Raw genomic sequence first — 114,418 nt, 5'->3', positions numbered from 1 at the left:
ACCCACGGCTGTTTCTGGATGGCAATCAGATCGTCATATTTCAGCGCCTGCTGATATTGCGGATCGTCATCACCAAAATCCTTGCCGGGATAGATATCGATGGTATTGGTGCCAATCGATCGGATATCCGCCAGCACCAGTTGCTTGGCGGCATCGCCGACCACCACAATCGACACCACCGACGCAATGCCGATAATAATGCCGAGCATGGTCAACAGGGTGCGCATTTTATTCGCCGCCATCGCCCGCCAGGCCATGATCAGCGCTTCACGAAAACCGCTGCTGAACTGTTGCCAGCCGCTTTCTGCGGTGGCTTTCACCTGCGGTTTTGGCCCGCGTGGTGTTTTCGCTACCGGCGGCGGATTACTGATGATTTCCCCGTCGCGGATCTCAATAATGCGTTCTGCCTGCGCCGCCACCAGCGGATCGTGCGTCACGATGATCACCGTGTGGCCCTGATCGCGGAGCTGGTGAAGGATCGACATCACTTCAAACCCGGAATGGCTGTCCAGTGCCCCGGTCGGTTCATCGGCGAGGATCACCTGCCCGCCGTTCATCAGCGCACGGGCGATACTGACGCGCTGCTGCTGACCGCCAGAAAGCTGCGCCGGAGAATAGGTTTCGCGATCGGCAAGTCCCAGCCGTTGCAGTAACGACCGCGCCCTTTCCAGCCGCGCTTTACGCCCGGTGCCCGCATACACGGCGGGGACTTCGACGTTCTGCGCCGCGGTCAGGTGTGAGAGCAAATGATAGCGCTGGAAGATAAAGCCAAAATGTTCGCGGCGAAGCCTCGCCAGCGCATCGCCGTCAAGGGTCGCGACGTCGGTGCCCGCCACCCGATACTGCCCGGAGGTGGCTTTATCGAGGCAGCCGAGAATATTCATCAGTGTGGATTTGCCTGAGCCGGACGCGCCAACAATCGCCACCATTTCGCCCGCGTCGATGCTGAGTGAAATCCCTTTTAGCACGTCCACCTGCCCGTCGCCGGACGGATAGCTGCGATGAATATCGCGCAGCTCAAGCAGCGCCGTCATGGCGTCACTCCAGGTACTAACGGACCGGTAACCACTTCGTCACCCGCTTCAAGCCCTTTGGTGACCTCCACATCGGTGTCATTACGCGCGCCGATAGTCACTTCACGCTCGCGGGTTTCCCCGTTACGCAGGAGGGTCACTTTATAGCGGTTATCGCCAATCGGATCGCCCAGCGCCGCCAGCGGGATCGTCAGCACATTACTCACACCGGCAAGCTGGATGTGCACCTGCGCGGTCATCTCCAGGCGCAGCACACCTTTCGGGTTCGGCACTTCAAAGCGCGCATGATAAAAAATGGCGTCATTCACTTTTTCCGGCGTCGGCAGGATATCTTTCAGGGTGCCTTCATAGCGGGTGAGCGGATCGCCCAGCACGGTAAACCAGGCTTTTTGCCCCGGTTTCAAATGGATCACATCCGCTTCCGAAACCTGAGCTTTCACCAGCATGGTACTCATGTCCGCCAGGGTCAGAATATTCGGTGCCTGCTGCGCGGCGATCACCGTCTGCCCTTGCAGGGTGGTGATTTCAGTGACCTCTCCGGCCATCGGCGCGACTATCCGGGTGTAATCCAGGTTAGTTTTCGCGGTGTCCAGCGTCGCCTGATTGCGTTTAATTTGCGCATCAATAGTGCCAATCTGCGCCTCTTTTACCGCCAGTTCGGTAATGGCTTTATCCAGATCCTGCCGTGAAACAGCCTGCGTTTTTGCCAGTTGCTGCTGACGTGTCAGCGTCACCTGCGCCAGCCGTTTTTCGGCATCCGCCTGACGTCGCTGCGCCCGCAACTCCATCAGCGTGGCTTCCACTTCTTTAATCTGGTTTTGCGCCTGTTCAGGATCGATAACGCCCAATAGCTGATCTTTTTTGACTTTGTCGCCGATGCTCACCGACAGCGTTCTAAGCTGCCCGCTCACCTGCGCACCCACGTCCACTTTACGCAACGCATCCAGTTTGCCCGTTGCCAGCACGCTTTGCTGTAAATCGCCCGGCCGGACAATCAGCGTCTGATACTGGGGCAGCGGCGCATTAAGCTGACGCCACAGCCAGAATCCGGCAATCAGCACGACTACGGCCAGCAGCAAAACCACCGTTTTGCGTTTTCCCTTAAAGGTCATAAAAATTCCACTTATTGAGCTGACGACAATTCGTGTCGATTCTACCTAAACCTCGTCTCAACGAAACCCTACCTTTATTTTATCGTGGCTTTCCATTGAGGTGGCGTTAAGCCTGCGCTTGTTGAAATGAACAAAACGTCAACATGCGCAGGTTTATCATGTCTTCTGTTACCGACACACCGCACTCCGCTTTACCGCAACCCGCATCGGGCTGGCAACTTTTTCAGCACCTGGTTTCAGGCGCGCTCACTCCAGGCCTTGCCTGGCAAAACCCGGCATACCGGCGCAAATTTATGCTGCGCTCGCTGCTCACCCCGCTCAGTACCGCAAAATGGATGACGACACTCGCCCGGCAGCCGCGTCTGTTGCAGTTACTGTATGCTCAGCCAGGCCTGCCCTGCCGTCTGCACCGCCCGTGGCTGTCGGTGAACACCGATCGCCAGACGGCCATTGCCGCGCTGGACTGGCACTACCAGCACCTGACGCAGCAACTCCCTGCAGCGGTGCTCAACGGCTACCTCTCCCGTCAGGGCGCGGAGTTAGTGCACCTCACGGGCAAAGACGAGCAGGTATACCGCATTCGTCTGCGTGCCGAAGCCATGCAGGATAAAGAGGGTGAAGCCACGCTGATTTTTTGCGATCCGCAGCAAACCGTGCTGGCAGAACTGACCTTCACGCTGTGCCACTACCAGGGCCGTAACACGCTCTATATTGGCGGGCTGCAGGGAGCCAAAGCCCATGTCGATCATCAACGGATTCAGGAGGCGACCAAAGCCTGTCACGGGTTGTTCCCGAAACGCCTGCTGGTGGAAGCGGCGATGGCGCTGGGTACTCAGCTCGCCGTGCAGCACATTGTGGCGGTCAGCAACAGCACCCATATCTATAAAAGCCTGCGCTATCGCAAGAAAAAACAGGGCAAACTGCACGCTGATTACGACAGCTTCTGGCTTTCGCTGGGCGGCGGGCACGACGCGAACGGGAATTTCGCCCTGCCGCTCACCCTGCCACGCAAGCTGATGGAAGAGATTGCCAGCAAAAAACGCGCGGAATACCGCCGCCGTTACGCCTTACAGGATAGCCTGCAAAGCCAGATTGTCGACGTCCTGCGCTAATCTGCCCGCCCGCGCGCCAGCCACAGCACGCGGGAGAACATATTACGCAGCAGCGGCGGCACCGCTTCCACGCCGCGCCGGGCGGCCTCCATCGCCACTTCAATCGCCAGATCCGGTTTTGACGAGCGATGAATGGCTTTGATAATCACCCGGCGCATGTTCATCGGAATGTTTTCCGGCAGTTGCGCCACCCGGTGATAAACCCCGGCAAAGCCCTGGCGATACATAAAATGCTCCATATCCAGCGCCGGCAGCGCAGTCAGATGATCGCGCTCGCTGACGCTGTCGTTATTCAGCAGGCTGCGGGCCGTCGCCGCATATTTCTTCCCTGCCTCGTCGCCGTCGACCAGCACATGCCATTCGATGCCCATCCGCCGGGCAAATTTAATCAGCGGTTTTAACCCTGACTGGGCAAATTCGATCACTTTCACCCCTTCCGCATCAAAGTGATGCCCGCACTGGCGCGCCAGTTCGTTGATCACCCAGGTTTCGGTTTCACCTTCCACCAGCAGCCAGCAGCGGGCGAACAGCGACGAGGGGCGGTTGGCGCGAATATGAAACGCGATGCGGCGGCTGTCTTCAGGATTCATTCCGCCCGGCCCCAGACGCCACGCGGCAACGCGCGATGACTCGCGCACCAGCCGACAGACATGCTCCATCGGGGTGAGCGACAGCAGTTCGCCGGAATTGGTGGTTGTCACCCGCTGAAGCGGCAGCAGATTTAGCAGATGCCAGGCAACGGAGAGCATAATTGGGTGCAGGCGGGTTTCGGGATCTTCAATCAGCAGCAGCGGCCTGGCGTCTCTGTCGAGGCGAATAGTCCCTTTCGCCTGCAACAGCGTGGAAAACAGGCCGAGCAAAATCACCCGGTGGCTGCGCCCGCCGGGCTTGTCGATCATGCGGTTAATGATGTCGAGATAACGCCAGCTACGTTGTTCATCGTGGGAGTGGCGGCGCATCAAACGGTGCCGCGCCTGGCTGCTACTCTGCTCGGCAAAATAGTGCTCCAGCAGTTGTACCATCGCCGCGAGGCCGTGGCGGATCTGCCCGTCGGTAAGGTTTTGTGGCCGGGTGACCAGCTCGCGGGCGAGATAATCCAGCTGGCGGGCGGTGACTTCGACTTCCGGCACCTCCGGCACCGTACCATTACGAATGCGCCGCATAAACCGCGCATCACGCAGGCGTAAAACCGGCATTAACCGCACCAGATGGCGCGCCTGCTCGTCGATATCTTCAAGCGGCAGCGTATGCCCCTGGTCATCCAGAAAACCGCGCAGCGTCATCACGCTGTCGTCGCCCGCCAGTTCCCCTTCCAGGCGGTAGAAAATTCGGTGCAGGCCATCGTCGCCGGGCACCCAGCAATCGCTCAGGGGCCTGTAGCGGCGGGCGTGGCGGCGGCCTGGCTCCGTTTCACGGAAGGTCAAAATGATATGCAGATGATGCTCCCGCCCCCGAATATCTCCCGGCGGGAACCAGAAATCGTCCCGGACAAAATGATAAAGATCCGGCTCAGGTGACAGTAACAGCGTCAGCGCATCCAGCAGGCTGGATTTACCCCAGGCATTTTCACCAATAAGCACATTATTTTGCTCAAGCATTAACGATAATCGGTTGATGCCGCGAAACCCGACAATTTCAACACGTTCCAGAATCATATGCCCTCCGGCCAGAAGTCTGCTCCATTGAATAAACAGTATAGCGGGACGGGAAAAAGTAAAATTTGCATAACCCGACAGATTATAAAGCTGACTGATTCCCCTGATATTTGGCTGTTTTTAGCCGCTTTACTCCCCCCGCGCGATTGGGTAGTGTGTCTGGCTGCCATCACATTTTATGCAAAGGATTTGGGCCGTTCATGTTTTCCGGACTGTTAATTATTCTTGTCCCACTTATCGTGGGATATCTTATTCCCCTGCACCATACTGCCGCGCTTAAACTGATTAACCGTTTATTAAGCTGGATTGTTTACGTCATTCTATTTTTTATGGGAATAAGCCTGGCGTTTCTGGATAATCTGGCGACCAATCTGCTGGCTATTTTTCATTATTCCGCCGTCAGTATTGTGGTTATTTTGCTGTGTAATATCGCGGCATTATTCTGGCTTGAACGCACCCTTCCCTGGCGGCATAACCACCAGCAGGAAAAGCTGCCGTCGCGTATTGCGATGGCCCTCGAATCCCTGAAATTGTGCGGCGTGGTGATTATCGGTTTTGTTGTCGGTTTAAGCGGGCTGGCATTTTTACAGCACGCCAGCGAAGCCAGTGAATATACGCTGATCTTCCTGCTGTTCCTGATTGGTATTCAACTGCGTAATAACGGCATGACCTTAAAACAGATTGTACTTAATCGCCGGGGAATGATTGTGGCGGTGGTGGTGCTGATCAGTTCGCTGGCGGGTGGCGTCATTAACGCTTTCGTTCTCGATCTGCCGCTGAAAGCGGGCCTGGCCATGGCCTCCGGTTTTGGCTGGTACTCCCTTTCCGGCATTCTGCTGACCGAATCTTATGGCCCGGTAATTGGCAGCGCCGCCTTCTTTAACGATTTAGGGCGCGAGCTTATCGCCATTATGCTGATCCCGGCGCTGGTTCGTCGCAGTCGTTCAACCGCGCTGGGACTGTGCGGAGCCACGTCGATGGACTTCACCCTGCCCGTTCTGCAACGTACCGGGGGACTCGAGATGGTCCCTGCGGCGATTGTCCACGGCTTTGTTTTGAGCCTGCTGGTGCCAATTCTGATGGCCTTTTTCTCCGCGTGATACTCCTTTGGCGGTAGGCTGCTACCGCCAAAGTTGCGCTAAATCAATCTCCCTGTAAGTTGTCTCAGAAATCCCTTTTCACCCATCCAGCCCCGACATAACCTTTAACATGTATTTCAAATATAACTTTAAAGGTGTGATCATGTTTTGTGTGCAATGTGAACAAACTATCCGTACCCCGGCTGGCAACGGCTGTTCATACGCGCAGGGGATGTGCGGTAAAACCGCCGAAACCTCTGACCTTCAGGATTTACTGATTGCGGCGCTGCAAGGCCTGTCCGCCTGGGCGGTAAAAGCACGCGATTACGACATTATCGATCATGATATTGATAACTTTGCCCCACGCGCCTTTTTCTCAACCTTAACCAACGTTAACTTCGATTCCCCGCGCATTGTGGGCTATGCCCGCGAAGCCATTGCTAAACGTGAAGCGTTAAAAGCGCTCTGCCTGAGCATCGATCCTGCCGCGTCGGTGGATAACCCGATGGCCGATCTGCAACTGGTCAGCGACGATCTGGGCGATCTGCAACGCCAGGCCGACGCCTTCACGCCAAATAAAGACAAAGCCGACATCGGCGAAAACATTCTCGGTCTGCGCCTGCTGTGCCTGTACGGCCTGAAAGGGGCGGCGGCCTACATGGAGCACGCCCACGTGCTCGGCAAATACGACAACGCCATCTACGCCCAGTACCATAAAATCATGGCGTGGCTCGGCACCTGGCCTTCCGACATGAACGCGCTGCTTGAGTGCTCCATGGAAATCGGTCAGATGAACTTCAAAGTGATGAGCATTCTGGACGCGGGCGAAACCGAAACCTACGGCCACCCGACGCCAACCCAGGTCAACGTGAAAGCCGTTGCCGGAAAATGTATTTTGATTTCCGGTCATGATTTAAAAGATCTCTACAACCTGCTGCAACAAACCGAAGGCACCGGCGTTAACGTCTATACCCACGGCGAAATGCTGCCTGCGCACGGTTACCCGGAACTGCGCAAATTTAAACATCTGGTCGGTAACTACGGCAGCGGCTGGCAGAATCAGCAGGTGGAATTTGCCCGCTTCCCGGGCCCGATTGTCATGACCTCCAACTGCATCATCGACCCGACCGTGGGCGCGTATAACGACCGCATCTGGACGCGCAGCATTGTTGGCTGGCCGGGCGTAAGCCACCTCGAAGGCGACGATTTTGCCCCGATCATTGCGCAGGCGCAGGAGATGGGCGGCTTCCCGTTCAGCGAAATCGAACATCTGATCACCGTCGGCTTCGGTCGCCAGACGCTGCTTGGCGCGGCGGATACCCTGATCGACCTGGTCAGCCGTGAAAAACTGCGTCACATCTTCCTCGTCGGCGGCTGCGACGGCGCACGCGGCGAACGTAACTACTTCACCGATTTCGCCACCAGCGTGCCGGATGACTGCCTGATCCTGACCCTGGCCTGCGGTAAATACCGCTTTAACAAACTGGAATTCGGCGACATCGAAGGCCTGCCGCGTCTGGTGGATGCCGGTCAGTGTAACGATGCCTACTCTGCGATCATCCTCGCCGTCACGCTGGCGGAAAAACTGGGCTGTGGCGTGAACGACCTGCCGCTGTCGCTGGTGCTCTCCTGGTTTGAACAGAAAGCGATTGTGATCCTGTTAACCCTGCTGTCGCTCGGCGTCACCAATATTGTGACCGGCCCGACCGCGCCTGGCTTCCTGACGCCGGATCTGCTGGCGGTGCTTAACGAGAAATTTGGTCTGCGTTCGGTGACCACCGTTGAGCAGGACATGCAGCAACTGCTGAGCGCGTAAGGAGAAAGAGTCATGACGATGCCCGTTTCACAATGCCCGTGGCGTATGCAGGTTCATCACATCCATCAGGAAACGCCGGATGTCTGGACGCTGTCACTGTTGTGCCACGACTACTACCCGTACCGCGCGGGGCAATATGCGCTGGTCAGCATCAATAATTCTGCTGACACGCTGCGCGCCTATACCCTGTCGTCCACGCCGGGAGTGAGCGAATACATTACGCTGACTATCCGCCGCCTCGACGACGGCGTGGGTTCGCAGTGGCTGACCCGCGACGTCAAGCGCGGTGACTATCTGTGGCTCTCCGATGCGCAGGGGGAATTTACCTGCGATAACGAGCCAAACGATCGTCTGCTGCTGCTGGCGGCGGGTTGTGGCGTGACGCCGGTGATGTCGATGCGTCGCTGGCTGGCAAAGCATCGTCCTGACGCCGATGTACAGGTGATCTTCAACGTGCGTTCGCCGCAGGATGTGATTTTTGCCGGGGAGTGGCGGCAGTATCCGGTGACGCTGGTTGCTGAAAACAACGCCACGCACGGATTTGTTGCCGGTCGCCTGACCACCGATTTACTGAAATCCGTACCGGATCTGGCCTCGCGCACCGTCATGACCTGCGGCCCCGCGCCGTATATGGATCTGGTCGAAAAAGAAGTGAAAGCGCTCGGCGTGACCCGCTTCTTCAAAGAGCAGTTCTTTACGCCGGTCGCTGAAGCCGCCACCAGCGGGCTGAAAATCAGCAAACTGCAACCTGCACGCGATTTCTATGCGCCAGTAGGCACCACGCTGCTGGAAGCGATGGAAAGCAACAAAGTTTATGTCAACGCGGCCTGTCGCGCGGGCGTGTGCGGAAGTTGTAAAACGCAGGTGATTTCCGGGGAGTACAGCGTCACCAGTAGCATGACGCTGACGGATGCGGAAGTGGCGCAAGGCTACGTGCTGGCCTGCTCGTGTCATCCTCAGAGTGATTTAGTTCTCGCGTAATAAAAAAGCCCGGCAATTGCCGGGCTTTTTACTCGTCTTAGCGCCATTCCGGCGACGGTGCCACCGAATAACGGCCCGCACCGAGCATCGCCACGGCGATCGCACCGGCAAAGAAATAAACAATACTTTCAATCGCCCAGGCTCCGGTCACATCCAGCGAGCCGGTTTTGCCCATTCCCACCATCAGCCAGGCGACAACCATGGTGAAAGCAAGCACCAGCGCCGCCGGACGGGTCAGCACACCCAGAATAATCAGGATCGGACACAGCACCTCACCCACCAGCGTGCCATAGGCGATAAAACCCGGTAAGCCTTTTGCCACTAACATGGCGCTAATCCCATCCACACCATCAAACAGTTTGTGCAATCCGTGGAACAACATCAGGCCACCCACAGTTAACCGCAGTAAAAATCTGCCACCGTCTTCATGCGCCAACAACCTGTTAACTGTATTTAACATTGATTTAACCATTTGAAATGATTCCTGTTTTCATTATGTGGTTTCGAGATTATTCCTAATCCGGACGAAAATAAACCCCCATTTCAAACGTGGTTGTGAAAAGTGTGACGGCCATTTTCATCTACGCTTGTAAGCGAGATCACAGACAAGGAGATGGAGAACCATGAAACAAACCGTTGCCGCATATATTGCGAAAATGCTCGAACAGGCTGGCGTCAAACGCATCTGGGGCGTCACCGGGGATTCCCTTAACGGATTAAGCGACAGTCTGAACCGCATGGGGACGATTGACTGGATGCCGACGCGCCATGAAGAAGTCGCTGCCTTTGCCGCCGGTGCAGAAGCCCAGCTTTCCGGCGAACTGGCGGTCTGCGCGGGCTCCTGCGGCCCTGGTAACCTGCACCTGATTAACGGCCTGTTTGACTGCCACCGCAATCACGTTCCGGTGCTGGCGATTGCCGCACACATTCCGTCGAGCGAAATCGGCAGCGGCTATTTTCAGGAGACGCACCCGCAGGAGTTGTTTCGTGAATGCAGCCATTATTGCGAGCTGGTTTCAAGTCCGGAGCAAATCCCGCAGGTGCTGGCGATCGCCATGCGTAAAGCCATTCTGAATCGCGGCGTGTCGGTAATCGTGCTGCCAGGCGACGTGGCGCTCCAGCCCGCGCCGGAAAGCGCCAGTACGCACTGGTATCCCGCCCCGCAACCGGTGGTCACCCCCACCGAAGCCGAACTGAAAAAGCTGGCGCAGTTGCTGCGCTACTCCAGCAATATCACCCTGATGTGCGGCAGCGGCTGCGCTGGGGCGCACGATGCGCTGATCAAATTCGCCGGAACGCTGAAAGCGCCGATTATCCACGCCATGCGCGGTAAAGAGCACGTCGAATACGATAACCCGTATGACGTGGGGATGACCGGGCTGATCGGTTTTTCATCCGGCTTCCACGCTATGATGAACGCCGACACCCTGATCCTGCTCGGCACCCAGTTCCCCTACCGCGCGTTTTATCCGACCGACGCCAAAATTATTCAGATCGACATCAACCCGGCCAGCATCGGCGCGCACAGTAAAGTGGATATGGCGCTGATTGGCGATATCAACGCCACGCTCACCGCGCTGCTGCCGCTGCTTGAGGAGAAAACCGACCGCCGCTTCCTGGATAAAGCGCTCGACGATTACCGCGACGCGCGTAAAGGCCTCGACGATCTGGCGAAACCGAGTGATAAAGCCATTCACCCGCAATATCTGGCGCAGCAAATCAGTCAGTTTGCCGACGACGACGCCATTTTCACCTGCGACGTGGGCACGCCCACCGTCTGGGCCGCGCGTTACCTGAAAATGAACGGCAAACGCCGCCTGTTGGGATCGTTCAACCACGGTTCCATGGCCAACGCCATGCCGCAGGCGCTGGGCGCAAAAGCCACAGAACCGGACCGCCAGGTGGTGGCGATGTGCGGCGACGGCGGCTTCAGCATGTTAATGGGCGATTTTCTCTCCGTGGCGCAGATGAAGCTGCCGATCAAAATCGTCGTCTTTAACAACAGCGTGCTGGGCTTCGTGGCCATGGAGATGAAAGCAGGCGGCTATCTCACCGACGGCACCGATCTGCATGAAACCAATTTTGCGCGCATTGCCGAAGCCTGCGGGATCACCGGCATTCGCGTAGAGAAAGCCGCCGATGTGGACGACGCCCTGCAACGCGCGTTTGCCATCGACGGCCCGGTACTGGTGGACGTGGTGGTCGCCAAAGAAGAACTGGCGATCCCGCCGCAAATCAAGCTGGAGCAGGCCAAAGGATTCAGCCTCTACATGCTGCGGGCGATCATTAACGGACGCGGCGATGAGGTCATGGAACTGGCGAAAACCAACTGGCTCAGGTAAAACAGAAGGCAAATCCTGATCAAAATAAGGAAATGCCGTGATCGACTTACGCAGTGATACCGTGACCCGTCCAGGGCGCGCCATGCTTCAATATATGATGGCCGCCCCGGTGGGTGACGACGTGTACGGGGATGACCCGACCGTTAATGAACTTCAGCGCTATGCCGCTGAACTTGCGGGCAAGGACGCCGCACTGTTTTTACCTACCGGCACTCAGGCAAACCTGGTCGCCCTCCTCAGCCATTGTGAGCGCGGCGAAGAGTATATCGTCGGCCAGGGCGCGCATAATTATCTGTATGAAGCGGGTGGCGCAGCGGTATTAGGCAGCATTCAGCCGCAGCCGATTGACGCCAACCCGGACGGCTCCCTGCCGCTGGATAAAGTCGCCGCCAAAATCAAACCCGACGACATCCACTTCGCCCGCACCCGCCTGTTAAGCCTCGAAAATACCCATAACGGCAAAGTGCTGCCGCGCGAATATTTAAAAGAGGCCTGGGATTTCACCCGTGAAAAAGGCCTGGCGCTGCACGTCGATGGCGCGCGCATCTTTAACGCGGTGGTGGAATATGGCTGCGAGCTGAAAGAGATTACGCAGTACTGCGATTCCTTCACCATCTGCCTGTCGAAAGGCCTGGGAACGCCGGTGGGATCGCTGCTGGTTGGCAGTCACGATTACATCAGGCGCGCGAACCGCTGGCGGAAAATGACCGGCGGCGGCATGCGTCAGGCGGGCATTCTGGCCGCAGCGGGCCTGTATGCGCTGAAAAACAACGTGCAGCGTCTGAAAGAGGATCACGCGAACGCCGCATGGCTGGCGGCGGCACTGCGTGAGATCGGCGCGGATGTCTCCCGTCACGACACCAATATGCTGTTTGTGCGCGTTGGCGATGAACATGCCGCTGAACTGGGTGAGTTTATGCGCGCGCGCAACGTGCTGCTGAACGCCTCGCCGGTGACGCGTCTGGTGATGCATCTCGACGTCAGCCGCGCGCAGCTTGAAGAAGTGGTCGCACACTGGCAGGCGTTTTTACGCCGCTAAGGAATCTCCGTGCCGCAACGCATTCTGGTACTCGGTGCCAGCGGGTATATCGGTCAGCATCTGGTCTGCGCCTTAAGTCAGCAGGGCCATCAGGTGCGGGCAGCGGCACGGCATATTTCCCGTCTGCAAAAGCGCCATCTGCCTGGCGTCACCTGCCACGCCGTCGATCTGAACTGGCCTGAGGCGCTGGCAGCGCTGCTGACCAATATCGATATTGTTTATTATCTGGTTCATGCCATGGGCGAAGGCGGTGATTTTGTCGCCCATGAGCGTCAGGTGGCGCTCAACGTGCGTGATGCGCTGCGCGACACGCCGGTCAAGCAGATGATTTTTTTAAGCTCGCTTCAGGCTCCTGAAGACGAGCAGTCCGATCACCTGCGCGCCCGCCAGCTTACCGGCGATATTTTGCGTGACGCGGGCGTGCCGGTCACCGAATTGCGCGCGGGAATTATCGTCGGCGCAGGCTCCGCCGCTTTCGAAGTGATGCGCGATATGGTTTATAACCTGCCGGTGCTGACTCCGCCCCGCTGGGTGCGCTCACGGACCACGCCCATCGCGCTGGAAAATCTGCTTTTTTATCTGGTAGAACTGCAACACCACCCGGCGTCGGCGCACCGCGTGCTGGAAGCCGCCGGGCCGGAGGTGCTGAGCTACCAGCAACAGTTCGACCGTTTTATGGCGGTCAGCGGGCGTCATCGTCCGCTCATTCCCATCCCCCTTCCCACCCGCCTGATTTCGGTCTGGTTTTTACAGGTGATCACCTCTGTGCCGCCGACCATCGCGAAAGCCTTGATCGAGGGTCTTAAACACGATCTGCTGGCTGACGATCGTGAATTGCGCGCCCTTATTCCGCAAACGCTGATCCCGTTTGACGACGCGGTGCGCCGGACGCTTGCGGAGGAAGCGGCGCTGGTCAATTCCAGTGACTGGGGCTATGACCCGCAGGCGTTTGCCCGCTGGCGGCCGGAATACGGGTTTTATGCAAAACAGGCCGGGCACCGGGTACAGACCCCGGCAAGCGCGGACGCCCTCTGGGAAGTCATCAACCACATCGGCGGCGAAGAGGGCTATTTCTTCGGCAATCTGCTGTGGAAAACCCGCGCGGCGCTCGATCGGCTGGTCGGGCATAAACTGGCTAAAGGGCGGCCCGACGCACCCCATCTCGCGACGGGCGATACCGTTGATAGCTGGAAGGTGATTGTCGTTGAGCCACAATCCCAGCTCACGCTGCTGTTCGGCATGAAAGCGCCGGGGCTTGGACGGCTGAGTTTTACCATTGAGGACAGAGGCACGCACCGGGAGCTGGACGTCCGCGCCTGGTGGCATCCGCACGGGATGCCGGGGCTGTTTTACTGGCTGTTAATGATGCCCGCCCATCTGTTTATTTTCCGCGGCATGGCAGAGCGCATTGCACGGCTTGCCGAACAAAAACCGTAAAAGTCTGCATTCAGGTAATAATCTTTTATATTCCCCATTGCACAGCGGCGATTTTCACGAAAGAATGCCGCGAAATTCTTTAAACACAGTGGATTGTTATGAAGGTTCTGGTCACGGGCGCAACCAGCGGTTTAGGCCGAAACGCGGTCGAATTCTTGCGGCGCAAAGGCATCAGCGTCAGGGCAACCGGTCGTAATGAAGCGATGGGTAAGCTTTTACAAAAAATGGGCGCTGAATTTGTCCATGCTGATCTGACTGAACTGGTGTCGTCGCAGGCAAAAGTTATGCTCGCGGGTGTCGATACGCTGTGGCACTGCTCCAGTTTTACCTCGCCATGGGGAACGCAGGAAGCGTTCGATCTGGCGAACGTGCGCGCCACCCGCCGTCTGGGGGAGTGGGCCGTGGCATGGGGCGTACGCAATTTTATTCATATCTCCTCGCCCTCCATCTATTTTGATTACCATCATCATCGCAACATCAACGAAGATTTCCGTCCGGTGCGCTTCGCCAATGAGTTTGCCCGCAGCAAAGCCGCCGCCGAGGAAGTTATTCACCTGCTGGCGCAGGCTAACCCTAATACGCGTTTTACGGTGCTGCGCCCGCAAAGCCTGTTCGGGCCGCACGATAAGGTGTTTGTTCCCCGCCTGGTGCAGATGATGCATCACTACCGCAGCATCCTGCTCCCGCGCGGCGGCGACGCGCTGGTGGATATGACCTGTTTTGAAAACGCGGTGCATGCGATGTGGCTGGCAAGTCAGGAGGTGTGCGATTCGCTGCCGTCCGGGCGTGCGTATAACATCACCAACGGTGAGCCGGGTAAGCTGCGGCACATCGTGCAAAAGCTGATTGATGAGCTGGATATCCACTGCCGTATCCGCTCCGTCCCCTGGCCAATGCTGGATATGATCGCCCGAAGTCTGGAGCGTTTTGGCGATAAAAAAGCCAAAGAGCCTGCGCTGACCCATTATGGCGTGGCGAAACTTAATTTTGATTTTACGTTAGATACCACGCGGGCAAGGGATGAGCTGGGATATCAGCCGGTTGTGACGCTGGATGAAGGGATCAGGCAGACGGCGCTGTGGTTGAAGGATCACGGTAAGCTTCATCGCTGAGTGGGAGTGATTCTTTCACCCTCACCCTGACCCTCTCCCTGAGGGAGAGGGAGAAAACCAGGCCCGTGCTCGATCTCAGGGAGAGGGAGAAAGGCAAGTCCGCGCTCGGGCTGTTCCCTCTCCCGGGGGGAGAGGGTTAGGGTGAGGGGATCCGCCATCACCCCTGCCCATATTTCTCCAGCAGTGCCTCGGCAATCGCCACGCTTTCCGCATCGGCAATCCCGTCCCAGCGCGCCGGGCGGAAGTGCATCTGAAACGCCATAATCACCCGCTTTTTCTGAGCAGGCGTCATCTCCGGTTTCACCTCATACCCATAGCGGGCAAGCAGATCCAGCAGCGTTGCCGTGTCGGCAAGCTGCGCCGGATTACGTCCGTTCAGATAAAACGCCACTCGTCCCACATCGGGCCAGGCACCGATCCCCTGCTCTGCCAGTTGTTGCCAGGGAAATAACGGACCGGGATCGTCCTTGCGCTGTGGTGCGATGTCGGAATGCGCGACCACATTCTGCGGGAGTATGTTGTAACTATGAATGATGTTTTTCGCCAGCGGTACCAGTGCGGCGATCTGCTGCGCCTCAAACGGCGTAAAGCGCTTCACGCCAGCCGTTTTTTGCCAGCCCTGATTTTCGAGTTCAATGCCGATGGAAGTGTCGTTGATGCGTGTGGCACCGCGCCAGAAGCTGACGCCGGCATGCCAGGCGAGATCCTGTTCAGGCACCAGTTGCCAGATGCGCGGTTTACCGTGATTCACCGGAGGACGCGCGGGAATTAAATAGTGCGAGCTCACGTGCTTATCGGTGAGCGTCGCCAGCGAGGAGTCAAAATCATCGGCTGTATAGTGGATCACCAGCACTTTGATACGCGGATACGCGGCCTGTGCCTGATGGCGCGTATCGAGCTGATACCCCGCCTCGTCGATCACGCCCTTTTCGCTGGCGCACCCCGCCAGCATAAGTAACCCCAGCGCAAACAGGCTGAACCGCATGGTAAGACTCCTTTTTAACGTTCAATGCCTTAAGAAGCGCATTATCAAATGGATACGCTATGATTTAAAAGACTTTCATCATGTCGTTAGCCTGGAAGGAATTCATTATGCGCTACCCGATTTTAGCTATCGTTGTACCCTGCGCACTGGCATTGAGCGCCTGTACAACCGTTACACCCGCATTCAAGGATATTGGTACCCGCAGCGGCCCGTGCGTTGAAGGCGGCCCCGATAGCGTCGCACAAAAGTTTTATGATTTTCGCATACAAAATCGTAGCAGCGATTTTACCGCGCTGCGCCCTTACCTGAGTGACGATCTGACGAAGATGCTGGCAGATGCCGGTCGCGATAACCGCAACACCGCGCTCCTGCAAAGCGATCCCTTCTCCAGCCGTACCACGTTGCCGCAAAGCGCCGTCGTCGCCAGTGCCTCCACCATCCCTAATACCGACGCGCGTAATATTCCGCTGCGCGTGACCCTGACTCAGGGCGAACAGACGTGGCAGGACGAAGTATTGATGATCCGCGAAGGCCAGTGCTGGGCCGTTGATGATGTGCGCTATCTGGGCGGTAGCGTCCACGCGCCTGCCGGTTCCCTGCGCCAGTCCATCGAACACCGCTAGCGCTTTATGCAGGCCATCTGTACAAAAAATCACTAATCCCCACTCAATGTCCGGCATTCCTGAGCGAATGCCGACATTTATTCCTGCCTGACTCAGGGTTTAGTATTTTGTGCTAAGTTTAAAAGGGTAAGCGTCTTATATTTACCTTTTCACGCATAAATATTGCATAACTATTCTGTCAACGTTACTATTTGCGGCCTCAATAGCTATTAGATTGCCTCGATGAGTATTCAATTAAACGGCATTAACTGTTTCTACGGCGCACATCAGGCGCTGTTCGATATCACACTGGATTGCCCTGAGGGTGAGACGCTGGTGCTGCTTGGTCCAAGCGGTGCGGGCAAAAGCTCCCTGCTGCGCGTACTTAATCTGCTTGAGATGCCGCGCTCCGGCACGCTCGCGATTGCAGGCAATCAGTTCGATTTCTCCCATACCCCGTCGGACAAAGCCATCCGTGCGCTGCGCCAGAACGTGGGCATGGTCTTCCAGCAATACAATCTGTGGCCGCATTTGACGGTGGTGCAAAACCTGATCGAAGCCCCCTGCCGCGTGCTGGGTTTAAGCAAAGAGCAGGCGCTGGCGCGTGCGGAAAAGTTGCTCGATCGTTTGCGCTTAAAGCCTTACAGCGATCGCTATCCGCTGCACCTCTCCGGTGGTCAACAGCAGCGCGTCGCCATTGCGCGTGCATTAATGATGGAGCCGCAGGTTCTGCTGTTTGATGAACCGACCGCAGCGCTCGATCCAGAAATCACCGCACAGATTGTCAGCATCATTCGCGAACTGGCGGAAACCAACATTACCCAGGTCATTGTGACGCATGAAGTTGAAGTGGCGCGCAAAACGGCCAGCCGGGTGGTGTACATGGAAAACGGTCATATTGTCGAGCAGGGGGATGCCAGTCGCTTCGCCGCGCCGCAGACCGATGCTTTTAAACACTACTTGTCTCACTGATCTTTTCGGGAAACACATAATGAAAAAAGTACTGATTGCCGCCTTGATCGCAAGCGTTAGCCTCTCCGCTACCGCCGCCCAGACCATTCGTTTTGCGACCGAAGCGAGCTACCCTCCGTTTGAGTCCACGGATGCGAACAACAAAATCGTCGGTTTCGATGTCGATCTGGCTAACGCCCTGTGTAAAGAGATCGATGCGACCTGCACCTTCACCAACCAGGCGTTCGACAGCCTGATCCCAAGCCTGAAATTCCGTCGTTTTGATGCGGTAATGGCGGGCATGGATATTACGCCTGAGCGTCAGAAACAGGTGCTGTTCACCAACCCGTACTACGACAACTCCGCGCTGTTTATCGGTCAGCAGGGTAAATACACCAGCATTGATGGCCTGAAAGGCAAGAAAGTTGGCGTGCAGAACGGCACCACGCACCAGAAATTCATCAACGATAAGCACCCGGAAATTACCACCGTGCCTTACGACAGCTACCAGAACGCGAAACTGGATCTGCAAAATGGCCGTATCGACGCGGTATTTGGCGATACAGCGGTCGTGACCGAGTGGCTGAAAGCGAACGACAAACTGGCTGCGGTCGGCGACAAAGTGACCGATAAAGAGTACTTCGGCACCGGTCTGGGTATCGCGTTACGTCAGGGCAACACTGAACTTCAGCAGAAATTCAACACCGCGCTGGATAAAGTGAAGAAAGATGGCACTTACGAGACCATCTACCAAAAATGGTTCCAGAAGTAATCCTTGATGAATGAAATGTTTCCTTTAGCAAGTGCCGCCGGGATGACCGTCGGCCTTGCCGTTTGTGCGCTGGTCATCGGCCTTGCGCTGGCGATGCTGTTCGCGGTATGGGAGTCCGTTAAGTGGCGACCTGTCGCGTGGGCGGGTTCAGCGCTGGTGACCATTTTGCGCGGCCTGCCGGAAATTCTGGTCGTGCTGTTTATCTATTTTGGCTCCTCACAGTTGCTGTTGATGTTATCGGATGGCTTTACGCTGAATCTCGGCGTGGTGCAAATTCCGCTGCAAATGCAGATTGAAAACTTCGATGTCAGTCCGTTCCTGTGCGGCGTGATCGCCCTGTCCCTGCTCTATGCGGCCTACGCCTCGCAGACGTTGCGTGGGGCATTAAAAGCCGTGCCGCTGGGCCAGTGGGAATCCGGTCAGGCGCTGGGACTGTCGAAAAGCGCGATTTTCTTCCGTCTGGTGATGCCGCAGATGTGGCGTCATGCGCTGCCGGGCCTCGGCAATCAGTGGCTGGTGTTGTTAAAAGATACCGCGCTGGTGTCGTTGATTAGCGTGAACGATTTGATGCTACAAACCCGCAGTATCGCCACCCGTACCCAGGAGCCGTTTACCTGGTACATCGTGGCGGCGGCCATTTACCTGGTCATCACCCTGCTTAGCCAGTACATTCTCAAACGCATTGACCTGCGCGCGACCCGTTTTGAGCGGAGGCCGAACTGATGCTTGAGTATTTACCTGAGCTATTAAAAGGGCTGCATACCAGTCTGACGCTGACGGTGGCTTCGATTGCGGTAGCACTGATCCTCTCGGTGCTGTTTACCATCGTGCTGACGCTGAAAACGCCGGTGCTGGTGTGGATCGTGCGCGGTTACATCACGCTGTTTACCGGTACGCCGCTGCTGGTGCAGATCTTCCTGATCTACTACGGACCGGGGCAGTTCCCGACGTTGCAGGAGTACCCGGTACTCTGGCATCTGCTGTCTGAGCCCTGGCTGTGCGCACTGATTGCCCTGTCGCTGAACAGCGCCGCTTACACCACGCAGTTGTTCTTTGGCGCGATCCGCGCGATCCCGGAAGGCCAGTGGCAGTCCTGCGGTGCGCTGGGGATGAGCAAGAAAGATACGCTGGCGATCCTGCTGCCGTACGCCTTCAAACGCGCGCTTTCCTCCTACTCCAACGAAGTGGTGCTGGTGTTTAAAAGTACCTCACTGGCGTACACCATTACCCTGATGGAAGTGATGGGTCACGGGCAACTGCTGTATGGCCGCACCTACGATGTGATGGTGTTTGGCGCAGCCGGGCTTATCTATCTAATTGTGAATGGCCTGCTGACGCTGATGATGCGCCTGATTGAGCGGCGAGCGCTGGCGTTTGAGCGCCGGAATTAGTTTTCCCCTCACCCTGGCCCTCTCCCCAGGGGAGAGGGGACGTATTGTGCACTAACCCGCCCTTCTCCCTCTCCCTTAGGGAGGGGACGTATCGTGCACTCACTCGCCCTTCCCCCTCTCCCTCAGGGAGCACTGTGCACTGACCCGCCCTTCCCCCTCTCCCTCAGGGAGAGGGCCGGGGTGAGGGTGTTCCATAATAAATATTTATACAAAATTATTGCATACAAATTCACATGATGGCAAAGTGACTCCCATGCCGCAGACACGGTAAAAACAATAAGATTGACAGACGGGAGTTTCATAATGAAAAAGTTAGTTCTGGCCGCGATCCTTGCTACCTTTGCCGCGGGTGCCTCCGCCGCAGATAAAATCAGCTTTGGCTCTTCAGCAACCTATCCGCCGTTCGAATCCTTTGACGCCAGCAACCAGATTGTTGGTTTTGATATCGACCTGGCGAAAGCGCTGTGCAAACAAATGCAGGCTGAATGCACATTCACTAACCATGCATTCGACAGCCTGATCCCGGCACTGAAATTCAAGAAATATGACGCGGTGATTTCCGGGATGGACATTACCCCTGAGCGCAGCAAACAGGTGGCCTTTACCGACGCTTACTACGCCAACTCCGCTGTCGTGATCGCGAAGAAAGATGCGTTTAAATCCTTTGAAGATTTGAAAGGCAAACGTATCGGTATGGAAAACGGCACCACGCACCAGAAATACCTCCAGGACAAACACCCGGAAGTGAAAACCGTGGCATATGACAGCTACCAGAATGCGATTATCGACCTGAAAAATGGCCGTATTGACGGCGTGTTTGGTGATACCGCCGTGGTTAACGAGTGGCTGAAAACCAACCCGCAGTTAGGCACCGCTACGCCAAAAGTGACCGATCCGCAATACTTCGGCACCGGTCTTGGCATTGCCGTTCGCCCGGATAACACCGCGCTGCTGGAAAAACTGAACGCCGCCCTGAAAGCGATCAAAGCTGACGGCACCTATCAGAAAATCAGCGACCAGTGGTTCCCGCAGTAATCTCCTCCTGCCCGGCGGCGCTTGCTTGCCGGGCCTTCAGGCATCTGCCCGCACCAGTAGTGTCAGCACTTCGTAATGCGCGGTGTGCGGGAACATATCGAAAAGCTGCACGCGGATGACGCGGTAACCGGGGAGTTCCCGGAGATCCTTTGCCATGCTTTGCGCATTACAGCTTGAGTAGATGATAAACGCCGGTGCCATCTGGCTCAGGTAGTCGCACAGCGGTTTGCCGATGCCGCGACGCGGCGGGTTGACCAGCACCAGATCCGGCACGTCATCCTGCGCGGTGGCAAACTGAGTGGAATCGAGCGCCTGGAAATGCAGATTCTGTAAACCGAGCACCTCAGCCGACTGCTTTGCGCAGGCAATCGCCTCAGGCGCGATTTCAATACCCGTCAGCTTCATTTCCGGCGTGGCGCAGTGCAGGCCAAAACCGCCGACGCCGCAAAACAGATCCCACATGTGCTTCACCGGCAGCGCGCGCACCCAGTCGCGGGCGGTAGCGTAAAGGCGACTCGCCACCTGCGGGTTGGTCTGAAAGAAACTCTGCGGACGGATCCACAGCGGCACGCCGTTAAAATTCTCCGCCAGTGCCTGCTGTTCAGTAAGGAAAATCTCCTGCTCCCCTTCCATGATCGCCATATGCACCGGCTGAATGTTTGCGCTGATAACCGCGAGTTGCGGCAGGTCTGCCACAAGCGCTGGCAGTGCGGCGCGCAACTGGGCAAGTTTTGCCTCCGAACGGAGCACAAAGCGCAGCATCATGCCGCCGTCCTGCTGGCTTTCGGTCAACAGGATGTACTTTAGCTCACCGCGTTTACGCGCGACGTTATAAGGCGTCAGCCCGGCGCGGGCGATAAAGGGTTTCAGCGCGGCAAATACCGGGTAAAAAGAGGCGGGATAGAGCGGGCAGTCGGTGAGATCAACCGCCGTGCCGTCGCGGTTAAGCATCCCGAGCAGCGGTTTCTCGACGCTGCCGCTGACCACCATTTTGGCTTTATTGCGAAACCCGCTTTCCGGGCCGCTCACCGGTGCGCACCACTCCGCCACCGGCAGCCCATCCAGCAGTGTCCGGAGGTCGTGCATTTTGGCGGCCAGCTGTTGCGAAACTGGCTGTTCAATCCAAAGACATGAACGACAACGGCCAGCGTCATAGAGTGCGCACTGCATGATAAAAACCTTCTTTTTTGCGGGGCGGGGATTGTACCACCGTTAATGCAAACGGAAAAAGCGTCGGCTGGAGGCGGGCACAAACAGCAGAAACAGCACCAGCAGATCGGGCAGTTTTTGCAGGAACAGAGAATGGAGGATGTCGCGCTTAGACTCGCCGGCAATGCTGAACAGTTCCGGGTAGCCGTAGCCAATCGAGGCGGCCCACAGATAGCCGCTGGCGATAATCTGCGAGATCAGGTAGAGCCAGCGCGCCCAGTTGCGCCCTTTGGCCAGTGAAAACGCGCACAGAAATTCGATAAAAAGCAGCACCAGGCTGCCGAGAAAAATCAGCGTCAGGTTCCAGGTCTGAGCGCTGCGATGGATAAAATCCAGCACCCCGCGCAGACCCAGCAGATTAAACAGCATCAACAGATCGACGCAGCGCGTGGCAATAATGGCAATTGCCGCCACCTGCACCAGCGTCGGAACGTTTAGCCGGGCATGGGTGCGCGGCATGTTTGTCAGAATTCCCAAGGCGTTATCTTCCCTGCAAAAAGAGGCCGCACCCCACGCGGCCTCTGCGTCCCGTTTACTGTAGTGCGATTAGCCCTGTCTTGCACGCTGGATGTCGCGCACCCGCTGCTTTTCTGCTCGCGCCATCAGATACCAGGCGATAAATCCAACAATTCCCACCACACCGAGAATAATTGACGCCAGGGCGTTGATCTCAGGGTTTACCCCCATGCGCACGCTGGAGAAGACCAGCATCGGCAGCGTGGTCGCCCCAGGCCCTGAAACAAAGCTGGCGATCACCAGATCGTCGAGGGACAGCGTAAAGGCCAGCAGCCAGCCGGAGACAATCGCCGGCATAATCATCGGCAGCGTAATGATGAAGAACACTTTCAGCGGCGTCGCACCCAGATCCATCGCCGCCTCTTCAATCGAGCGATCCAGCTCGCGCAGGCGCGATGAGATCACCACCGCCACGTAAGCGGTACAGAAGGTCACATGCGCCAGCCAGATGGTCAGCATCCCGCGATCGGCCGGCCAGCCAATCGCGTGGCCGAGGGCGACAAACAGCAGCAGCAGCGACAGCCCGGTGATCACATCCGGCATAACCAGCGGCGCGGTGATCATAAAGGCAAAGCCATTCGACCCGCGAAACCGGCCAAAGCGCACCATCACCACGGCGGCAATGGTGCCCAACACCACTGCCATCGTGGCCGCACAAGCGGCAATAGTCAGACTTAAGCCCACCGCGCTCATCATCGCGTCATCGCGGAACAGCTCGCCGTACCAGCGGGTAGACCACCCCGCCCAGACGGTCACCAGTTTTGAACTGTTAAACGAATAGACCACCAGCATCAGCATTGGCGCATACAGGAACGTGAAGCAGACCACCAGGATTAAAATACGCCATGGGGAACGTACGACCGGTAAATTATTCATGCGTGATCTCCTGTGGCTTTACTCTGGTGTTTGTGGAACCACATGATCGGCATGATCAGCAGCAACAGCATGATGATCGCCACCGCCGAGGCCACCGGCCAGTCACGGTTGTTAAAGAACTCCTGCCACAGCACACGGCCAATCATGATGCTGTCCGGGCCGCCGAGCAGTTCCGGGATCACAAATTCCCCGACCGCCGGGATAAACACCAGCATTGAACCGGCGATAATCCCGCCTTTGGTCAGCGGCACAATGACGCTGAAAAAGGTCTTCAGCGGGCGCGCGCCCAGATCCAGCGAGGCTTCCACCAGCGAGTAATCAATGCGCGTCAGCGCGGTATAAATCGGCAGCACCATAAACGGCAGATAGGCGTACACGATGCCGATATAGACCGCCAGGTTGGTGTGCAGAATAGTCAGCGGCTGGTCGATAACCCCGAGCCACAGCAAAAAGTTATTCAGCACGCCGTTGTTTTTCAGGATCCCCATCCAGGCGTAAACGCGGATCAGAAACGAGGTCCACGACGGCAAAATCACCAGCAGCAGCAAAATATTGCGCGTGGAGGGTTTGCTGTGCGCCACCGCCCAGGCCAGCGGATAGCCCATTAACAGACAGCAGATTGTTGAGACAGCCGCCACCTGTAATGACTGGAGATAGGCTTCAAAATAGAGCGGATCGTCCGTCAGTTGCAGGAAGTTGTTAATGTTCAGCGTCAGGCTAAGCTGCCCGTCTTCCCAGGCCATCAGGTCGGTATACGGCGGGATCGCGCGCGCCATCTCTGCCAGGCTGATTTTGAAGACGATCAAAAACGGCAGTAAAAACAGCAGACATAGCCAGATGTACGGCATGGCGATCACAAGCTTTCGCCCGTGCTTCATCTGCATCCGCGCCAGCCACAGTGTAAAACCGCCCGCGTTGACCGTACGGGCCGGTGGTTCAGGTTTACTCATCGCCGCTCCTTAAACCGTTAAAACCACACAACTGTCGGCATCCCAGCACAGGCGAACTTCATCGCCCCAGGTGGGTAAGCCTTTGCGGTAGCGGTGCGCGTTTTGCAACTGCGCGCTGATCATTTGCCCGCTTTGCAGACGGACGTGATAAATAGAGAGATCGCCGAGGTAGGCGATGTGTACCACTTCGCCGACCGCGAAGTTATAGCCATCGGCAGGCGGATCTTCGCAGAGCATGATTTTTTCCGGGCGCAGGGCGACAAACACCGGCACGTTATCCACCACAGAGGCGTCGGGATCGACTTTCAGCGGATGCATCAGCCCCGGCGCGTCGATCACCAGGCCATCTTCCTGGCGCTCTTTCAGCAACCCTTCGAAGACATTCACCGAACCGATAAATTCGGCGCTGTAGCGGGTGGTCGGGTGCTCGTAGATCTCTTCCGGCTCGCCGATTTGCACGAACTTACCGCGATTCATGATCGCAATTCGCCCGGCCATGGTCATCGCCTCTTCCTGGTCGTGGGTCACCATCACGCAGGTGACGCCGACGCGCTCAAGAATATCCACCACTTCAAGCTGCATCCGGTCGCGCAGTTTTTTATCCAGCGCGCCCATCGGCTCGTCAAGCAGCAGTAATTTAGGCCGTTTGGCGAGGCTGCGGGCCAGCGCCACGCGCTGCCGTTGCCCGCCGGAAAGCTGATGCGGTTTGCGTTTGGCAAACTCAGACATATGCACCAGGCTCAGCATTTCCGCCACACGGCTGGTGATTTCCGCTTTCGGCAGTTTGTCCTGCTTCAGACCAAAGGCGATGTTCTGTTCCACCGTCATGTGCGGGAACAGCGCGTAGGACTGAAACATCATATTAATGGGACGCAGATAGGGCGGGACATGCGCCAGATCGACGCCGTCGAGCATGATTTGCCCGGTGGTTGGCTGCTCAAAACCCGCCAGCATACGCAGCAGCGTTGACTTACCGCAGCCGGATGCGCCCAGCAGGGCAAAGATTTCACCTTTGTAGATGGTCAGATTGACATCATCAACGGCATGCTGACCGTCAAACGATTTGGTCAGGTTACGGATTTCCAGCAGCGGCGTTAATGCCTTGCGGGTTTTCGCCTGGGGGCGGGGGATAGCGTCATTCACTCAAATGCTCTCCGGCATATATCACTCACGGTGCACACGCACCAGAGGGGTGCGTATCGCCGGGCAGCACGCAGCTTGCCCGGCCTGTAAAACGGTTACTTACCGCTTTTCACCTTCGTCCACGCACGGGTGCGCACGCGGTCAATTTTCGGCTCCTGCACTTTCAGCGTGTAGAGTTTGGCGAAGACATCCGCTGGCGGGTAGATCGCCGGGTTGTTACGCACTTCTTCGCTGATCATCGGCACAGAGGCTTTGTTACCGTTGGCGTAGAACACGTAGTCACTGACGTGCGCGATGACATCCGGGCGCATCAGGTAGTTCAGGAACTGGTAGGCTTCTTCGGTATTTTTCGCGTCTTTCGGCATGGCGAAGACGTCGAAGAACGCCAGCGCGCCCTCTTTCGGAATGATGTAGGAAACATTCACGCCGTTTTTGGCTTCTTTCGCGCGGTTCGCTGCCTGCCAGACATCCCCTGCCCAGCCGATCGCCACGCAGATATCACCGTTGGCCAGATCGTTAATGTACTGAGAGGAGTGGAAGTAGCGGATATTCGGACGCAGCTTCAGCAGCAGATCCGTGGCCGCGCCGGTGTAATCAGAGGCGTTGCTGCTGTTCGGATCTTTACCGAGGTAGTTCAGCACGGTGGCGAAAATCTCTTCCGGGGCATCAAGGAAGGAGACGCCACAGCTTTTTAATTTTTCCAGGTTTTCCGGCTTCAGCACCACGTCCCAGCTATCAATCGGCACGTCGCCCAGCACGGCTTTGACTTTATCGACGTTAAAGCCAATCCCGGTGGTCGCCCACAGGTACGGCACAGCGTATTTGTTTTCGGGATCGTGTTTCGCCACCAGCTTCAACACTTCCGGGTCCATATTCTTCCAGTTCGGCAGCTTGCTCTTGTCCAGCGGCTGGAATACGCCTGCGGTAAGCTGGCGCTCAAGGAAGCTCGCCGACGGCACCACGAGATCGAAGCCGGTGCTGCCCGCCATTAATTTGCCTTCGAGCACTTCGTTGGAATCAAACACGTCATAGACGACTTTAATGCCGGTCTCTTTTTCAAAGTTAGCGACCGTGTCCGGCGCAATATAATCAGACCAGTTATAAACATGCAGCGTTTTTTGTTCTGCCGCGAAGGTGCTGGCCGTGACCGCCATCAGTGCACCCGCAACCAGACCGGACAACCATTTTTTATTCAGGGTGGTCATATCTCATTCCTTCTGGAAAGTTCGTTAACATACGAACTAAATCGTCGCATTCATCATATGCAAGAATCATGCATACTTTGTCACTCAGAACAGCTTCGGGTAAAGCTCGTCACCCGGCAGACGCTGCATGCTATTGAAGCCCCGCAAGAATAACTGTAGCCAGGGTTCGGGGCTATAGGTCAGATTAAAAAACGCCTTTTACCAATTTTTTATGCAGGAAACGTCTATGTGATAAGCCGAAATAGCAGAAAGGGAGGTGAAATATTCTTTAAGGAAAGGTTAAAAGCAGAATAAAAACGGGAATTATGCAGCCGCCACGGTAGCGACTGCGCTAATGTCTCTGCAGCTTAGTGAAGAAAATTGTGCGGCGTTTCGCCCGCCGGGGTCTCTTCTTCGCTGGTGAACAGCAACTGATGGGCGCAGGCTTCAAGGATCACCATGGAGATCTGCTCTTCGCTCTGGCGCATAAACCAGGAGAATTGTTTAAAGGTGATCCCCGGTGCGGCGAATAAAGACTGGCAAACCACCAGCTTTGGCAGATTATCATCCTGAATATCAAGGAAGGCTTTCACGGTCAGGGAACTGGCATTAATGGCCGACAAATCCGAGGCCAGGGGCAGCAGCGCGGAAGGCTTCACTTCCGCCATGGCAGAGAAAAGAATAATTTCATCCACCAGGTCGATTTTTGCATCGTAAATGCCGTCAAAATTCTGCATATGCGGCAGGTGCAACGCCTGACAGGTATCACATTCGTAAAAACTTATGCCCAGCTCGTCAAGCCACTGACGCAAGGTGTCCAGACCGGGAACGACGAGTGAATCCATAAAATGTGTTACCTCTTAAAAAAATTACGCGGTGCCTAGCTTACGCAAAAATGCCTGCTCATGCCATTCCTACCCGTCAGCCGCCTGTTTTCAGGCAAAAATCCGGCGTGGCCTGCTGTTCAATCCATTCAATCATCCGCCCGGCGATATCTATGCCGGTGGTTTTTTCGATGCCTTCAAGACCTGGCGAGGCGTTCACTTCCATCACCAGCGGCCCGCGATTTGCCCGCAGAATATCCACTCCGGCCACGTCCAGCCCCAGGGTTTTGGCCGCCAGAATAGCTATTTCCCGCTCGCGCAGGGTGATGTTTGCCACTGACGCCACCCCGCCGCGATGCAGATTGGAGCGGAAATCGCCCTCTTTCGCCCGGCGCTCAATGGCGGCGACCACTTCGTTGCCCACCACCAGACAGCGGATATCGCAGCCTTTGGCTTCCTGAATGTATTCCTGCACCAGGATATGCGCATTCAGCCCGCGAAATGCGTCGATGACGCTTTCTGCCGCCTGGCGCGTTTCCGCCAGCACCACGCCGATGCCCTGCGTCCCCTCCACCAGCTTCACCACCAGTGGCGCGCCGCCCACCATGTCGATCAGATCGCTGGTGTCATCGGGCGAATGGGCAATGCCCGTTACCGGCAGATCAATGCCCTGCCGGGCCAGCAATTGCAGCGAGCGCAACTTGTCGCGCGCACGGGTAATGGCCACGGATTCATTGAGCGGATAACTGCCGAGCAGCTCAAACTGACGCAGCGCCGCCGTACCGTAAAAGGTAATGGCGGAGCCGATGCGCGGGATCACCGCATCAAAAAAGGGAAGCTGGCGGCCTTTATAATGAATGGACGAGGCCGCCGGACTGATATTCATATAACAGGAAAGCGGATCGAGGATCTCGACGAGATGACCCCGGCGAATTGCCGCTTCACGCAGGCGTTTGCATGAATAGAGCGTTCCATCCCGGGACAATATGGCTATTTTCACCCTGCACCTCTCTAATAATACGGGGGCAACTGCCCCGGTATCATACACTCAGCGGCATAAAGGATGAACGGGATTTAACGCGTCGCCCAGCCCTGCTTATGCAAATAATCGAGGATAAAGGGACGGCTTTCTTTGATGATGGTGCGACGAATATGGTCGCTCCAGGTATCGCGGCGATTATTGGTGTCGCGCGTGAGGTAGTACTGCGCCAGCGTTTCGTCGTACTCTGCGAGCACCTCTTCGTCTACCGGCTGATAGTGGTTCTCATGCACCAGCATCGCGGCAGGCATACGCGGCTTCACATCCGGGTTATCCGCAGGCCAGCCGAGGCACATCCCGAACAGCGGCAGCACGTACTTTGGTAACGCCAGCAGGTCGGTGACTTCATTAATGCTGTTACGAATACCGCCGATGTACACGCCGCCAAGCCCGAGCGATTCCGCTGCGGTAAAGGCGTTCTGCCCCATAATCGCGGTGTCTACTGCGCCCAGCAGCAACTGCTCGGCAAGCCCTAACTGGGCGTCCGGGCAAATCTGTAGGTTGCGATTAAAATCGGCGCAAAAGACCCAGAACTCCGCCGCCTGAGCGATATGTTTTTGCCCGCCGGTGAGCGTGACAAACTGCTCGCGCATAGCCGGATCGGTGATGCGGATAATGGAAGAACACTGCAAAAAGCTGGAACTGGACGCCGCCTGGGCACTGGCAATAATGGCTTCACGCTGCGCCTGCGAGATGGGTTCATCGGTAAAATGACGAATAGAACGGTGGGCGCGCAGCAAATCAATAGTTGGAGTCATCAGAATTTCTCAGGCTTTAGTCTTCAGGTGGTGGCATCGTCACCGCAGGCGCGGCGCGATACGCGTCAAACAGGAAAACCAGTATAGGTCAGATTTGACAGGGCGTACCTGGCAAAACATGGCCTTAACTGCGGCGACTCACCAGAGTGCTGATAAACAGATAGCACAGCGCGCCCAGCGCACACCAGAAGACGCCGCTGAAGAGCCAGGCCAGTTCCTGCCAGAAGGAGCGATCCGGCGTGAGCCACAGCCGCATTATCAGCAGGCATAACGGCGCGGCCAGCATCGCACCGAGTAAGGGCAGCAACACATTGCGGGTGCGGGAGACAAAACTGGCGATTGCGCCTGGAATAATGAAAAACAATAACCCCAGTTCAGGGTGACCGGATGCGCGAAATGCGCCCTTCATGTTTAACAGCAATGAAAGGCAAACCACAATAAAGAGTAAAAAGCAGCAAAAAGCGCTGGCCCAACCACGTTTATACTTCAAACAAGCCTCCTGATACTGCCCCTGGTAGCTGCGGGTTTCGTTCCAGTGGAACGCCCGGTCAGATAAAGCATTGCGGCAGTCCATGCCAAAAAGCACTCATACGAACGCAGGAATCTTGACTAGCCGATGTTTCTTAATGCGATTAAACTACGGCCTGTTTTTTGTTTTTCAGTATATTTTCCGCCAGTCTGTGAGGGGTAAAAGCCTGCTGACGGCCTGCAAAACATTAGCGTAAATCATTATTTCTTTCAACAGCTTACTAGTAAACAAGAAGTTAGACTCCGTGAATATAAACGTCGCAGATTTGTTAAATGGGAATTACATACTGTTATTATTCGTGGTGCTGGCGCTCGGCCTTTGCCTCGGGAAATTACGCCTCGGTTCTGTACAACTCGGTAATTCCATTGGCGTTTTGGTGGTTTCACTCTTATTAGGCCAACAGCATTTTTCTATTAACACCGACGCCCTTAATTTAGGCTTTATGTTGTTTATTTTTTGTGTCGGAGTGGAAGCGGGTCCAAACTTTTTTTCTATTTTCTTTCGCGACGGTAAAAATTATTTAATGCTGGCGCTGGTGATGGTCGGCAGCGCGCTGTTGATCGCTCTCGGTCTGGGCAAACTGTTTGGCTGGGATATTGGTCTTACTGCCGGGATGCTGGCCGGATCGATGACCTCAACGCCGGTGCTGGTGGGCGCGGGAGACACGCTGCGCCACTCCGGAATGGACAGCGTTCAGCTTTCCAGCGCGCTCGATCATTTAAGCCTCGGCTACGCCCTCACCTACCTTATCGGGCTGGTCAGCCTGATTGTCGGCGCGCGTTATCTGCCTAAGCTCCAGCATCAGGATTTGCAGACCAGCGCCCAGCAAATTGCCCGCGAGCGCGGCCTCGATACCGATACCAACCGCAAAGTATACCTGCCGGTGATCCGCGCCTATCGCGTCGGCCCGGAACTGGTGGCCTGGGCCGATGGCAAGAATCTGCGCGAACTGGGTATTTATCGTCAGACCGGGTGCTACATCGAGCGCATTCGCCGCAACGGTATCCTCGCCGCACCCGACGGCGACGCCGTATTGCAAATGGGCGATGAAATCGCGCTGGTGGGCTACCCCGACGCTCACGCCCGCCTCGATCCGAGCTTCCGTAACGGGAAAGAGGTCTTTGACCGCGACTTGCTGGACATGCGCATCGTCACCGAAGAGATCGTGGTGAAAAACCACAACGTGGTAGGCCGCCGTCTCGCGCAACTGAAGCTCACCGATCACGGCTGTTTCTTAAACCGCGTGATCAGAAGCCAGATTGAGATGCCGATTGATGACAATATTTTGCTCAATAAAGGCGATGTTCTCCAGGTCAGCGGCGACGCCCGCCGCGTTAAAACCATTGCCGACCGCATCGGGTTTATCTCTATTCACAGCCAGGTGACCGACCTGCTGGCGTTTTGTGCCTTCTTTATTGTCGGTTTGATGATCGGCATGATCACCTTCCAGTTCAGCACCTTCAGCTTTGGCATTGGCAATGCGGCCGGGCTGCTGTTTGCCGGGATCATGCTGGGCTTTTTGCGTGCTAACCACCCGACATTCGGCTACATCCCGCAGGGCGCGCTGAATATGGTGAAAGAGTTTGGCCTGATGGTGTTTATGGCAGGCGTCGGTTTAAGCGCCGGTAGCGGCATCGGCAACAGCCTCGGCGCGGTCGGCGGACAGATGCTGATTGCGGGCCTGCTGGTGAGTCTGGTTCCGGTGGTGATCTGTTTTCTGTTTGGCGCATACGTTTTGCGCATGAACCGCGCCCTGCTGTTCGGCGCAATCATGGGCGCGCGTACCTGCGCACCGGCGATGGAGATCATCAGCGACACCGCCCGCAGCAATATCCCGGCGCTGGGTTATGCCGGCACCTACGCCATCGCCAACGTACTGCTGACGCTCGCCGGTACACTGATTATCATCATCTGGCCGGGGCTCGGATAAGTCTGAAGTTAAACGCTGGCGCTAAATATTTTCGCCATCCCCAGAACTTTTTCGCGGGGTGTCAGTCATAACTAGTGCCACTGCTTTTCTTTGATGTCCCCAATTTGTGGAGCCCATCAACCCCGCCATCTTTGGTTCAAGGTTGATGGGTTTTTTGTTGCCTGAAATTTATGATTGCTATGCCAGGGCATTTATTCTGGCTGTTCTGATTACTCATTCACGCCGTTTCAATAGCATACAAAAGCTCAACTAACGCCGCCGCGCTCACATTATCCCAGCGCAGATAACTCGACAAAGAGCTATTACCCGAATCCTTACCTAAGTGATCGCTGGATGCGGAAACCCACACGGCCCCGCTCTGTTGGCAAAAGTAGGTTGACCCCTTTAAACCGTCGCGCTGAATGCGTTTCTTCCAGGTATCAACCTGCTGCGTCGTGACACGTAAACTCATTACTCCCCCAAATAAATCAAGCAATCCCGATTGATGAGGCCATAAGATATCAGGAATCAATAAGTGCAAAGAATATCAGGGTTTGATTTTCACCCCGCGCGCGCGTCTCTTTTCACCAAACTTTGATCCTACTCCCTATTTTACCCTCCAACCTATTCACCAGACTTCTATACTTGCGAATGCATATAATCAACAAAAGGCCACATCCTTATGTCTGCTTCCACTGTAGTAAAAATTGCAGTGCTTTCAGGTCTGCTGGCGTTATCCGGTTGCGCGTCAAAGGTCACGCAACCGGATCGCTATTCCGGTTTTTTGAAAGACTACTCTGGCTTACAGGAAACCAAATCCGCCACCGGTAAACCCGTGATGCGCTGGATCGATCCCAGCTTTGATGAAAGCAAATATGACAGCATCGCCTTCCAGCCGGTTACCTACTACCCCACTCCCCGGCCAACCAGTCAGATTAGCCAGCAAACCCTGGACAGCCTCCTGACCTACACCAATACCAAACTGAAAGCCGCCGCGGCCCAGCGTAAGCCGTTAGTGGCCTCGCCGGGTCCACGCAGCCTGATTTTCCGCGGTGCGATAACCGGTGTGAATACCAGCCGCGAGGGTCTGCAATTTTATGAAGTCGTCCCCGTCGCGCTGGTGGTTGCAGGCGTTCAGGCCACGACCGGGCATCGCACTATGGATACCCAGATCTTTTTTGAAGGTGAGTTAATTGATGCCGCGACCAACAAACCGGTGATCAAAGTCGTGCGTCAGGGCGAAGGGAAAGACGTCAACAATGCCAATGCCCCGGTGACGGTGGATACCTTGCGCAAAGTGGTTGATGATTTAGCCACTGATACCACCCTGTTTGACGCGAGCAAAAAATAAATAAAACGCGCTATCGCCAGGTAGCGCGATTTTAACGCTCTTGCCATGCCTTTTATCATTACGATTTTCGTATGATTTTAATCAGGAAAATAAACCGCTACGTTTACCATTAACGTAATAACGTTGATAAGAGGCAATTATGTTTCTTAATTATTTTGCGTTAGGCGTCCTGATCTTCGTGTTTCTGGTTATTTTTTACGGAATCATCATCTTGCATGATATTCCTTATCTTATTGCCAAAGCGCGCAATCATCCGCATGCAGATGCTATCCATGTCGCCGGTTGGGTAAGTTTATTTACGCTACATGTTATCTGGCCTTTTTTATGGATATGGGCCACGCTTTATCGCCCTGAGCGGGGCTGGGGAATGCAAAATCAGAGCGCAGCCTATGCAGATCTTGAAAAGCGCGTAGCGGAACTGGAGCAAATTCAGGCCGCTAACCCTGTTCCTCCGGCGGAGTAATTGTATGGATCTGCTCATTATTCTTACCTATGTGGCTATCGCCTGGTCCATTTTTAAAATATTTAAAATACCGGTAAATAAATGGACGGTGCCTACCGCTGCCCTCGGCGGTATATTTTTAATTAGCGCGCTTATTCTTTTAATGAATTATAACCACCCTTATACTTTTACGGCGCAAAAAGCGGTAATTTCTATTCCTATAACGCCACAGGTCACCGGCGTGGTGATTGAAGTGACAAATAAACAAAACCAGCGACTGACGAAAGGTGAGGTGTTATTCAAACTCGATCCGACCCGTTATCAGACGCGGGTAAACCGCCTGAAGGCCGAACTGACCACCGCTATCTCCAGTATCCGGACGCTTAAAGGTCAACTTGATGAGGCCATCGCTAACACGTCACGGGTTTCAGCCGAACGCGACCGCTTATACAAGGATTACCAGCGCTATCTGCGGGGAAGCCGGGCGCGGGTCAATCCGTTTTCTGAAAGCGACATTGATAATGCGCGGCAAAATTATCTGGCACAGGATGCGATGGTAAAAGCGTCCGTTGCCGAACAGTCGCAGATTAAAAGCGAGCTGGACAGCGTGATAAACGGCGAGCAGTCGCAGATTGTCAGCCTGCGGGCGCAACTGGCAGAAGCGACCTATAACCTGGAGCAGACGGTGATCCGCGCTCCCGACAACGGCTATGTCACGCAGGTACTGATTCGCCCCGGCACCTATGCAGCCGCCCTTCCGCTACGCCCGGTGATGGTATTTATCCCGGAACAAAAACGGCAAATTATCGCCCAGTTCCGGCAAAATTCGCTGCTGCGTCTGGAAGCGGGCGATGACGCTGAAGTGGTATTTAACGCTTTTCCCGGACAGATATTTCCCGGAAAGCTGGTAAAAGTTTTGCCCGTTGTTTCCGGTGGTACTTATCAGGCGCAGGGTACGCTGCAATCTCTTACGACCACGCCCGATTCTGACCGGGTGCTGGCGATTATCGATCTGGAGCCAAATAAAGCGATCGACGCCCTGCCGGATGGTATTTTTGCTCAGGTGGCTGTTTATTCTGACCATTTCACTCACGTCGCCGTGATGCGTAAAGTATTACTGCGAATGACAAGCTGGATGCATTACCTTTATCTCGATCATTAATTTTTTTCGGCTTTTGATAACAACTGGGATTTTATCCATCCCTTGATTAAACCCCAGCGGCAATCTATACCATAATTGTAGAGTAATGAGCTTTTATACATAACCATGCCAAAAGGAAATCTGATATGAAAAAAGTCATCGTCGGTATTTTCATTAGCACGCTTAGTGTCAGTGCTTTTGCTGCGGAATTAATGTCAAAAGCGGATTTTGCAAAAGTTAAGGATGAGTATACAAAAGTCGGCACAATTACTACCTCTGACGAAATGGCACCGTCTGATGCCAGAAAAGAGCTGGAGAAAAAAGCCGAAGAAAAAGGCGGGGATATTTTTGTGGTCACTTCCGCTGAAACCAAAGATAAAATCCACGGCACCGCTGAAGTCTATAAGAAAAAATAATTCCTCTTTTTATCTTTATTCCTCTCTCCTTCCGGAGAGGGGAATATCCCGCCTCCCCATCGTGCTCGCCCATCGGACCAACGCTTCACCCGCTTTTGTGTACAATAGAAGAGTTACTGTGGTCTCAACTGTTCTCAGGGAAGTGATGTTATGACGGAATTATCTCCGCGCCAGGCACTGCGCAGGCGCATGTGGGCAATGTTCATGTTTTTCTTTTTGCCCGGTTTACTGATGGCCTCCTGGGCCTCGCGCACCCCCACCATCCGCGACATTCTGGCGGTATCGACCGCTGAAATGGGTGCGGTCCTGTTTGGCCTGTCGATCGGTTCGATGACCGGCATTCTTCTGTCGGCAAAAATGGTAAAACGCTTTGGCACCCGTAAGGTGATCCGGGCCACGATGTCGCTTTCCGTCTGCGGCATGATTATTTTAAGCCTTGCCCTGTGGCTGGCCTCTCCCCTTGTTTTCGCCCTCGGGCTGGCGGTATTTGGCGCGAGCCTGGGTTCGGCGGAAGTGGCGATAAACGTCGAAGGCGCGTCGGTTGAGCAGGAGATGAACAAAACCGTCCTGCCGATGATGCACGGTTTTTACAGCCTCGGCACGCTGGTGGGCGCAGGCGTCGGTATGGCGCTTACCGCATTCAGCGTCGCGGCCAACATTCATATTCTGCTGGCGGCGCTGGTCACTATCCTGCCTATCATTATTGCCATCACCGCGATCCCGCACGGAACGGGTAAAAATCCCGTGGATGAGGGCGCACACGCGGAAAAAGGGCTGCCGTTTTATCGCGACGTTCAGTTGATGCTGATTGGCGTGGTGGTGCTGGCGATGGCATTTGCCGAAGGGTCAGCGAATGACTGGCTGCCGCTGCTGATGGTGGATGGTCACGGCTTTAGCCCTACCTCGGGTTCAATGATCTACGCGGGCTTTACGCTCGGCATGACCGTCGGACGCTTTACCGGGGGCTGGTTTATCGACCGCTACAGCCGGGTCGCGGTGGTGCGGGCGAGCGCGATAATGGGCGCGCTGGGCATCGCGCTGATTATCTTTGTTGATATTGACTGGGTGGCGGGCGTGTCGGTGATCCTGTGGGGACTGGGCGCGTCGCTGGGCTTCCCGCTGACCATCTCCGCCGCCAGCGATACCGGACCGGATGCGCCAACGCGGGTCAGCGTGGTCGCCGCCACCGGGTATCTGGCCTTTCTGGTCGGGCCGCCGCTGCTGGGCTTTTTAGGCGAGCATTATGGCCTGCGCAGCGCCATGATGGTGGTGCTGGCGCTGGTGATCGTTGCGGCGCTGGTAGCGCGGGCGGTGGCAAAACCCGCCCCTCAGGAACAGATCTGCGAGAGTTAATCGCCTGAGGCCCGGCGGCGTACGTTGCCGGGCCTACGAGAGTGAGTTGCCTACCGATTTATCTCTTAAAAACACCACCATTAACGCCACCCACAGCACGCCGTTCGCCAGATTGAACAGGCTAAACAGACCGCTGCCGCCGCTGAGGTACGCATGTTTACTCAGCTCGATGCCGACGGTGAAAATCGCCATTTGCAGCATCCCCATCGCCGCTGAAACCGTGCCCTTACTCATGTCGCTGGCGAACAGCGTCAGGCGCACCAGCCCGGCGTTAGCCAGCCCAATGCCGAAGGCATACAGACTCAGCCCGGCGGTCATCCAGAGATAGGCATGAGACGACACCACGGTCGCCACCGCCGCCAGCACCAGCCCGAAAACAATCGGCCAGCCGCCGAAAATAATCAGCGCACGCACCGTGCGGCGGGAGGTGAGTCGCGCCAGCACCAGGTTACCGATAATCAGCGCGCCAAAAATCGGCACCTGGAGCAGGCCATATTCATAGCTGGACATGCCTTCACCGCTGATGATGATGATCGGCGACTGGGCGATCCACGCGAGCAGCGGCAGGCTGACAAACCCGGTCGCCAGCGCGCCCGCCACAAAGCGCACGTTTTTCAGTACCGCTTTGTAATCGCGTCCCAGCGCTTTCAGCGAGAGCGGTTCACCCAGTCGCGTGGCAGTTTCCGGCATCGCGCGCTGCAACCCGAAAAAAGCGATAGCGGCAAGCACAGCGAACAAAATGAACATGCCTTCCCAGGGCGCAGCGTGCACCCAGGCTGCGCCGACCAGCGGGCCTAACAGCGGCGCAATCAGTGCGACGTTCGCCATCAGAGCGGTAATTTTGATGCAGGTCGCCTCGTCAAAGGATTCCTGGATCGCCGCATACCCCACCGCGCCAATAAAGCACAGGCTTACCCCCTGTAAAAAACGCAGGATAGTGAACTGCTCAATATTCTGCGCCAGCAAGGTCGCAAGGCAGGTGAGAATAAACCACACCACACCGGTTAACATGACCGGGCGGCGGCCAATGCGATCCGACAGCGGCCCGAGCAGCCACTGGAGGAACATGCCGCCTGCAAGGTATGCGGTCATCGAGGTGGGTACCCACTCAATACCGGCGTGGTACTGCTCAACTACCGCCAGCATCCCCGGCTGAATCATATCGTTGGCGATATAGGTTGAGAATTCGTAAAGCACAAGACAAAGCGGAAACAACAGTGCCTGGCGACCTAAACGGCCTCCAGAAAGAGAATGGTTTTGCATGCAATTATTTATCCTTAAAAATCGCGCAAAGTGTAATGAAACAGCGGTCGCGGTGACAGTGAATTATGCGTAAGCGCAAAAAATTCGCACAATTTTACCGCCGTCCCTCTATTTAGCGCCCTCTATTTTGTAACGGTTTAATCCCGCCCCGGCATGATAGCCCGGCATAGAATACGCCGGAAAATATTCATGCTCCAGATAACTAAGACAAAACTGGTTTACCCCCCATCGGCCTGCTTTTAAGGTAGCCCCTTTTCGCATGGTGATGCGGAGCACGCCTAAGAGAGTGACAAGGTATGTTAGAAGATCTTAATTACACCCTGTTTTACGCCCTCAACGCGACGCCTGCGTCGCCTGACTGGTTGATCAATGCCGCGATTTTTATTGCCAAAGATGTCATCACCCTTGTGCCACTGCTGGCGGTGGCACTCTGGCTCTGGGGGCCGCGCGGCCAGGTCAGCGCCCAGCGACAGTTAGTGATCAAAGTGACCATGGCGATGGGCGTAAGCCTGCTGCTTTCCTGGGTGATGGGACATCTGTTCCCGCACGATCGCCCCTTTGTGGACGGCGTGGGCTATCACTTTCTCCCGCACGCACCGGACGACTCCTTCCCCAGCGATCACGGCACCGTTGCCTTTACCTTTGCGCTGGCGTTTCTGCTCTGGCACCGCGTCTGGTCGGGCATGGTGCTGATGGGCGTCGCGCTGGCGATTGCCTGGTCGCGCGTTTATCTCGGCGTGCACTGGCCGCTGGATATGCTCGGCGGATTGCTGGTGGGTTTAAGCGGCTGCCTGACGGCGCAGATCCTGTGGCAGATCATGGGCGCGCCGCTGCATGACTCGCTGCAACGCGGTTACCGGATTTGCTTTGCCATCCTCATTCGTAAAGGCTGGATACGTGACTAACCCTGCCTGCACAGGTAAGATTGAACGCCCCGCACGGTGCGGGGTTTTACCATGCTGCCAGGGGATTTATGGAAACAAGACGTGACGAGCGCATTGGCCTTTTGCTTCAGGCGCTGAAGCGGAGCGATAAGCTGCATCTCAAGGAAGCGGCTACGCTACTGGGCGTGTCAGAGATGACCATTCGTCGCGATCTTAATGCCAGTAATACGCCCGTGGTGCTGCTCGGCGGCTATCTGGTTCTGGAACCCCGTACCGCCAGCCATTATCTGCTCAGCGATCAAAAAACGCGCCTGGTGGATGAAAAACGCATTGCCGCGCAACATGCGGCCCGCCTGGTCGAAGCGCATCAGATGGTGTTCTTTGACTGCGGGACCACGACCCCGTGGATTATTGAAGCCATCCCTGCCGACCTGCCGTTTACCGCCATCTGCTATTCGCTGAACACCTTTCTCGCCCTCCAGGAGAAACCGCTCTGCCGGGCTATTCTCTGCGGGGGTGAATTCCACGCCAGCAACGCCATTTTCAAGCCGCTGAATTTTAATGAGACGCTGAATAACCTGTGCCCGGACCTGGCCTTTTATTCGGCGGCAGGCGTGCACTGCGAACTGGGGGCAACCTGTTTTAATCTGGAAGAATTACCGGTGAAGCACTGGGCGATGAAGCACGCCCAGTATCATGTGCTGGTGGTGGATCACAGCAAATTTGGCAAAGTGCGCCCGGCGTGCATGGGCAGCCTGACGGCATTTGATGCCATCGCCAGCGATTGTCGTCCCGATGACAAACTGGTCGCGCTGGCGAGGGCAAAGCAGATCACGCTGCTGTATTAAGCGCGTTTAAGAAAACCAGCTACCAAACCACTGGTTGAATTTCATCAGCACGGCGTCCCACATCCGGCTGAAGAATCCCCCCTCTTCCACCGCCTCCATCACAATCAGCGGACGCTGTTCGATGGAGGTGCCGTTAAGCTGAAAATCGATGCTGCCCACTACCTGGCCCTTTTTCAGCGGTGCGGTGAGCTGCGGTTCGTTCAGTTTCCAGGTCGCTTTCAGATTCTTTAGCTGTCCTTTCGGAATGGTCACGGAACCGGCTTCGCCCGCACCGAGTTTGACTTCATCGCTGTCACCGTACCAGACGCGGGTGCTGACGAAAGTGGCATCAGGCTTGATGGGGGTGACGGTTTCATAGAAGCGGAAGCCCCAGGTCAGCAGTTTTTCCGATTCATTAAAACGGATGCGGTCGGTTTTACTGCCGAGCACCACTGAGATCAGGCGCATATCGCCCTGGGTAGCCGAAGCCACGAGGTTATAGCCCGCCCCTTCGGTCGTGCCGGTCTTCATCCCATCGACGTTAAGATTAGTGCTCCACAGCAGGCGGTTGCGGTTCGGCTGGCGGATTTTATTAAAGGTAAACTCTTTCTCTTTATGAATCGCGTACTCTTCCGGCACATCGCGGATTAGCGCTTTGCCGAGCAGCGCCATATCGCGCGCGGTGCTGAACTGCCCCGGCGCATCAAGGCCGTGCACCGTTTTAAAGGTGGTGTTGGTCAGCCCAAGCAGCTTCGCGTAGTTATTCATCAGGCCGACGAAAGAATCCTGGCTCCCGGCGACGTAATCCGCGATGGCAATACTGGCATCGTTGCCCGACTGGATAATCACCCCTTTATTGAGTTCCGAAACCGGCACCTGATCGCCGGGTTTCAGGAACATTAAAGAAGAGCCGCGCAGGACCGGATTACCGGTGGCCCAGGCGTCTTTGCCGACCGTGACGCTATCATTGAGGTGAATTTTTCCGGCTTTCAGCGCCTGTCCGACCACGTAGCTGGTCATCAGTTTGGTGAGGCTGGCAGGATCCAGCTTCTCGTCGGCGTTACCTTCAGCCAGCACTTTGCCGCTGGCATAATCCATCAGGATCCACGCCCTGGCGTCGATGGCAGGCGCAGCCGGAGCCTGTTCGACCGCGTACAGCGCAGGAGAAAAAAGAAATAACAGCGCGGAACCAGCGAGGCCGCGGAGAGATAAAGAGAAAGAGTTCATAATGACCACCCGTGTATCCATTCAACAAATCGCGAGACATCGCCGTTTCGCAACAAGCGGTGAGTAATAACGCACTCAGGCAATGAAAAAAACCAACAGCAGGTAAAGTTTTTTAAAGTTTACCCAAAAACGGCATACCCCGCCGTGAGCAGAAGGATTTTTTTGTAATTCATTGCGTGAATGTTAAGTTAATTCCATCCTCACTGTTCTCACCTGTTCGCACGGCCTGTTAACAAGGAAATACTATGATTACCCTATGGGGCAGAAATAATTCCACCAACGTCAAAAAAGTGCGCCTGATCCTCGAAGAGCTTGAACTTCCCTACACGCAAATCCTGGCGGGCTTACAGTTCGGCCTTAATCACGATCCTGAGTATCTGGCGATGAATCCCAACGGCCTGGTGCCGCTGCTGCGCGATGATGAAACCAACAGCGTACTGTGGGAATCGAATACGATTGTCCGTTTTCTCGCCGCGCAATACGGTCAGGGGCGGCTGTGGATTGACGAGCCAGCGGCGCGTGCGCAGGCAGAAAAATGGATGGACTGGGCCAGTACCACGCTCGCACCTGAGCATAGCGTGATCCTGAAAAATCTTATCCGCACGCCGCCGGAGCAGCGCAATCAGGCCGCCGTTGATGCCGCCATTGTCAATTGCGATAAGCTGTTGGGCCTGCTGGATGAGTCACTTGGCAGCGCGCCGTGGTTCTCCGGCGACGAATTTGGTCTGGGGGATATTGCTCTGGCACCGTTCATCTACAGCCTGTTTACCATTCATTCGGCGTGGACCGAACGGCCTAATCTGACGCGCTGGTATGCACAGCTTACCGCCCGCCCGACGGTGAAAAACGTGGTGATGATCCCGGTAACCTGAGTCATCATGCCGGGCGGCTGTGGCTTGCCCGGCATGGCACTACTGGCGCTGCGTACTGGCGCGCGGCTGTAATTTCCCGACCAGTTTAATGTGCGTTGCGGCATCTTCCCCGGCGCACAAATACTCCACCGCCATCCTTCCCAGCTCGTTATAAGCCAGTTGCACACTGGTCAGAACCGGCGTGAGCTGGTGCGAAATCCGCTGATCGTCATACCCGGACACCAGCACATCGTGCGGAATTTTCTTCCCTAACTGACTTAACGCCTGATAACAGCCGAGCGTCATCCAGTCGCTGGCGCAGAAAATCGCCTCCGGCGGCTCCGGTAATTTCATCAGTTCAAGCGTGGCGGCAAAGGTGGCATTCAGTGACCAGTCGGTTTTATGGATCAGCGCCGTATCCGGCGCGATTCCCGCATGGCGCAGCGTCTGACAATAGCCTTCAAGACGCTGATTGCTGGCATCCATCCATTCGTCGCCGGAAATGTGCGCGATGCGCGTGACGCCCTGATCGAGCAGATGCTGGGTGACCTGTGAGGCGTTCGCCCGGTCGTCCGGCAGAAACGTCGGCAGCAGCGGGCGGGCAAGATCGTACTGATTGAGCAGCACAACCGGTAAATTCATCAGTGCGGCAAAAGGCGAAAAATCAAAGGGCCGGGTGACGGGACTGGCAAAAATCACCCCGGCGCAGCGGCGTTTATCCAGTTGTCGCAGGATGTGGCGCGCCAGTTCAATGTCGTCACCGTAATCGTAGACCGACAGCAGCGTATCCTGTTGCCAGGCGGTGGCGCTGGCCTCGCTCAGCGCATCGCCAAACGGATCGTAGCCGGGCATACCGCTGATCAGCATGGCCACTTCTTCCTGCCCTTCCGGGCGGTGCGCTACCGACATTTTCTGGTAACCGAGTGATTTCGCGGCGGCAAAAACGCGTTCCCGCGTCGCGTCGCTCAGCCGGATTGTCCGGCTGTTATTCAGCACCAGCGACACGGTGGCCTGCGAAACCCCCGCCTCTCTCGCAATGTCGCCCATGGTGATTTTATTCTTTTTTTGCATTTTTCATCCTCCCGCCAACGCCTGACTATACCACACCGCCCTCTGCCCCCGGACATGTTGATTTTGTGAAAGAAATAACAGTATCGCGGCGGCATTTTGCTCAGAATTGCTCAAGCTAATAAATATTAGCTAAATTTATTAACGCAAGGAGCTAATAATGACTATGCGCTGGAGCAACGAGCGGGCGAACCGCTGGTATCAACAGCACGGCTGGGCGTGCGGCTTTAACTATCTGCCGCGCACCGCCGTGAACTGGACGGAGATGTGGCAGGCGGACACTTTTGATGCGGCCACCATTGATGAGGAACTCGGCTGGGCGCAGGACTATGGCTATAACAGCCTGCGCACCAATTTACCGTTCATCGTCTGGGAACACGATCGTGATGGTTTACTGGAACGTATTGAAACCTTTCTAAGCATTGCGGCGTACCACAACATTTCTGTCATGCTCACCCTGATGGATGACTGCGAATTCTCCGGGGACGATCCCTTCTACGGGCCGCAAAAAGCGCCCAGACCGAATCTGCACAACAGCCAGGCGGCGTCGAGTCCGGGGCGGAAAATCGTCATGGACCCGACCCAGTGGCCGCGCGTTGAGGCCTACGTCCGGGATGTGATCGGCCATTTTGCTCACGACGAGCGCATCGCCATCTGGGATCTGTATAACGAACCCGGCAACCGGGGAATGTTCGTCTCGCCGGTGGAGTTCGCCGAGTACGACGAAGCGCTGGAAGGCTACGCGTTAGATCTGGTCTATTCCGTCTTTTCCTGGGCGCGCAGCGTGAATCCGGATCAGCCGCTGACGATTGGCGCGTGGCATGCGGATGTGGCCGCCAGTAAAGCATTCCTGCATCCGATTGACGTTGCCGCGCTGGAGCTGTCCGACATCATCAGCTATCACGCCTACGCCCCCACCACGATGCAACTGGAGATCCTCCATTCGCTCACGCGTTACAACCGCCCGGTCCTCTGCACCGAATGGCTCGCCCGTCATACCGGCTGCCTGTTCACCGAGCAGCTTCCGCTGTTCTGCAACTACCAGACCGGCAGCTATCACTGGGGGCTGGTACAGGGGAAAACCCAGACCTGGCTGCCGTGGCCGGGCGTACGAAAAACGCATCCCGCTCCCGACTCGCTGTGGTTCCACGATGTGCTGACTCCGCAGGGCAAACCCTGGAGCGAGCAGGAGATGCATCTGGTCAAACACCTGACGGCGCACCACCAGCAAACGCGTCAGCCTGACACAGCCGATGAGGTATAAATCATGAAAAAACTCTTACCTCTCCTCATTGCCTGCTGCTGTGTCAGTGCCGTTGCCCCCGCGTTCAGCGCCGACCAGGTGACGCTACGCTTCTCCTGGTGGGGTGGCAAAGCCCGCCATCAGGCGACCCTTGAAGCGCTGAAAGCGTTTGAAGCCAGATACCCCGATATCAAAGTCAAAGCGGAATACACCGGCTGGGACGGCTACTTTTCGCGCCTGACCACCCAGGTTAACAGCGGCACTGAAGCGGATCTGATCCAGACCAACTGGAACTGGCTGACGCTGATGTCAAAAAAAGGCGATGGCTTTTACGATCTCAACACGCTGAAAGAGACCCTCGATCTGACGCAATACACCCCCGCATCGCTGGCCACCACCACGGTCAACGGCAAGCTCAACGCTCTGCCGCTCTCCACCAACGTGATGGCGTTTTACTATAACCAGACGACCTGGCAGAAAGCGGGCCTTGAACTGCCGAAAAACTGGGATGAGTTGATTAAAGCGGGCAACGTCTTTAAGGAAAAACTGGGGGAAAGTTACTACCCGGTTTTTGCCGGTGAGCAGGACAGCATGCTGATGATCTTCTCGTGGATGTATCAGCAGAATCAGAAGCCGATGATCGACATCGAAAAGAAACGGCTGGCCTGGGATCACGCAGACATCGTGAAAGCGCTGGGTTTTTATAAGACGTTGATCGACAACCACGTCCTGCCGAGCACCAAAGTGGTGGCATCCTATGGGGCGAAAATAACGCCTCACTATGAACTGAAACCCTGGATGAACGGCGAGTGGGCCGGAAGCTATAACTGGAACGTGCTCTATCCCTCACAAAGTATCACCCTGAAAAACCCGTCCGATCTGGTACTCGGGCCTTATCCGATGTTCCCGGACGCCAGAGACGCCGGGCAGTTCCAGAAAACGGCGCTGATGTACTCCATTGGACGCAACACCAGACACCCGAAAGAAGCAGCGCTGCTGATGAATTTCCTCGTCAACGATCCCGCAGGCATCCTTCCGGGAGGGCTGGAGCGCGGCGCACCGCTGAGTAAAATCGCGGACGCCACGCTGCGGGAAAAAGGTATTCTTAAGGACAGCGATCCGGTGATCGCCGGACTGTTACAGTCCTTTGCCGTGCCGAACGCCTTCGCCGCCACGCCGTTTATGGAGGATATGCAGATTAACGCCCTGTTTACCGCCGCCCGTGAAAACATCGATTACGGCAAAATGAGCGTTGAAGAAGCAGCCAGCGATCTGGAACAGAAAGCCAACCGCATCCTCAGGCGCATCATGCGCTAATCGCCAGGCAGTCCCGGTGCACGCTTACGCGCCGGGGCTGACTTTCAGTAACTCGCCGTCAGATTCATCCGTCAGCACATAGAGATACCCGTCGGGGCCTGTGCGCACGTCGCGGATACGCTGGTTGCGATCGCCGAGAATGCGCCCGTCTTCCGTGACCTTGTTGCCGTTGACGGTCATCACGATCACATCTTTATCTTTCAGCGCGCCGATAAAGAGTTTGTTTTTCCACTGCGGGAAGGCGCTGGCGTCGTAAAAAGCCATGCCGCTCACCGCCGGGGAGTTTCGCCAGTAGAAAATCGGCTGTTCGGTCCCCTCCACAATCCCGCCCTTCGCTTCCGGGATTTTCAGACCGCTGTAGTTGATACCGTGGGTGGCCAGCGGCCAGCCGTAATTTTTGCCCGGTTCAGGAATATTGATTTCATCCCCGCCGCGCGGTCCGTGCTCGTTAAGCCACAGGGCGTTGCTCCACGGGTTGATTGCCATCCCCTGCGGATTGCGAATGCCGTAGGACCAGATTTCGGGCCGTGCGTTACTTTTACCGGCAAAGGGGTTATCCGGCGGCACTTTTCCGTCTTCGGTCAGGCGCACCAGTTTGCCCTGCAATTTATCGAGATCCTGCGCGGTGGGCCGCTGGTTATTTTCACCGAGCGCGATGTACAGATAGCCTTTGCCATCAAACACCATCCGGCCACCAAAGTGGTTGCCAGTGGAGAGTTTCGGCATCTGACGGAACACCGTCTGGAAATTTTCCAGCCGTTTGAAATCGTCGCTCAAGCGCCCGTAACCGACCGCGGTGCCGGCCTTGCCCTCTTTATCCGCTTCGGCGTAACTCAGCCACACCCGGCGCGACTGGGCGAAATCCGGGGCCAGCACCACGTCGAGCAACCCGCCCTGGCCATTGGCCCAGACCTTCGGCAGCCCGACAATGGGATCGGAGAGCCCCTCACCTGCCTGCCAGTGGCGCAACTGCCCGCCGCGCAGGGTAATCAACATGCCCTTATCCTCCGGCAAAAACGCCAGCGACCAGGGGTGATCGAGTTTGGTTTGGAGCACCTCAACCTTTACCGCAGCGGGTGCGGCAAACAGGGAAGCGCTCAATAACAGCGTGGGAAGAATGGCATAAGACGAGCGGCGCATAATGCACTCCTTTATAGCGTGATGGGATAAAGGGTAGCCAGCGCAGCCGCACGCGTTTTTACTTTTACAAAGTTTTAACTTAAAGGGGGAGTTGCCTCCCCCTGGATTTCAGGCTTCTGCGAGCGGTGTATGCTCCAGGCCTTCGATGCAGCATGTTAAGGCATTCAGACAGCGTTCAAGTTTCTCTGCGTTGACAGATATGTACGTCGGGCAATCATGATGCCCGCTCATCAAACAGACCGCGGCGGAGGAGAGGGTGCCCTCCGCACGGGTGAGGATCTCTAAGTCATCCGGATCCTTCATTGACGGATAGTTATCCGCCAGACTGCGTATTTCAGTAGAAAGTTTAAAAAGATTGTCACGCAATTGATTGCTTTCGCTGACTGACATATAACCTTTTGCCTTCAGAAGCTGGACGTAAGCCGCGAGATTGAGGCGGGCATCCATAAGTTTTTCTGTCAGGCCGGGCACGAGTCTGTCAACGGTCATCTCTCTTTCCTCCCCTTGTCAGCAAGTATGCAAATATAGTATGAGCGTTTTTTGACCAAATTCATGCGCTCGGTCAATAATTATCCGATCATTAACATTATTTACACTGGGACAACGTTCCACGGGGTTTACCGAATGAGCGCGCGCGTATAGCTGTGCGACAAAGCCGGATGTATACTCCCCCTTTTTTCCGAGCAATGTATTTTAAAATGTCTAAGATTGGATTTTTGTCATTAGGGTGTCCGAAAAACCTGGTGGATTCAGAGCGCATTCTGACCGAATTACGCACCGAAGGTTACGATGTGGTTCCGAGCTACGACGACGCCGATATGGTGATCGTGAATACCTGCGGCTTTATTGACAGCGCCGTTCAGGAATCGCTGGAAGCCATCGGGGAAGCCCTGAAAGAAAACGGCAAAGTGATTGTTACCGGCTGCCTGGGCGCAAAAGAAGATCAGATCCGCGAAGTGCATCCCAAAGTGCTGGAGATCACCGGGCCGCACAGCTATGAGCAGGTGCTGGAACATGTTCACCACTATGTGCCAAAGCCAAAACATAACCCGTTCTTAAGTCTGGTGCCGGAACAGGGCGTCAAGCTGACCCCGCGTCATTACGCGTACCTGAAAATTTCCGAAGGCTGTAACCACCGCTGCACCTTCTGCATCATTCCGTCGATGCGCGGCGATCTGGTGAGCCGCCCCATCGGTGACGTGCTGGCAGAAGCGAAACGTCTGGCCGATGCCGGCGTGAAAGAGCTGCTGGTGATTTCGCAGGACACCTCCGCTTATGGCGTGGACGTGAAGCACCGTTCAGGCTTCCACAACGGCGAGCCGGTGAAAACCAGCATGGTCGGCCTGTGCGAACAGCTTTCAAAACTGGGCATCTGGACGCGTCTGCATTACGTCTACCCGTATCCGCACGTGGACGACGTGATCCCGCTGATGGCGGAAGGCAAAATCCTGCCGTATCTGGACATCCCTCTGCAGCACGCCAGCCCGCGTATTCTGAAGCTGATGAAGCGCCCTGGCTCCGTTGATCGCCAGCTTGCGCGCATTAAACAGTGGCGCGAAATCTGCCCGGATCTGACCCTGCGTTCCACCTTCATTGTTGGCTTCCCGGGCGAAACCGAAGAAGACTTCCAGATGCTGCTCGACTTCCTGACCGAAGCGCGCCTGGATCGCGTCGGCTGCTTCAAATACAGCCCGGTCGAAGGCGCAGGTGCCAACGAACTGCCGGATCAGGTGCCGGAAGAGATCAAAGAAGAGCGCTGGAACCGCTTTATGCAATTGCAACAGCAGATTTCCGCTGAACGCCTGCAGGAAAAAGTGGGCCGCGAAATTCTGGTGATCATCGACGAAGTGGACGAAGAAGGTGCAATTGGCCGCAGCATGGCCGACGCCCCGGAAATCGACGGCGCGGTGTACCTGAACGGTGAAACGAAGGTGAAGCCGGGTGATGTGGTACGTGTGAAGGTGGAGAACGCCGACGAGTATGATCTGTGGGGCGTGAGGGTTTAGGTTTTCCCCTCACCCCGACCCTCTCCCCAGGGGAGAGGGAGGTTTTGTCCCCTCTCCCTCAGGGAGAGGGTTAGGGTGAGGGTAAAAAAACTCACCCCTTTATCTTCGGATCCAGCGCATCCCTTAACCCATCCCCCAGCAAGTTAAATGCCAGTACGGTGAGGAAAATCGCCAGCGCCGGGAACAGCGCCACGTGCGGGGACATCACCATATCCGCCCGCGCCTCGTTGAGCATTGCGCCCCACTCCGGCGTCGGGGGCTGTGCGCCCAGACCTAAAAACGACAGGCTCGCCGCTGAGATAATCGACGTGCCAATACGCATCGTGAAATAGACCACAATCGACGAAATCGTGCCGGGCAGAATGTGATGAAACAGGATCGTCGCATCGCTTGCGCCAATGCTGCGCGCCGACTCAATAAAGGTCTGCTGTTTCAGCACCAGCGTATTCCCGCGCACCAGGCGGGCAAACGCCGGAATAGAAAACACCGCCACCGCGATGATCACATTCGCCATCCCGCTGCCCATCACCGCCACCACCGCAATCGCCAGCAAAATGCCGGGGAAGGCGAAAAGCACATCGCAGATACGCATGATGATCCGGTCCCACCAGCCTTCGTAATAGCCCGCCAGTAGCCCAAGCACGGTACCGATGGCCGCGCCAATAATCACCGCGCCCACCCCTGCCGCCAGCGAAATTTGTGCGCCCACCAGCACGCGGCTGAAGATATCGCGGCCTAACGAATCCACGCCAAACCAGTGCATCATCGACGGGCCTTCATTAAGCCGGTCGTAATCAAAATAGTTTTCCGCATCAAACGGGGCGATCCACGGGGCAATGACCGCCAGCAGGATCAACAGCAGCACAAAGAGTCCCGCCGTCATCGCCACCGGCTGACGACGAAAACGCCGCCAGAATTCGTGCCATGGCGTGCGGACATGATCCGGTTTAATACCGGGCATGGCGTTTAATACCGCCTGACGACGCCAGTTTAAAAGTCGCATCCTTACTTGTACCTGATAGCCGGGTTAATGGCGGCGTAGAGCATATCCACCATTAAATTGATAAGAATAAACTCCAGCGAAAAGAGCAAAACTTCTGCCTGAATCACCGGGTAATCGCGCATTTCGACCGAGTCCACCAGCAGACGCCCAAGGCCCGGCCAGTTGAAGACTTTTTCCACCACAATCGAACCACCGAGCAAAAAGCCGAACTGGAGCCCCATCATGGTAATGACCGGGATCAGGGCGTTGCGCAGGCCGTGCTTAAGGATAATCCACTTTTCGCTGACCCCTTTGGCGCGGGCCGTGCGCATATAGTCTTCACTCAGCACTTCCACGAACGAGGCGCGGGTAAAACGCGCCATCACCGCGGCAACGGCGGCCCCAAGGGTGATGGAAGGCAGAATATAGTGCCGCCAGCTATCGGCTCCGACGGTGGGCAGCCAGCCCAGTTCGACGGAAAAGACCTGCATCAGCAGCATACCGAGGGCGAAGGCCGGAAACGAAATCCCGGTCACCGCCAGCGCCATGCCGATTCGGTCCGGCCAGCGGTTACGCCAGACGGCGGCGGCAATCCCCGCCGCGAGGCCAAACAGCATCGCCCATACCATGCTGGAAAGCGTCAGCCAGAGCGTCGGCATAAAGCGGCTGGCGATCTCCTCCGCCACCGGACGCCGGGATACCAGCGAGTGACCAAAATCTCCCTGCAATACACTGGTGATGTAGTGCCAGAACTGCACATGCAGTGGCTGATCGAGACCCAGTTGCTGACGCACCAGCGCCACGACCTGAGAATCCGCCTCCGGCCCGGCAATCAACCGCGCCGGATCGCCTGGCAGCATGTGGACAAATAAAAACACCAGCACCGCCACGATAAGCAGCGTCGGGATAAGACCCAGCAGGCGTTTTAGAAAATAATTAAGCATGTTCTACCCTGATTCTGATGTCATTTTTTTACCCTCACCCCGGCCCTCTCCCTCAGGGAGAGGGAGAACGCCAACCCTCACCCCGCCCTCTCCCTCAGGGAGAGGGGGAAAGGCGGGCCGTGCCCAATACCTGAGTCCGCGCTCGATCGGTCCCCTCTCCTTTGGGGAGAGGGTTAGGGTGAGGGGTAAACACATCAGCTATTTCAAATCCGCGTCATCAAAACTAAAGCCCGTATCCGGCATAATGTAAAACCCGGTCAGTTTCTTGTTATGGGCCGACACCAGTTTTTCCACCACCAGCGGCACCCATGGGGCCTCTTTCCAGATCGTATCCTGCGCGGATTTATACAGCTTCGCTTTCTGGTCAGCATCGGTGGTTTTCAGCGCCTCGCTCAGATCTTTATCCACCTGCGGATTGCTGTAAAACGCGGTGTTAAACAGCGTTGGCGGCCAGTTTTGTGAGGCAAACAGCGGTGACAGCGCCCAGTCAGCTTCGCCCGTCGAGGCGGACCAGCCGGTGTAGAACATTCTCACACCGCTCTCTTTTTGCCCTTTGCCTTCAACTTCTGCGGCACGCTGCCCGGCGTCCATCGCCGTGACCTGCGCTTTAATACCCACCTGCGCCAGTTGCTGCTGGGTAAACTGCAACACTTTCTGCGCGGTGCTGTGATTGTGTGATGACCACAAGGTGGTGCTAAAGCCGTTCGGGAAGCCCGCTTCTTTTAGCAGTTCGCGCGCTTTTGCCGGATCGTAAGGCCACGGCTGATATTGCTGCGCGTTGGCAAGCGCGGGCGGTACCACGCCGGTCGCAGGGGTCGCATACCCGGCAAAGGCCACTTTCACCAGCGCCTGACGATTAATGGCGTAGTTGATCGCCTCGCGCACTTTCGGGTTATCGAACGGTTTTTGCGTGACGTTCATGCTGATGTAACGCTGCATGATCGACGGGCTGGCGACCAGTTCCAGCGCGTTGTTCTTCTCAAGCACCGCCGCCTGCTCGTAAGGGATTGGGAAGGCAAACTGCGCCTCGCCGGTTTGCAGCATCGCCGCGCGGGTGTTGTTATCGACCACCGGACGCCAGGTGATGGTATCAAGCTTCGGCAGCCCTTTTTGCCAGTACCCGGCGTACTTTTTCACCTTCACAAAATCGGTCTGATTCCAGGTATCCAGTTCATACGGGCCGGTGCCGACCGGGTGAAAACCGATCTCTTTGCCGTATTTCTCCAGCGCCTTCGGTGAAATCATCGCCGTCGCCGTGTGGGCCAGAATATTGATAAACGCCGAGAACGGCTGTTTAAGGGTAATTTTAACCGTGGTCGGATCGACCGCTTCGGTCTTGTCGATGTTTTTATACAGGTTGTAGCGCTTCAGGCCGTTCTCTTTGTTACTGGCGCGATCGAGGTTAGCCTTCACCGCGTCGGCGTTAAAGTCGGTGCCATCCTGGAACTTCACGCCCGTGCGCAGCTTGAGGGTATACACCAGCCCGTCGTCGGAAACGGTGTAACTCTCTGCCAGCACGTTTTTCAGCTTCATGTCTTTATCAAGGCCAAACAGCCCCTGATAGAAGGATTTCGCCACCGCCTGCGACAGAGTGTCGTTCGCATCGTACGGATCGAGGGTCGTGAAATTGGACGCCACGGCGACCACCACGTCTTTGGCAGCAAACGCAGGCGTGGCAGACAGCGCTGAAGCCACGCCAAACGCCACCAGCCAGTTACGCGCAACAAATTGTCTCATGTGATTCTCCTGAGGCTCCCTGCCCGTTGTTAATGTTGTGTTATTAGAATGAAGAAGGCGTGCTGCCCGGCATCGTGCGTGCTGCCAGATGGCCCGGCCCCACTTCCTGTAACTGGACGCGGACGGGTGCTTCTCCGCGTTTGCGAATATTGCTTGGCATCTCATCAGACAGCAGCACGCGCTGCGCCGGACGATGCGCCGGATCGGCCACCGGCACCGCCGCCATCAGTTTGCGCGTGTAAGGATGCTGCGGATTTTCGAATACCGCGCGTCTTGGGCCAATCTCGACAATCTGCCCCATGTACATCACCGCCACGCGGTGACTGATGCGCTCCACCACCGCCATATCATGGGAAATAAACAGATAGCTGATGCCCATTTCACGCTGGAGATCGAGCAGCAGATTGATGATTTGCGCGCGGATCGACACGTCAAGCGCCGACACCGACTCATCGGCAATCACCACTTTGGGATTGAGCGCCAGCGCGCGGGCGATACAGATCCGCTGGCGCTGACCGCCGGAAAACTCATGCGGGTAGCGCCAGGCATGTTCGGGCTTCAGGCCGACGCGCTCAAGCAGCCACGCCACCCGCCGCTCGGACTCTTCCAGGTTCAGCAAGCCGTGCACCCGCAGCGGCTCCATAATCGAATAGCCGACGGTCTGACGCGGATCGAGCGAGGCGTAAGGGTCCTGAAAAATAAACTGAATATCACGGCGCAGCGGCTGCAACTGACCGTCGGGCAACAGGTCGATGCGCTTACCGTTAAAGGTGATGCTGCCGCCCTGCGTAGCGACCAGACGCAGCAGCGCGCGCCCGGTGGTCGATTTCCCGCAGCCGGATTCGCCTACCAGCGACAGGGTTTCGCCCGGCCACAGGTCAAAACTCACCCCTTCCACCGCATGCACCTGGCGGGTGACGCGATTTAAAATTCCGCTTCGCAGCGGGAAACGGGTGACCAGATCGCGCACCTGTAACACCGGCTCGCCGTCAACCACCGTATCCTGCTCCTCTTCCGCTTCAAAACGCGCGGGATCGGTGGAGGTCGGCAGAGGAAAACGGCGGGGCAGATCGCTGCCGTTCATTGCACCCAGCCGTGGCACGGCGGCCAGCAGCGCTTTGGTATAAGGGTGTTGCGGCGCGCTAAAAATCTCCGCCACCGGGCCGGTTTCTACCGCTTCGCCCTGATACATCACCAGCACCCGGTCGGCGATGTCGGCCACCACGCCCATGTCGTGGGTGATAAAAATCACCCCCATCGCCATCTCTTTTTGCAGCACGCGGATCAGTTGCAGGATCTGCGCCTGGATTGTCACATCCAGTGCAGTAGTGGGCTCATCGGCAATCAGCACCGCCGGGCGGCACGACAGCGCCATGGCGATCATCACCCGCTGGCGCATCCCGCCGGAAAGCTGGTGCGGGAAGCGCGACATAATGGCATCGGCTTCCGGGATGCGTACCTGCTCCAGCATTCGCCGGGCTTCCGCCAGTGCGGCTTCACGCCCCAGTTTCTGATGCAGGCGGATCGACTCCGCAATTTGCTCGCCGATGGTAAACACCGGATTGAGCGAGGTCATCGGCTCCTGGAAAATCATCGCCATGTCCGCGCCGCGCACGCTGCGCATCTGCGATGGGGTCAACGCATTGAGATCGACAAACTGGCGATTACGCCGTTGCAGGATCAGTTCATCGCTGCTGACCAGACTGCCGGTCCGCTCCAGCAGACGCATTAACGCCAGCGCGGTGACCGATTTTCCTGAGCCCGATTCACCGACGATCGCCAGCGTTTCACCACGATCAAGGGTAAATGACAGGTTGCGCACCGCCTGCGTGGTCTGCTCCTCACCCGGAAAGGCAATATTCAGGTTACTGACCCGCAGCACCTCGCTGGTGTCTGTTTCGTGTGGTTGCGACAACCCTTCCTCCTCACTCACGATAAATACCGACGCTGGGCGCATCATTAACGTAACCATAGCCGCGATACATGCCTTCGCTGTTAAACGGCAACGATACGTTGCCTTCGCGATCCACGGCGATCAGCCCGCCTTCACCGCCCAGCGCGGGCAATTTGTCCATTACGACTGCTTCGCAGGCTTCCGCGAGGCTTAAGCCTCCGTACTCCATCAGCGCGGCGATGTCATAGGCCGCCAGGGTGCGGATAAAGACTTCCCCCGTCCCGGTGCAGGAAACCGCCACATTCGCGTTATTGGCATAGCATCCCGCGCCGACCAGCGGGCTGTCACCCACCCGGCCCGGCAGTTTGTTCGTCATGCCGCCGGTGGAGGTCGCGGCAGCCAGGTTTCCGGCTTTATCCAGCGCCACCGCACCGACGGTACCCATTTTTTTGCTTTCATCCAGCGGCGCGCCGCTGTGATCCAGAACGGTTGCGCCCGCCTCCCGCGCCTGCATCAGTTGCGCATAACGTTCGGGCGTGGAGAAGAGATCCGGAGCGACTTTTTCCATGCCGTGCGCAAAGGCAAATTGCTCGGCTCCCTCGCCGATTAGCAAAACGTGCGGGCTTTGCGCCATTACCAGCCGGGCGGCGAGGATCGGGTTACGCAGATGGCGTACGCCGGCCACCGCGCCCGCCTGTAATGTGTTGCCATCCATCACGCAGGCGTCCAGTTCGTGCGTGCCGTCGCGGGTGAAAACTGCGCCGATGCCGGCATTAAACAGCGGGCACTCTTCCAGTTGTCGCACCGCTTCGGTCACCACGTCGAGCGCGCTTTCTCCCGCTTCAAGCATGGCCTGCCCTGCTTCAATGATCGACGACAGCGCCTCGATATAGCGCATTTCCTGTTCAGGACTTAAGTTCGCGCGGGCAATCGCCCCCGCTCCGCCGTGTATCGCGATGACAGCTTTGTTCATTTTCATTGCTCACTCAGCGGCTTTTTCTATAGATATCATTATCAACGCCGCTACATCAGAAGAATTTTGAATATAGAAAGACGAATCAGTGATGTAAAGAAACCTTATAACTTACCTCTCCTGAAGGGTCATACATTCCACGGGGCTTTTCTGCCATAATGCCCGTTTCCGATGCTTCCCCCGGAGGCAGTGCGCAGGAGTGTAATCATGGATTTTAACGCTGGCCTTATTCCTCTCGATACCGCCCTTAACCGGATGCTGGCGCAAATCACGCCGCTGAATGAACATGAAACGCTGCCGCTGGCTGCAAGTTTTGGGCGCGTGACGGCGGGCGACATCGTCTCGCCAATGAACGTGCCGGGTTTTGATAACTCTGCGATGGACGGCTATGCCGTGCGCCTGGCCGATCTGGCTTCAGGTGAACCGCTGCCGTTGGCGGGAAAAGCCTTCGCCGGGCAGCCGTTTAACGACGCATGGCCTGCGCATACCTGCGTGCGCATCATGACCGGTGCGCCAGTGCCTGCCGGGTGCGACGCGGTGGTGATGCAGGAAGAGACCGAGCAAACCGACACGGGCGTGCGCTTTACTCAGTCCGTGCGCGCCGGGCAAAATATTCGCCGTCTGGGTGAAGATATTCGTCTTGGGGCCAGCGTTTTTGCCGCAGGCCAGACGCTGACGGTGGCAGAAATTCCGGTGATCGCGTCGCTTGGCATCGCGGAAGTCAATGTGGTGCGTAAGATCCGCGTGGCGCTGTTTTCCACCGGCGATGAACTGCAACTCCCCGGTCAGCCGCTCAGTGAGGGGCAAATTTACGATACCAACCGGCTGGCGGTGCAGGTGATGCTGGAACAGCTCGGCTGTGAAGTCATTAATCTCGGCATTATCCCGGACAATCCCGACCTGCTGCGCGAGGCGTTTATCCGCGCGAATCGCGAGGCGGATGTGGTGATAAGTTCCGGTGGCGTGTCGGTGGGCGAGGCGGATTACACTAAAACTATTCTTGATGAACTGGGCGAAATCGGCTTCTGGAAGCTGGCGATCAAGCCCGGCAAACCTTTCGCCTTTGGCAAACTGTCAGAAAGCTGGTTCTGCGGGCTGCCGGGTAACCCGGTGTCGGCGGCGGTGACCTTTTATCAACTGGTCGTGCCGCTGCTGGCCAAACTCAGCGGTAAAACCACGCCCGCCCTGCCGACACGTTTGCGCGTGCGTGCCGCCACCCGCCTGAAAAAATCACCGGGGCGGCTTGATTTCCAGCGTGGCCTGCTCGCGCGTGATGCCCAGGGCGAGTTAACCGTCAGCACCACCGGGCATCAGGGCTCGCATATTTTTAGCTCATTCAGCCAGGGCAACTGTTTTATCGTGCTTGAACGCGAGCGCGGCACGGTGGAAGCCGGGGAATGGGTCGAAGTGGAGCCGTTTAATCATCTGTTTGGAGGGCTGTGATGGCGGTCGAATTAACTGATGCGGAGATGATGCGCTATAACCGGCAAATCGTGCTGCGCGGATTTGATTTCGACGGGCAGGAGCGGCTTAAAGCGGCCCGCGTGCTGGTCGTCGGCCTCGGCGGACTGGGCTGCGCGGCGGCACAATATCTGGCGGCGGCGGGCGTGGGTCATCTGACGCTACTCGATTTTGACACCGTGTCGCTCTCCAACCTTCAGCGTCAGACGCTGCACAGCGATGCCACCCTCGGGCAGCCGAAAGTGGAATCGGCGCACGCCGCGCTTGCGCGTATTAATCCGCATGTCACTTTCACCACTCTGAATGCACAACTCGAAGGCGAAGCGCTGAACCAGCAGATCGCCGCCCACGATCTGGTGCTCGACTGCACCGATAACGTGGCTATCCGTAATCAGCTTAACGCGGGCTGTTATCTGGCTAAAATCCCGCTGGTGTCGGGGGCGGCGATCCGCATGGAGGGGCAGATCAGCGTGTTTACGTATCAGCCCGGCGAGCCGTGTTATCGCTGCCTGAGCCGTCTTTTTGGGGAAAATGCCCTCACCTGTGTGGAAGCCGGCGTGATGGCCCCGCTGGTCGGGGTGATCGGCACGCTACAGGCGATGGAAGCGATTAAATTGCTGGCGCACTACGGCACGCCCGCGAGCGGGAAAATCGTGATGTACGACGCGATGACCTGCCAGTTCAGGGAGATGAAGCTGATGCGCGATGCGGCGTGTGAGGTATGCAGGGAGCGGTGACGGTGACAACACCCTCACCCCGGCCCTCTCCCTGAGGGAGAGGGAGGTCTTAATCCCCTCTCCCTCAGGGAGAGGGTTAGGGTGAGGGTAAAACCTACAGCGCCAGCGTACCAAACGCTCCCTGCCAGTCCTGCTCAAACTTCGCAATCGCTGCATCCACAGCCGGAGCGGCGATAAATTGCTGAGCCACATCCAGCGGCAGCGTGATGGATTCACAGCCCGCAAGCAGGCAGTCCAGCGCCTGACGCGGCGTTTTAAAGCTCGCGGCCAGCACTTTCGCCCCCGGCGCATGCAGCGTTAACAATTGCTGCAAATCGCACACTGTCTGAATGCCGTCCCCGCCCTGCGCATCCACGCGGTTAACGTAAGGTGCAACATATTCTGCGCCTGCCAGCGCGCTTAACAACCCCTGACCTGCGCCATACACAGCGGTGCCGAGTGTGGGAATACCTTCGGCTTTCAGCAATTTAATCGCTGCCAGCCCTTCGGCGCTGACCGGCACCTTCACCACGATATCCGCAATAATGCTGCGAAGTTTACGCGCATCCATCACCATCCCTTCTGCGGTGGTGCTCATCACCTGGGCAAACAGACGCCCTTTGCCGCCCAGTGCATCCTGCAACGCGGGGAGCAGATCTTCCAGCGGGATTTTCCCGGCAGCAACAATGCTCGGGTTGGTGGTTACGCCTGCGAGCGGGAAAATACGCGCCAGTTTTTTGACTGCCGCGACGTCTGACGTATCCAGATAGAGTTCCATGGGTGTTCCTTAAAATGTGACAGTGAGTATGGATTTAAATTTACCTCACATTACCTGCCTTTTACTTGACCCGAATCAAAATAACTTTCATTCGAAAGTATTTTAATCTTCATACGAAAGATAAGGGGCAGGTTATGATTTTCAACATTCAGCGCTATTCCACCCACGATGGTCCCGGTATCCGTACCGTGGTGTTTCTGAAAGGCTGCTCACTCGGCTGTCGCTGGTGTCAGAACCCGGAAAGCCGCTCGCTTAAGCGCGATCTGTTGTATGACGCGCGTTTGTGTCTGGACGGCTGCACATTATGCCAGCAGGCCGCGCCGGAGGTGATAAGCCGGGCGCTGAATGGTCTGCTCATTCACCGTGAGCGTCTTGATGATAAATGCCTTGATGCGCTGACAGACTGCTGCCCGACGCAGGCCCTGAGCGTTTGCGGCGAAACAAAACAGGTTGCGGAGATCATGGCGACCGTCCTGCGCGATAAGCCGTTTTACGATCGCAGCGGCGGCGGCATCACCCTTTCCGGCGGCGAACCCTTTATGCACCCGGAAATGGCCGCCGCGCTGTTTAAAGCCAGCCATGAGGCGGGTATTCATACCGCCGTGGAAACCTGCCTGCACGTACCATGGCACTACGTTGAACCCTCACTGTCCTGTGTCGACCTTTTTCTTGCCGATCTTAAGCACGTCGACAACAAAATCTTTAAAGACTGGACCGACGGCTCGGCAAAGCGCGTGCTGGAAAACCTCAAGCGCCTCGCCCGTTTGGGCAAGGAAATAACCATCCGCGTGCCGCTGATCCCTGGCTTTAACGCGGATAAAGCGTCCATCAAAGCCATTACCCGTTTTGCCGCTGACGAGCTTAACGTCCGCGACATTCACTTTTTGCCTTACCACACGCTGGGCATGAATAAGTATCACCTGCTCGGCCAGCCCTACACTGCGCCAGACAAACCGCTAGACGCAACGGATCTGCTGACGTTTGCACAAGACTATGCACGCGAAAGCGGTCTGACCGCCACGTTACGAGGATAACCCTATGACCACATTACGTCTTGATACCCTGACCGACCGCATCAAAGCGCACAAAGCCGCGCTGATTAACATCGTGAAACCGCCGGTGTGCACCGAACGTGCGCTGCATTACACCGAAGCCTACCAGCAGAATATGGACAAGCCGATCCCGGTCCGCCGCGCGATCGCCCTCGCCCATCACCTCGCCAGCCGTACCATCTGGATCAAACACGACGAGCTGATCATCGGCAACCAGGCCAGTGAAGTGCGCGCCGCGCCGATTTTCCCGGAATACACCGTCACGTGGATTGAAAAAGAGATCGACGATCTGGCCGACCGTCCGGGTGCGGGTTTTGCCGTCAGTGAAGAAAATAAACAGGTGCTGCACGCGGTCTGCCCGTGGTGGCGTGGCCAGACGGTGCAGGATCGCTGCTACGGGATGTTTACCGATGAGCAAAAAGCGCTGCTGGCGACCGGCATTATTAAAGCGGAAGGCAACATGACCTCCGGCGATGCGCATCTGGCGGTGAACTACCCGCTGCTGCTGGATTCAGGTCTTGACGGCCTGCGGGCAAAAGTGGCTGAACGCCGCTCGCGCATCAACCTGACCGTGCTTGACGATCTGCACGGGGACCAGTTCCTGAAAGCGATTGATATCGTGCTGGCCGCCGTCAGCGATCACATTACCCGTTTCGCAAACCTGGCGCGTGAGATGGCGCGCGATGAATCCCGTGAAAGCCGCCGCAATGAACTGCTGGCGATGGCGGAAAACTGCGACGTGATTGCCCACAGCGCGCCGAAAACCTACTGGCAGGCGTTGCAGCTGTGCTACTTCATTCAATTGATTTTGCAGATTGAATCTAACGGTCACTCCGTCTCCTTTGGCCGCATGGATCAGTATCTCTACCCGTTCTACCGCCGCGACGTGGAACTGGATCAGACCCTGTCCCGTGAAGACGCCATTGAAATGCTGCACTCCTGCTGGCTGAAGCTGCTGGAAGTGAACAAGATCCGCTCCGGCTCACATTCCAAAGCCTCTGCCGGTAGCCCGCTGTACCAGAACGTCACCATCGGCGGGCAAAATCTGGTCAACGGTCAGGCGCGCGACGCAGTAAACCCGCTGTCGTATGCCATTCTCGAATCCTGCGGTCGCCTGCGCTCCACGCAGCCAAACCTCAGCGTGCGTTACCATGCGGGCATGAGCAACGACTTCCTCGACGCCTGCGTGCAGGTGATCCGCTGCGGCTTCGGGATGCCGGCCTTTAACAACGACGAAATCGTGATCCCGGAATTTATCAAACTGGGTATCGAGCCGTCTGACGCCTATGACTACGCGGCGATTGGCTGCATCGAAACCGCCGTCGGCGGCAAATGGGGCTACCGCTGCACCGGCATGAGCTTCATCAACTTTGCCCGCGTGATGCTCGCAGCCCTCGAAGGCGGTCGCGACGCCACCAGCGGCGAAGTGTTCCTGCCGCAGGCCAAAGCCCTGTCACAGGGCAACTTCACGGCCTTTGACGAAGTCATGGACGCCTGGGACACCCAGATCCGCTACTACACCCGTAAATCCATTGAGATTGAATATGTCGTTGACACCATGCTGGAAGAGAACGTGCACGATATTCTTTGCTCCGCGCTGGTGGACGACTGTATTGAGCGCGCAAAGAGCATCAAACAGGGCGGCGCGAAGTATGACTGGGTATCCGGTTTGCAGGTCGGCATCGCCAACCTCGGCAACAGCCTGGCGGCAGTGAAAAAACTGGTATTTGACCAGGGCGTAATCGGGCAACAGGAACTGGCCAAAGCGCTGGCGGAAGATTATGAGGGCCTGACGCATGAACAACTGCGTCAGCGCCTGATCAACAGCGCGCCGAAATACGGCAACGACGATGACAGCGTCGATCTGCTGCTGGCCCGTGCGTACCAGACTTATATTGAAGAGCTGAAGCAGTACCACAACCCGCGCTACGGTCGCGGTCCGGTGGGTGGTAACTACTACGCAGGCACCTCGTCCATCTCCGCTAACGTGCCGTTTGGCGCAGCAACGATGGCAACGCCAGACGGACGTAAGGCCTATACCCCGCTGGCGGAAGGCGCAAGCCCGTCATCCGGTACGGATCATCTGGGGCCGACAGCGGTAATGGGTTCGGTGGGTAAACTGCCAACGGATTCGATTCTTGGCGGCGTGCTGCTTAATCAGAAGCTGAACCCGGCAACGCTGGAAAATGATTCTGACCGCCAGAAGCTGATGATGCTGCTGCGCACCTTCTTTGAAGTGCATAAAGGCTGGCATATTCAGTACAACATCGTGTCGCGTGAAACGCTGCTGGAAGCGAAGAAACACCCGGATCAGTATCGTGATTTAGTGGTGCGTGTGGCGGGGTATTCGGCGTTCTTTACGGCGCTGTCGCCGGATGCGCAGGACGATATTATCGCCCGTACTGAGCATACGCTGTAAGGTTGACCCTCACCCTAACCCTCTCCCTCAGGGAGAGGGGACAGTCAGTGCACGGACTCGCCTTTCACCCTCTCCCTGAGGGAGAGGGCCGGGGTGAGGGGCAATTTCACACCGCTCTGAACGCAATCTCCGATGGGATCACATCACCCTGCCAGTACAACTGCGCGGCAACGCGGCCAGCCAGCTTGCGGTACAGCGTAGTAAACTCGCTGTCCGGGCGGTGAATCACCGTCGGCGTACCGTTATCCAGATCTTCACGCAGGCTGATGTGCAGCGGCATCTGGCCTAACAGTTCCGTGTGGTACTGCTCTGCCAGCTTCTGCGCGCCACCGGTGCCGAAAATCGGCTCATGATGACCACAGTTGCTGCAAATGTGCATGCTCATGTTTTCAACGATACCCAGTACCGGCACCTCGACCTTCTCGAACATCACAATGCCTTTTTTGGCGTCGATCAGCGCAATGTCCTGCGGCGTGGTGACCACCAGCGCACCCGTTACCGGGATGTTTTGCGCCAGCGTCAGTTGAATATCACCGGTGCCCGGCGGCATATCCAGCACCAGATAATCCAGATCCGGCCACAGAGATTCCTGCAACAATTGCAGCAGCGCTTTGCTGGCCATCGGCCCGCGCCACACCATGGCATTTTCGTCCGTCACCAGATAACCAATCGAGTTGGTCGCAAGCCCATGCACCATAATCGGTGCCATGTGGGTGCCATCCGGTGAGGTCGGGCGCTCGCCTTCGGTGCCGAGCATCATCGGGACCGACGGACCATAAATGTCAGCATCCAGAATACCGACTTTCGCCCCTTCTGCCGCCAGCGCCAGCGCAAGGTTAACGGCAGTGGAGGATTTACCCACCCCGCCCTTGCCGGAGCTGACAGCAATAATATTTTTTACGCCGTTAATACCGGCCTGATTTTTCACACGTTTTAACGTGGCGATGTTATGCGACAGCTTCCAGTCAATGGCTTTGGCACCGGTCAGACGCAACAGCTCAGCGCTGCTTTGCTCTTTCAGCTCTTCAAACGCACTGCGCCAGGCGAACGGCATCAGCAGTTCGATATGCACGGTGTCATCCAGCCACGCAACGTGGTGCACGGCTTTCAGGGCGGTGAGATTATGCGCAAGTGTGGGGTGCTGAAAGTTTGCCAGCGTGCCGACAACCAGTGCGCGCAAGGCTTCCGGTGATTTGGCGTGGGATTGCGAGGTCATCCCGACTCCTTTGTTCTTGTAGGTTTGCTCGTGTAGCAAGTTTACCTGAAAGAAAAAGGTTTGTGCTTACTTAATAATGACCGTTTTGGTAATATCAAAACCCCTTTTTTTACAGAAGAAGTAATGCCCACTATGACTCAAGTCGCGAAGAAAATTCTGGTAACGTGCGCACTGCCGTACGCCAACGGCTCCATCCACCTCGGCCATATGCTGGAGCACATCCAGGCTGATGTCTGGGTCCGTTACCAGCGAATGCGCGGCCATGAAGTCAATTTCATCTGCGCTGACGACGCTCACGGCACCCCGATCATGCTGAAAGCCCAGCAGCTTGGGATCACCCCGGAGCAGATGATTGGTGAGATGAGCAAGGAGCATCAGACCGATTTCGCAGGCTTTAACATTAGCTATGACAACTACCACTCGACGCACAGCGACGAGAACCGTGAGCTGTCAGAACTGATTTATGGCCGCCTGAAAGAGAACGGTTTTATTAAGAATCGCACCATTTCTCAGCTTTTCGACCCGGAAAAAGGCATGTTCCTGCCGGATCGTTTTGTGAAAGGCACCTGCCCGAAATGTAAATCCCCGGATCAGTATGGCGATAACTGCGAAGTCTGCGGCGCAACCTACAGCCCGACTGAGCTTATCGAGCCGAAATCCGTGGTGTCCGGCGCAACGCCTGAAATGCGCGATTCTGAACATTTCTTCTTCGACCTGCCCTCTTTCAGCGAAATGCTGCAGGCCTGGACCCGCAGCGGTGCGTTGCAGGAGCAGGTGGCGAACAAAATGCAGGAATGGTTTGAATCCGGCCTGCAACAGTGGGATATCTCCCGCGATGCGCCTTACTTCGGCTTTGAAATTCCGAACGCGCCGGGCAAATATTTCTACGTCTGGCTGGATGCGCCAATCGGCTATATGGGCTCTTTCAAGAACCTGTGCGACAAGCGCAACGACACCACAAGCTTTGACGAATACTGGAAGAAAGACTCCACCGCCGAGCTTTATCACTTTATCGGTAAGGACATCGTCTACTTCCACAGCCTGTTCTGGCCTGCGATGCTCGAAGGCAGCAACTTCCGTAAGCCAACCAATCTGTTCGTACACGGTTACGTGACGGTGAACGGCGCGAAGATGTCCAAATCGCGCGGCACCTTCATTAAAGCCAGCACCTGGCTGAACCACTTCGACGCTGACAGCCTGCGCTACTACTACACCGCCAAGCTCTCCTCGCGCATCGACGATATCGACCTGAACCTGGAAGATTTCGTGCAGCGCGTGAACGCCGACATCGTTAACAAAGTGGTTAACCTGGCGTCACGCAATGCGGGCTTTATCGCCAAACGTTTTGATGGCGTGCTGGCGTCTGAGCTTGCCGATCCTGAGCTTTACAAGACCTTCACCGATGCCGCAGCCAGCATTGGCGAAGCGTGGGAAAGCCGCGAGTTCGGTAAAGCGGTACGTGAAATCATGGCGCTGGCTGACGTGGCAAACCGCTACGTTGACGAGCAGGCCCCGTGGGTGGTGGCGAAACTGGAAGGCCGTGACGCCGATCTGCAGGCCATCTGCACCATGGGTCTGAACCTGTTCCGCGTGCTGATGACCTGGCTGAAACCGGTGCTGCCGGAGTTGAGTGAGCGCGCCGAAGCGTTCCTGAACACCACGTTCACCTGGGACGCCATCCAGCAGCCGCTGCTCGGCCACAAGGTCAACACCTTCAAAGCGCTCTACAACCGTATCGAAATGAAACAGGTTGAAGCGCTGGTCGACGCCTCGAAAGAAGAAGTGAAGGCCGCCGCCGCGCCGGTAACTGGCCCGCTGGCAGACGATCCGATTGCAGAAACCATTACCTTTGATGATTTCGCCAAAGTCGATCTGCGCGTGGCGCTGATTGAAAACGCCGAATTCGTTGAGGGTTCTGACAAGCTGCTGCGCCTGTCGTTGGATCTGGGCGGTGAGAAGCGCAACGTCTTCTCCGGTATCCGTTCCGCCTACCCGGACCCGCAGGTGCTGATTGGTCGCCTGACGGTGATGGTCGCAAACCTGGCCCCGCGCAAAATGCGTTTTGGTATTTCCGAAGGCATGGTGATGGCCGCAGGACCTGGCGGGAGCGATATCTTCCTGTTAAGCCCGGACGAAGGAGCCAAACCGGGCCAGCAGGTTAAATAATCCGAAAAGGGCGCTGTTTTGACAGCGCCCTTTTTTATTGCACTATTCTTCAGGAGGACACCGTTACATTTTAAGGAACAGTATGAATATCATAAAAAAATATGCCGCCATTCTTTTTGCCTCTGTGCTGGTCATTGCTGTCAGCGCCTGTGGCGATAAAGAAGAGAGTAAGACTTTCGAATGGTCTGATGGCAAAACCGATCTCTCCCTCACTTACTACTACAAAAATGACGTCGTGCTGCGTCAGACAGCAAAAAATACCCTGCACTACGCCGGTCTGGGCGTTGCGAATAAAGAAGAAGCAATGCAGCGTCTGGGGCCAATCAGCGAAAAATACAAATCGATTAAAGGCGTGGAAGAGAGCCTGGACTACAGCGATACCTACGCGACTGAAACACTGAAAGTGGATTATTCCGTGGTTGACCGCGACGCGCTGCAAAAAATTCAGGGCGCGGAATTTACCGGTGACGTGAAAGAAGGCATCAGCATGTCCAAATCGGAAGCGCTGCTGAAATCACGTGGATTTAAAGAAGTTAAGTAACTCTCTTAAAGCCCGGCAGCGCCAGTTGCCGGGCCTTCATGATTACGCTGACGGTTTCTCCGCGTGTACACGCACCGCCAGCCCGCGCAGGAAATAACGCAGGAACTGATCCCCACACTCACGGAAGTTTTTATGATCGGCGGCGCGCATCATCGCCGTGATTTCCGGCATCGACACGCGGAATTGCTGCTGAGTAAGGATCGCCAGAATATCGTCGGTCTTCAGGTTATAAGCAATGCGCAGTTTCTTCAGCACGATATTGTTATTAACACGACGCTCCACCGCCAGCGCAGGGGCTGATTCGTCCCGGCCGCGTTTTTCATAAATCAGACCATTCAGGAAGCAGGCCAGAAGAATATCCGGGCAGCGCACAAAGCCCTCTTCATCTTCTTTATGCAACCACGGCACCAGTTGTTCCGCGGTTACGTCCGCTTCACCCAGTGCGAAGATACGCAGCAGATCTTGATTGTTGAATTTAGAGATGTAGCGGACGCTTCGTAAAATATCGTTACTGATCATAATGCCTTCGGTGAAGAAAAATACAAAAACGCAGTTTACCACGATCCCGCTGTTTTACAGACCCAGCGCTTCTTTTAGATTCTTCAGATAACGACGGCTGACCGGCACGGTATGACCGTCACGTAACAGCAATTCCGCCTGCCCGTTATCCTCAAAGCGGATCTCTTTTAAGTGCGCCATGTTCACCAGATATTGCCGGTGGCAGCGCATCAGCGGCGTGCGGTTTTCCAGCGTGCGCAGCGTAAGTTCCGTAAACCCCTCTTTGCCGTCCTGACTGGTGACATACACCCCGCTCATCCGGCTACTGACATAGGCGACTTCCGCCATTTGCAGCAGATAAATACGGCTGTGACCGGAACAGGGAATAAACTTCAGCGCCTCCTGATTTTCCGGCAGCACCGAGGTGTCCTGCACGTTGCGGTCAACACGCAGACGCGCGAGGGTTTTATCCAGCCGCTTCTCTTCAATCGGCTTGAGCAGATAATCAAACGCGTGCTCTTCGAAGGCTTTTACCGCGTATTCATCAAAAGCGGTGAGGAAGACGATATAGGGGCGATGCTCAGGATCGAGCATCCCGACCATCTCCAGCCCGCTGATGCGCGGCATCTGGATATCGAGAAACAGCACGTCCGGGCGCAGCTTGTGCACCGCCCCGATCGCTTCGATGGCATGAGCACATTCGCCGACGATGTCGATGTCGCTGTGCTCGTTTAACAGCACGCGCAGGTTTTCCCGCGCTAACGGCTCATCATCCACAATCAGCACTTTTAACATGGGCTCTCCTCCAGCGGCAGTCGTAGGGTAATACGGGTAAATTTGTCAGCCTCGCAGTTCACGGTGATCCCGCAGTCGTCACCAAACCGGGCGCGCAGCCGTTTATCGACCAGGCTCATCCCCAGCCCGCCCGCTTCAGCGCCGGGTGAATACAGACCGGCGTTATCTTCAATAGCCAGCACCAGATGCTGCTGTAAACGGCTGGCGGTAATGCTGATTTCGCCGGTGCCGAGTAGCTGCGAAGTGCCGTGCTTGATGGCGTTCTCGACGATTGGTTGCAGGGTAAAAGCGGGCAGATGCTGATTTGCCAGCTCATCCGGCACAAACAGCGTCACCTGTAATCGCGACTGAAAGCGCGCCTTTTCGATTTGCAGGTAGGCGTTCACATGTTCGATCTCATCGGCGAGCGTTACCACTTCCGACGGGCGCTTGAGATTTTTACGGAAAAAGGTCGATAAAAACTGCACCAGTTGCGCGGCCTGATCGCTGTCGCGGCGGATCACCGCTTTCAGCGTATTGAGCGCGTTAAACAGGAAATGCGGGTTCACCTGCGCGTGAAGCAGTTTAATTTCCGACTGGGTGAGCAGCGCTTTTTGCCGGTCGAACTGCCCGGCGAGAATTTGCGCCGACAGCAACTGGGCGATCCCCTCCCCCAGCGTGCGGTTGATTGAACTGAACAGGCGGTTTTTCGCCTCATAGAGTTTGATCGTGCCCACCACCCGCTGATTCTCACCGCGCAGCGGGATCACAAGCGTTGACCCCAGTTTGCAGTTCGGGTGCAGCGAGCAGCGGTATGGCACTTCGTTGCCGTCGGCATACACCACTTCGCCCGTCTCCAGCGCTTTTAACGTCCAGGCGGAAGAAATGGGCCGCCCCGGTTGATGGTGATCGTCACCGATGCCTTTAAACGCCAGCAGCTTTTCCCGATCGGTGATCGCCACCGCACCAATATCCAGTTCGCGGAACAGCACCTGAGCGACTTTCATGCTGTTCTCTTCGTTAAACCCCTGCCGCAGAATGCCCTCGGTCGAGGCGGCGACTTTCAGCGCGGTTGCCGAGAACGCGGAGGTGTATTTTTCAAACATCGCGCGCTTGTCGAGCAAAATCAGCATAAACAGCGCCGCACCCACGGTGTTGGTGACCATCATCGGGGCGGCAATGCTGTTAACCAGATGCAACGCATCTTCAAAAGGCCGGGCAATCAGCAGGATGATCAGCATCTGCACCAGTTCTGCCACAAAGGTGATCGCCCCCGCCGTCAGCGGATTGAAGACTTTATCGGTGCGCCCGCGCTTAATAAGAAAGCTGTGCACCAGGCCGCCGAGCAGCCCTTCAACAATGGTGGAGACCATGCAACTGAGCGCCGTCATACCGCCCATCGAGTAGCGGTGTAACCCGCCGGTCAGTCCGACCAGCCCGCCCACCACCGGGCCACCCAGCAGACCGCCCATCACTGCGCCAATCGCGCGGGTGTTGGCGATGGAATCCTCAATGTGCAGGCCGAAGTAAGTACCCAGGATGCAAAAAATAGAGAAGGTGACGTAGCACAGGAGTTTATGCGGGAGCCGGACGGTAACCTGCATCAGCGGGATAAACAGGCGGGTTTTACTCATTAACCATGCAATGACCAGAAAAACGCACATCTGCTGTAGCAGCAGCAACACCAGATTAAACTCGTACATACTCAATACCGCTTACCGATAACGCCAAAGCGCGTAACATACAGGGTGTGTGCTGAACTTTCTGTGAAGCCTTCTGAAAAAATCAAAAAACGTGCACATCGTCACAATATCCCTGCGCTTTGTCACCTTTTCGTGCACTTTTTGTGCGAAAAACCGCCACATTTCACGGGGGCACGAAACTGGGTCTACAGTTATGCTGGGGTCTTACAGCAAGGGTGACATCATGGCGCTTTACACCATCGGTGAAGTGGCTCAGTTATGCGATATCAATCCCGTTACATTACGGGCCTGGCAGCGTCGGTATGGATTGCTCAAACCCCAGCGCACCGATGGTGGTCACCGTTTGTTTAACGAAGCCGACATCGATCGTATCCGTGAAATTCAGCGCTGGATCGACACAGGCGTGCAGGTCAGCAAAGTCAAAACCCTGCTTTGTAGCGGTACGCCGGAAAGCCTGAGCAACTGGCGCGAGCAGCAGGAGTTCGTGCTGCGTCTGTTGCAGGAGGGCAATATCAACCGCCTGCGGGGATGGCTGAAAGAGCATGGCCGCGAATACCCTGCCCGCACCCTTGCCACTCAGCTTCTGATCCCGCTCCGCCTGCGTTTACGCAGCCCCGAACCTGCGCTGGTGGCGATGCTCAGTCTGCTGGATGGCGTGCTGATTAACTATATTTCCGGCTGCCTGACCTCGGCGCGAAAACGTGCCGGTAACGATGCGCTGGTGGTTGGCTGGAATATTCATGACACCACACGCTTGTGGATAGAGGGCTGGATCGCCAGTCAGCATGAATGGCGCGTGGACGTGCTGGCGCATTCGCTGACGCATTTCCGCCCGGAGTTGTTTGTCGGACAAACGGTGCTGTTGTGGTGCGGAGAATGTCCTTCGATGATCCAGATACAGCAACTGGCCGCGTGGCGCGAAGCCGGACACCATGTGCACGCGCTGGGTATTTAATGTTTTATTAACAGTCCGGCTTCACGGTATACTCATGCGGCAATCAACCAGGAGCACACCATGAACGCAACCAAAATCGCTGTCATCACCCTGTTTTTCCTTATGGCCGTTGGCGGCATCGGCGGCGTAATGCTGGCGGGTTATTCCTTTATTGTGCGTGCTTAGTCAGCACCTCTGTCAGACGTTCAAAGCCGCGATCGACGATAATCGCCGCCAGCGCCACCAGCACAGCCCCCTGAATCACATACGCGGTATTAAACCCGGAGAGCCCGATAATAATCGGCGAGCCGAGCGTATTTGCGCCCACGGTCGAGGCAATGGCCGCCGTGCCGATGTTGATGATCACCGAGGTGCGCACCCCCGCGAGGATCACCGGCGCGGCCAGCGGTAATTCCACCTTCAGCAGACGCTGCCAGGCACTCATTCCCATCCCCATCGCCACACTTTGCACACCCGCAGGCACGGCGGTCAGACCCGCCAGGGTTCCCTGTAAAATCGGCAGCACGCCGTAGAGCGTCAGCGCAATAATCGCCGGTTCCCGGCCAAAGCCCATGACCGGCACCGCAATCGCCAGCACCGCCACGGGCGGAAAGGTCTGACCGACAGCGGCGATGGTTTCCACCAGCGAGCGAAATTCAAATCCCGCCGGACGGGTGACGGCAATGCCTGCCCCCACGCCCAGCACTATCGCAATCACGCTCGATATGCCGACCAGCCACATATGCGCCAGCGTCAGCATGACAAACGATTCCTGCTGGTAGACCGGGCGTGGAAGCTCAGGAAACAGCGCGCTGAACAGCGCCGTGCTGTGCGGCAGCAGGAGCAGCAGCGCGATAAACAGCGCAATCAGCCAGAGCAGCGGATCACGGACGATTTTCATGCGTTACCTCCGCGCTGAGCAGATCCTGAAAATGCAGGCTGCCAAGCGCTGCACCCTGACTGTCCGTCACCGGGAGCACGTCGCGCCCCTGGGCAACAAACGCCGACAGCGCATCGCGCAGCGACAGGGTTTCTGCCAGCGGCTCGCCTGCCGCCTGTTCGCCCCGGCGAACGTAATCGCTCACACTGCGCAAAGAGAGCAGACGCACGCCCAGTTCGCTGCGGCCAAAAAACTCGCGGGCAAAATCATTTGCCGGGTGAGTCAGCATCTCCAGCGGCGTGCCCTGCTGCACGACCTGGCCGCCGTCCATTAATACCAGATGGTCGGCAAGCTGTAAGGCTTCGTCGATATCGTGCGTCACCAGCACAATGGTGCGCCCTAAAAGCTGATGAATGCGGCGCATCTCCTGTTGCAGCGCGCCGCGCGTTACCGGGTCCAGCGCGCCGAAGGGTTCATCCATCAACAGCACTTCCGGGTCGGCGGCTAAGGCGCGCGCCACGCCGACGCGCTGCTGCTGCCCGCCGGAAAGCTCATGGGGATAACGCCCGCGCAGCGCGGTGTCCAGCCCAAGCAGCGCCATCAGCTCATCGACACGGGCGTTAATTCGCGCGCGCGGCCACTTCTGCAATTGCGGTACGGTGGCGATATTTTGCGCGACCGTCCAGTGCGGAAAGAGGCCAATTGACTGGATCGCATACCCCATGCGCCGCCGCAGCGTCAGCACCGGGAACGAGCGGATCTCCTCCCCGGCAAATAAAATGGTGCCTTCATCGTGCTCCACCAGCCGGTTGATCATCTTAAGCGTGGTGGATTTGCCCGACCCGGAGGTGCCGATCAGCACCGAAAATGCGCCGGTTTTAAAGTGCAGATTGAGATCGCTGACCGCCCTCTGCCCGTTAAACGTTTTGCTGACCTGTCTGAATTCAATCATGCCTCTTTTACCTTAAGCAGCGCTATCCATAGGCCGAACAGCGCATCGACGATCACCGCCAGAGCGATCACCGGGATCACCCCTAAAAGCACCAAATCCAGCGCGCTGCTGAGCAGTCCCTGGAACACCAGCGCACCAAAACCGCCTGCGCCGATCAGGGCGGCGATCACCGCCATGCCGACGGTCTGCACCGTCACCACGCGCAGGCTGCGTAACAGCAGGGGCAATGCCAGCGGCAGTCGCACCTGCAAAAACCGCTGCCGGGCGCTCATCCCCTGCCCCGCCGCGCTCTCTAAGACCTCGTGCGGAACCTGATTCAGCCCCGCCACAACGCCCCGCACCAGTGGCAGAAGCGCATACAAAATAAGGGCGATAAGCGCGGGCGTGATACCCGTCCCGGCGATGCCGAGCGACCGCAGCCATGGAAACTCCTGTACCAGTCCGGCCAGGGGGGCGATTAAAAGCCCAAACAGCGCCACAGACGGCACGGTCTGAATCACGTTCAGCACCGCAAACACCGGGCTTTGCCGCGTCGGATGGCGATAGCACCACAGCCCCAGCAGCACGCCAATCAGCAGCGCCGGAACCAGCGTGGCAAAAAGCAGCGTCAGATGCTGGGCGAGCGCATCGTTAAACACATCCTTACGGTTGGCGTACTCTTTGAGCAGGGAGAGATGGTCAAGCTGGCCCGACTGGAGGATCAGCACCGGCAGCAGCCAGATTTGCGCATGCAGCAACCAGCGCCAGACCGGATTCACCGTCAGACGGCGAATCGCATCGCTGGCAGCCAGCAGCGCGAGCGCCATCCACAGCCACAGCCCGCTGCCCATTGAGGTGCGCGCTACGGTGCTGCCGCCCTGGGCCAGATCGGTCGCCGCCTGTCCCGCCGCCCAGTGCAGCACGGCGAAAAGCAGCTCCGCCAGCAGCAGCGTGACGATCAGCGCTCCGCGTTTAGGGATAAAACTCAGCACCACCAGCGCCAGCGGAACGGACAACCACAGCGCGGCTGTTTGCGGCCAGATCTGCCAGAGCGCACGGCTTTCGCCCGACACCAGCCGGTTAGGGGCGTAATTCACAAACGGAAGCATGGCCGCTGCCAGGCCGATCAGCACCAGCAGCAGCAACACGCGGTTATGACAACGAATTGACACGTTCCAGTCCTGTTACTTCACCAGTCCTTTCTGCTTCAGGTAATCCGCCGCGACTTTTTTCGCATCCAGACCCTCTACTGCAATGCTCGCATTAAGCTGTTGCAGCGTTTTTTCATCCAGGCTCGCAAAGACAGGTTTTAACCAGTTATCCAGTTCCGGGTAGGCTTTCAGCACCGCCTCGCGCACAACCGGCGTCGGCGCATAAATCGGCTGTACGCCTTTCGGATCGGTCAGGGTTTGCAGGCCGAGCGCCGCGACCGGGCCATCGGTACCGTAGGCCATCGCCGCATTCACGCCGGACGTTTGCTGGGCAGCCGCTTTAATGGTGACGGCGGTATCGCCCCCTGCCAGCGACAGCAACTGGTTTTGCTCAAGTTTGAAGCCGTAGGCTTTTTCAAACGCGGGCAGCGCATCGGTGCGCTCAATGAATTCCGCGGAGGCGGCGAGTTTGAAGGTGCCGCCCTCTTTCAGGTAACGGCTGAGATCGTCAAGCGAGGTCAGCTTGCCCTTTTGCGCCACGTCCTGACGCACGGCAATGGTCCAGGTATTGTTGGCAGGCGCAGGCGTCAGCCACACCAGTTTGTTCTGTTCGGCATCGAGCTTTTTGACTTTCTCATAGCCCTGCTGCGCGTTTTTCCACGCCGGATCGTTTTCCTGTTTAAAGAAAAATGCCCCGTTGCCGGTGTATTCCGGGTAGATATCCAGCTCGCCGGAGGTGATCGCCCCGCGCACGACAGGCGTTGCGCCAAGCTGCACTTTATTGACCGTTTTGACGCCGTGGCTCTCAAGCACCTGCAAAATAATATTGCCCAGCAGCGCGCCTTCGGTATCAATTTTTGAGCCGACTTTAATCGGCTCAGCCGCCAGTACAGGCAGGCTCACCGCCGCCATCAGCGCCAGCGAGCCCAACATCCCCTTCGTGATTGTCATTGCGCTTTCCTCATTATTTTGCTGCTCTTTTTCAGCAGCTTGAGACAAAAGCGTAGACGATATATCACTCTTTTGTGGCGCTATCGGGAAGTTTTAGCGGCACCGTCAGCAGGCTGGCGGCAAAATAAAGCAGTGCAATCACCCACAGCGTCCCCTCCACGCCTAACGGGGCGACGCACAGGGTGACGATAAACGGCCCGGCAAAGTTACTTAATCCTGACCCGAGGTTAAGGCAGGAAATCGCTGCGCCTTTGTTTTCCGGCAGCAGCGAGGGGATCAGCGCACTCAGCGGCCCGAATGCGCCAAGGCCTACGGCATAAAGCGTCAGGGCGATAAACAGCGCCGTGGGACTGTGGCCAAACATCACCGGCGCATAGCACACCGCGAGCGACGCCAGCCCGCACAGGGTGCCGGAAAACCACACCACCGTCATGCGCCAGCCGATTTTGTCACCCAGCCAGCCAAACAGATAGTTGGCGAAAATATTCACCACGTTCACCAGTCCCCAGATGGTGAGCCACTCAGCAATGCTGAAACCAAATCGCGGCAGATAGACCGGCATCAGGATCACCAGTGAAAACTTGCCGATGTCGTTAATGGTTTTTACCACCACCGCGAGGCGCATTTTGGGTTCGCGCACCAGCACCATGATCCCCTCACCCATCGCCTGGCTAATCTTCTGGTTACGCGCCCAGACGGGTTCGTCACGATTCAGGATCAGCGCGCAAAATGCGCCCAGCGCCACGAAGAGAAAGCCGCTCAATAAGGTGTTGCTTTCACCGACGCGAGACAGCATCCAGCCGGAGAACCACGGGCCCACGATGGTCATGCCGACGCCAAAGGCGATCCAGAACCACGATACCGCGCGGCCCAGAATACGCGCTTCGCAGCGCTGGTTGATCCACACCAGAAACGAGTAGGCAAAAAGCGGATAGGCCACGCCGCGCAGGGCGTAGCTCACGATCATCATCGGATAATTATTCATCGGCAGGGCCACAAAAATAAACGGCACCGATCCGGCGAAATAACACAGTGTGGCGATCCACATCAGCCGACGCAGGCCAAGCACTCCCGCGCCAATGCCGGAAAACCACGACACCGCCGCCACACAGAGGCCAAAAACCGACAGCATCAGGCTGATTTCCACTTCCGCAAAGCCGCGGGATTGCAGCATCGACGCCAGCCAGCTCTGCTCGATGGTGGCTCCGGTGATAAAAAGAAAAACGCCGATAAATCCCCAGCTCAGCTCGCGCGGTAAACCGAGGCGCGCCCAGATCCCCTGCTGAATAAATACGCTCTGTTCCGTCATATCCTGTTGCGATCCCTCATCAAAAAGAAACCCCAACGGTTAGCCGGGGCAGAGATCGTTATTATGCGATGTTCAGGCGGGTGATTTTGTGATCCGCTTTCAGCGTTTAACGCCCGGAAAAGCAAAAAAAAACGCCACCGGATGGTGGCGTTGGGAAGCGAGGAAAACAGTTACAGCAATTCAAACTCGCCTTTTTTCACGCGGGCGGAGTCGGTGCCGATAAAGACGTTAAATTTGCCCGGTTCCGCGTCATATTTCATGCGCTGGTTCCAGAATTTCAGGGCTTCAACGTCAATCGGGAAGCTGACGGTACGGGTTTCGCCCGGTTTCAGGGTAACTTTCTCAAAGCCCTTCAGTTGCTTCACCGGACGGCTCATGGAGGCGGTCACATCCTGCACGTACATTTGCATTACCGTTGCGCCTTCGCGCTTACCGGTGTTGGTTACATCCACGCTCGCCGTCACCGTGCCGTCACGCTGCATGGTCGGCGCGGAGAGTTTCACGTCCGAAACGCTGAACGTGGTGTAGCTCAGGCCATAACCAAACGGATAGAGCGGGCCGTTCGCTTCATCGAAATAGCGCGAGGTGTATTTGTTCGGCTTATCGGCGTTATACGGGCGGCCAGTGTTCAGATGGCTGTAGTAAACCGGGATTTGACCCACAGAGCGCGGGAAGGACATCGGCAGTTTGCCCGACGGGTTGTAATCGCCAAACAGCACGTCGGCAATTGCGTTGCCGCCTTCAGTACCGGCAAACCAGGTTTCAAGGATCGCGTCTGCCTGCTGATCTTCTTTCACCAGCGCCAGCGGACGGCCGTTCATCAGCACCAGCACCAGCGGTTTTCCGGTGGCTTTGAGGGCGGCGATCAGGTTGCGCTGACTTTGCGGAATGGTCAGATCGGTACGGCTGGAGGCTTCGTGCGCCATACCCTGCGCCTCGCCAACCACCGCCACGACCACGTCTGACTGATTCGCAGCCTGCACCGCTTCATCAATCATTGCCTGCGGCGTGCGCTCATCGACCTGTACGGCCGGTTCATACTGGTTTAAAAACGCCACGATATCTTTATCGTCGGTGACGTTGGCCCCTTTCGCGACAATCACTTTGCCCTGGTTGCCAACGGCGTTTTTAATGCCGGTCAACACGGTAACAGACTGATCAGCCACGCCTGCCGCCGACCAGCTTCCCATCACGTCGCGCTTGCTGTCAGCCAGCGGTCCAACCACGGCGATGGTGGCGGATTTTTTCAGCGGCAGCGTGTCGAGGCGGTTTTTCAGCAGTACCAGGCTTTCCCGCGCCACTTCACGCGCTTCTTTGCGATGCAGACGGCTTTCAGCGTTGGTGTCCTGCGGATCGGTTTCTTTCGCGCCGAGGTGACTGTACGGATCGTTAAACAGCCCCATGTCGTACTTCACGTTCAGTACGTGGCGGGTGGCGTCGTCGAGTTCAGCCATGGTGACTTTGCCGCTTTTCACCAGATCCGGCAGGTATTTGCTGTAATACTCATCGGCCATGCTCATATCCACGCCCGCTTTGATCGCCACGCGCACGGCGTCTTCAGGATCGGCAGCGGTGCCGTGTTTGATCAGTTCTTTGATGGCACCATGATCGGAAATGGTAATGCCCTTAAAGCCCCAGTCGCCGCGCAGCAGATCTTTAAGCAGCCAGGCATCGGAGGCCGCAGGCGTGCCGTTCAGCGAGTTGAGCGCCATCATCACCCCGCCGCTGCCCGCGTCCAGCGCCATTTTGTATGGCGGCATGTAATCGTTAAACAGACGCTGGGAACTCATATCGACGGTGTTGTACTCTTTCCCGCCTTCCACTGCGCCATAGGCGGCGAAGTGTTTCACGCTGGTCATCACCGAGTAACGATCCGCCGGGCTTTTGCCCTGCATTGATTCCACCATGGTTTTACCCATGATGGCGGTTAAATAGGTATCTTCGCCAAACCCTTCCGAGGCGCGGCCCCAGCGCGGATCGCGGGAGACGTCAACCATCGGAGCCCAGGTCATGTTCAGCCCGTCGTCGGCGGCTTCATAAGCCGACACCCGCCCGACGGTTTTTACCGCGTCGAGGTTAAACGACGACGCCAGCCCTAAGCTAATCGGAAACACGGTGCGCTGGCCGTGCACCACGTCATAGGCAAAAAACAGCGGGATTTTCAGGCGGCTGAGCTGCATCGCCTGATCCTGCATCGCCCGGATATCCTGACGGGTCACGGTATTGAAAATCGCCCCGACCTGGCTGGTTTTGATCATGTCGCGGATGGCTTCTTTTGGGTTATCCGGCCCGACGCTGATAAGACGCAGCTGACCGATTTTTTCATCGGTGGTCATTTTTTGCAGCAGTTGGGTGACAAACGCGTCACGCGCTTCGGGGGTCAGGGGATGGTTGCCGGACATATCGTCTGCCAGCGCGGGTTGCAGCGCCAGACTCACAGCGACACCTACAGAACATAGCCATTTCATGTCGTTCACTCTCTCGTTTTTACAGCCGAATCAGCGGGAAGAAGGGCGAAAACCGCAGTGTGCCATAATCGTAGTCGCTGTTGCAGGGTTATTCTCTTATTTTTCTGATGATTAGTGCCGCGTCGTGATTTTCCCACGCTATGCTTTAAGACGTGAATTTTGTCCCGCCACAGGAGTGGATGATGCCGACTGGCTTACCTCATGATAACAACGCTTTTCTTGCTGAACTGACCCGTCTGGTGGGCCGCACTCACCTGCTTACCGATCCGGCCAAAACGGCGCGTTACCGTAAAGGGTTTCGTTCCGGCCAGGGCGACGCGCTGGCGGTGGTTTTCCCCGGCACGCTGCTGGAACTCTGGCACGTACTGAGCGCCTGCGTGCAGGCCGACAAAATTATTCTGATGCAGGCCGCCAACACCGGGCTGACTGAGGGTTCCACGCCCAACGGCAATGATTACGACCGCGACATCGTCATTATCAGCACGCTGCGCCTCGATAAACTGCATCTGCTGGATAACGGTGAACAGGTGCTGGCCTACCCCGGCACCACCCTGTATTCGCTGGAAAAAGCGCTCAAGCCGCTGGGCCGCGAACCGCATTCGGTGATCGGCTCGTCATGCATTGGCGCGTCGGTAATGGGCGGCATTTGTAATAACTCCGGCGGTGCACTGGTGCAGCGCGGCCCGGCGTATACCGAAATGGCGCTTTTTGCGCGCATTACGGAGCAGGGTCAGCTTCAACTGGTTAATCATCTGGGGATTGATTTAGGTATCACGCCGGAGCAGATCCTGAGCCGGCTGGATGATGAGCGCATCAGCGCCGCCGATGTCCGCCATGACGGGCGGCACGCGCACGATCACGATTACATCACCCGCGTGCGGGATATCTCAGCGGATACCCCCGCGCGTTATAACGCCGATCCCGAACGGCTGTTCGAGTCCTCCGGCTGTGCGGGCAAACTGGCGGTCTTTGCCGTGCGCCTTGATACCTTCCCCGCAGAGAAAAACCAGCAGGTCTTTTATATCGGCACCAATCAGCCTGCGGTACTGGGCGAGATCCGCCGTCATATTCTGGCGAACTTTACCCACCTTCCGGTCGCCGGGGAGTATATGCACCGCGACATTTACGACATCGCCGGGCGCTACGGTAAAGACACCTTTTTAATGATCGACAAGCTCGGCACCGACAAGATGCCGCTGTTCTTTACGCTGAAAGGCCGTACCGATGCGGCGCTGGCGAAAGTGCCGCTGTTTAAGCCGAATTTCACCGACCGGGCGATGCAGAAACTGACGCAGATTTTCCCGGATCACCTGCCGCCACGGATGAAAAGCTGGCGGGATAAATATGAACATCATCTGCTGCTGAAAATGTCCGGCGACGGCATTGCCGAAGCGCAGAAGTGGCTCAAAGAATACTTCAGCGAGGCGGAGGGCGACTTCTTCGCCTGCACGCCGGAAGAAGGCAGCAAGGCCTTTTTACACCGCTTTGCCGCGGCGGGTGCCGCCATTCGCTATCAGGCAGTACACGCCGATGAGGTGGAGGATATTCTGGCGCTGGATATCGCCCTGCGGCGCAACGATCCCGACTGGTTTGAAAGTCTGCCCGATGAGATCGGCAGTCAACTGGTTCACAAGCTCTATTACGGTCACTTCATGTGCTACGTCTTCCATCAGGATTACATCGTCAAAAAAGGCGTGGACGTTCATGCCCTGAAAGAACAGATGCTGGCTCTGCTGCGCGAGCGCGGGGCGCAATATCCGGCGGAGCATAACGTCGGGCATCTGTATGAAGCGCCGGAAAGCCTGAAACAGTTTTATCGCGAAAATGACCCGACCAACAGTATGAACCCAGGTATAGGTAAAACCTCAAAGCAGAAATACTGGCGGGAAGCGGCAACGCCAGAGAAATAGCGCGATTGCCACTTTTTCACCCATCCGCGTGGACTTTTGCCGGTGCCTTTTTCGTGCCAGAGTAGCGAAAACGAGTTTGTTATCTGGACGTTAAGGAGCACCTGCATGTCTGCTGTGGATGTTTTTACTGAGAGCGTTGTTGAGATCCGTGATGCCCGTGCAGAGGATGCCGGGGCGATTACCGCGATTTACGCCTGGCATGTGCTGCACGGCCGCGCCTCGTTTGAGGAAGTGCCGCCGACGGTGGCGGAAATGACCGAACGTATGCGCGCGGTGGCAAACGAAGGCCTGCCGTGGATGATCGCGCTTTCTGGCGGCGACATCGTTGGCTACTGCTACGCCCGACAATATCGCCCTCGCCCCGCCTACCGCTTTACCATCGAAGAATCCATTTACGTCACCACCGGCATGAACGGTCGCGGCATCGGCAGCGCGCTGATGAATGCGCTGATTGCCCGCTGTGAAGAAGGTCCGTGGCGGCAAATGATCGCCATCGTGGGTGACGGGCATAACAATCCCGGCTCATTACGTTTGCATCAAAAACACGGGTTTGAGATCGCAGGCACGCTGCGCAGTGTGGGATTCAAAAAGGGCGACTGGCGGGATACGTTGATTATGCAGCGTCCCCTCAACGAGGGTGACGGGACGCTGCCGGAATAATTAGTCGTTCTGGGCGGTTTGCTCGCCCGCAGCCTGGCCGGTGCTGGCCATCTGCGCCGCTTTCTGGCGCTTATAGGCGAGCGCCGAGGCCGGAACAGGCTGGACTTTCCCGGTTTCAATCCAGGTGCGCAGGCGGCTGGCGTCAGCGAAGTGGGTATATTTGCCAAACGCATCCATCACCACTAACGCCACCGATTTATTATTAATAACGGTACGCATCACCAGGCAGTGCCCGGCGGCGTTGGTGAAGCCGGTTTTGGTCAACTGGATGTTCCAGTTATCGCGGTACACCAGATGGTTGGTGTTGCGGAACGGCAGCGTGTAGGCCGGGTGCGCAAAGGTCGCCATCTCTTCACGCGTTGTGCTGAGTTGACCAAGCAGCGGGTACTGTTTGCTGGCAATCAGCAGACGGGAGAGATCCCGCGCGGTCGAGACGTTATGAATCGATAATCCCGTCGGCTCGACAAAGCGCGTGTTGCTCATGCCTAACGCCTTCGCTTTGGCATTCATCGCCTTGATAAATGCGCCGTAACCGCCCGGATAATGGTGCGCGAGGCTCGCCGCCGCACGGTTCTCCGACGACATCAGCGCCAGCAGCAGCATATTTTTACGGCTGATTTCACTGTTGAGCCGCACGCGGGAGTAGATGCCTTTCATCTCCGGGGTCTGACTGATATCGACCTTCAACACTTCATCCAGCGGCAGTCGCGCATCAAGCACCACCATCGCGGTCATTAATTTGGTAATAGAGGCAATCGGGCGCACCAGATCGGGGTGGCTGGAATAGATCACCTTATTGGTTTGCAGATCGACAATCATCGCGCTGCCGGAGGCAATTTCAGGCTGGGCAGACGCGGCGGTGGCCGCAGGCGTTTTAGCCAGCGCACCAGGCGCTACGGGAACGGTCAGTAAAAGCGCGAGGCTTAATAAAGAAACACGAAATTTCAGCATGGTGAGACTTCTGAGAATGATATCTGCACGTTATTGAACGCACGCCGCTTTTGTTGGCATGAAAAATAACAAAAGCTGGCTAAGCCATGATAGCCGCCAGCTTGCGTTGCTGCCAGAGAAGATTCATTGCGGGACGTTGCATTGCTGGCATTCACACCAGCAATACAAACAACTCAAAATAACCGATACCCGTAGCCCCACAGTACCACGGTGAGCGCCAGCAACACTTCCAGTACCAGCACGCCGATAGCGAGGGTTGAACTGGAGAAGCTCAGCCCCTCTTCGCGGTTAATGCCTAAGAAACTGGGAATGCCGACGTAGAGCAGATAACCGGTATAAAACAGCGCCGCCGTGCCGATTAATGCGCACAGCCAGACCAGCGGATAAAGCGCCACAACGCCGCTTAAAAACAGTGGCGTGGCCACATAGCCCGCAAAGACCATGCAGTGGGCCAGCGACGGTCGCTGCGGATAGTTACGCGCCATCCAGTAAATCACCCGGCCCATGACCGCCACCCCGGCCAGCATCAGTGCGTAAAAGATGATGCCAAGGTATAAGCCGGTAAACATCGACAACTGAACCGCATTGCCGTCGCCAAAGTGCCAGCCGAGTTGCGTCGTTCCTATAAACGCGCAGATCACCGGGATAGCGGCCATCAGCAGAACATGGTGCGTGTAGTGATGCGAAACGGTTTCGTTTTCGCTGTTAATCACCTGCATTTCACGATCGGGATGGGAAAAGAGTCCCCAGACATGGTTCATAACGCCCCCTTGCAGTCAGCCCGAACTGGACACTTTCAGTATAATGCAAATATTGATTATTTTTTGTTCAACATCAAAACGAAACCGGGCGTGCGTTACCCCGATCGCTTTTCAGGGTGTATGCTTTATTCACGATATGAATGGATGACTGGTTTTTTGTGGATATCAACGCTCTGATAGCGCAGTACGGCTACGCGACGCTGGTGATTGGCAGTGTGGCAGAAGGTGAAACCATTACCCTGTTGGGCGGCGTGGCGGCGCATCAGGGATTACTTCGATTCTGGCTGGTGGTGGCGTCCGTGGCGCTGGGCGGCATGATTGGCGATCAGCTGTTGTACCTCGTCGGACGACGCTATGGCGGGCAGATCCTGCGCCGCTTCTCCCGTCATCAGGATAAAATTCGCCGCGCCCAGCGGTTGATCCAGCGGCGGCCCTATTTGTTTGTCATCGGCTCACGTTTTATGTACGGCTTTCGCATCATCGGCCCGCTGCTGATAGGCGCAAGCCACCTGCCGCCGAAGATCTTTTTACCGCTGAATATTTTTGGTGCGATTGTCTGGGCGCTAATTTTCACCACGCTCGGCTATGCGGGCGGCGAAGTGATTGGCCCGTGGCTGCACGACCTTAACCAGCATCTGAAGCACTGGATTTGGCTGGGGCTGGCCGTGGCGATTGCGCTGGGGCTGAGGTTCTGGTTTAAGCGGCGCGGGAAAGAGGGGAATTGAGGGACGGTCTACCCTCACCCTAACCCTCTCCCTCAGGGAGAGGGGACAGATCGAGCGCGGGCTTGCTTTTCTCCCTCTCCCTAAGGGAGAGGGCCGGGGTGAGGGTGCCCCCTGGATCCTACTGCGCCTTAACCTGCGGATTCGACAGCATAAACCCGCCATCCACAATAAACGACTGGCCGGTGGTATAGGTCGCATCTGCCGAGCAGAGCCAACCCACAAGACTGGCGATCTCCTGGGTTTTCCCTGCGCGTGTCAGCGGGATGTTCGGCATAGAGCCTTCCTGCACCTCATCTTCTTCCATATTGTTCATCGGGGTGGCAATGGCTCCCGGCGCGACGCTGTTGACCAGAATGTGGTGATCCACCAGCTCCACCGCCATGGATTTAGTCAGGCCGCCGAGGGCGTGTTTCGCCGCCGTGTAAGCGCTCGCTTCCGGCAGCGGCGTGTGCTCATGCACGGAGGTAATGTTCACGATGCGCCCGCCCTCGCCCTGCTCCACCATTTTGCGGGCGGCAATTTGCGAGCATAAAAACGCGCCATCCACATCCACGGTAAAAATCGAGCGCCAGTCTTTAAACTCCACCTCAAGAAAAGGCGCTTTGCTCATCGCGCCCGCGTTGTTCACCAGCACGTCAAGTCGCCCGAAGCGCTCAATCAGGGTGCTGATGGCCTCAGCGCCTTCGGGGAGGTGGCCGAGATCAAGCTGGATGATCTCCGCGCGACGGCCCAGCGCCTCAACCTCGCTCGCCGCTTTCTTTGCCCCCTCCTCGTCGGAGTGCCAGGTAATACCGATATCAAATCCCTGCTTCGCCAGCACGAGCGCACACTGCTTACCAATACCTGAATCTGATGCTGTCACGATGGCAACTTTGTTTGTCGAGCCCATAACTTTCTCCCTAACAGATGGCGGATAAATGCATCGAAAGGGTAAGTATAGAAAACGCACGGATTTGGCGAGGAATTAACCGGGTGTCGCGATCGGGGAGGCAAGGCTGTGAATGTTTGCCTAAACTTTCTCAGGTAGGGCCATAATTAACGTTAAAAGGACATGATATGAAAATCTTACTATGGGCAGTTTTGATTATTTTTCTGATTGGGCTGTTGGTGGTGACGGGCGTATTTAAAATGATTTTCTGATGAGTGCCCCCGCAAGGGGGCATTGCTTTATTGGGCTGCGGATTCAATGGCTGCGGCAATAGCAGACGAATGATTAAGCGTACGCACCTGCGCAAACAGATCGGTAGCTTCGACATATTCTTTTCGTAAATACCCCAACCATTGCTTGATACGCGCGACGTGATACAACCCGGTGTCGCCCTGCTTTTCCAGCAGGCTGTAACGGCGTAACAGTTGCACCACCTCCGGCCAGGGCATCCGTGGTTCGTTATATTTTACTACCCGGCTCAGGTTCGGCACATTCAGCGCGCCGCGCCCGATCATTACCGCGTCACAGCCGGTGACCGCCATGCAATCCTGCGCGCTTTGCCAGTCCCAGATCTCGCCGTTCGCCACCACCGGAATGCGCAGCCGCTGGCGAATTTCACCGATCGCCTGCCAGTTAATACGCTCGGCTTTATAGCCATCTTCTTTGGTGCGCCCGTGTACCACCAGCTCAGATGCGCCCGCCTGCTGGACGGCGTCGGCGATCTCAAACTGTCGCGCACCGCTATCCCAGCCGAGGCGCACTTTCACCGTGACGGGCAGACTGGCGGGCACCGCTTCGCGCATCGCTTTTGCGCCCTGATAAATCAGTTCGGGATCTTTCAGCAGCGTCGCGCCCCCGCCGCTGCCGTTCACCAGTTTCGACGGGCAGCCGCAGTTGAGATCCACGCCCCAGGAACCGAGTTCAACGGCGCGGGCGGCGTTTTCCGCTAGCCACTGCGGGTATTGCCCCAGAAGCTGAACGCGTACCGGCGTACCGCTCGGCGTGCGGCTCTGGTGCTGTAATTCCGGGCAGATTTTATAGAAGGATTTTACCGGCAGCAGTTGATCGACCACGCGCAAAAATTCGGTGATGCAGTGATCGTAATCATTCACGTCGGTCAGCAGCTCGCGCACCAGCGAATCAAGCACGCCTTCCATCGGAGCCAGTAATACACGCATATCAGTACCCGTCTATAAAGAGGCGCGTATGGTAGCGTCTCTGTGCCCCTGAAGAAAGCGGCTTTTCGCGGGCCGCGCGCCCCTGATTTATCGCCTTTTTGCGCCTAATCTTGTGTGAATGCATAACGTTCCTGAATGGAATATTTGGTATGCTCAGAATTCATGTTGTGATCGGTAGCACAGTTTACCGTTAAATTGTATGATGATTGCGTCTCCTCAAAGGTTGTCGCCATGAAGAAATCACTCAATGTTATCTGGCAATATCTGCGCGCCTTTGCGCTTATTTATGCCTGTCTGTATGCCGGAATTTTTATTGCCTCGCTGCTGCCTATCACCATTCCGGGCAGCATTATCGGCATGCTGATTATGTTTGTGTTACTGGCGCTGCAAATTCTTCCGGCTAAATGGGTCAACCCCGGCTGCTATGTGCTGATCCGCTATATGGCGCTGCTGTTCGTGCCAATTGGCGTGGGCGTGATGCAATATTACGACGTGCTGATTGCTCAGTTCGGCCCGGTGGTGGTCTCCTGCGCAGTCAGTACGCTGGTGGTGTTTTTAGTCGTTAGCTGGAGCTCGCATTTAGTCCACGGTGAACGCGCCGTGGTGGGTCAGAAAGGACCAAAATTATGATGGCGTCAATCTGGTGGTCTTTACCCCTCACCCTGGCGGTGTTCTTTGCCGCACGCCGGCTGGCGATGCGCTTTAAAATCCCGCTCCTGAACCCGCTGCTGGTGGCCATGGTGGTGATTATTCCTTTCCTGCTGCTGACTGGTATTCCTTATGAGCGCTATTTTCAGGGCAGCAAAATCTTAAACGATCTGTTGCAACCTGCCGTGGTGGCGCTGGCGTACCCGCTGTATGAGCAGCTACACCAGATCCGCGCGCGCTGGAAATCGATCATTACCATCTGCTTTGTGGGCAGCGTCGTGGCGATGGTGACCGGGACCTCTATAGCCCTGTTGATGGGGGCGACGCCGGAAATCGCCGCCTCCGTGCTTCCGAAATCCGTCACCACGCCGATTGCGATGGCAGTGGGCGGCAGCCTGGGCGGGATCCCGGCCATCAGCGCGATGTGCGTGATTTTCGTCGGGATTCTGGGCGCGGTGTTTGGTCATACGCTGCTGAATGTAATGCGTATTCGCACTAAAGCCTCACGCGGACTGGCAATGGGTACCGCGTCGCACGCGCTGGGCACCGCGCGCTGCGCGGAACTGGATTATCAGGAAGGGGCGTTTAGTTCACTGGCGCTGGTGATTTGCGGCATTATCACCTCGATTATTGCGCCGTTCCTGTTCCCGCTGATCCTCGCGGTAATGGGCTAAAATTTGCGATGCGTCGCGCATTTTTCATTTGAATTTCATAAGTTGCATTTACAGTGTGAATTGAATCACATATAAAGCGCCAGTCGGCCCGTAAACTACGCTTTCATCACACGATTAAGAGGCAACGCTATGCATTCACGTTTTCAGGCAGCTTTCGCCAGTCTTGCGCAGGATTTGCAGGCCGCTCTGGCACCTGTCCTTGCGGATGAGCATTTTCCCGCCATGCTTAGCGCAGACCAGGTCACCACGCTGAAACAGGCGACCGGGCTTGACGACGACGCGCTGGCTTTCGCTCTGCTTCCCGTTGCCGCCGCCTGCGCCCGTGCCGATCTCTCGCACTTCAACGTTGGCGCGATTGCACGCGGCGTCAGCGGTATCTGGTATTTTGGTGGCAACATGGAATTCCTCGGCGCGACGATGCAACAAACCGTTCACGCCGAACAAAGCGCCGTTACCCACGCCTGGCTGCGCGGTGAAAAATCCCTCGCGTCGATGACCGTCAACTACACCCCCTGCGGACACTGCCGTCAGTTTATGAATGAACTGAACAGCGGTCTTGGCCTGCGCATCAATCTGCCGGGTCGTTCCCCGCATACGCTGGGCGATTATCTGCCGGACGCCTTTGGGCCGAAGGATTTGGATATCAAAACGCTGCTGATGGATGAGGAAGATCACGGTTACGCGCTGACCGGTGATGCGCTGACCGAGGCCGCGATTGCCGCCGCCAATAAAAGTCATGCGCCGTACAGCCAGGCCCCGGCGGGTCTTGCGCTGGAGTGCCGTGACGGGCGTATTTTCGCCGGGCGCTATGCGGAAAACGCCGCGTTTAACCCGTCTTTACCTCCGCTGCAAGCCGCGCTTAATCTGCTAAGCCTGAACGGTTACGACTACCCGGACATTCAGCGCGCGATCCTCGCTGAAAAAGCAGATGCACCGCTGACGCAGTGGGATGCCACCGCCGCGACGCTCAGGGCGCTGGGCTGTCAGAGCATCGACCGCGTCCTGCTTGGCTAAATCACCCTTTCACTACAGGCGCTTATGCCTGTAGTGATGAAAATCCCCGCAATCAAACTGCCGTTTCTTGCGCAAAAGCGGCGCGTAAAGTAGCCTGAGTGAAATTTCACCCTTTGTCTGAGTTATCTGCATGTTGAAGCGTTTGTTTTACAGTCTGTCAGTCATTATCGGCTTACTGCTGTTAACGGCGCTTGGACTTGACCGCTGGATGAGCTGGAAAACCGCTCCCTTCATTTACGATGATTTGCAGGATTTACCCTACCGACAGGTTGGCGTGGTCCTCGGCACGGCGAAATACTATCGCACCGGCGTAATTAATCAGTACTACCGCTACCGGATTCAGGGCGCGCTTAATGCCTATAACAGCGGCAAGGTGAATTACCTGCTGCTGAGCGGCGACAATGCGCTGCAAAGCTACAATGAACCGGTCACCATGCGTAAAGATTTGATTGCCGCAGGCGTCGATCCGCAGGACATCGTGCTGGACTATGCGGGCTTCCGCACGCTCGATTCCATCGTGCGCACCCGCAAGGTGTTTGATACCAATGATTTCATCATCATCACGCAGCGTTTTCATTGCGAGCGCGCGCTGTTTATCGCTCAGCACAGAGGGATTCAGGCGCAGTGCTATTCTGTCCCCTCCCCGAAAAATATGCTGACCGTACGCGTGCGTGAGTTCGGCGCGCGCCTTGGCGCATTAGCCGATCTCTATATTTTTAAACGTGAACCGCGCTTCCTCGGCCCGCTGATGCCCATCACTTCCATCAATGATGTGCCGGAAGATGCGCAAGGTTATCCTGCGGTGACGCCCGAACAACTGCTGGAAATCCCGGATAAAACCAAACCCGCCGGGACGCCACGCGAATAACCTCAGGCGATGATCATATCCGCAAACTGGGTGGAATGATTCATCGCATCAATCACCGTTTCCTGTTCCAGCCCGAATGATTCCATTATCTGCGCGGCATTGTCCCAATCCTGCTGCTCGTAGAGTCTCGCCAGGTAGAGGAACTGATATAGAATCCCTTCATACTTCGCCAGCGCATTCACGACGTTATCGGTGAGGGTAATTTGTTTAAATAAGTCCTCATACGAGATGCCAAGAATGGTATCCAGCAGGGAAAAAAGACCGCAGAAAAAGGCGTCGCTCGCCAGATGATCGTGCCCCGTAGCCTTCGCAATACGCTCGCAGAACATGCCTCTGACCAGACTCATGTGATACAGCTCGTCCGTTGTCACCGTGCCTAAGTTTGTCAGGCAGGAGATAGAGACAAAGCGGCGCACTTCGTTAATTCCGAGCCAGAGCAGGGTATCTTTTAAAGTTGAGTTTTTACCACGCTCAATGCCCCGGTTGGTGAAGAGCACATTTTTGGTATAGCGCATCAGCGTGTATGAAAGGGTCAAATCACTCTTGAGGTATTTCTCAATTTTAAACAGATCCGGGTTCGGTCGGTTAACTTCCTGAATAAGCTCAAATTGCAGGACTTTACCCGGCGTGAGGCGTTTATTTTTTATTATTTCCGGCTTGCTGTAAAAATAACCCTGATAGAGATGAAAGCCGAACTTCTTATATTGCTCAAACTCTTCTGCCGTCTCGACCTTTTCCGCCAACAGTTTTACTTTGCTCAGATACTTTTTTTGCTGGCGGACATACTGGGATATTTCTTCAAAGGAATAAGCCCGGATATCAAACTTCACAATACTGATGAACGGCATAAACCGCTCCCAGCCGTTTTCCATTTTAAAGTCATCCAGCGCGAGTTTATAACCCCAGCCATGTAAGCGCCGCACGGCAGAATAAAGCTCGTCATTCGGTTCGGCGGTTTCGAGGATTTCAATAACCACTTTGTCATGCGGCAGGATATCGGCGAAACCTTCGACGATCATTTCAGGCGGGAAGTTGATGAAGCACCGGTTGTTGCCGACAAGTTTGGGTAACGAGGTCGATAAGAACAGGTCGGAGATGATCTGTTTGGTCGCGTACTCTGAAGAAACGTCGGGAAAGCGGTTAGTCATGCCGTCGCGAAAGAGCAACTCATAGGCGACCGTTGACATGTTTTTATCAAAAACAGGCTGCCTTGCAATAAATGAATACATGAGACTCCCTCCATGGCGTATACGCGTGAACTAATGCAACTATCGCGGACTGGCCATCGATAACATACATGTATCTTATACCATGATTTTGCCTGCACAGACATCCGGATATACAAAGCCGGATAACCCGTTGAACTAAAGATAAATTATTAATCAATTTAAGCAAAATCTTAACTGCTCATTTACTGCGAGAATGTTGCCTTAACAAAATATATCCAGCATTGCTTACAAGCATTAAAGGGATATTAACGGGCAAATCCAGCCATAGCCGTCAATACGGCCCTTCTTTACTTATCTTTACCCCTTCACCTCTCTGACTGCTCGCCATCGCCCGTGTGCATTTCTCCTATACTGACTAAATGCAGACAAAACCTTACAAAACTTAATTTCAGGGAGTGATTATGCCTAAATCATCGTCCTCAAGTCCGGTGCAGGAGAGCCCATTTTGGTTGAATGTCGAAGCCAGAGTAAGACAGGTGGGCCTGCTGATTATGCTGCTCATCGTGGTTGCCGCGACCGGCGGGCTGTTCTCAAAAGGCTATTTCAGCCACCACACCCGTACCGCCGCAGATGGCAAGGTGGCGCTGGAATATGAGCGTTTTGGCCGCCTGCTAAGTGATGCAGAAATAAAAATTGTTGCCCGACCTGCGGGAGATCCGGTCACCACCGTCGTGCTGGGCGGCGACTTTATGGATGATTTCGACGTTCAGACCTTACAACCTCAGCCAGACAAAATGTATACCCTACACAATACGCTGGTGCTGGTTTATCAACACGCGGGTAAACCCGAAGGTGTCACCCTCTGGCTTTCTGTGAACCCACTGAATGCGGGCACCAGTCATAGCTGGCTTTCAGTAAATGGCGGCAAGCCCCTGCCTTTCTGGCAGTTTATTTACCCTTAGGAGCACGTTATGGATATGGTTTTCAGAGCGATAGCGATCTATCTGATTCTGGTGGTGGTATTTAAAGTGGCCGGGCGTCGCACGCTATTACAAATGACCTCGTTTGATTTGATCCTGCTATTAATTATCAGCGAAGCGACACAGCAGGCGTTGCTGGGCAATGATTTTTCTGTCACCGGCGCGGCACTCACTATTGTGACCCTGGTGGTGGTGGATATTCTTTTTGGTCAGCTCAAACGGGTTGTGCCGGCAGTGGAAGCCGCCATCGACGGTACACCGGTTATCCTTGTTGAGAATGGGCGATTATTAAATGACAAACTTAAAAAAGCGGACATCAGCCGTGATGACATTATGGTTTCAGCGAGGGTGAATCATGGCATTGAGAACCTTTCAGAGATTAAATTCGCTATCCTTGAGCAGAACGGGCATATCTCGATTATTCCTGTATCATCCTGATCCCGCGATAAACGCGGAATTCACGCGTAAAGCTTAAGGTAAAACTCATCTATATGGTTCTATACTTTATGTGGGTACAAGCCGTGATCCGAGGAAAGGTAAAATCGACAGAATAGGTAAAATCGCACTGCGTCGCCGGGGCATTGGCGTAAGAGAAAAAATCATACGTTACCGTGGCCTTTCACTGATTTTTCGGCTGAATGGCGAGCAGTACGATGTCTTTGCGAATCAGGAAAAAATTGCGTCCCTGGAGACGAATAACATTAATGAAGCGATTGAACTCTACAAATCCATGGCTCTCAAGCACTGATACTTTCCATAAAAAAAGCCCACTTTTAAGTGGGCTTTTTTACATCTGAACAGGCTGTTATTTCTTACGTGCGTACTTCAGGGAGTCAAGCGCCACGGCGAAGATGATGATGCCGCCCTTGATGATGTACTGCCAGTACGGGTTCACGCCGATATAGGTCAGGCCGTAGTTGATAACGGTAAAGATGATCACACCGGTAACCACGCCGAACACCGTACCCACGCCGCCGCTGAAGGAAACGCCGCCGACCACACAGGCTGCGATAGCATCCAGTTCGTACATAAAGCCGAGGTTGTTGGTCGCAGAACCGATACGGCCTGCTTCCAGCATCCCGCCGAACGCGTAGAACACGCCGGACAGGGCATAAATCATCAGCAGGTTGAGTGCAACGTTAACACCTGAGACTTTCGCTGCTTCCGGGTTACCGCCGATAGCGAAAATGTTTTTACCGAAGCGGGTTTTATTCCACAGCACCCAAACAAACGCCACGGCAATCAGCGCGTAGAAAGTGATGTAAGAGAGACGGAACGAGCCCAGTGCAATAAAGCCCTGTGTAAAGGTGGAGAAGCCCGAATCAAAGCCAGAAATCGGTGACGCACCCACGAAGTCGTAATACAGGGAGTTAATACCGTAAACGATAATCATCGTACCGAGGGTAGTAATAAACGGCGTTACGTTGAGATACGCAATGATAATGCCGTTAATCAGACCGATAATTGCGCCAATAACACAAACGATGGCGATAACCACAAAGATTGGCATGGTTGCCATCTCCGGGAACACCTTATTCACGTTATCCATTGACTGCAAAAGCGTCGCCGCCACAACCGCCGCAAGACCGACCTGACGACCGGCTGACAGGTCAGTACCCTGAGTCACAATCAATCCCGCAACACCGAGCGCGATAATAATACGCACTGATGACTGGGTCAGAATGTTACTTAAGTTCAGCAGGCTTAAAAATGTTGGATCCTGGAAAATAATAATGGCCAGTAACACTAAAAGAACAACGTAAATACCGCCTTCTTTCAGATAAGTAAGGAAACTTTTTTTATTCAACGCACTCATGAGGAGCCCCTGATCTTAAAGGTGCAAAGACGCAAGACGCAAAATTTCGTTTTGCGTTGTCGTTTTAGTGTCAACAATTCCGGAAACGAGGCCATTGCTCATAACCAAAATACGGTCGGTGATCCCTAACAGTTCCGGCATTTCAGACGAAATGATAATGATCCCTTTGCCTTTCTTAGCCAGCTCTGCGATCAGCTGATAAATTTCAAATTTCGCCCCAACGTCAATACCGCGCGTGGGTTCGTCAAGCATCAGAATTTCAGGCTGCGTTAACAACCAGCGACCGATAATGACTTTTTGCTGGTTACCGCCAGAGAGGGAACCAATCTGCGTGCGGTGGCCCGGCGTTTTCACGCGCATGGAGTCGATCACCCACTGGGTATCGCTTTTCATGCGGGTATTATCCAGCAAGCCGACTTTGTTTTTGTAGTTCTGGATATTTGAGATTAATGAGTTAAATCCAATGTCCAGATAAGCATAAATCCCGGTTGAGCGACGCTCTTCGGTCACAAGCGCAAAACCATGATTAATCGCTTCGTTAGCGGTATGGTTATTAATGGCTTTACCGTGCAGCTTAATTGTGCCGCCTGATTTCTCACGAATACCAAATAACGTTTCAACGATATCGGTACGTTTTGCACCGACCAGACCCGCAATACCGAGGATTTCCCCTTTGCGCAGATCAAACGAGATATCGCGAATGGAAGGCTGACGCAAAGAAGTCAGGTTACGCACTTCGAGAATGGTTTCACCCGGTTCGTTTTGCTTATCCGGGAAACGCTGGTTGAGGGAGCGCCCCACCATCATGGCGATAATTTTGTCCATATCCAGCCCGTCGAGCGACTGAGTGGCAATCCACTGGCCGTCACGCAGGATGGTGATTTCATCGCAAAGCTGGAAGATTTCTTCCATTTTGTGCGAGATATAGACGATGCCGCAGCCGCGTTCTTTCAGCTTGCGGATAATTTTAAACAGATGATTGACCTCTTTTTCGGTTAACGACGAAGTCGGTTCATCCATGATGACGATTTTGGCGTCATAGGAGAACGCTTTCGCAATCTCGATCATCTGCATTTGTGAAACGGATAAAGTGCCGACGCGTGCGCGCGGATCGATATCAATTTCCAGTTCATCAAATATCGCTTTGGTATCGCGATACATTTTGTCCTGATCGACAAACATGCCTTTGGTGGGATAACGTCCCAGCCACATGTTGTCCATTACGGAACGCTGTAATACCAGGTTTAATTCCTGGTGAACCATTGAGATACCGTTTTCCAGTGCTTCTTTCGTCGAATGGAAATCGATCTCTTTCCCCTGAAATAGAATGCTGCCGGAATCTTTTGAATAGATCCCAAAAAGGCATTTTAATAATGTGGATTTACCCGCACCGTTCTCTCCCATTAATGCATGAATGGAATGAGGACGAACTTTTAAATTCACATTATCGAGGGCCTTAACGCCAGGAAATGACTTGTTGATGCCGCTCATTTCCAACAAGAATTCGCCTGACGACTGAGTATTATTGCTGACCATAATTATACCTTGTTGGCCTGGCACATCGCGTTATAAAAGGGCGCAAATGAATGCGCCCTGTGTAATCAAACTAAGTAAAACTTATTTGTTGCTGAATTCAGCGAGGTTATCTTTATCAACGCCAACGTACGGGATACGTACGATTTTGTTTTCGATTTTCCAGTTAGTCCCGTCAGCGGCACCTTTGCCGTCAGCCAGGTTTTTCGCCAGATCGAATGTCGCTTTCGCCTGGTTGTTGGCATCGTTCAGTACGGTACCGGCCAGCGCGCCAGATTTCACCAGTGCCAGCGCTTCTGGCAGTGCATCCACACCAAATACCGGCACAGAAGATTTGTTGTGCGCTTTCAGTGCTTCTACTGCACCCATTGCCATCGCATCGTTGTTGGCGATAACCACTTCGATTTTGTTAGCGTTAGGACCAGAGAGCCAGGCGTCCATCTTATCTTTCGCCATTGCGGTATCCCACATCGCGGTATCAAGCTGCAGCTGCTGGGTTTTGATGCCCTTGTCGTTCAGCTCTTTGATAACGTAAGTGGTACGTGCTTCAGCATCCGGGTGGCCCGGCTCGCCTTTCAGCAGTACGAACTGAATCTGACCGTCTTTGTTCAGATCCCAACCCTGGTTTGCTGCCCAGTGTTTGGCAATCAGATCGCCCTGGATAACGCCAGATTCTTTAGAGTCAGTACCGACGTAATAGGCTTTGTCGTAGCTGTCCAGCGCTTTGCGTGAAGGCTCTTTGTTGTAGAACACGATCGGTACGTTTTGACCGCGTGCTTTTTCGATAACGGTGCCCGCTGCGGCCGGGTCAACCAGGTTGATGGCCAGCGCTTTAACACCTTTCGCCAACAGAACGTCGATCTGGTCGTTCTGTTTTGACTGGTCGTTCTGCGAGTCGTTCATCAGCAGTTCGACGCCCTGCGCTTCTTTTGCATCCTTCTCAATTGCTTTACGCACAACAGACATGAAGTTGTCGTCGTATTTATAAATGGTCACGCCAATACGGGTATCTGCCGCATGCGCAGCCGCGCCAAAAAGCATGCTTGCCATTACAGCAGACAGAGTTAAAACCTTCTTATTCATGGTATCTCCGGTTTTTTGCAGGGTAGTTCTTGTGAATAATGATCGGCGGGGCAATAAGTTAGTGAAACGCTACTGTCGCCGAAGGTCACTCTAAAAATTCGTTCTTCCGTGTTCGGTAACGCTCCAGAATTCGCTTTATTCTTTATGTTCAGGGGCCATGAGACGGTGGTGTATGTGTGCACCGTTACATTCTGTTTCAGCCCATGAAACGCTGACATCATAGTCAGGCCGATGTTAAGATACTGTGAATTTACTCACAGATTGAAAACGGTTACATCCAACAGCGTTATAAGTTAGTGATCGGTGCCACATTTTGTCGGACAGCGACAGAATGACGGCGTACCAGCGTCGGCATAAAGCAGTGTGTGGCGCTCATATCCAGCGTTCCTGCGGCTCCCTGTAACGCCAGTTCGGTCGCCAGCCGCGCCATTGACGCGATGGGATAACGCACTGTAGTTAGCTGCGGATCGGTGTAGCGGGCAATGGGAATATCATCAAACCCAATCAGTGAAAGGTGCTGCGGCACAGCGATGCCGTTGTCTTTCAGCGCAGTCAGCGCCCCGGCTGCCATGCTGTCGTTATAGGCAAACACCGCGGTGAGTTGCAGGTTGCGCCCCAACAGTTCCACCATCGCCGCTTCGCCGCCCTGCATATCCGGCTCGCCCGTTCCCGCCCAGCTTTCCGGGGCAATAATCCCCTGCTCCGCCAGCGCGCGCTGCCAGCCGTCGCGGCGTAAGTCGTTGTCTTCAATGTGATGACTGGACGCCAGATAGCCGATGCGCTGATGGCCCTGACTTAACATCATCCGGGTCGCCATCATCGCGCCGCTGACATTGTCGAGCGCAACGCAGCGGTGGGCATAGCCCGGCACGACGCGGTTGATTAATACCATGCCAGGAATTTGTTCCATAAATCCGGCAAGCTCTTCATCGCTTAAGGCTTTTGAGTGCACAATCAACGCGTTACAGCGCTGACGGATCAGCACTTCAATGGCATAACGCTCTTTTTCCGCTTCGTGATAGCTGTTGCCGATCAACACATATTTTTGATGCTGTTGGGCCACCATATCGACCGCTTTGACCAGCGCGCCAAAGAAGGCATCAGAGACATCCATCACCACCACGCCAATGGTGTCGCTGACCTGGGTGGCCAGCGCCTGGGCATTGGCATTCGGGCGATAGCCCAGTTGCGCCACCGCTTTCATGACTGATTCACGGGTTTCAGGGCTCACCAGCGAGCTGTTGTTCAGCACGCGCGAAACCGTCGCGACGGAAACGCCCGCAAGCCGGGCCACGTCACGAATGGTGATCATACATATCTTCCTTCATCGGATTGCAGCGACTCACAGATACCCCCTGTGTTGAGCAAGAGGGGTATTCTGGCAGTCTGATGAATGAGACTACGTGAAGGACATCACATTGATGGAAACGGTTACATCCGTTTTGTTAATGATTGTGATCCAGATCGTTATCTGGATGTGTGCGGTAATGAAACACCTGCCGCACGCGCCGTCAGTTGACGCCACAGCCATTCCAGCGGTCCCTGGCGGAAATAACGCAGCCAGAAGACGGAGAAGATAATATTGACGGTCCAGATCAGCGGCACGATGCCCAGTAATTGCAGGCGGTCGAACTTCATAAACAGACCCAGATGATAGAAAAGCGTGGTGCAGATAAGCGTTTGCAGCAGGTAATTACTCAGTGCCATCCGCCCGACGCAGGCCACGGCATTCACCAGACGGAAGCGAACCAGTTGCGGCCAGAAGCCAAATATCAGTGACGCATACCCGACGGTTTGCAGCGGCGCACTCAGCTCGCGCGGTGCCTGTAAAATAAACGCACACCAGCGGTATTCCCAGCCCAGCAGCCACTGCGCAACCACGCCAGGTATGTTAATCAGAAGTCCCACCAGCACCAGCAATACGCCGGTTTTGCGGTAATGACGCAGGCTAAACTGCCCTTTCAGCCAGCCGCTGCGCATCAGCGCCGCGCCCAGCAGCATCAGCCCGGCCAGTTGCCAGCCGTATTGCGCGCCCAGCGCCAGTAGGCTATTCGACAGCATATCTGCGCGGTTGCTCACCGCTTCAAAGCCGCCGTGCGTTTTCCACCAGGCTTCATATTGCAGGCTGGAAACATCGGGGATCCACGCGCGGTTAGGCTCGCTCCCGGAGATAAACCCTAACAGCAACAGCACGGCAATCCCGGTGAGGTAAAGCATCACGCCGGTGTTAAATAAGGTTTTCAGCGACTGCGCATCGCGGATCATGCGCCAGCTCACCAGTCCGATCAGACCGTAGGCCAGCAGAATATCCCCGTCCCAGAACAGCAGGCCGTGGATAAATCCCAGCAATACAAGCAGCGTTAAGCGTGACTGGATCCAGCGTTTGCCGCGCCCGAGCAGCATTTGCAGCCCGGCACCGAATAAAATGGCAAACAGTGTGAGGAATTTCACCTGGGCGGTGACATCCAGCACCGCCCAGGTCCAGGCATCACGCAGTGTGATGCCGCCGTACCAGGCGGGATTGAGATAGGCGGCTTTGGGTAAACCAAACGCGTTTATATTCAGGAGCAGAATACCCAGAATGGCGACGCCACGAATGAAATCCAGCGTGACATTTCGTTCCATGTATTCTGCCCTGTCTTAGTTGTGGTGACGCACGGCGCGCAGGAACTCCTGGCGAGTGTTCTGGCTGGATTTAAACAATCCGCCGAGTGAGGTGGTGGTGGTGGCGCTGGTGGCGTCGCGAATGCCGCGCGCTTTCACGCAATAATGCACCGCATCAATAGATACCGCCACGTTGTTAGTGCCGAGCAGCGTTTGCAGCGCGATCAGGATCTGCTGGGTTAAGCGCTCCTGCACCTGCGGACGTTGGGCAAAAAACTGCACAATGCGGTTAATTTTAGACAGGCCAATCACCGAATCTTTCGGGATGTACGCCACGGTCGCCTTGCCGTCGATGATCACAAAGTGATGTTCGCAGGTGCTGGTCAGCGTGATGTCACGCACTGTCACCATTTCATCCACGTTCATTTTATTTTCAATGACGGTGATTTTCGGGAAGTTGGCGTAATCGAGGCCGGAGAAAATCTCATCGACATACATTTTGGCGATACGCTGCGGCGTTTCCATCAGGCTGTCATCGCTCAGATCGAGATTTAACAGTTGCATGATTTCGGTCATGTGGCCGGAAATAAGGCGCTTACGCGTTTCGTTGTCCAGATCGACTGGCGCACGCAGGGGGGTTTCCAGACCTCGGGCAACCAGTGCTTCGTGGACGAGGGCCGCTTCTTTACTGAGTGATGACATTATTTATTCTCCGCAGGTGTTGCTTTCCTTTACCGCTTCAGGGGGTAAAGTGCGCAGCCATTGTGCGTGAGGTCACGCACATAATCCAGCCTTCACAGCGATAATTACTGAAATTGCCGCTGCCTTTCATCATGACGTTTCCAGACCAGCGCCCCGCCGATAAACAGCGCCAGCCCGGCAAGGCCCAGCGCCGGTTCAAGCCGGTGGGTAAGCCAGGTCGAAAAAGCCGATGTCATCGGCCCTACCAGTTGCCCGACCGCATAGCCGGTGGTTAACAGCCCCGCCATGTAGCGGGCGTGATGCGGGGCCAGTTCGCGGCCATACAGCAATGAGAGCTGCACGGCACACAAAAAACCGCCGCCGACTAACAGCGCCCCGCTCACCAGACCTGCCATCCCCGGCAATAACCACGCGGCAATCACGCCCAGGCCCTGCAACCACAGCACGATTGCCAGCCGCTGATGGCTGTGTCCGACGTGGCGTAAGGCAATACTCAGCGCAATGCCCAGAACCGCCGCCGCGCCAAATACGGGCCACACAAACTGAGCAAAGACGCTGCCGGGAAACCGCAGCGCCGCCATTTGCGATAAAAAAGTCGCGGGCAGAATGTAGCCGAATCCGGCGAGGCTGTAGCTCCAGACCAGCCGTTTGATGTCGGCGGTTAACGCTAACGGCTGCGGTTGTTCACCGCTGCGGTGAAGCTGGCCGGGTCCAGGCAGGTAGCGGGCAATCAGCAGGATTAAGACCAGCGCCAGCACGCCATACACCTGCCATGCCGCCTGCGCCGACAGCCCTTTTGCCTGAATGCCAATCGCCAGCAGACCGCTCAGGGCGATGCCTGCCCCCGGTCCGGCGAACACCGCCGCATTAAGGGCCGGTTTCCCGGCATGGGCCAGTTGTTCATTGATCCACGCCGCCGTCAGCACCATCGCCCAGCCGCTCATCATGCCAATCACAAAACGCACGACGCCGTGGGTATACGCGTTATCAGCCAGCGCCGAGAGAAAGGTCAGCGCCACCGCGCCCACTACCCCGGCCCAGAGGCGGCGCTCAACGTGGCGGTGCGCCCGCATGGCATCCCACGCGCCAAGCAGATAGCCAAGATAGTTCAGGGCGGCGACCAGGCCTGCGCTGGTGAGAGTAAGCTGACCGTCCTGAATCATCAGCGGCACCTGCGGCGTATAGGCAAACCGCCCAATGCCCATCGCCACAATCAGCACGACAAAGCCACTTAGCGCAATTCTTAGCGCCATGCGTCATACCCACGTTAATGTAAAGTTATGTTTATGATGCAGTATGTTGCATGAATGCGGAAGTGAAAGTTACTCACAGGGGGATGAATAATCTGTATTATGAATGCTTCCCAGACAGTATGACGAGAAGAGGAACGTGGCATGGAAATGCTGGAAGAACACCGCTGTTTTGATGGCTGGCAGCAGCGCTGGCGGCACGACTCCGCCGTACTCAATTGTACGATGACCTTTAGCATCTTTTTACCGCCGGATCGGGGTACCACACCGCCGCCGGTACTCTACTGGCTCTCCGGCCTGACCTGTAATGATGAAAACTTCACCACCAAAGCCGGGGCGCAGCGCGTAGCCGCCGAGTTAGGCATTGTGCTGGTGATGCCCGACACCAGCCCGCGCGGTGACGCGGTCGCCGATGATGAAGGCTACGATCTGGGTAAAGGTGCCGGGTTCTATCTCAACGCTACGCAGCAGCCGTGGGCAGCGCATTACCGGATGTATGATTATCTGCGCGATGAATTACCGGCGCTGATTCAGTCACAATTTAATGTCAGCGATCGTGCCGCTATTAGCGGGCATTCGATGGGCGGTCACGGGGCGCTGATCATGGCGCTGAAAAATCCGGGTAAATATGTCAGCGTGTCGGCATTTGCGCCGATTGTGAATCCGACTCAGGTACCGTGGGGGCAAAAAGCCTTTACCGCCTATCTGGGGGCAGATGCGATTGAGTGGCGGGCGTGGGACAGTTGCGCGCTGATGCTGTCGGGCAAGGCGGAAGATGCGATCCCGACGTTAATCGATCAGGGCGATCGCGATCAGTTCCTGGCCGATCAACTGCAACCGGCGCGTCTTGCTGAAGCGGCTCGCCAGACCAACTGGCCGCTGACGCTGCGCGTTCAACCCGGGCACGACCACAGCTATTACTTTATTGCGACCTTTATTGAAGATCATCTGCGCTTCCATGCGCAGCATTTATTGAAGTAATTCACCCATCGCCCGGCAGCGCGTGCCTGCCGGGCAGCACGGCGTCTGTCAGAAGCGGTAATCCACCGCCATAAAGTAACGGCGTCCGTCTTCGTTGTAGCTGTAATCGTCGCGGCTGAGATCTTTGTCCATCAGGTTCAGCACCCCGGCGCGCAGCTTCACGTTTTTCGTGGCCTGCCATGCGCCGCCCGCGTTCCAGATCACGTAGCCGCCAGGCGTCGTGCCGGTCGCGCTGACGTTGCGCTTCTCGCCGCTGTAGTTACCCGACACGTAGAACGACCAGTCCTGCACCGGCTGCCAGTCAACGGTCCCGTTCGCAGTGTGGAACGGTAGTTCCTGCAATGGCGTGTTGCCGCCGTTACTCAGATCGCGACCATCGTTGTAGGTGTAGTTCAGCGTCAGTTTCCACTGGTCGTCAAACGGCACTTTCAGCTCGGTTTCCACGCCGCGAATACGCGCTTTATTGACGTTGTAATAGCGGAAGATTGGCTCACCGTCGGCATTCAGCCCGACGTAGTTCGGGTAGCCCTGCGCAACATCCACATCAGCGTTGCGGCTGATGCTGATACGATCTTCCACGTCATTCTGGAAGGTGGTGATGCTCGCCTGAACGCCTTCCAGCCAGCCCTCTTCGCCTGCGTAGTACAGACCGAATTCGTAGCTTTCGCTGGTTTCTGGTTTCAGATCCGGGCTACCGACGATTTCACACCCGCCACGGCAGGAACCGGTTGTCCAGTCCGGGCTTAACTGTAACAGCGACGGCGCTTTGAATGCCGTGGCCCAGCCGCCTTTCACGGTCAGGGTATCGGTGGCGTTGTACACGAGATACGCACGCGGGCTCCAGTGATCGCCGTAAGTTTCATGATCATCCAGGCGCACGCCGGTGGTCAGCGTCAGCGGCTCGATGATGCGCCATTCGTCTTCGATAAACAGCGCGTACTGGCTGGTGGAGGTCGAAGAACTGTCACCGCCGGTCAGATTAACCGGATCGCTGAGTTTATCGTGACGCCATTCCCCGCCGAAGGTGATGAACTGATTGATGGGTTCAACCGGCATCACAAACCGGCCATCAAGCGTGTTGCTTTCAGAGGTGATTGCGCCTGCGCTGCCCTGATTTTTGTTGTCTATTTTTTCGCCGTAGAATTTCAGCTCGCTGTTGCCCAGATCCCAGCGTCCGTTGTGGCTTAAAGAGTAGTTCTGGCGCTCAAGACGGTTTTGGTCGAGGGAATCGGAATCACGATCCTGCCTGTCGAAGCCGTAGCCCGCGCTGAAATCGTGATTTTCAAGCGGCGTCCAGGCGAATTCGACGTTGGCGTCGCGACTGGTGAAGCCTTCGATACGCGGCGTTTCACCGCTCGCCGCCGTTTGCGACGGTTCGGCTTTATCTTTTTCGCGCTTCGACACGCTGCCGAAGGCTTTCACGCCGAGCACGCCGTCAATCAGCGGGCCGCTGGTATAGAACTGACCGTTGTTGGTATCACCACGGTCGCGGTTCTCCTGGATGGTGGTGTCGGCGGTGAGGCTGCCCGACCACTTCTGGCCGATTTTTTTGGTGATGATGTTCACCACGCCGCCCAGCGCGTCGGAACCATACAGTGACGACATCGGGCCGCGCACCACTTCGATACGCTCGATGGCATCCACCGGGATCCAGTTCAGGTCAAAATCATTGTGGCGGAAAACGGCATTACGGGAGTTTACGCGCTTACCATCAATGAGGATCAGCGTGTAGCTGCTGTCGAGACCACGAATGCTGACGCCTTTACGGTTATCGCCTTCGTTGGTGAGCTGTACGCCAGGAACTTCCTGCAACACGTCTTTCAGGTTCTGAACGGGACGGCGCTGTAAATCCTGCTGCGTGATCACGCTGATGCTCGCGGGCGCATCTTTCACATTCTGCTCGGTCGCGGCAGCCGTAACGACCATCGTTTCTCCGGCACTTTCCACGGCGATAGCTGGCAGCGCCAGAGATATTGCGGACGCACAAAGGCCTCCCCGCACGATGGGATTTAACCTAAACATTCCGTTTCTCCATGAGATAAAAGACAACAAAGCAAACTGGTATTACTCACATTGCGAGGGTTTCGCCCGGCTGCATTGGCAGAGCGTAATCTTTTAATGCAGGTGTCGTGACCCGGCGCGGTTGCGTCCTTGTCCGTCATCCTTTTTGATTTCGCGAGTAACGATAATGCAAACAATAACGATTATCAATTGAATTGTTAAAAGTTATGTCAAGATGGAATAGTAGGGAGAAATAAAAAAGCCCTCTGATTTCAGAGGGCTTTTGTGTGCAGACCGGGTAAAGCGCTTATTGTTTGAAGCGTTCAGGGAATTCCATTTCGCTGTATTTCACGAATTTTGAACCACGGCTAACTTTATAACCAAACCAGATCAGCAGGAACAGCGGGATGCCGATATAGGTCGCCGCTACGCCGCCCCAGTCGATGGTATCGGAAAGAAACGCTTCGTAGTTCTGACCCAGCGTGATGACCAGACACAACACAAACGCGAAGATCGGCCCCAGCGGGAAGAAACCTGAGCGGTACGGCAGATTATTAATATCGTGACCCTGGGCTACATAACCGCGACGGAAACGGTAGTGACTGATCGCAATACCCAGCCAGGCGATAAAGCCTGTCATGCCGGAGGTATTCAAAAGCCACAGGTAAACGGTCTGGTTGCCAAACATCGACGTCAAAAAGCACAGGCCCGCAATCACCGTGGTGGCATACAGCGCATTACGCGGTACACCGCCTTTCGACAGCTTGCTGAAAATGCGCGGCGCTTTGCCGTCACAGGCCAGGGTGTAAAGCATACGTGTGGAGGCATACATGCCGGAGTTACCCGCCGACAGCACCGCCGTCAGGATCACGGCGTTCATCACCGCCGCCGCTGAGAGCAGGCCAGCATGCTGGAAGACCAGCGTGAACGGGCTGACGCTAATGTCCTTCACGTCGTTACGCAGAAGGCTCGGATCGGTGTACGGAATAATCAGGCTGATGATCAGGATCGCAAACACATAGAACAGCAGGATTCGCCAGAACACCTGACGCACCGCGCGCGGAATGTTCTTTTCCGGATCTTCGGATTCACCGGCGGCAATACCGATAAGTTCAGTGCCCTGGAAGGAGAAGCCGACGATCATCGCCACGCCAATCATCGCCGCAAAACCACCAGCGAACGGCGCTTCACCGATTTCCCAGTTGCTCCAGCCTGCCGGTTGCTCACCCTGGAAAATCCCCAGGATCATCATCAGACCGACAATAATAAAGATGATCACCGTCGCCACTTTGATTAACGAGAACCAGTACTCCGCCTCACCAAAGCCTTTTACTGAGATCCAGTTCAGCAGGAAGATGACGCACAGGAACACCGCACTCCAGATCCAGCCAGGCGTATCCGGGAACCACCAGTTCATCACCAGTTGCGCCGCCACCAGGTCAACCGCGATGGTCACCGCCCAGTTGTACCAGTAGTTCCAGCCGAGCGCGAAACCGAAGCCTTCCTCAACGTATTTCTGCCCGTAGGTGGCAAAAGAGCCGGAAACCGGCATATACGCGGCCAGCTCGCCGAGGCTGGTCATCAGGAAATAGACCATCAGACCGATAAGAATATATGAGAACAGCGCCCCGCCAGGGCCTGCCTGTGAAATTGTCGCTCCGGAAGCAACAAAAAGCCCGGTGCCGATAGAGCCGCCGATGGCGATCATTGTCAGGTGACGCGCCTTGAGTTCACGACGTAGCGTGGGCGCTTGTGTGGTTTTAGTTTCGGAAACCATATGAAAATGCTGTCCATCCAAAAAATGAGGCCGGATTGTAGCAGACGAAGCGCCCTCCTTCCGGTAGAAATGACCGGTTATAAGAGACCTTCATGATTGCTTGCGGATTATAAGTAAAGCAGGTGAAGAACGCTTTTGCGATAACGCAACGTTATCGCTCCCGCGTAAAACGGCGGGAGCGGCACAACCGTTACAGTTCGCAGTAGCGCAGAAAACGGGTTAACGCGCTGGAGAGGTGTTTTTGCCGGTGATGGATGCGCCACAGGGTACGCACCAGACGGGGCAGCGGAACGGGCACTTCCACCAGCGTCCCGGCGGCGAGCTGTTCGGCAATCACCCGCCGCGACAAACAGCTAATGCCCAGGCCATGGCGCACCGCGTGTTTGATGGCTTCCGAATTTCCCAGCTCCATGCCGAGGTGAAACTGCGGCAGATGGGAGAGCAGCAGGTAATCCACCAGCTCGCGCGTACCGGAACCGCGCTCACGCAAAATCCACGGCGCAGCGGCGAGTTGCTCAAGCGTGACCTCTGTTTGCACCAGCGGCGAGGCCGGAGAAGCGAAGACAACCAGCTCATCTTCCAGCCAGGGTTCGGCGATGATCTCCGCGGTGTGGCATGGCCCTTCAATCAGGCCGATATCGACGCGAAAATCCAGCACGGCATTGACCACGTCCTGACTGTTACCGACGCTCATCTCCAGCGGCAGCGTCGGGAAATCGTGGCGGTAGCGGGCAATCACTTCCGGCAGGATATAGTTGCCAATGGTGCTACTGGCACTGACGCGGATCGCTCCATTGTCTTCGCGAAAAAGCTGCTCGATTTCGTTGGCTTGCTCCAGCAACGCCTGCGCACGCGGGTAGAGCAAACGCCCGTGCTCATTCACCACCAGTCGTTTGCCCACCCGGTCAAACAACTGCACGCCCAGTTGACCTTCCAGATCGGTCAGTGCCGCACTGACCGCCGATTGCGACAGCGACAGCTTTTGCGAGGCCTGAGTGGTGGATCCGCTCTTATTCACTTCTGTAAAAACCGTCAGTTGCCGTAACGTGATATGCATCGTTTTCACCGCGCCAGGTAAGCCTACTTACCACTTATATAGATTAATTATAAATATATAATCAATTTTATTTTTAAGCCAGAGCGCCGTACCCTTTCCTCATCAGAAAGGAGAACATCATGGCTGAAATGACATTACCCCATCATCGCGCATTACCGCGTTACTTACCGGGCCTCGCCCTGAGCGTTCTGGTTGCTGGAGCCGCGCTGTGGCTTGGCAACATTCCGGCTGTTTCCGGAGCCGGATTCAGCGCCCTGACGCTGGCGATTCTGGCGGGCATGGTGATCGGTAACACCGGCTATTCCTCAATTGCGCCCCGCTGTGAACCCGGCGTGCTCTTTGCCAAACAGCATTTATTACGTCTGGGGATCATATTGTACGGTTTTCGTCTGACGTTTGCCCAAATCGCTGACGTGGGCATCAGCGGCCTGGCGATTGATGTATTAACCCTGTGCAGTACCTTTGCGCTGGCCTGTTTTCTCGGGCAAAAAATTTTTGGCCTCGATAAACAGACAAGCTGGCTGATTGGTGCGGGGAGCAGCATTTGCGGTGCGGCCGCGGTGCTGGCGACGGAACCGGTGGTGAAAGCGGAAGCAGGAAAAGTGACCGTGGCGGTCGCCACGGTGGTGATTTTTGGCACCCTGGCGATCTTTCTCTATCCGGCACTGTATCCGTGGCTCGCCACGCTTTTCAGTCCGGAAACGTACGGCATCTATATGGGATCGACAATGCACGAAGTGGCGCAGGTGGTGGCCGCAGGTCATGCCATCAGCCCGGAAGCAGAGAACGCAGCGGTGATCGCCAAAATGCTGCGCGTGATGATGCTGGCCCCGTTCCTGCTGCTGCTGGCGATGCGCGTTAAACAGACGGGCCATGCCCGCACCGAAAAAAGCAAAATCACCATTCCCTGGTTCGCCCTGCTGTTTATTCTGGTGGCGGGTTTCAACTCGCTCGCCCTGCTACCGGAAGCGGTGGTCAACCTGCTGATCACGCTGGATACCGTCCTGCTGGCGATGGCCATGGCCGCCCTTGGTCTCACCACCCACATCAGCGCCCTGAAAAGCGCAGGCATCAAACCGCTGCTGATGGGGCTTCTGCTGTTCGTCTGGCTGGTGGTGGGCGGCGGCGCGATTAATCTGCTGGTGCATCAGGTGATCGCATAATCGGGCAGGTAAAAATATTGTTAAACCGCTATCATACTGCCTTTCCCCCGGCGGGCTTAACAGGAGTCGTTATGAAATATGTTGGAGCGCACGTCAGCGCCTCGGGTGGCGTAGCCAATGCTGCGGTGCGTGCCGCTGAAATCGGAGCGACGGCGTTCGCTCTGTTCACCAAAAACCAGCGTCAGTGGCGCGCCGCGGCACTCACCACGGCCACTATTGATGAGTTCAAAGCCGCCTGTGAAAAACACGGTTACACCTCCGCGCAAATCCTGCCGCACGACAGCTTTCTGATTAACCTCGGGCATCCGGAAACCGAAGCGCTGGAGAAATCCCGTCATGCGTTTCTGGATGAAGTGCAGCGCTGCGAACAGCTTGGCCTGAGCCTGCTCAACTTCCACCCCGGTAGCCATTTGTCGCAGATCCCGGAAGACGCGTGCCTGGCGCGCATTGCTGAGTCCGTGAACATCGTGCTGGCGCAAACCGAAGGCGTTACGGCGGTGATTGAAAACACCGCAGGCCAGGGCACCAACCTCGGTTTTAAATTTGAACATCTGGCCGCCATCATCGACGGCGTGGAAGACAAATCCCGCGTCGGCGTCTGCATTGATACCTGTCACGCTTTTGCAGCCGGCTACGATCTGCGCACGCCTGAAGAATGTGAAAAAACCTTTGCTGAATTCGATCGCATCGTCGGCTTTAAGTACCTGCGCGGTATGCACCTTAACGACGCGAAAAGCACCTTTGGCAGCCGCGTTGACCGTCATCATAGTCTGGGCGAAGGCAATATCGGTCATGCGCCGTTTAGCTGGATTATGCAGGACGCGCGTTTTGACGGTATTCCGCTCATTCTGGAAACCATTAATCCGGATATCTGGGCAGAAGAAATTGCCTGGCTGAAAGCGCAGCAGCACGCAGCCTAATCAAAAAAAAAGGGACAGCTTTCGCTGTCCCTTCGTTTATGCAGTTCTCAATTACGCGACTTTCACTTCGGCGACCGCTTCCGGGCGTTTCAGGAAAGCGTAAGCCAGGCCTGCCAGCAGCGTACCGGCAACAATCGCCAGCAGATAACCAATCACCGGCGTGATTGCGCCTGGGATCAGCAGCACGAACAGACCACCGTGCGGTGCCATCAGTTTCGCGCCAATCGCCATGGAGATAGCACCGGTCACTGCGCCACCCACGATACAGCATGGGATCACACGCATCGGGTCACGTGCAGCGAACGGGATCGCCCCTTCAGAGATAAAGCACAGACCGAGAACCAGTGCCGCTTTACCGCCTTCCTGCTGACCTTTATCAAACTTGTTGCGGGCAACCAGGGTCGCAATGCCCATCGCCAGCGGTGGCACCATACCGGCAGCCATAATCGCCGCCATTGGCGCATACGTCTGGGTACTCAGCAGGCCAACCCCGAAGGCGTAAGCCGCTTTGTTCACCGGACCACCCATATCGGTACACATCATGCCGCCGAGGATTGCACCCAGCAGAACCGCGTTGGCGGTGCCCATGGTTTGCAGCCAGTGGGTCAGACCCGTCAGGATGCCGGCAACCGGTTTACCGATCAGGTAAATCATCGCCAGACCCACAATCAGGCTGGAGAACAGCGGAATGATCAGGATCGGTTTCAACGCTTCCATACTTGGCGGCAGCTTCACCTTCTGGCTGATGGCTTTCGCCACGTAACCGGCAATAAAGCCCGCAATAATCCCGCCAATGAAGCCGGAACCGGTGCTCACCGCCAGCATACCGCCGATAAGACCTGGGGTCAGACCCGGACGGTCAGCGATGGAAAAGGCAATATAACCTGCCAGAACCGGCACCATCAGGGCAAAGGCTGAACCCCCACCAATTTGCATCAGCGCGGCGGCCAGGGTGTCCGGGGTTTTAAACGCTTCGATACCAAAAGCGAAGGACAGCGCGATACACAGACCGCCCGCCACCACCATCGGCAGCATGTAAGACACGCCGGTCAGCAGGTGACGATACGCGCCGCCGCCTTCTTTCTTACCTTCACTTGCCGTCTGGGTCTGGCCCGATGGCTGATAAGGTTTCGCTTCTGCCTGCGCTTTATCCAGCTCCTGCGCGGTTTTCTTCAGCGCAAGGCCGGTCGAGGTGCGGTACATCGGCTTACCGGCAAACTTCGCCAGATCCACTTCGATATCCGCCGCCACGATCACCAGATCGGCTTCGGCCACTTCTTCCGGGGTGATGGCATTGCCAGCGCCCACGGAGCCACGAGTCTCAACTTTTACCCACCAGCCGCGTTTTTTCGCTTCGGTTTCAATGGCTTCAGCCGCCATAAAGGTATGGGCTACGCCAGTCGGACAGGCAGTCACAGCCACGATGCGCTTCACGCCACCCGTGGTCGCAGGTGCGGCGGCAACCACCGGCGCGCTGTACGGCGCGGCGTGATTTTTCGCTTCACTCAGGAACAGTTCCGGGTGGGCGACGGCGCGATTGATATCGCCCAGCCACACTTTTTTACCGCTCAGCGCGCTGTCATTCGGCACGCTTGCGCCCAGTACAATCGCCAGCTCCGCTTCGTGCGGGTTGTCGATGAGTTCAATGTTTGCTTTTTGCGCCGCCACGCCCAGCAAGGTTTTCGCCATATAAGTGCGAGCCTGTCCGAGTCCGGCGTCAATAATCAGCAGCGTTTTCATTATGCCTCTCCTGCTGTTAGTTAAAGGGTTTTAAGTCAACACGCGCCATCATCGCGGCCAACTGGGTACGATCGGTAATACCAACGTTACTCTGGCTGACAGCAAGGGCTGCAACAGCGGTAGCAAGACGTAACGTATGTTCACTGGATTCACGCATCAGCAGGCCATAGATCAACCCGCCAACCATCGAGTCCCCTGCGCCAACGGTGCTTACCACTTCCATTGACGGCGGTTTGGCGATCCATTCGCCGGAAGCGTTAACCCACAGCGCCCCTTCTGCGCCCAGAGAGATCACCACATGGGCAATCCCCTGCTCGCGAAGCGCGTGAGCGGCTTCAATCACATCTTTCAGATCCGGTAATTTGCGGCCCGCCCAGATTTCCAGCTCGCGGCGGTTTGGTTTCACCAGCCACGGCGCGGCCTTAAGACCGGCGACCAGCGCTTCGCGGCTGCTGTCGAAAATAATGCACGGACACTGGCTGCGCAGGCGCGTCATCCAGTCGGTGAACGCTTCCGGGCTGACGCCCGACGGCAGGCTACCGCTGACGCACACCATGTCGAACTGGCCCAGCCAGCTCAGGGAATCCGTTACAAAACGCTCCCAGTCGGCAGGCGTTACTTCAAAACCAGAGAAGTTAAAATCGGTGACTTCACCGTCTTTTTCGGTCAGCTTGACGTTGATGCGGGTACGGCCCTGCACCACCTGAAAACGGTTAGCAATGCCCAGTTCGCTGAACAGTTGCTGAAAGCCATCCTGGTTATCTTTACCGAGGAAACCACCGACGGTGACATCAATACCTAAGTCTTTGAGAACTTTAGCAACGTTGATGCCTTTACCGGCGGCGTGCAGACCGGTGGTACGCACGAGGTTGACTTCACCGCGCTCCACTTCAGGGGTATAGCCGACTAAATCGTAAGCCGGGTTGAGGGTGATCGTTGCGACACGTCTGCTCATTATGCGCCCTCCCCCAGACCTGCGGCGATGGCGTCGCCAATCGCTTTCAGCGCCTGTTCAGCATCATCGCCCTGAGCGGTAAAGCGCAGGTGATGGCCTTTTTTCACGCCCAACGCGACCACTTTCATCAGACTACGGCCGTTGGCCGGTTTACCAGTGCCGTCGAGGTTGGTGACGGTGATCTCGCTGTTAAATTGTTTGATGGTGTTAACCAGCATGGTGCCCGGACGCGCATGCAGACCGTGTTCGTTGCGCACCACAAATTCCGCGCTCAGCACATCTTCCGCCAGCGCATCATCGCTGGTCAGCAGTGCCAGCAGGGTGGCAGCATCAGCATTCAGCAAACGGTCAGCTTTGCTGTTAATCAGCAGATCGCTCAGGCGTTTAAGCACAGCAAGCGGCTGATCGTCGGTCATCGCCACACTCACCAGCAGTTGTGCCTGCTCACCGTCGACGTCAAACGCGCTGGCGGCACGGCTGACAGCAACCGCACTGCCGGTATTGCCTTCAGCACTGTCGTTCAGCCAGATGCCCTGACCGAGGTTCAGCGGTTTGTCGTTAATCGCACGCGTAACGAAGGTGGTGTCAGCCGCGCCCGCTTCTTTCAGACGGCCTGCGTTGATGGCCTGTAAGGTCACCAGATCGCTGGTAACGATATCGAGCGTCAGCAGGCTGTTGTCGAGCTTCAGCGCTTCGCTCTGTTTTTCACCCATCAGCAGGGCGCGGAGTTCTTCCGCCGTGGTCGCGGACTGCAACTGCGCGGCAACGGCGTCATCGCTCAGCACATGCGTCAGCTGACGCAGCAGGCCCAGGTGTTCATCAGAACTGGCGGCGATACCGATGGCCACATACGCCACCTGCCCATCGCCCCACAATACGCCTTTCGGGAACTGGTAAACCTGAACGCCGGTTTTCAGCACCTGGTCACGGGTGTCGGTAGTGCCGTGAGGAATAGCGATGCCATTGCCAAGGAACGTTGAGGTTTGCTGCTCGCGGGCAAGCATGCCATTTACGTAGCCATCAGCGACGTTCCCCGCCTGCACGAGGGCAGCGGCGATCTGGCGAATGGCGTCTTCTTTATTACCGGCCTGCTGGCCTGGATGGATGTCCTGAACGGATAACTGGAACATATGTCTCCACTCCTGCTGAAATTGAATCGTTTCAGCTACTTTGTGAATTAATGCGCTATCCTGATTTCAGAATGAATACAGATAGCGCTGAAACGTTTCAAGAAGTCTTGATCTTTCTACGTCTGCAAGCAAGAAATGTTGTATATCTGCTTTCATAATTTAGATGTAAAGCACATTTCCGCAACACGGATTTAAAAAATGCTGACGCTTTTTGCCTGCCGCTGCGTCTGTTTCAGCAACGTCAGCCTTAACGATAATCGTTTTGAAATGCTATTTTGATTTTTCGTGGCAGATTCGGTCAGATTACTGTTCATTTTCTGACAGGCGGCGTACACTCCGCGTCTCTTTCAAAACACGATATAAACAGATGCAAAGTTCACCCGCTGCCGCCTCCCCAAAAACACGCGACTGGACGTCATCAGCTTTCCTGATTGTGGCTTTCCTCACTGGTATTGCCGGTGCACTGCAAACGCCGACGCTGAGCTTATTCCTGACTAATGAAGTCCACGCCCGCCCGGCGATGGTCGGCTTTTTCTTCACCGGTAGCGCGGTCATCGGCATTCTGGTCAGCCAGTTTCTTGCCGGGCGCTCAGACCGCAAGGGCGACCGTAAAAATCTGATTGTTTTTTGCTGTCTGCTGGGCGTGATGGCCTGCCTGCTGTTCGCCTGGAACCGTAACTATTTCATTCTGCTGTTTGTGGGCGTGTTTTTGAGCAGTTTTGGCTCGACCGCCAACCCGCAGATGTTCGCACTGGCGCGTGAACATGCCGATCGCACGGGCCGTGAAGCGGTGATGTTCAGCTCCATTCTGCGTGCGCAGGTTTCACTGGCATGGGTCATTGGCCCGCCGCTGGCCTACGCGCTGGCGATGGGATTTGGCTTTACGGTGATGTACCTGAGCGCGGCCATTGCCTTTATTGTCTGTGGGATTATGGTGTGGTGCTTTCTGCCAACCATGCGCAAAGAGCCGACGCTTGCCACGGGCGTGCTGGAAGCGCCGCGCACTAACCGGCGTGATGCGCTGCTGCTGTTTGTCATCTGCACATTAATGTGGGGCACCAACAGTCTCTATATCATTAATATGCCGCTGTTTATCATTAATGAACTGCATCTGCCGGAGAAACTGGCGGGCGTGATGATGGGGACCGCCGCCGGGCTGGAAATCCCGACCATGCTGATCGCAGGCTATTACGCAAAACGCTTTGGTAAGCGTTTCCTGATGCGCATCGCGGTCATCGCCGGGCTGATTTTCTATGCCGGGATGTTAACCGCGCACTCCCCAGCCGTGCTGCTGGCTTTACAATTGCTGAACGCCATTTATATCGGCATTCTCGCCGGCATCGGTATGCTCTATTTTCAGGATTTGATGCCCGGTCAGGCAGGCGCGGCGACCACACTGTATACCAACACCACGCGCGTGGGCTGGATCATTGCCGGGTCGCTGGCCGGGATCGTGGCCGAGTTCTGGAGCTACCACGCCGTGTTCTGGTTTGCGCTGGCGATGATCGTTATCACCATCCTGTGCCTCGGTCGGATTAAAGACGTTTAGGGCGCGGTTTGCGTTTCCAGATCGATCAGATACACCATCGCCTGGGTGCGCGTTGCGCCGCACATCTCCCGCGATGGCTGTAGCCCCGCACACACTTTCGGTCGCAACGGCGAGCGAAACAGCTTACAGCGCAGGTGCTCATCAAGCTGCACGCAGGGGGTATTCGCGGGTTTGCCGTCGGGCATGCCGGGAATGGGACTGCTAATTGACGGGGCGGTACAACAGGCTCCGCAATCCGGACGACACTCCATATTCGGCTCGCTTTTTTGGGTGGGATGAGTGGTCTTCGCGCGCACGCTATCACTTTTTGTGGTGAACATGCAAAACATGCTGATTCCGCTTGCCTGGCGCACGCCTCGCGAGTAATTTGTCGCGATATTTTCGCCATTTTTCTAAACAGGATTAATAATGCCAAGAGCTAACGAAATCAAAAAAGGTATGGTGCTGAATTACAACGGCAAACTGCTGATTGTTAAAAATATTGATATTCAGTCTCCGAGCGCCCGTGGCGCTGCCACGCTGTATAAAATGCGTTTTTCTGACGTCCGCACCGGGCTGAAAGTGGAAGAACGTTTTAAAGGCGATGACATTGTTGATACCGTTACCCTGACCCGTCGTTTCGTTGACTTCTCTTATGTTGATGGCAACGAATACGTGTTCATGGATAAAGAAGACTATACGCCGTACATCTTTACCAAAGAGCAGATCGAAGAAGAATTGCTGTTTATCCCGGAAGGCGGGATGCCGGATATGCAGGTACTGACCTGGGACGGCCAGTTGCTGGCGCTGGAACTGCCGCAGACGGTGGATCTGGAAATCGTTGAAACGGCTCCGGGGATCAAAGGCGCGTCAGCAAGTTCACGTACCAAGCCTGCGACCATGAGCACCGGTCTGGTGGTTCAGGTGCCGGAATACCTGACGACGGGTGAGAAAATCCGTATCCATATCGAAGAAAGCCGCTATATGGGCCGCGCGGATTAAGTCTGCGTTTCCCCTCACCCCGCCCTCTCCCCATGGGAGAGGGAGAAAGGCAGGTTCGTGCTCGCTCTGTCCCCTCTCCCTGAGGGAGAGGGTTAGGGTGAGGGGATAACCGTTAACCTACAGCAGTTCACGGAACAGCGTTTGCTTCAGCGCCAGTTCAACACCGCGCACTTCTGCCATTCCTTTCAGACGGCCAATCGCTGAATAGCCTGGATTGGTTTTCTTACGCAGATCGTCCAACATCTGGTGACCATGATCCGGGCGGAAAGGGATTGGACGCAGATCGCCTGCGTTTTTACGGCGCAACTCTTCTTCCAGAATCGCTTTCACCACCGACACCATATCCACATCGCCCTGCAAATGCGCGGCTTCATGGAAGGTTTTCGGGTTCTCTTCACGGCAGGTGGAACGCAGGTGGGTGAAGTGAATGCGGTCACCGAAGGTTTCCACCATCCGCACCAGATCGTTATCGGCGCGCACGCCGTAAGAACCGGTGCACATGGTGAAGCCGTTGCTGATGCTGTCTACACACTCTTTCAGCCACTGCATATCTTCAATGGTCGAAACAATACGCGGCAGACCGAGGATCGGACGCGGCGGATCGTCCGGGTGAACGGCAAGGCGCACGCCCACTTCTTCCGCGACCGGTACAATCGCCTTCAGAAAGACCGCCATGTTTTCACGCAGCTGATCTTTATTAATGCCATCGTAGTCCGCCAGACGTGCGCGGAACTGATCCAGCGTATAGCCCTCTTCTGCGCCCGGCAGACCGGCAATAATATTGCGGGTCAGCTTTTCGATTTCAGCTTCACTGGCAGCCTCAAACCAGGCTTTCGCCTGACGCTGCTCTTCATCGCTGTAATCGGCTTCAGCACCTTTACGCTTGAGAATATGCAGTTCAAAAGCAGCAAACGCGATCTGATCAAAACGCAGCGCTTTCGAACCATCCGGCAGTTCATACTCCAGGTCGGTACGCGTCCAGTCGAGGATCGGCATAAAGTTGTAGCACACGGTATCAATACCGCAGGTGGCCAGATTGCGGATGCTTTGCTGGTAGTTCGCAATCCACGTCTGATAGTCACCGCTGTGAGTTTTGATATCTTCATGCACCGGAATACTTTCAACAACAGACCAGGTCAGGCCTTTTTCAGCCAGCAGCGCCTGACGCTGTTTGATCTCTTCTACCGGCCAGACCTGACCGTTAGGAATATGGTGAAGTGCAGTTACGACGCCCGTTGCGCCAGCCTGACGCACATCGTCAAGAGATACCGGATCGTTTGGGCCATACCAACGCCAGGTGTGTTCCATCGCCTAACCCTCTAAAAGTTGTTATACCAATGTATTTTGACTCAATGACGACTACCATACATGTTTCTGTTTAGGGATCAAACACCGCCCAACGTTTGATTGATCCAGCTCACAAACCCCGGATATTTACGGCTTACCAATTCAATTTGCTGTCATATAACTTTACACTGCATTTTGTTAATTATTGGTTAATCAGGTGTGTATCTAATGAAGACAATTGCCACCGCGCCGCTGCCGGAAAGCGTGCGGTTACCGCGCTACGATCGTGATAACCTGCGTTCGCGCATCGTACATTTTGGCTTTGGTGCCTTTCACCGCGCCCATCAGGCGCTGTTAACTGACCGGGCACTGAATGCCCAGGGTGGCGACTGGGGGATCTGCGAAATCAGCCTGTTCAGCGGCGATAAACTGATGACGCAGTTGCGCGAGCAGAATCACCTGTTTACCGTGCTGGAAAAAGGGGCCAACGGCAATGAGGCCATTATCATTGGTGCCGTGAATGAATGCCTGAACGCAAAACTCGATTCTCTCGCTGCAATTATTGAAAAATTCTGCGAGCCGCAGGTCGCCATTGTTTCCCTGACCATTACCGAAAAAGGCTACTGCATCGATCCGGCGACCGGCAAACTCGATCTCAACCAGCCGCGTATTGCCCACGATCTGCAAAACCCCTCTGAACCCCATTCCGCACCGGGCATTCTGGTTGAGGCACTGCACCGCCGCCGCGAACGCGGACTGGCCCCTTTTACGGTGCTCTCCTGCGATAACATTCCTGATAATGGTCACGTGGTGAAAAACGCGGTGCTCGGCATGGCGCAGCAGCGTTCCGCTGAACTGGCCACGTGGATAAGCGAACAGGTGAGCTTCCCCGGCACCATGGTTGACCGTATTGTCCCGGCGGCCACTGACGAGTCGCTGGCTGAAATCACCCAAACCCTCGGCGTGGAAGATCCGTGCGCCATCAGCTGCGAGCCGTTTATTCAGTGGGTGGTGGAAGATAATT

At 56.0% G+C, this 114,418-nt stretch carries 108 protein-coding genes (2 of these 108 cut by a window edge); 51 read left to right on the top strand and 57 right to left on the bottom strand.

The features are described from left to right. A protein-coding gene (macB, locus tag BM373_RS02135) for a macrolide ABC transporter ATP-binding protein/permease MacB (RefSeq protein ID WP_090458913.1) crosses the window boundary here: on the bottom strand, window positions 1-1,034 show its 5' portion. 913 nt of this gene lie to the left of the window's left edge; the window shows 1,034 of its 1,947 coding nt (coding positions 1-1,034); its start codon is at window positions 1,032-1,034; its stop codon lies off the left edge, out of view. Further along, a complete protein-coding gene (gene macA / locus BM373_RS02130) occupies window positions 1,031-2,146 on the bottom strand; it encodes a macrolide transporter subunit MacA (RefSeq protein WP_090458910.1) in 1,116 nt (371 codons plus the stop codon). Before macA ends, macB begins: the two co-directional genes overlap by 4 nt. 158 nt (window positions 2,147-2,304) lie before the next feature. Here macA and BM373_RS02125 point away from each other — a divergent pair, with 158 nt between their 5' ends. Beyond that, window positions 2,305-3,258, top strand: coding sequence for a VirK/YbjX family protein (locus tag BM373_RS02125; RefSeq protein WP_090458908.1), 954 nt, complete (start codon window positions 2,305-2,307; stop codon window positions 3,256-3,258). On the opposite strand, the gene BM373_RS02120 is transcribed toward BM373_RS02125, so the two are convergent. Further along, window positions 3,255-4,913, bottom strand: a complete 1,659-nt coding sequence (locus BM373_RS02120) for an ATP-dependent endonuclease (RefSeq protein ID WP_090458905.1) — start codon at window positions 4,911-4,913, stop codon at window positions 3,255-3,257. The two genes, BM373_RS02125 and BM373_RS02120, sit on opposite strands and share 4 nt — an antisense overlap. Window positions 4,914-5,113: 200 nt before the next feature. Here BM373_RS02120 and BM373_RS02115 point away from each other — a divergent pair, with 200 nt between their 5' ends. From BM373_RS02115 to hcr, 3 genes are all read left to right on the top strand, one after another. Then, window positions 5,114-6,013 carry a LysO family transporter gene (locus tag BM373_RS02115; RefSeq protein ID WP_090458903.1) on the top strand — a complete coding sequence of 300 codons (900 nt, stop codon included), beginning with the start codon at window positions 5,114-5,116 and terminating at the stop codon, window positions 6,011-6,013. Window positions 6,014-6,155: 142 nt separating this feature from the next. Continuing rightward, window positions 6,156-7,808 carry a hydroxylamine reductase gene (hcp, locus tag BM373_RS02110; RefSeq protein ID WP_090458900.1) on the top strand — a complete coding sequence of 551 codons (1,653 nt, stop codon included), beginning with the start codon at window positions 6,156-6,158 and terminating at the stop codon, window positions 7,806-7,808. A 12-nt stretch (window positions 7,809-7,820) separates the two neighbouring features. Beyond that, window positions 7,821-8,789 carry an NADH oxidoreductase gene (hcr, locus tag BM373_RS02105; RefSeq protein ID WP_090458898.1) on the top strand — a complete coding sequence of 323 codons (969 nt, stop codon included), beginning with the start codon at window positions 7,821-7,823 and terminating at the stop codon, window positions 8,787-8,789. A 37-nt stretch (window positions 8,790-8,826) separates the two neighbouring features. Here hcr and BM373_RS02100 read toward each other — a convergent pair whose 3' ends face one another. After that, window positions 8,827-9,261 carry a DoxX family protein gene (locus BM373_RS02100; RefSeq protein ID WP_090458895.1) on the bottom strand — a complete coding sequence of 145 codons (435 nt, stop codon included), beginning with the start codon at window positions 9,259-9,261 and terminating at the stop codon, window positions 8,827-8,829. A gap of 151 nt (window positions 9,262-9,412) precedes the next feature. Between BM373_RS02100 and poxB the strand changes: the two genes are divergently transcribed. From poxB to BM373_RS02080, 4 genes are all read left to right on the top strand, one after another. Further along, window positions 9,413-11,131, top strand: coding sequence for a ubiquinone-dependent pyruvate dehydrogenase (gene poxB / locus BM373_RS02095; protein WP_090458893.1), 1,719 nt, complete (start codon window positions 9,413-9,415; stop codon window positions 11,129-11,131). Window positions 11,132-11,168: 37 nt separating this feature from the next. Beyond that, window positions 11,169-12,170: a low-specificity L-threonine aldolase gene (gene ltaE / locus BM373_RS02090; protein ID WP_090458892.1), complete on the top strand. Its 1,002-nt coding sequence runs from the start codon at window positions 11,169-11,171 to the stop codon at window positions 12,168-12,170. A 9-nt stretch (window positions 12,171-12,179) separates the two neighbouring features. After that, window positions 12,180-13,607 (top strand): SDR family oxidoreductase, encoded by a 1,428-nt coding sequence (locus BM373_RS02085; RefSeq protein WP_090458890.1) that lies wholly within the window; start codon window positions 12,180-12,182, stop codon window positions 13,605-13,607. A 98-nt stretch (window positions 13,608-13,705) separates the two neighbouring features. After that, the gene (locus BM373_RS02080) at window positions 13,706-14,719 is read left to right on the top strand and encodes an NAD-dependent epimerase/dehydratase family protein (protein ID WP_090458888.1); all 1,014 of its coding nucleotides are present in this window, start codon (window positions 13,706-13,708) and stop codon (window positions 14,717-14,719) included. 157 nt (window positions 14,720-14,876) lie between these two features. Here the strand turns inward: BM373_RS02080 and BM373_RS02075 are convergent, their stop codons facing one another. Continuing rightward, window positions 14,877-15,704, bottom strand: a complete 828-nt coding sequence (locus tag BM373_RS02075; protein ID WP_090458887.1) for an N-acetylmuramoyl-L-alanine amidase — start codon at window positions 15,702-15,704, stop codon at window positions 14,877-14,879. Between the two features lie 107 nt (window positions 15,705-15,811). Here BM373_RS02075 and BM373_RS02070 point away from each other — a divergent pair, with 107 nt between their 5' ends. The 6 genes from BM373_RS02070 (at window position 15,812) to artJ (ending at window position 20,455) form a co-directional block, all read left to right on the top strand. Beyond that, complete coding sequence (locus BM373_RS02070) at window positions 15,812-16,327, top strand: lipoprotein (RefSeq protein WP_090458884.1); 516 nt, start codon at window positions 15,812-15,814, stop codon at window positions 16,325-16,327. Window positions 16,328-16,549: 222 nt separating this feature from the next. Further along, window positions 16,550-17,278 (top strand): arginine ABC transporter ATP-binding protein ArtP, encoded by a 729-nt coding sequence (gene artP / locus BM373_RS02065; protein WP_090458881.1) that lies wholly within the window; start codon window positions 16,550-16,552, stop codon window positions 17,276-17,278. A 19-nt stretch (window positions 17,279-17,297) separates the two neighbouring features. Then, a complete protein-coding gene (gene artI / locus BM373_RS02060) occupies window positions 17,298-18,029 on the top strand; it encodes an arginine ABC transporter substrate-binding protein ArtI (RefSeq protein ID WP_090458879.1) in 732 nt (243 codons plus the stop codon). Between the two features lie 6 nt (window positions 18,030-18,035). Beyond that, window positions 18,036-18,752 carry an arginine ABC transporter permease ArtQ gene (artQ, locus tag BM373_RS02055; RefSeq protein WP_090458877.1) on the top strand — a complete coding sequence of 239 codons (717 nt, stop codon included), beginning with the start codon at window positions 18,036-18,038 and terminating at the stop codon, window positions 18,750-18,752. After that, the gene (artM, locus tag BM373_RS02050; RefSeq protein WP_090458874.1) at window positions 18,752-19,420 is read left to right on the top strand and encodes an arginine ABC transporter permease ArtM; all 669 of its coding nucleotides are present in this window, start codon (window positions 18,752-18,754) and stop codon (window positions 19,418-19,420) included. Before artQ ends, artM begins: the two co-directional genes overlap by 1 nt. 303 nt (window positions 19,421-19,723) lie before the next feature. Continuing rightward, entirely contained in the window at window positions 19,724-20,455 is a 732-nt protein-coding gene (gene artJ / locus BM373_RS02045) for an arginine ABC transporter substrate-binding protein ArtJ (RefSeq protein ID WP_090458872.1), read from the top strand. Window positions 20,456-20,491: 36 nt separating this feature from the next. Here the strand turns inward: artJ and rlmC are convergent, their stop codons facing one another. The 10 genes from rlmC to BM373_RS01995 form a co-directional block, all read right to left on the bottom strand. Next, on the bottom strand, window positions 20,492-21,625 hold the full coding sequence (gene rlmC, locus BM373_RS02040; protein ID WP_090458868.1) for a 23S rRNA (uracil(747)-C(5))-methyltransferase RlmC: 1,134 nt from the start codon (window positions 21,623-21,625) through the stop codon (window positions 20,492-20,494). 42 nt (window positions 21,626-21,667) lie between these two features. Beyond that, window positions 21,668-22,123, bottom strand: a complete 456-nt coding sequence (locus BM373_RS02035; protein ID WP_090458866.1) for a YbjO family protein — start codon at window positions 22,121-22,123, stop codon at window positions 21,668-21,670. 87 nt (window positions 22,124-22,210) lie between these two features. Further along, a complete protein-coding gene (gene potI, locus BM373_RS02030) occupies window positions 22,211-23,056 on the bottom strand; it encodes a putrescine ABC transporter permease PotI (RefSeq protein ID WP_090458863.1) in 846 nt (281 codons plus the stop codon). Then, window positions 23,053-24,006, bottom strand: coding sequence for a putrescine ABC transporter permease PotH (gene potH, locus BM373_RS02025; RefSeq protein WP_090458860.1), 954 nt, complete (start codon window positions 24,004-24,006; stop codon window positions 23,053-23,055). The genes potI and potH overlap by 4 nt, the downstream gene beginning before the upstream one ends. Before the next feature lie 9 nt (window positions 24,007-24,015). After that, window positions 24,016-25,149, bottom strand: coding sequence for a putrescine ABC transporter ATP-binding subunit PotG (gene potG, locus BM373_RS02020; protein WP_090458858.1), 1,134 nt, complete (start codon window positions 25,147-25,149; stop codon window positions 24,016-24,018). A 95-nt stretch (window positions 25,150-25,244) separates the two neighbouring features. After that, window positions 25,245-26,354, bottom strand: coding sequence for a spermidine/putrescine ABC transporter substrate-binding protein PotF (gene potF, locus BM373_RS02015; RefSeq protein WP_090458856.1), 1,110 nt, complete (start codon window positions 26,352-26,354; stop codon window positions 25,245-25,247). Between the two features lie 347 nt (window positions 26,355-26,701). Continuing rightward, the gene (locus BM373_RS02010; RefSeq protein WP_090458854.1) at window positions 26,702-27,178 is read right to left on the bottom strand and encodes a YbjN domain-containing protein; all 477 of its coding nucleotides are present in this window, start codon (window positions 27,176-27,178) and stop codon (window positions 26,702-26,704) included. A gap of 76 nt (window positions 27,179-27,254) precedes the next feature. After that, the gene (gene rimK / locus BM373_RS02005) at window positions 27,255-28,157 is read right to left on the bottom strand and encodes a 30S ribosomal protein S6--L-glutamate ligase (RefSeq protein ID WP_090458852.1); all 903 of its coding nucleotides are present in this window, start codon (window positions 28,155-28,157) and stop codon (window positions 27,255-27,257) included. 74 nt (window positions 28,158-28,231) lie between these two features. Then, complete coding sequence (gene nfsA / locus BM373_RS02000; protein WP_090458850.1) at window positions 28,232-28,954, bottom strand: oxygen-insensitive NADPH nitroreductase; 723 nt, start codon at window positions 28,952-28,954, stop codon at window positions 28,232-28,234. 124 nt (window positions 28,955-29,078) lie between these two features. Next, window positions 29,079-29,444: an inner membrane protein YbjM gene (locus BM373_RS01995; RefSeq protein WP_090458848.1), complete on the bottom strand. Its 366-nt coding sequence runs from the start codon at window positions 29,442-29,444 to the stop codon at window positions 29,079-29,081. A gap of 283 nt (window positions 29,445-29,727) precedes the next feature. Here BM373_RS01995 and BM373_RS01990 point away from each other — a divergent pair, with 283 nt between their 5' ends. Then, window positions 29,728-31,413 carry an aspartate:alanine antiporter gene (locus BM373_RS01990; RefSeq protein ID WP_090458846.1) on the top strand — a complete coding sequence of 562 codons (1,686 nt, stop codon included), beginning with the start codon at window positions 29,728-29,730 and terminating at the stop codon, window positions 31,411-31,413. Between the two features lie 217 nt (window positions 31,414-31,630). Here BM373_RS01990 and BM373_RS01985 read toward each other — a convergent pair whose 3' ends face one another. Then, on the bottom strand, window positions 31,631-31,864 hold the full coding sequence (locus BM373_RS01985; RefSeq protein ID WP_090458844.1) for a hypothetical protein: 234 nt from the start codon (window positions 31,862-31,864) through the stop codon (window positions 31,631-31,633). A 210-nt stretch (window positions 31,865-32,074) separates the two neighbouring features. On the opposite strand from BM373_RS01985, the gene BM373_RS01980 reads away from it, so the two are divergent. The 5 genes from BM373_RS01980 (at window position 32,075) to BM373_RS01960 (ending at window position 36,095) form a co-directional block, all read left to right on the top strand. After that, window positions 32,075-32,743: a DUF3313 domain-containing protein gene (locus tag BM373_RS01980; RefSeq protein WP_090458842.1), complete on the top strand. Its 669-nt coding sequence runs from the start codon at window positions 32,075-32,077 to the stop codon at window positions 32,741-32,743. 139 nt (window positions 32,744-32,882) lie between these two features. Then, entirely contained in the window at window positions 32,883-33,206 is a 324-nt protein-coding gene (locus BM373_RS01975; RefSeq protein ID WP_090458840.1) for a DUF3302 domain-containing protein, read from the top strand. Between the two features lie 4 nt (window positions 33,207-33,210). Further along, on the top strand, window positions 33,211-34,347 hold the full coding sequence (locus tag BM373_RS01970; protein ID WP_090458838.1) for an HlyD family secretion protein: 1,137 nt from the start codon (window positions 33,211-33,213) through the stop codon (window positions 34,345-34,347). 125 nt (window positions 34,348-34,472) lie between these two features. Continuing rightward, complete coding sequence (gene yahO, locus BM373_RS01965; RefSeq protein WP_090458836.1) at window positions 34,473-34,742, top strand: DUF1471 family periplasmic protein YahO; 270 nt, start codon at window positions 34,473-34,475, stop codon at window positions 34,740-34,742. 150 nt (window positions 34,743-34,892) lie between these two features. Next, window positions 34,893-36,095, top strand: a complete 1,203-nt coding sequence (locus tag BM373_RS01960) for an MFS transporter (protein ID WP_090458834.1) — start codon at window positions 34,893-34,895, stop codon at window positions 36,093-36,095. A 33-nt stretch (window positions 36,096-36,128) separates the two neighbouring features. Here BM373_RS01960 and BM373_RS01955 read toward each other — a convergent pair whose 3' ends face one another. After that, on the bottom strand, window positions 36,129-37,358 hold the full coding sequence (locus BM373_RS01955; RefSeq protein WP_090458831.1) for an MFS transporter: 1,230 nt from the start codon (window positions 37,356-37,358) through the stop codon (window positions 36,129-36,131). Window positions 37,359-37,654: 296 nt separating this feature from the next. On the opposite strand from BM373_RS01955, the gene ybjG reads away from it, so the two are divergent. Both ybjG and deoR read left to right on the top strand, forming a co-directional pair. Further along, a complete protein-coding gene (gene ybjG, locus BM373_RS01950; RefSeq protein ID WP_090458828.1) occupies window positions 37,655-38,263 on the top strand; it encodes an undecaprenyl-diphosphate phosphatase in 609 nt (202 codons plus the stop codon). 68 nt (window positions 38,264-38,331) lie between these two features. Continuing rightward, the gene (gene deoR, locus BM373_RS01945; RefSeq protein ID WP_090458825.1) at window positions 38,332-39,090 is read left to right on the top strand and encodes a DNA-binding transcriptional repressor DeoR; all 759 of its coding nucleotides are present in this window, start codon (window positions 38,332-38,334) and stop codon (window positions 39,088-39,090) included. Between the two features lie 6 nt (window positions 39,091-39,096). On the opposite strand, the gene dacC is transcribed toward deoR, so the two are convergent. Continuing rightward, window positions 39,097-40,296 (bottom strand): serine-type D-Ala-D-Ala carboxypeptidase, encoded by a 1,200-nt coding sequence (gene dacC / locus BM373_RS01940; RefSeq protein WP_090459963.1) that lies wholly within the window; start codon window positions 40,294-40,296, stop codon window positions 39,097-39,099. Between the two features lie 245 nt (window positions 40,297-40,541). Between dacC and BM373_RS01935 the strand changes: the two genes are divergently transcribed. Next, on the top strand, window positions 40,542-41,168 hold the full coding sequence (locus BM373_RS01935) for a glutathione S-transferase family protein (protein ID WP_090458822.1): 627 nt from the start codon (window positions 40,542-40,544) through the stop codon (window positions 41,166-41,168). A 39-nt stretch (window positions 41,169-41,207) separates the two neighbouring features. Here the strand turns inward: BM373_RS01935 and BM373_RS01930 are convergent, their stop codons facing one another. Next, a complete protein-coding gene (locus tag BM373_RS01930) occupies window positions 41,208-42,218 on the bottom strand; it encodes a LacI family DNA-binding transcriptional regulator (protein WP_090458820.1) in 1,011 nt (336 codons plus the stop codon). 157 nt (window positions 42,219-42,375) lie between these two features. Here BM373_RS01930 and BM373_RS01925 point away from each other — a divergent pair, with 157 nt between their 5' ends. Together BM373_RS01925 and BM373_RS01920 are read left to right on the top strand one after the other, a co-directional pair. Next, a complete protein-coding gene (locus BM373_RS01925) occupies window positions 42,376-43,479 on the top strand; it encodes a glycoside hydrolase 5 family protein (protein ID WP_090458818.1) in 1,104 nt (367 codons plus the stop codon). A 3-nt stretch (window positions 43,480-43,482) separates the two neighbouring features. Then, a complete protein-coding gene (locus tag BM373_RS01920; protein ID WP_090458815.1) occupies window positions 43,483-44,775 on the top strand; it encodes an ABC transporter substrate-binding protein in 1,293 nt (430 codons plus the stop codon). 24 nt (window positions 44,776-44,799) lie between these two features. On the opposite strand, the gene BM373_RS01915 is transcribed toward BM373_RS01920, so the two are convergent. Continuing rightward, window positions 44,800-45,915, bottom strand: a complete 1,116-nt coding sequence (locus BM373_RS01915; RefSeq protein ID WP_090458813.1) for a PQQ-dependent sugar dehydrogenase — start codon at window positions 45,913-45,915, stop codon at window positions 44,800-44,802. 108 nt (window positions 45,916-46,023) lie between these two features. Further along, window positions 46,024-46,404, bottom strand: coding sequence for a biofilm formation regulator BssR (locus BM373_RS01910; RefSeq protein WP_090458811.1), 381 nt, complete (start codon window positions 46,402-46,404; stop codon window positions 46,024-46,026). A 209-nt stretch (window positions 46,405-46,613) separates the two neighbouring features. On the opposite strand from BM373_RS01910, the gene rimO reads away from it, so the two are divergent. Next, the gene (rimO, locus tag BM373_RS01905) at window positions 46,614-47,921 is read left to right on the top strand and encodes a 30S ribosomal protein S12 methylthiotransferase RimO (RefSeq protein WP_090459961.1); all 1,308 of its coding nucleotides are present in this window, start codon (window positions 46,614-46,616) and stop codon (window positions 47,919-47,921) included. A 91-nt stretch (window positions 47,922-48,012) separates the two neighbouring features. Here rimO and gsiD read toward each other — a convergent pair whose 3' ends face one another. The 5 genes from gsiD to iaaA all read right to left on the bottom strand — a co-directional run bounded on the left by gsiD (window position 48,013) and on the right by iaaA (window position 54,451). After that, a complete protein-coding gene (gene gsiD, locus BM373_RS01900; RefSeq protein ID WP_090458808.1) occupies window positions 48,013-48,924 on the bottom strand; it encodes a glutathione ABC transporter permease GsiD in 912 nt (303 codons plus the stop codon). A gap of 2 nt (window positions 48,925-48,926) precedes the next feature. Continuing rightward, complete coding sequence (gene gsiC, locus BM373_RS01895) at window positions 48,927-49,847, bottom strand: glutathione ABC transporter permease GsiC (RefSeq protein WP_090458806.1); 921 nt, start codon at window positions 49,845-49,847, stop codon at window positions 48,927-48,929. A 198-nt stretch (window positions 49,848-50,045) separates the two neighbouring features. Then, a complete protein-coding gene (gene gsiB, locus BM373_RS01890) occupies window positions 50,046-51,584 on the bottom strand; it encodes a glutathione ABC transporter substrate-binding protein GsiB (protein ID WP_090458804.1) in 1,539 nt (512 codons plus the stop codon). A gap of 43 nt (window positions 51,585-51,627) precedes the next feature. Then, complete coding sequence (gsiA, locus tag BM373_RS01885; RefSeq protein ID WP_177220100.1) at window positions 51,628-53,499, bottom strand: glutathione ABC transporter ATP-binding protein GsiA; 1,872 nt, start codon at window positions 53,497-53,499, stop codon at window positions 51,628-51,630. Between the two features lie 10 nt (window positions 53,500-53,509). Further along, window positions 53,510-54,451 carry a beta-aspartyl-peptidase gene (iaaA, locus tag BM373_RS01880; protein ID WP_090459959.1) on the bottom strand — a complete coding sequence of 314 codons (942 nt, stop codon included), beginning with the start codon at window positions 54,449-54,451 and terminating at the stop codon, window positions 53,510-53,512. A 207-nt stretch (window positions 54,452-54,658) separates the two neighbouring features. Between iaaA and moeA the strand changes: the two genes are divergently transcribed. Then, on the top strand, window positions 54,659-55,894 hold the full coding sequence (moeA, locus tag BM373_RS01875; protein WP_090458802.1) for a molybdopterin molybdotransferase MoeA: 1,236 nt from the start codon (window positions 54,659-54,661) through the stop codon (window positions 55,892-55,894). Then, window positions 55,894-56,649 (top strand): molybdopterin-synthase adenylyltransferase MoeB, encoded by a 756-nt coding sequence (moeB, locus tag BM373_RS01870; RefSeq protein WP_090458800.1) that lies wholly within the window; start codon window positions 55,894-55,896, stop codon window positions 56,647-56,649. The genes moeA and moeB overlap by 1 nt, the downstream gene beginning before the upstream one ends. A gap of 94 nt (window positions 56,650-56,743) precedes the next feature. Here moeB and fsa read toward each other — a convergent pair whose 3' ends face one another. Then, entirely contained in the window at window positions 56,744-57,406 is a 663-nt protein-coding gene (gene fsa, locus BM373_RS01865; RefSeq protein WP_090458798.1) for a fructose-6-phosphate aldolase, read from the bottom strand. Between the two features lie 134 nt (window positions 57,407-57,540). Between fsa and BM373_RS01860 the strand changes: the two genes are divergently transcribed. Both BM373_RS01860 and BM373_RS01855 read left to right on the top strand, forming a co-directional pair. Further along, a complete protein-coding gene (locus tag BM373_RS01860; protein WP_090458795.1) occupies window positions 57,541-58,440 on the top strand; it encodes a glycyl-radical enzyme activating protein in 900 nt (299 codons plus the stop codon). A gap of 4 nt (window positions 58,441-58,444) precedes the next feature. Next, window positions 58,445-60,877, top strand: coding sequence for a formate C-acetyltransferase/glycerol dehydratase family glycyl radical enzyme (locus BM373_RS01855; RefSeq protein WP_090458792.1), 2,433 nt, complete (start codon window positions 58,445-58,447; stop codon window positions 60,875-60,877). Between the two features lie 106 nt (window positions 60,878-60,983). On the opposite strand, the gene apbC is transcribed toward BM373_RS01855, so the two are convergent. Then, window positions 60,984-62,093, bottom strand: a complete 1,110-nt coding sequence (apbC, locus tag BM373_RS01850) for an iron-sulfur cluster carrier protein ApbC (protein ID WP_090458789.1) — start codon at window positions 62,091-62,093, stop codon at window positions 60,984-60,986. Window positions 62,094-62,225: 132 nt separating this feature from the next. Here apbC and metG point away from each other — a divergent pair, with 132 nt between their 5' ends. Continuing rightward, complete coding sequence (gene metG / locus BM373_RS01845) at window positions 62,226-64,259, top strand: methionine--tRNA ligase (protein WP_090459956.1); 2,034 nt, start codon at window positions 62,226-62,228, stop codon at window positions 64,257-64,259. Between the two features lie 82 nt (window positions 64,260-64,341). Next, window positions 64,342-64,800 (top strand): YehR family lipoprotein, encoded by a 459-nt coding sequence (locus BM373_RS01840; RefSeq protein ID WP_090458787.1) that lies wholly within the window; start codon window positions 64,342-64,344, stop codon window positions 64,798-64,800. 42 nt (window positions 64,801-64,842) lie between these two features. On the opposite strand, the gene BM373_RS01835 is transcribed toward BM373_RS01840, so the two are convergent. The 3 genes from BM373_RS01835 to BM373_RS01825 are packed head-to-tail and all read right to left on the bottom strand — an operon-like array spanning window position 64,843 to window position 67,775. Then, on the bottom strand, window positions 64,843-65,319 hold the full coding sequence (locus BM373_RS01835) for a YehS family protein (protein ID WP_090459954.1): 477 nt from the start codon (window positions 65,317-65,319) through the stop codon (window positions 64,843-64,845). 54 nt (window positions 65,320-65,373) lie between these two features. Next, a complete protein-coding gene (btsR, locus tag BM373_RS01830; protein ID WP_090458785.1) occupies window positions 65,374-66,093 on the bottom strand; it encodes a two-component system response regulator BtsR in 720 nt (239 codons plus the stop codon). Further along, window positions 66,087-67,775, bottom strand: coding sequence for a sensor histidine kinase (locus tag BM373_RS01825; protein ID WP_090458782.1), 1,689 nt, complete (start codon window positions 67,773-67,775; stop codon window positions 66,087-66,089). Before BM373_RS01825 ends, btsR begins: the two co-directional genes overlap by 7 nt. A gap of 223 nt (window positions 67,776-67,998) precedes the next feature. On the opposite strand from BM373_RS01825, the gene BM373_RS01820 reads away from it, so the two are divergent. Continuing rightward, window positions 67,999-68,730 carry a MerR family transcriptional regulator gene (locus BM373_RS01820; protein WP_090458779.1) on the top strand — a complete coding sequence of 244 codons (732 nt, stop codon included), beginning with the start codon at window positions 67,999-68,001 and terminating at the stop codon, window positions 68,728-68,730. Window positions 68,731-68,790: 60 nt separating this feature from the next. Beyond that, the gene (locus BM373_RS01815; protein ID WP_090458776.1) at window positions 68,791-68,895 is read left to right on the top strand and encodes a protein YohO; all 105 of its coding nucleotides are present in this window, start codon (window positions 68,791-68,793) and stop codon (window positions 68,893-68,895) included. Here the strand turns inward: BM373_RS01815 and BM373_RS01810 are convergent. The 6 genes from BM373_RS01810 to bglX form a co-directional block, all read right to left on the bottom strand. After that, the gene (locus tag BM373_RS01810; RefSeq protein WP_090458773.1) at window positions 68,879-69,610 is read right to left on the bottom strand and encodes an ABC transporter permease; all 732 of its coding nucleotides are present in this window, start codon (window positions 69,608-69,610) and stop codon (window positions 68,879-68,881) included. The two genes, BM373_RS01815 and BM373_RS01810, sit on opposite strands and share 17 nt — an antisense overlap. Then, the gene (locus tag BM373_RS01805) at window positions 69,594-70,541 is read right to left on the bottom strand and encodes an ABC transporter ATP-binding protein (RefSeq protein ID WP_090458770.1); all 948 of its coding nucleotides are present in this window, start codon (window positions 70,539-70,541) and stop codon (window positions 69,594-69,596) included. Before BM373_RS01805 ends, BM373_RS01810 begins: the two co-directional genes overlap by 17 nt. Further along, window positions 70,538-71,692, bottom strand: coding sequence for an ABC transporter permease (locus BM373_RS01800; protein WP_090458767.1), 1,155 nt, complete (start codon window positions 71,690-71,692; stop codon window positions 70,538-70,540). The genes BM373_RS01805 and BM373_RS01800 overlap by 4 nt, the downstream gene beginning before the upstream one ends. Before the next feature lie 12 nt (window positions 71,693-71,704). Beyond that, on the bottom strand, window positions 71,705-72,622 hold the full coding sequence (locus BM373_RS01795) for a glycine betaine ABC transporter substrate-binding protein OsmF (RefSeq protein WP_090458765.1): 918 nt from the start codon (window positions 72,620-72,622) through the stop codon (window positions 71,705-71,707). A gap of 64 nt (window positions 72,623-72,686) precedes the next feature. After that, the gene (locus tag BM373_RS01790) at window positions 72,687-73,931 is read right to left on the bottom strand and encodes an MFS transporter (protein ID WP_090458763.1); all 1,245 of its coding nucleotides are present in this window, start codon (window positions 73,929-73,931) and stop codon (window positions 72,687-72,689) included. A gap of 170 nt (window positions 73,932-74,101) precedes the next feature. After that, window positions 74,102-76,399 carry a beta-glucosidase BglX gene (gene bglX / locus BM373_RS01785; RefSeq protein ID WP_090458760.1) on the bottom strand — a complete coding sequence of 766 codons (2,298 nt, stop codon included), beginning with the start codon at window positions 76,397-76,399 and terminating at the stop codon, window positions 74,102-74,104. 182 nt (window positions 76,400-76,581) lie between these two features. Here bglX and dld point away from each other — a divergent pair, with 182 nt between their 5' ends. Then, window positions 76,582-78,309, top strand: a complete 1,728-nt coding sequence (dld, locus tag BM373_RS01780) for a D-lactate dehydrogenase (protein WP_090458758.1) — start codon at window positions 76,582-76,584, stop codon at window positions 78,307-78,309. Between the two features lie 105 nt (window positions 78,310-78,414). Next, window positions 78,415-78,969: a GNAT family N-acetyltransferase gene (locus BM373_RS01775; protein ID WP_090458756.1), complete on the top strand. Its 555-nt coding sequence runs from the start codon at window positions 78,415-78,417 to the stop codon at window positions 78,967-78,969. On the opposite strand, the gene pbpG is transcribed toward BM373_RS01775, so the two are convergent. Together pbpG and BM373_RS01765 are read right to left on the bottom strand one after the other, a co-directional pair. After that, window positions 78,970-79,920, bottom strand: a complete 951-nt coding sequence (gene pbpG / locus BM373_RS01770) for a D-alanyl-D-alanine endopeptidase (protein ID WP_090458754.1) — start codon at window positions 79,918-79,920, stop codon at window positions 78,970-78,972. Between the two features lie 173 nt (window positions 79,921-80,093). Next, window positions 80,094-80,681 carry a Yip1 family protein gene (locus tag BM373_RS01765; RefSeq protein WP_090458751.1) on the bottom strand — a complete coding sequence of 196 codons (588 nt, stop codon included), beginning with the start codon at window positions 80,679-80,681 and terminating at the stop codon, window positions 80,094-80,096. A 158-nt stretch (window positions 80,682-80,839) separates the two neighbouring features. On the opposite strand from BM373_RS01765, the gene BM373_RS01760 reads away from it, so the two are divergent. Next, the gene (locus tag BM373_RS01760) at window positions 80,840-81,406 is read left to right on the top strand and encodes a DedA family protein (protein ID WP_090459952.1); all 567 of its coding nucleotides are present in this window, start codon (window positions 80,840-80,842) and stop codon (window positions 81,404-81,406) included. A 118-nt stretch (window positions 81,407-81,524) separates the two neighbouring features. On the opposite strand, the gene BM373_RS01755 is transcribed toward BM373_RS01760, so the two are convergent. After that, window positions 81,525-82,295 (bottom strand): SDR family oxidoreductase, encoded by a 771-nt coding sequence (locus BM373_RS01755; protein ID WP_090458749.1) that lies wholly within the window; start codon window positions 82,293-82,295, stop codon window positions 81,525-81,527. 167 nt (window positions 82,296-82,462) lie between these two features. Between BM373_RS01755 and yohP the strand changes: the two genes are divergently transcribed. Beyond that, window positions 82,463-82,546 (top strand): small membrane protein YohP, encoded by an 84-nt coding sequence (gene yohP, locus BM373_RS01750; RefSeq protein ID WP_071785213.1) that lies wholly within the window; start codon window positions 82,463-82,465, stop codon window positions 82,544-82,546. 27 nt (window positions 82,547-82,573) lie between these two features. Here yohP and dusC read toward each other — a convergent pair whose 3' ends face one another. Further along, complete coding sequence (dusC, locus tag BM373_RS01745) at window positions 82,574-83,512, bottom strand: tRNA dihydrouridine(16) synthase DusC (protein ID WP_090458747.1); 939 nt, start codon at window positions 83,510-83,512, stop codon at window positions 82,574-82,576. 231 nt (window positions 83,513-83,743) lie between these two features. Here dusC and BM373_RS01740 point away from each other — a divergent pair, with 231 nt between their 5' ends. The 4 genes from BM373_RS01740 to sanA all read left to right on the top strand — a co-directional run bounded on the left by BM373_RS01740 (window position 83,744) and on the right by sanA (window position 86,716). Continuing rightward, window positions 83,744-84,142 carry a CidA/LrgA family protein gene (locus BM373_RS01740; protein WP_090458745.1) on the top strand — a complete coding sequence of 133 codons (399 nt, stop codon included), beginning with the start codon at window positions 83,744-83,746 and terminating at the stop codon, window positions 84,140-84,142. Further along, window positions 84,139-84,834 (top strand): CidB/LrgB family autolysis modulator, encoded by a 696-nt coding sequence (locus BM373_RS01735; RefSeq protein WP_090458742.1) that lies wholly within the window; start codon window positions 84,139-84,141, stop codon window positions 84,832-84,834. The genes BM373_RS01740 and BM373_RS01735 overlap by 4 nt, the downstream gene beginning before the upstream one ends. A gap of 129 nt (window positions 84,835-84,963) precedes the next feature. After that, window positions 84,964-85,848, top strand: a complete 885-nt coding sequence (gene cdd, locus BM373_RS01730; protein ID WP_090458740.1) for a cytidine deaminase — start codon at window positions 84,964-84,966, stop codon at window positions 85,846-85,848. A gap of 130 nt (window positions 85,849-85,978) precedes the next feature. Continuing rightward, window positions 85,979-86,716, top strand: coding sequence for an outer membrane permeability protein SanA (gene sanA / locus BM373_RS01725; RefSeq protein WP_090458738.1), 738 nt, complete (start codon window positions 85,979-85,981; stop codon window positions 86,714-86,716). 2 nt (window positions 86,717-86,718) lie between these two features. Here sanA and BM373_RS01720 read toward each other — a convergent pair whose 3' ends face one another. Beyond that, window positions 86,719-87,945, bottom strand: coding sequence for an EAL and HDOD domain-containing protein (locus tag BM373_RS01720; protein ID WP_090458735.1), 1,227 nt, complete (start codon window positions 87,943-87,945; stop codon window positions 86,719-86,721). A 401-nt stretch (window positions 87,946-88,346) separates the two neighbouring features. On the opposite strand from BM373_RS01720, the gene BM373_RS01715 reads away from it, so the two are divergent. From BM373_RS01715 to BM373_RS01705, 3 genes are all read left to right on the top strand, one after another. Next, window positions 88,347-88,847 (top strand): hypothetical protein, encoded by a 501-nt coding sequence (locus BM373_RS01715; protein ID WP_143102609.1) that lies wholly within the window; start codon window positions 88,347-88,349, stop codon window positions 88,845-88,847. A gap of 9 nt (window positions 88,848-88,856) precedes the next feature. Beyond that, window positions 88,857-89,303 carry a DUF421 domain-containing protein gene (locus BM373_RS01710; protein ID WP_090458731.1) on the top strand — a complete coding sequence of 149 codons (447 nt, stop codon included), beginning with the start codon at window positions 88,857-88,859 and terminating at the stop codon, window positions 89,301-89,303. A gap of 70 nt (window positions 89,304-89,373) precedes the next feature. Beyond that, entirely contained in the window at window positions 89,374-89,613 is a 240-nt protein-coding gene (locus BM373_RS01705; protein WP_256214531.1) for a hypothetical protein, read from the top strand. Between the two features lie 57 nt (window positions 89,614-89,670). On the opposite strand, the gene mglC is transcribed toward BM373_RS01705, so the two are convergent. From mglC to BM373_RS01670, 7 genes are all read right to left on the bottom strand, one after another. Beyond that, the gene (mglC, locus tag BM373_RS01700; RefSeq protein ID WP_090458728.1) at window positions 89,671-90,681 is read right to left on the bottom strand and encodes a galactose/methyl galactoside ABC transporter permease MglC; all 1,011 of its coding nucleotides are present in this window, start codon (window positions 90,679-90,681) and stop codon (window positions 89,671-89,673) included. Window positions 90,682-90,696: 15 nt separating this feature from the next. Further along, window positions 90,697-92,217 carry a galactose/methyl galactoside ABC transporter ATP-binding protein MglA gene (gene mglA, locus BM373_RS01695; RefSeq protein WP_090458726.1) on the bottom strand — a complete coding sequence of 507 codons (1,521 nt, stop codon included), beginning with the start codon at window positions 92,215-92,217 and terminating at the stop codon, window positions 90,697-90,699. A gap of 81 nt (window positions 92,218-92,298) precedes the next feature. After that, window positions 92,299-93,297, bottom strand: coding sequence for a galactose/glucose ABC transporter substrate-binding protein MglB (gene mglB / locus BM373_RS01690; RefSeq protein ID WP_090458724.1), 999 nt, complete (start codon window positions 93,295-93,297; stop codon window positions 92,299-92,301). A gap of 286 nt (window positions 93,298-93,583) precedes the next feature. Further along, a complete protein-coding gene (gene galS / locus BM373_RS01685) occupies window positions 93,584-94,609 on the bottom strand; it encodes an HTH-type transcriptional regulator GalS (RefSeq protein ID WP_090458721.1) in 1,026 nt (341 codons plus the stop codon). A 155-nt stretch (window positions 94,610-94,764) separates the two neighbouring features. After that, on the bottom strand, window positions 94,765-95,922 hold the full coding sequence (yeiB, locus tag BM373_RS01680; protein ID WP_090458719.1) for a DUF418 domain-containing protein YeiB: 1,158 nt from the start codon (window positions 95,920-95,922) through the stop codon (window positions 94,765-94,767). A 15-nt stretch (window positions 95,923-95,937) separates the two neighbouring features. Continuing rightward, window positions 95,938-96,603 carry a GTP cyclohydrolase I FolE gene (folE, locus tag BM373_RS01675; RefSeq protein WP_090458717.1) on the bottom strand — a complete coding sequence of 222 codons (666 nt, stop codon included), beginning with the start codon at window positions 96,601-96,603 and terminating at the stop codon, window positions 95,938-95,940. A gap of 104 nt (window positions 96,604-96,707) precedes the next feature. After that, complete coding sequence (locus BM373_RS01670; RefSeq protein WP_090458715.1) at window positions 96,708-97,856, bottom strand: YbfB/YjiJ family MFS transporter; 1,149 nt, start codon at window positions 97,854-97,856, stop codon at window positions 96,708-96,710. 141 nt (window positions 97,857-97,997) lie between these two features. Between BM373_RS01670 and fghA the strand changes: the two genes are divergently transcribed. Continuing rightward, the gene (gene fghA, locus BM373_RS01665) at window positions 97,998-98,834 is read left to right on the top strand and encodes an S-formylglutathione hydrolase (RefSeq protein ID WP_090458713.1); all 837 of its coding nucleotides are present in this window, start codon (window positions 97,998-98,000) and stop codon (window positions 98,832-98,834) included. Between the two features lie 48 nt (window positions 98,835-98,882). On the opposite strand, the gene cirA is transcribed toward fghA, so the two are convergent. From cirA to yieE, 3 genes are all read right to left on the bottom strand, one after another. Beyond that, on the bottom strand, window positions 98,883-100,856 hold the full coding sequence (gene cirA, locus BM373_RS01660; protein ID WP_090458710.1) for a catecholate siderophore receptor CirA: 1,974 nt from the start codon (window positions 100,854-100,856) through the stop codon (window positions 98,883-98,885). 286 nt (window positions 100,857-101,142) lie between these two features. Further along, window positions 101,143-102,612, bottom strand: a complete 1,470-nt coding sequence (locus BM373_RS01655; protein ID WP_090458708.1) for an amino acid permease — start codon at window positions 102,610-102,612, stop codon at window positions 101,143-101,145. A gap of 190 nt (window positions 102,613-102,802) precedes the next feature. After that, complete coding sequence (yieE, locus tag BM373_RS01650; protein ID WP_090458705.1) at window positions 102,803-103,669, bottom strand: DNA-binding transcriptional regulator YeiE; 867 nt, start codon at window positions 103,667-103,669, stop codon at window positions 102,803-102,805. Window positions 103,670-103,788: 119 nt separating this feature from the next. Between yieE and BM373_RS01645 the strand changes: the two genes are divergently transcribed. Beyond that, on the top strand, window positions 103,789-104,832 hold the full coding sequence (locus BM373_RS01645) for a YeiH family putative sulfate export transporter (RefSeq protein WP_090458702.1): 1,044 nt from the start codon (window positions 103,789-103,791) through the stop codon (window positions 104,830-104,832). 71 nt (window positions 104,833-104,903) lie between these two features. Further along, a complete protein-coding gene (gene nfo / locus BM373_RS01640) occupies window positions 104,904-105,752 on the top strand; it encodes a deoxyribonuclease IV (protein WP_090458700.1) in 849 nt (282 codons plus the stop codon). A 51-nt stretch (window positions 105,753-105,803) separates the two neighbouring features. On the opposite strand, the gene fruA is transcribed toward nfo, so the two are convergent. The 3 genes from fruA to fruB are packed head-to-tail and all read right to left on the bottom strand — an operon-like array spanning window position 105,804 to window position 109,577. Then, window positions 105,804-107,492, bottom strand: coding sequence for a PTS fructose transporter subunit IIBC (gene fruA / locus BM373_RS01635; protein ID WP_090458698.1), 1,689 nt, complete (start codon window positions 107,490-107,492; stop codon window positions 105,804-105,806). Between the two features lie 16 nt (window positions 107,493-107,508). Further along, window positions 107,509-108,447: a 1-phosphofructokinase gene (gene fruK, locus BM373_RS01630; protein WP_090458696.1), complete on the bottom strand. Its 939-nt coding sequence runs from the start codon at window positions 108,445-108,447 to the stop codon at window positions 107,509-107,511. Continuing rightward, window positions 108,447-109,577 (bottom strand): fused PTS fructose transporter subunit IIA/HPr protein, encoded by a 1,131-nt coding sequence (gene fruB / locus BM373_RS01625; protein ID WP_090458695.1) that lies wholly within the window; start codon window positions 109,575-109,577, stop codon window positions 108,447-108,449. The genes fruK and fruB overlap by 1 nt, the downstream gene beginning before the upstream one ends. A 367-nt stretch (window positions 109,578-109,944) precedes the next feature. Here fruB and setB point away from each other — a divergent pair, with 367 nt between their 5' ends. Beyond that, window positions 109,945-111,126 carry a sugar efflux transporter SetB gene (gene setB / locus BM373_RS01620; RefSeq protein WP_090458693.1) on the top strand — a complete coding sequence of 394 codons (1,182 nt, stop codon included), beginning with the start codon at window positions 109,945-109,947 and terminating at the stop codon, window positions 111,124-111,126. Here setB and BM373_RS01615 read toward each other — a convergent pair. Beyond that, window positions 111,123-111,377 carry a YkgJ family cysteine cluster protein gene (locus BM373_RS01615; protein WP_090459948.1) on the bottom strand — a complete coding sequence of 85 codons (255 nt, stop codon included), beginning with the start codon at window positions 111,375-111,377 and terminating at the stop codon, window positions 111,123-111,125. The genes setB and BM373_RS01615 overlap by 4 nt on opposite strands. 157 nt (window positions 111,378-111,534) lie before the next feature. Between BM373_RS01615 and yeiP the strand changes: the two genes are divergently transcribed. Then, window positions 111,535-112,107, top strand: a complete 573-nt coding sequence (gene yeiP, locus BM373_RS01610) for an elongation factor P-like protein YeiP (protein WP_090458690.1) — start codon at window positions 111,535-111,537, stop codon at window positions 112,105-112,107. A 117-nt stretch (window positions 112,108-112,224) separates the two neighbouring features. Here yeiP and uxuA read toward each other — a convergent pair whose 3' ends face one another. Next, on the bottom strand, window positions 112,225-113,415 hold the full coding sequence (gene uxuA / locus BM373_RS01605; RefSeq protein ID WP_090458688.1) for a mannonate dehydratase: 1,191 nt from the start codon (window positions 113,413-113,415) through the stop codon (window positions 112,225-112,227). Between the two features lie 207 nt (window positions 113,416-113,622). Between uxuA and BM373_RS01600 the strand changes: the two genes are divergently transcribed. Beyond that, window positions 113,623-114,418, top strand: partial view of a mannitol dehydrogenase family protein gene (locus BM373_RS01600; protein WP_090458685.1) — the 5' portion only. It continues 671 nt past the right edge of the window; the window shows 796 of its 1,467 coding nt (coding positions 1-796); it begins with the start codon at window positions 113,623-113,625; its stop codon lies off the right edge, out of view.

It is taken from the genome of Enterobacter sp. kpr-6, assembly GCF_900116015.1.
In the GTDB taxonomy this organism is placed as follows: domain Bacteria; phylum Pseudomonadota; class Gammaproteobacteria; order Enterobacterales; family Enterobacteriaceae; genus Enterobacter_D.
The sequence above is the reverse complement of the archived record's forward strand: the minus strand, read 5'-3'. Positions and strand labels throughout refer to the sequence as shown.

Bases quoted from the DNA above. Each gene is read 5' to 3' on its own strand.
- yeiP (WP_090458690.1), top strand. From the start codon at position 111,535: ATGCCAAGAGCTAACGAAATCAAAAAAGGTATGGTGCTGAATTACAAC.
- BM373_RS01860 (WP_090458795.1), top strand. From the start codon at position 57,541: ATGATTTTCAACATTCAGCGCTATTCCACCCACGATGGTCCCGGTATC.
- BM373_RS01935 (WP_090458822.1), top strand. From the start codon at position 40,542: ATGATTACCCTATGGGGCAGAAATAATTCCACCAACGTCAAAAAAGTG.
- pbpG (WP_090458754.1), bottom strand. From the start codon at position 79,920: ATGCTGAAATTTCGTGTTTCTTTATTAAGCCTCGCGCTTTTACTGACC.
- artQ (WP_090458877.1), top strand. From the start codon at position 18,036: ATGAATGAAATGTTTCCTTTAGCAAGTGCCGCCGGGATGACCGTCGGC.
- BM373_RS02010 (WP_090458854.1), bottom strand. From the start codon at position 27,178: ATGGATTCACTCGTCGTTCCCGGTCTGGACACCTTGCGTCAGTGGCTT.
- mglC (WP_090458728.1), bottom strand. From the start codon at position 90,681: ATGAGTGCGTTGAATAAAAAAAGTTTCCTTACTTATCTGAAAGAAGGC.
- BM373_RS01615 (WP_090459948.1), bottom strand. From the start codon at position 111,377: ATGGAGTGTCGTCCGGATTGCGGAGCCTGTTGTACCGCCCCGTCAATT.
- rlmC (WP_090458868.1), bottom strand. From the start codon at position 21,625: ATGCAGTGCGCACTCTATGACGCTGGCCGTTGTCGTTCATGTCTTTGG.
- BM373_RS01820 (WP_090458779.1), top strand. From the start codon at position 67,999: ATGGCGCTTTACACCATCGGTGAAGTGGCTCAGTTATGCGATATCAAT.
- yieE (WP_090458705.1), bottom strand. From the start codon at position 103,669: ATGCATATCACGTTACGGCAACTGACGGTTTTTACAGAAGTGAATAAG.
- artI (WP_090458879.1), top strand. From the start codon at position 17,298: ATGAAAAAAGTACTGATTGCCGCCTTGATCGCAAGCGTTAGCCTCTCC.
- cirA (WP_090458710.1), bottom strand. From the start codon at position 100,856: ATGTTTAGGTTAAATCCCATCGTGCGGGGAGGCCTTTGTGCGTCCGCA.
- iaaA (WP_090459959.1), bottom strand. From the start codon at position 54,451: ATGAACAAAGCTGTCATCGCGATACACGGCGGAGCGGGGGCGATTGCC.
- BM373_RS01645 (WP_090458702.1), top strand. From the start codon at position 103,789: ATGGCTGAAATGACATTACCCCATCATCGCGCATTACCGCGTTACTTA.
- BM373_RS01910 (WP_090458811.1), bottom strand. From the start codon at position 46,404: ATGACCGTTGACAGACTCGTGCCCGGCCTGACAGAAAAACTTATGGAT.
- gsiC (WP_090458806.1), bottom strand. From the start codon at position 49,847: ATGCTTAATTATTTTCTAAAACGCCTGCTGGGTCTTATCCCGACGCTG.
- btsR (WP_090458785.1), bottom strand. From the start codon at position 66,093: ATGTTAAAAGTGCTGATTGTGGATGATGAGCCGTTAGCGCGGGAAAAC.
- apbC (WP_090458789.1), bottom strand. From the start codon at position 62,093: ATGACCTCGCAATCCCACGCCAAATCACCGGAAGCCTTGCGCGCACTG.
- BM373_RS01840 (WP_090458787.1), top strand. From the start codon at position 64,342: ATGAATATCATAAAAAAATATGCCGCCATTCTTTTTGCCTCTGTGCTG.
- BM373_RS01925 (WP_090458818.1), top strand. From the start codon at position 42,376: ATGACTATGCGCTGGAGCAACGAGCGGGCGAACCGCTGGTATCAACAG.
- BM373_RS01855 (WP_090458792.1), top strand. From the start codon at position 58,445: ATGACCACATTACGTCTTGATACCCTGACCGACCGCATCAAAGCGCAC.
- bglX (WP_090458760.1), bottom strand. From the start codon at position 76,399: ATGAAATGGCTATGTTCTGTAGGTGTCGCTGTGAGTCTGGCGCTGCAA.
- BM373_RS01720 (WP_090458735.1), bottom strand. From the start codon at position 87,945: ATGTATTCATTTATTGCAAGGCAGCCTGTTTTTGATAAAAACATGTCA.
- cdd (WP_090458740.1), top strand. From the start codon at position 84,964: ATGCATTCACGTTTTCAGGCAGCTTTCGCCAGTCTTGCGCAGGATTTG.
- BM373_RS01710 (WP_090458731.1), top strand. From the start codon at position 88,857: ATGGATATGGTTTTCAGAGCGATAGCGATCTATCTGATTCTGGTGGTG.
- sanA (WP_090458738.1), top strand. From the start codon at position 85,979: ATGTTGAAGCGTTTGTTTTACAGTCTGTCAGTCATTATCGGCTTACTG.
- BM373_RS01825 (WP_090458782.1), bottom strand. From the start codon at position 67,775: ATGTACGAGTTTAATCTGGTGTTGCTGCTGCTACAGCAGATGTGCGTT.
- dld (WP_090458758.1), top strand. From the start codon at position 76,582: ATGCCGACTGGCTTACCTCATGATAACAACGCTTTTCTTGCTGAACTG.
- rimO (WP_090459961.1), top strand. From the start codon at position 46,614: ATGTCTAAGATTGGATTTTTGTCATTAGGGTGTCCGAAAAACCTGGTG.
- BM373_RS01795 (WP_090458765.1), bottom strand. From the start codon at position 72,622: ATGACAATCACGAAGGGGATGTTGGGCTCGCTGGCGCTGATGGCGGCG.
- potI (WP_090458863.1), bottom strand. From the start codon at position 23,056: ATGAATAATTTACCGGTCGTACGTTCCCCATGGCGTATTTTAATCCTG.
- BM373_RS01980 (WP_090458842.1), top strand. From the start codon at position 32,075: ATGTCTGCTTCCACTGTAGTAAAAATTGCAGTGCTTTCAGGTCTGCTG.
- deoR (WP_090458825.1), top strand. From the start codon at position 38,332: ATGGAAACAAGACGTGACGAGCGCATTGGCCTTTTGCTTCAGGCGCTG.
- BM373_RS01670 (WP_090458715.1), bottom strand. From the start codon at position 97,856: ATGGCGCTAAGAATTGCGCTAAGTGGCTTTGTCGTGCTGATTGTGGCG.
- yohP (WP_071785213.1), top strand. From the start codon at position 82,463: ATGAAAATCTTACTATGGGCAGTTTTGATTATTTTTCTGATTGGGCTG.
- BM373_RS01790 (WP_090458763.1), bottom strand. From the start codon at position 73,931: ATGACGGAACAGAGCGTATTTATTCAGCAGGGGATCTGGGCGCGCCTC.
- BM373_RS01915 (WP_090458813.1), bottom strand. From the start codon at position 45,915: ATGCGCCGCTCGTCTTATGCCATTCTTCCCACGCTGTTATTGAGCGCT.
- BM373_RS02080 (WP_090458888.1), top strand. From the start codon at position 13,706: ATGAAGGTTCTGGTCACGGGCGCAACCAGCGGTTTAGGCCGAAACGCG.
- BM373_RS01920 (WP_090458815.1), top strand. From the start codon at position 43,483: ATGAAAAAACTCTTACCTCTCCTCATTGCCTGCTGCTGTGTCAGTGCC.
- yeiB (WP_090458719.1), bottom strand. From the start codon at position 95,922: ATGGAACGAAATGTCACGCTGGATTTCATTCGTGGCGTCGCCATTCTG.
- BM373_RS02120 (WP_090458905.1), bottom strand. From the start codon at position 4,913: ATGATTCTGGAACGTGTTGAAATTGTCGGGTTTCGCGGCATCAACCGA.
- BM373_RS01810 (WP_090458773.1), bottom strand. From the start codon at position 69,610: ATGAAAATCGTCCGTGATCCGCTGCTCTGGCTGATTGCGCTGTTTATC.
- BM373_RS02125 (WP_090458908.1), top strand. From the start codon at position 2,305: ATGTCTTCTGTTACCGACACACCGCACTCCGCTTTACCGCAACCCGCA.
- gsiB (WP_090458804.1), bottom strand. From the start codon at position 51,584: ATGAGACAATTTGTTGCGCGTAACTGGCTGGTGGCGTTTGGCGTGGCT.
- artP (WP_090458881.1), top strand. From the start codon at position 16,550: ATGAGTATTCAATTAAACGGCATTAACTGTTTCTACGGCGCACATCAG.
- mglB (WP_090458724.1), bottom strand. From the start codon at position 93,297: ATGAATAAGAAGGTTTTAACTCTGTCTGCTGTAATGGCAAGCATGCTT.
- artJ (WP_090458872.1), top strand. From the start codon at position 19,724: ATGAAAAAGTTAGTTCTGGCCGCGATCCTTGCTACCTTTGCCGCGGGT.
- ybjG (WP_090458828.1), top strand. From the start codon at position 37,655: ATGTTAGAAGATCTTAATTACACCCTGTTTTACGCCCTCAACGCGACG.
- BM373_RS02070 (WP_090458884.1), top strand. From the start codon at position 15,812: ATGCGCTACCCGATTTTAGCTATCGTTGTACCCTGCGCACTGGCATTG.
- metG (WP_090459956.1), top strand. From the start codon at position 62,226: ATGACTCAAGTCGCGAAGAAAATTCTGGTAACGTGCGCACTGCCGTAC.
- fruK (WP_090458696.1), bottom strand. From the start codon at position 108,447: ATGAGCAGACGTGTCGCAACGATCACCCTCAACCCGGCTTACGATTTA.
- BM373_RS02035 (WP_090458866.1), bottom strand. From the start codon at position 22,123: ATGCCGCGCACCCATGCCCGGCTAAACGTTCCGACGCTGGTGCAGGTG.
- moeB (WP_090458800.1), top strand. From the start codon at position 55,894: ATGGCGGTCGAATTAACTGATGCGGAGATGATGCGCTATAACCGGCAA.
- potF (WP_090458856.1), bottom strand. From the start codon at position 26,354: ATGACCACCCTGAATAAAAAATGGTTGTCCGGTCTGGTTGCGGGTGCA.
- BM373_RS01960 (WP_090458834.1), top strand. From the start codon at position 34,893: ATGACGGAATTATCTCCGCGCCAGGCACTGCGCAGGCGCATGTGGGCA.
- BM373_RS01930 (WP_090458820.1), bottom strand. From the start codon at position 42,218: ATGCAAAAAAAGAATAAAATCACCATGGGCGACATTGCGAGAGAGGCG.
- BM373_RS01765 (WP_090458751.1), bottom strand. From the start codon at position 80,681: ATGAACCATGTCTGGGGACTCTTTTCCCATCCCGATCGTGAAATGCAG.
- nfsA (WP_090458850.1), bottom strand. From the start codon at position 28,954: ATGACTCCAACTATTGATTTGCTGCGCGCCCACCGTTCTATTCGTCAT.
- BM373_RS01655 (WP_090458708.1), bottom strand. From the start codon at position 102,612: ATGGTTTCCGAAACTAAAACCACACAAGCGCCCACGCTACGTCGTGAA.
- BM373_RS01775 (WP_090458756.1), top strand. From the start codon at position 78,415: ATGTCTGCTGTGGATGTTTTTACTGAGAGCGTTGTTGAGATCCGTGAT.
- fruB (WP_090458695.1), bottom strand. From the start codon at position 109,577: ATGTTCCAGTTATCCGTTCAGGACATCCATCCAGGCCAGCAGGCCGGT.
- BM373_RS01955 (WP_090458831.1), bottom strand. From the start codon at position 37,358: ATGCAAAACCATTCTCTTTCTGGAGGCCGTTTAGGTCGCCAGGCACTG.
- BM373_RS01740 (WP_090458745.1), top strand. From the start codon at position 83,744: ATGAAGAAATCACTCAATGTTATCTGGCAATATCTGCGCGCCTTTGCG.
- folE (WP_090458717.1), bottom strand. From the start codon at position 96,603: ATGTCATCACTCAGTAAAGAAGCGGCCCTCGTCCACGAAGCACTGGTT.
- BM373_RS01735 (WP_090458742.1), top strand. From the start codon at position 84,139: ATGATGGCGTCAATCTGGTGGTCTTTACCCCTCACCCTGGCGGTGTTC.
- nfo (WP_090458700.1), top strand. From the start codon at position 104,904: ATGAAATATGTTGGAGCGCACGTCAGCGCCTCGGGTGGCGTAGCCAAT.
- mglA (WP_090458726.1), bottom strand. From the start codon at position 92,217: ATGGTCAGCAATAATACTCAGTCGTCAGGCGAATTCTTGTTGGAAATG.
- BM373_RS01715 (WP_143102609.1), top strand. From the start codon at position 88,347: ATGCCTAAATCATCGTCCTCAAGTCCGGTGCAGGAGAGCCCATTTTGG.
- BM373_RS02115 (WP_090458903.1), top strand. From the start codon at position 5,114: ATGTTTTCCGGACTGTTAATTATTCTTGTCCCACTTATCGTGGGATAT.
- dacC (WP_090459963.1), bottom strand. From the start codon at position 40,296: ATGAACTCTTTCTCTTTATCTCTCCGCGGCCTCGCTGGTTCCGCGCTG.
- hcr (WP_090458898.1), top strand. From the start codon at position 7,821: ATGACGATGCCCGTTTCACAATGCCCGTGGCGTATGCAGGTTCATCAC.
- BM373_RS01835 (WP_090459954.1), bottom strand. From the start codon at position 65,319: ATGATCAGTAACGATATTTTACGAAGCGTCCGCTACATCTCTAAATTC.
- BM373_RS01985 (WP_090458844.1), bottom strand. From the start codon at position 31,864: ATGAGTTTACGTGTCACGACGCAGCAGGTTGATACCTGGAAGAAACGC.
- fruA (WP_090458698.1), bottom strand. From the start codon at position 107,492: ATGAAAACGCTGCTGATTATTGACGCCGGACTCGGACAGGCTCGCACT.
- BM373_RS01970 (WP_090458838.1), top strand. From the start codon at position 33,211: ATGGATCTGCTCATTATTCTTACCTATGTGGCTATCGCCTGGTCCATT.
- BM373_RS01975 (WP_090458840.1), top strand. From the start codon at position 32,883: ATGTTTCTTAATTATTTTGCGTTAGGCGTCCTGATCTTCGTGTTTCTG.
- poxB (WP_090458893.1), top strand. From the start codon at position 9,413: ATGAAACAAACCGTTGCCGCATATATTGCGAAAATGCTCGAACAGGCT.
- gsiD (WP_090458808.1), bottom strand. From the start codon at position 48,924: ATGCGACTTTTAAACTGGCGTCGTCAGGCGGTATTAAACGCCATGCCC.
- setB (WP_090458693.1), top strand. From the start codon at position 109,945: ATGCAAAGTTCACCCGCTGCCGCCTCCCCAAAAACACGCGACTGGACG.
- yahO (WP_090458836.1), top strand. From the start codon at position 34,473: ATGAAAAAAGTCATCGTCGGTATTTTCATTAGCACGCTTAGTGTCAGT.
- BM373_RS01805 (WP_090458770.1), bottom strand. From the start codon at position 70,541: ATGATTGAATTCAGACAGGTCAGCAAAACGTTTAACGGGCAGAGGGCG.
- BM373_RS01755 (WP_090458749.1), bottom strand. From the start codon at position 82,295: ATGGGCTCGACAAACAAAGTTGCCATCGTGACAGCATCAGATTCAGGT.
- BM373_RS02100 (WP_090458895.1), bottom strand. From the start codon at position 9,261: ATGGTTAAATCAATGTTAAATACAGTTAACAGGTTGTTGGCGCATGAA.
- BM373_RS01815 (WP_090458776.1), top strand. From the start codon at position 68,791: ATGAACGCAACCAAAATCGCTGTCATCACCCTGTTTTTCCTTATGGCC.
- potH (WP_090458860.1), bottom strand. From the start codon at position 24,006: ATGAGTAAACCTGAACCACCGGCCCGTACGGTCAACGCGGGCGGTTTT.
- macA (WP_090458910.1), bottom strand. From the start codon at position 2,146: ATGACCTTTAAGGGAAAACGCAAAACGGTGGTTTTGCTGCTGGCCGTA.
- fghA (WP_090458713.1), top strand. From the start codon at position 97,998: ATGGAAATGCTGGAAGAACACCGCTGTTTTGATGGCTGGCAGCAGCGC.
- hcp (WP_090458900.1), top strand. From the start codon at position 6,156: ATGTTTTGTGTGCAATGTGAACAAACTATCCGTACCCCGGCTGGCAAC.
- moeA (WP_090458802.1), top strand. From the start codon at position 54,659: ATGGATTTTAACGCTGGCCTTATTCCTCTCGATACCGCCCTTAACCGG.
- BM373_RS02075 (WP_090458887.1), bottom strand. From the start codon at position 15,704: ATGCGGTTCAGCCTGTTTGCGCTGGGGTTACTTATGCTGGCGGGGTGC.
- galS (WP_090458721.1), bottom strand. From the start codon at position 94,609: ATGATCACCATTCGTGACGTGGCCCGGCTTGCGGGCGTTTCCGTCGCG.
- artM (WP_090458874.1), top strand. From the start codon at position 18,752: ATGCTTGAGTATTTACCTGAGCTATTAAAAGGGCTGCATACCAGTCTG.
- fsa (WP_090458798.1), bottom strand. From the start codon at position 57,406: ATGGAACTCTATCTGGATACGTCAGACGTCGCGGCAGTCAAAAAACTG.
- uxuA (WP_090458688.1), bottom strand. From the start codon at position 113,415: ATGGAACACACCTGGCGTTGGTATGGCCCAAACGATCCGGTATCTCTT.
- dusC (WP_090458747.1), bottom strand. From the start codon at position 83,512: ATGCGTGTATTACTGGCTCCGATGGAAGGCGTGCTTGATTCGCTGGTG.